Here is a 112,411-nt window from a genome sequence, read left to right as displayed (position 1 = left end):
CGGGCTGTCGGGTTCGATCCCGCTCGTCGCGGCGACGAAAGGCAATCCGATGGAAAAGACCATCGGCCTGATTCCGGTGTCCGACACGATCTTCACCGGCTACAACGCGTTCGTCACGATCGGGCTGATCGTGATGCTGCCGTTTCTCGCGCGAATGATGATGCCGAAGCCGGGCGACGTCGTCAGCGTCGATCCGGCGCTGCTCGCCGAGCCGCCGAGCGTCGAGCGCAAGCTCGGGCCCGACGCGACGTTCGCGGAGCGGATGGAGGAGAGCCGCGTGCTGTCGATGCTCGTCGCGGCGCTGTGCGCGGCGTTCCTCGTGCTGCGTTTCGCGCAGAAGGGCTTCGCGCTCGACATCGACACGGTGAACCTCGCGTTCCTCGCGGCCGGCATCCTGCTGCACCGGACGCCGATGGCCTATGCACGCGCGGTGGCCGGCGCGGCGCGCGGCGCGTCCGGGATCATGATCCAGTTCCCGTTCTACGCCGGCATCCAGGCACTGATGGATCACTCGGGGCTCGCGGGCGTGATCACGAAGTGGTTCGTCGATATCGCGAACGTGCACACGTTCCCGCTGCTCGCATTCCTGAGCTCGGCCGTGATCAATTTCGCGGTGCCGTCGGGCGGTGGCCACTGGGTCGTGCAGGGGCCGTTCGTGATGCCGGCCGCGCAGGCGCTCGGCGCCGATCTCGGCAAGGCGGCCATGGCGATTGCGTACGGCGAGGCGTGGACCAACATGGCGCAGCCGTTCTGGGCGCTGCCCGCGCTGGCGATCGCGGGGCTCGGCGTACGCGACATCATGGGGTACTGCGTGACGACCCTGCTGTTCTCGGGCGTGGTGTTCGTCGCCGGGATGTATCTGTTCTGACGAAGTGAGACGAGAGGCGGGCGCGAGGCCCGCATCCTGTCCGCTGGATTTTTTCAGCCTGCCTTCAGCCGCGCGACCGCACGCCGGCGCGCTCGTGCCCGTGCCGCAAAGCGAGGCTCGCGAACGCTGCGATCACGAGCGCGGCCGCGAGCAGCGTCAACCCGTTCTTTGCATTGCCGGTCGCCTGTTCGATCGCGCCGACGACGGTCGGCCCGACGAAGCCGCCGAGCAACCCGCACGTATTCACGAGCCCGAGCCCGCCGGCCAGCGCGCTGCCCGCCAGCCGCGACGCCGGAAACGTGAACACGATCGACTGGACGACGAAGAACATCGACGCCGCCACGCACACGCAGAGCAGCCCCGCCAACGGCGACGCATGCGCGGCGCCGACCATCCCGGCCGCCATGACCACCAGCCCCGCGCACAGCATGCGGCGCGAATGACGCGATTCACGGGCGAAGCGCGGCAGCGTGCCGGCCCCGAGCGCGGCGGCGAGCCACGGCAGCGAAGTCAGCAACCCGACCGCGAACGGCGAGAGGCGCCCCGACGCACCGATGATGCCCGGCAGGAAAAAGATCACCGTGTAGATGGTCAACTGGTGGCAGAAGTACACGAAGATCGCGAGCCAGATCTGCGGATCGCGCAGCGCGGCGCCGAACGCATGGCCGCCGTGCGCGGCGACGCCCGCGTCCTGTTCGGCGGCCAGCTTGCGCTCGAGCGCGCGGCCGGTTTCCGGAGCGAGCCACGGCGCGGCGCTCGGCCGGTCCGGCAATCGCATCCATACGACGAACGCGAGCAGGATCGCCGGAATGCCTTCGACGACGAACAGCCATTGCCAGCCGTGGAAGCCGAGCGTGCCGTCGAGCTCGATCAGCGCGCCGGCCAGCGGTCCGCCGACGATGTTGGCGATGCACACGCCGAGCAGGAAATAGCCGGTGGCGCGCGCACGTTCCTCGCGGCCGAACCAGTACGTCAAATACAGCATCACGCCGGGAAACAGGCCGGCTTCGGCCACGCCGAGCAGCAGGCGCATCACGTAGAACGACGTTTCGCCGCTGACGAACGCCATCGCGACCGACAGCGCGCCCCACGTGATCATGATCCGCGTGATCCAGAAGCGTGCACCGACGCGATGCATGATCAGGTTGCTCGGGATCTCGAAGAGCGCGTAGGTCAGGAAAAACAGCCCCGCGCCGAGTCCGTACGCGGCCGATGAGATGCCGAGATCGACGCCCATCGAGTGTTTGGCGAACGCGATGTTGGTGCGGTCGAGAAAGCTGATCACATACGCGGCGATCAGCAGCGGCATGAGTTTGCGGAACAGCAGCCGGTTCAGCGACGCGTTCGCGTCGCCGGCGGCGGACGACAGGGCCTGAGCGTGATGAGTGGACATGCGGACGACTCCGGTAAGGGCGAACCGGCGCGCACGGCAAGCACGGCGCGCCGCGTTCGGCAAATGCCGCTGCGGTGTGGGCAGCGGATGGGCAGACGACGGAGCCGCGCCGGCGGCGCTCGAACGGAGCGGGGCGATGAAGGGCGTCCTGGCGCCGGCCGGCTCGGGCCGGCGCCTTGTCACTGCGCTTGCGGATTCTGGTGTTGGGGTGGCGACCCGGCGATCAGAAATTCACCGCGTCGCCGCCCTTGAGCGCGAGCATCGCGCGCGCCTCGGCCGGCGTCGCGATCTCGAGCGACAGGCCTTCGAGCACCTGACGCATTTTCAGGACTTGCGCGGCACTCGATTCCGCGAGCTTGCCGGGCGCGATCCACAGCGAATCCTCGAGCCCGACGCGCACGTTCGCGCCTTGCGCGGCGCCGATCGTCGCGAGCGGAATCTGGTTGCGCCCGGCGCCGAGGATCGACCATACGTAATCGCTGCCGAACAGGCGGTCGGCCGTCCGGCCCATGTGCATCAGGTCCTCCGGATGCGCGCCGATCCCGCCGAGCAGGCCGAACACGCTCTGCACGAAGAACGGCGGTTTCGCGAGCCCGCGATCGACGAAGTGCGCGAGGTTGTACAGGTGCGAGATGTCGTAGCACTCGAATTCGAACCGCGTGCCGTTCGCGCCGCAGCGCGTGAGGATCGTCTCGATGTCGGCGAACGTGTTCTTGAAGACGAGATCGCGGCTTTTCTCGAGATGTTCGCGCTCCCACGGATGCTTCAGCTCGCGGAAGCGCTCGAGCATCGGGTACAGCCCGAAGTTCATCGAGCCCATGTTCAGCGACGCGACCTCGGGCTGGAAATGCAGCGCGGGCTGCAGCCGTTCGTCGACCGTCATGTGCGGGCTGCCGCCGGATGTGAGGTTGATCACGGCGTCGGTCTGTGCCTTGATGCGCGGCAGGAATTCGGCGAACACGGCCGGATCCTGCGTCGGTTTGCCGTCCGACGGGTTGCGTGCGTGCAGATGCAGGATCGCCGCGCCGGCCTGCGCGGCCGCGACCGCGGCCGTTTCGATTTCGTGCGGCGTGACGGGCAGGTACGGCGACATCGACGGCGTATGGATCGCGCCGGTCGGCGCACAGGTGATGATGACTTTGCGAGCGTTTGCCACGGATGGATTCCTTTCGATGAACGATGCAGGAGGCGTCAGAGCACTTCGACGTTGCCGCAGACGGAGATCGCCTGCCCGGTGATTCCGTGCCCGCCCGGCGAGCACAGGAACAGCGCGGTCGCGGCGATCTCGGCCGGATCGGTCATGCGCCGCAGCGAGATCTTCTCCAGATAGCGCTGCTCCATTTCGTCGTAGCCGATGCCGAGCTGCTGCGCGCGCGCCTCGATCACGCGGCGCATCCGCGGGCCGCGCACGATGCCGGGCTGGATCGCGTTCACGCGGATGCCGAGCGGCCCGAGTTCGATCGCGAGGCTTTTCACGAGACCGACCACCGCCCATTTGGTGGCCGCATACGGCGTGCGGAACGCGTAGCCGAGCCGGCCGGCGACCGACGACAGCGCAATGATCGCGCCGCCGTGTTTCGACTCGCGCAGCAGCGGCACCGCGCGGCGCGCGAACTGGAATTGCGCGTTCAGGTTGATCGCGACGGTCTGCTCCCATTGCACGGGGTCGATTTCGTCGATGCCGCCGGTCGGGCCGGCGATCCCCGCGTTGTTGACCAGCACGTCGAGGCCGCCGAGCCGGGACGACACGTCGGCGAATACACGCTCGACGGCGGCCGGGTCGGATACGTCGGCCAGCGTCGCGCTGATCGCGCCGGCCGCGGCACGCGGCGGCCGGTCGGCGAGCGCCGCGATCGCGGCTTGCGATGCGTCGCACACGTGCACGCGCGCGCCGCATTCGGCGAACGCGTCGGCGATTTCGAGACCGATGCCCGATGCGCCGCCGGTCACGAGGACGCGCAGGCCGTCATAGGGTTTCAGCAGGTCGGAAGCTGTCATGCCGGGTTGTCTCCATCGTTGATGTTGTGGGATGACGGCCGCTTGGGTATCGGGCGGCCGTGGCAGGCGGTCGCTACGGCTTCGCGTTCACGGTCCGCGGTGTCTGTTCGGCGCGCAGCGTCTCGGCGAGGTCGTGCGCGGCGCCGCCGATGTCGAGCGCGATGCCGGCCCGCACGCCCGCGCCGTCGCGCCGCTCGAGCGCATCGACGATCGCGCGGTGCGCATCCATCGAGCGCCGCATGTGCGGGATGTCGAGCGCGACCATGTTGAGGAACGGGCCGACGCGCATCCACAGGTTCTCGACGATCGCGAGCGTGCTTTCGCTGGCGCCGTGCGCATAGATCGCGCTGTGGAACGCAAAATTGCTTTGCAGGTAGGCGCGCGAGCGGCCGGCCTCGGCGTGTGCCTGCATCGTCTCGCAGGTCTTGCGTACGGCCGCGATCTGCGCGTCGGTCATCCGTGCGCACGCGCGCTCGGCGATGCAGCCTTCGAGGGCGATCCGCACGTCGCGCAGTTCGTCGAGCATGTCGAGCGTCATCGGCGGGACGACGAGCGCCCGATTCGGGCCGTCGACCAGCGCGCGTTCGGCGCTCAGCCGCGTGAGCGCGGCACGCACCGGCATCGTCGACGAGCCGACCGCCTCGGCCACGCTGCGCAGGCTCAGCGCCTGGCCAGGCGCGAAGCGGCCGCTCATCAGCGCTTCGCGCAGTTGCTGGTAGACCTTGTCGGCCATCGTTTCCTGTTCGATGACCTTCAGTGCGGGCGGGGCGATACGAGGCGGCAAGGCGGGCTCTCCTGGGTTTGATCTGCGATCTGTGATCACACTGACGATATGCGAAGTTTTGACGATCGGAGGAGCGGAGTCAAGGCGAACGGGATTGGGGAAAACGAGGGGGGCAATAGAAGATGGGCGGCGTCCGGGAAGCTGGCGTCATTACAAAAAACTTTCAAATCACGCATCATGACGCCCTGATTCGATGGATTCGAAGGTTCCCGGAGCACATGAGCCGTCGCGAGTTTTCGATGCGTTTGCCCTCGAGTCGAATTCATCTCAACAACAAGGAGCCAAAGTGAAACGTCCATCATTTGCCGTTGCATGGGCGGCATCTCAGCGAATCTACGACCCGGCAAATTCCGGTGAGCGCGTTGCGAAAGTGATAGGTGGATACGTCGAGAAGAACGTCAACAATCCGAATCCGACAGAGCGATGGAGCAATACTTGCGCGGTGAGGATGAGTTATATCCTGGGTGAAGCCGGTATGGTGATACCGAGAATCCCCGAGCAAACGGTCTCGGGCAGAGACAATCGGCAATATTTTTTTCGTGTCCGGGACTTGATTCGTTTTCTCGAGCAACGCTGGGGGAAGGCTGAGGGCGTCAAATACCCGCCGTCGAACGGAGGGCTGCTTGCGGGTCGGCAGGGCGTCATCCTGTTCGAGGTGTCGGGGTGGAGCGATGCACAGGGCCACGCCACGCTGTTCAATGGGCGGACGTGTTACGACCATTGTTACTTCAACGAACCGGGCGCGCGGTATCGTACCGATCGCGCAAATTTTTGGAGCCTGTCATGAGGGGAGTCCGGATCGCTGCCGCGTTGGCGTGCATCGCGTTTCAACCGACGATGGCCGTGGCGAAGGACGTCGCACAAACTTCGCCCGAGGCCGGCTCACGAACTTACCTCCAGAACTTCAAGGACATGGTGCTCGCGGAGTGCCTGGCTACCGCATACAAGCAGGCGCCCGGCGCGAGCAAGGACATCGGCAGCAGCATCAGCGCTTTGCGCGACTGGACCTACTACGACATGGAACGTGCGCCGGACGTCATTCACGCGCTGGTCGCGAAGTATCTGGCTCGCGACTATCGGAGTCCGGTTGTCGAATCGGAAGTCGCGGATGTGAAGTTCGACTTCCTGAAGTGCGTCGATCTGTATCACGGCAAGGAACTGGACGCTGCAGCGAAGCAGCTCGTATCGCGTCCGAACCGTACCTATCGGACCGGGCATTCGCCGAAGCCGCGGTAGCGATCAAGCGCCGCTACGCAATGCAACGGCGCGCCGCATGCCATTTCGTCGACGCTATTCGAGCGTCCGAATCGAATTGCTGATCCCGCGCGCGCAGTCGATCACCGCCGGCGCGAGCTTGCGGCGCGCATCGTCGAACGTCCAGCGGCTCGTCGGCGCGACCACGTGCACGGCCGCGACCGGCTGCCCCTGGCTGCCGAGCACGGGCGCGGCGATCGACATGTCGCCGATGAACAGTTCTTCCTGGTTGGTCGCGTAGCCTTCGCGCCGCGCACTGTCGAGCAACGCGACGAGTTCGTCGAGCGCCGTGACCGTGCGCGGCGTATGCGGCGTGCGCACCATGTCGTCGAGCCGTGCACGCGCGTCGGCCGGCGGCAACGCGCTCAGGAACGCGCGCCCGCTGCCGGTGCAGTACATCGGGATACGGCTGCCGATCGGCATGTGGATCGGCACGAACTTGGTCGACACGAAACGCGCGACGTACACCATTTCGTCCTCGTCCGGCTCGGTGAGGTTGGTGGTTTCGCCGGTCAGGTTCGTGAGCTCGGACAGGAACGGATTCGCGACGTCGATCAGCGTATCGGCCGCGAGATAGTTGAAGCCGATCCGCATCACGTGCGGCGTGAGTTGGTAACGCCGCGTGACCGGATGCTTGCGGATGTAGCCGAGCTTCTCGAGCGTATAGACCATCCGCTGCGCCGAGCTTTTCGTCATCCCGGCCGCGTCGGCCACTTCCGCCAGCGTCATCGTGCGCCGCTTCGCGCTGAACGCGCGCAGCACGTTGAGCCCTTTTTCGAGCGACTGGTTGAACAGCAGGTCGTTTGACTGATCGGGCGACGTTTCCATGGCATGAGGCGGGATCGATTCGATATCGCATCATATCGTATCGCATATCGATACTGAAAAATCTTTTTACGATATTTTTGATTCGTTTTAAGATCGAGCCATCGTCGCAGTGTCGATCAGCGACCGGCCGGCGCCCGGATTATTCGAGAAGGAGACACCATGGTTCCGTTCATCAAGCGGTTCGGCGCACTGGCCGCCGGTTTCGCCACCTGTATCGCACTCTCCACGGCCTCGGCGGGCGTCGTTGCGGCCGAGCCGACGCTGAAGGTCGGCGCGACCGCCACCGGCGTGCCGTTCACGTTTCTCGACGTCAAGAGCAATTCGATCCAGGGGATGATGGTCGATGCGATCACCGCGGCCGGGAAGTCGGCCGGGTTTCGCGTCGACGTGCAGCAGACCGTGTTCTCCGCGCTGATCCCGTCGCTCACCACGCAGAAGATCGACATCATCTCGGCCGCGATGCTGAAGACGCCGGCGCGCCAGCAGGTCGTCGATTTCTCCGACACCGTCTACACGTTCGGCGAAGGCCTGATCGTGAAGGCCGACGACTCCGGCCGCTATACGTCGATGGACGATTTCAAGGGGCAAGTGGTCGGCGCGCAGGTCGGCACGGCGTTCGTCGACGCGCTCAACAAGAAGGGCATCTTCAAGGAAGTGCGGACCTACGATTCGATCGCCGACATCATGCGCGACGTCGCGCTCGGGCGCATCAAGGCCGGCTTCGCCGACCAGCCGATCGTCGCGTACCAGATCGAGCACGGCGTCAATCGCCAGCTGCGGCTCGTGCCCGAATACCAGAGCGTCGTGAAGGGGCAGGTCTGCTTCATCGTGCGCAAGGGCGACACCGCGACGCTCGAACAGCTCAACGGCGCGATCCGCAAGATGAAGGGCGACGGCACGCTGCAGCAGATCCTGCAGAAGTGGCACATGAGCTGAGCGCCGGCGCGCGATTCCCGACCGGCATCGCCCGCGCGTCGCGGGCATCCACCGCGGCGCGCCGTCCCGACGTCGCATAGGAGACCTCATGTTTTTCCAGAATGCGATCGATTTTCTGCCGATCCTGCTGAAGGGCGCGGTGGTCACGATCGAGATCACCGCATGCGCGTTCGTGCTCAGCTCGGTGCTCGGGCTGATCCTCGCGCTGCTGAAGGTGTCGCGCAATCGGGCGGTATCGACCGCCGGCAGCACGATCGTCAACGTGATCCGCGGGCTGCCGATCATCGTGCAGCTGTTCTACATGTACTTCGTGCTGCCCGATCTCGGCGTCCAACTGTCGGCGTTCCAGGCCGGCGTGCTCGGGCTCGGCATCGCGTATTCGGCGTACCAGGCCGAGAACTTCCGCGCCGGCATCGAGGCGATCGACCGCGGCCAGATCGAAGCCGCGCACGCCATCGGCATGCGCGGCCCGATGATCATGCGGCGCGTGGTGCTGCCGCAGGCGTTTCGCATCGCGCTGCCGCCGTACGGCAACACGCTCGTGATGCTGCTGAAGGATTCGTCGGTCGCGTCGACGATCACCGTCGCGGAGATCACGCGCGCCGGCCAGCTGATCGCGTCGTCGACGTTCCAGAACATGAGCGTGTATACGCTCGTCGCGCTGCTGTATCTCGCGCTCGGCCTGCCGCTGATGTTCGGCGTGAACCGGCTCGGCAAGCGGCTCGCATTGAGGAGGGGCGCATGATCCGGATCGATTCGATACACAAGCGGTTTCAGCAGCACGCGGTGCTGAAGGGCGTGAGCCTCGACGTGCAGCCGGGTGAAGTCGTGTGCCTGATCGGGCCGTCCGGTTCCGGCAAGTCGACCGTGCTGCGCTGTATCAACGGCTTCGAGACCTACGACGAAGGGTCGATCACGATCGACGGCGTGAAGGTCGACGCGCATTCGAAGCGGATTCACGAGCTGCGGATGCGGGTCGGCATGGTGTTCCAGCGCTTCAACCTGTTTGCCCACCGCACGGCGCTCGAGAACGTGATGGAAGGGCCGGTGCACGTGCGGCGCGTGCCGGTCGCGCAGGCGCGCGAGCAGGCCCGCGCGCTGCTCGACAAGGTCGGCCTCGCGCACCGGATGAATGCGTATCCGTCCGAGCTGTCGGGCGGGCAGCAGCAGCGCGTCGCGATCGCACGCGCGCTTGCGATGGAGCCGCAGGCGATCCTGTTCGACGAGCCGACGTCGGCGCTCGACCCCGAACTCGTCGGCGAAGTGCTCGGCGTGATGCGCGGGCTGGCCCGCGACGGAATGACCATGGTGGTCGTCACGCACGAAATGGCATTCGCGCGCGAGGTGGCCGATCGCGTGTGCTTCCTGCACGACGGCACGATCTGCGAAAGCGGACCGGCGCGCGACGTGCTCACGCAGCCGACTCATCCCCGCACGCAGGAATTCCTGCGTCGCCTGCTGGCGTCGGACGGCGCCGACAACCCGGATCGAACATGAGCGCAACGAACGCGGCACCCGGATGGCCCGACTCGCCGTGGCCGGATTCGCTGTGGGCGGCGACCGCCGCGCCGGCGCCCGATACGCCCGCGCTCGACGCGTCCGTATCGTGCGACGTGGCGATCGTCGGCGCCGGCTTCACGGGCCTGTCGACCGCACTTCACCTGGCCGAACGCGGCGTGAACGTCCGCGTGATCGACGGCGCGCAGCCGGGCTGGGGCGCGTCCGGCCGTAACGGCGGGCAGGTCATTCCCGGGCTGAAATACGACCCCGACGAACTCGTTCGCCGGTTCGGCGACGCGGCCGGCGAGCAGCTTGCCGGTATCGTCGGCGGCGCGGCCGATACCGTGTTCGACCTGATCGCGCGGCACGCGATCGACTGCGATGCGCGTCGCCAGGGCTGGATCCAGCCCGCGCCGACCGCCGCGATGCTCGACACGGTCGCCCGCCGCGCGCAGCAGTGGGCCGCGCGCGGCGCGCCGGTCGAGGTGCTCGGCCGCGACGACGTCGCGCGACGGCTCGGCACGCCCGCGTATGCGGGTGGCTGGATCGATCGCCGCGCGGGCAGCGTGCACCCGCTCAGCTATACGCGCGGCCTCGTGCGCGCCGCACAGGCGAGCGGTGCGGTCGTGCACGGCTTGACCCGCGCCGTCGGGCTGACGCGTGCCGACGGCCGCTGGCAGGTCGCGACGTCCGGCGGCGCGACGCTGTCGGCCGCGCGCGTCGTGATCGCGACCAACGGCTACACCGATGGGCTATGGCCCGGCTTGCGCCAGTCGGTGATCGCCGCGAACAGTTTCATCGTCGCGACGCAACCGCTCGCGCCGGAACTCGGTCGCGACATCCTCGCCGGCGGCGAGGTCGCATCCGATGCGCGGCGCCTGCTGCTGTACTTTCGCCGCGATGCGGCCGGGCGACTGCTGATGGGCGGCCGCGGCCCGTTCGCTGAACCGCGCGCGCCGGGTGACTGGCGCCATCTGGAACGCGCGACGACGCTGTTGTATCCGCAACTGAAGGGCGTCCGGTTCGAATACCGCTGGGCCGGACGCGTCGCGATCACCGCGGATTTTCTGCCGCACGTGCACGAGCCCGCACCGGGCGTGACGATCGCGCTCGGTTACAACGGCCGCGGCATCGCGATGGCGACGACGCTCGGCAAGCATCTGGCCGCGCATCTGTCGGGCGATGCGCAACTGCCGTTGCCGTTCCGCGTGTCGCCGATCCGGCCGATTCCGTTGCACGGGCTGCAGCGCTTCTATATCGCGGCCGGGGTCGCCTGGTATCGGTTGCTCGACAGCCTGTCCTGACGCAGGTGGGCGGTTGAACCGCGCATCGCGTGCTCCGACGTTTGCGCGAGATGCCGGCGGATGGCTTCGCAATCGGCGACTGTCGCCCCTACCTGATTCCGGCAATAGGGAAAAATCGACTGCGCCCCGTCCTTGCTTGGCTATTGGAATACCCTATGTTATAAAAGGCCGCGCCCAAATCAGGTGCATAGTCCAACAATAGACAACATAATAGAAATCATGGCCGACGCGGGGTATACCGAAAGTGCGGACACGCGTGTTCGCGTGTTGTTTCACGTAACCGATTTCGGGAACGGCGGGATCGAATCGTCTCTGATCCAGTGGCTGCGCATCCTCGATCGCAAGCGTTTCAGGGCCACATTGTCGGTCACGTACGCGTCGCCGATGCTGGCGCAGCGCTTTCGCGCCCTGATTCCGGATGACATCCCCATTGAAATCCTGGTGCGTCCGCAGTGGCTTCGCTATTTCCAGGACCGCCGCCACGCACGCAAGCTCGACAAAGTGGGCCGGATTGCTCGTGACCTTCACGGCGCGCTCGCGGTGCGTCCGTACATCGGGCGGCGTGTCGCCGAACTGGCGCGCGACGTAGACGTCATCGTCGACTACGACTTGTCGCTGCGGCGCCTTGCCGGCCGCTTCGGGGTGGCCTGGATCGGCGTCAACCACTTCAGCTTCGTCGCCCGGCTCGGCGGCCGCGGCCGGCGCATGCGCCGCCTGCTCGAGCAGTACAGCCGCTACGACAGTATTGCCGCATTGAACCCGCAGATGGGCGACGAAGCCGACCGGATGTTCGGCGACCGGCTGCAGCAAGTCACCGTCCTGCCCAACGCGATCGACATCGACGCCATTCGCGAGAACGCGACTGCCGCGCGTCCCCCGTTGCCAAGCGATGTGCCTTACATCGTCTCCGTCGCCCGGCTCGATGAACTCCAGAAAGATCACCGCACGTTGCTGCGCGCGTATGCGCAACTCGTCGCACAGCGCGATTTGGCGGAGCATCTCGTGCTTGCCGGCGACGGCGCCCATCGCGACGAGCTCATGCGTCTCGCGCACGAGCTCGGCATCGGCGCGCGAGTGCATTTCATGGGGCAGATGGACAACCCGCATCCGCTGATGGCGGGCGCGTCGATCATGGTGCTGAGTTCGAAGAACGAAGGGATGCCGATGGTGCTGATCGAGGCACTCGCCCTCGGCAAGGCGATCGTATCGACGGATTGCCCGACCGGGCCGCGCGAGATTCTCGACCACGGCCGCGCGGGATTGCTGGTGGAAGTCGGGAATGTCGATGCGTTGGCCCGCGCGATGGCGCAATTGCTGACCGACGACCGACTGCGTGCCGACCTGGCCGCCCGGGCGTTCGAGCGGGCGGCACGCTTCGGCATTGCGGAAAGCAACCGGCGGCTCGATGCGTGCATCGAGGCGATTCGCGTGAAACGCGCAAGCCGGTTTCGGGCGCCATCGGGCGAGGGCATGCAGCGCGCCGGCTGACGGCCGATGTCCTGGCGGCGTGACGCGCCCCGCTTCGGCGGGGCGCGTGTCGTTTACCGCGCAGGCGGGTCGGTAAGCGTATTCAGGAACGCCTCGATATCCTTGATGTCCTGCGCGGTCATCGCGGGCTTGTCGCCGGGCTTGCGATCGAACGGCGCGTCGGTCACGTCCACGTTCGCGCGATATTTCGGCGGAATGTCGTCGTATTCGTCGACCTTGCCGTCCGCGCCGCGCGAGTAGAACTTCTGCGGCGAGATGCTGCGTTCGTTGTAGAACGCCATCACCTGATCGAGCGTGTGGAACACGCCGTTGTGGAAGAACACGTGGCGCGTCGCCGCGTTGCGCAGCGTCGGCGTCAGAAACATTCCGCAATACTGTGTCTGGTCCTTCAGGTCGTCGCGGAACGGCCCGCACACGCCGAGATCGTAGAACGCCGGATTGCGGTTCTGCGCGAGCGCTCGATTGCGCGGCGCGCCCAGCGCCTCGTACTGGTAATCGGTAAACATCGGCGGCAGCCCGTCCTTGCCGGGTTTCGACAAGTGGCAGCCCGCGCAATTCGCCTTGTCCGGATCGTTGAACAGGCGCAGCCCGCGCAGTTCGGCCTGCGTCAGGCGGGCGCGGCCCTCGAGCCAGCGATCGTACTTGCTGTCGTACGGATGGAACGACGGATCCTCGACCTGATAGCGCGCGATCGCGAACATCGCTTCCGATACCGCGAGCTGCGGGCGGTCGAACACGCGCGCGCCGAATAATTGCTCCAGTTGCGCACGATGCGACGATTGCGCGAGCTTGTGCGCGACGTCGTCGACGCTCGCGTTCGCCATTTCGACCGGATTCAGCAGCGGGCCGAACGCCTGTTGCTGCAGCGTATCGGCGCGGCCGTCCCAGAACATCCCGCCCTGCGGCACGAGCTGCGGCGCGGCCGACGTGCCGGCCACCTTCTGCGCCTTGACGACGCCGGCCGCCGCCGCGGCCTGCTGCGCGACGCTCGGCGCGGCGTCGTTTTCGCCGGCGTCGGGGCCGATGCTGAAATTCGGCTGGCGGTACAGGTACATCAGCGACGGCGGTGGACGATAGCCCTGCTGCGTCATCGCGAGGCCGCCCGGCTGCACGTCGAGCGCATTCGGCGGGCCGTACGCGTGATCGGGGCTGTGACACGACGCGCACGACTGCTTGCCCGACGCCGACAGCGACGGATCGTGGAACAGTGCGCGCCCGAGCTGCGCGACCGCCGACAGTGGCTGCGCCGCGGGCCGCTGCAGCACGACCGGATGCGGGTTCGCGCCGGTCCAGTCGGCGACCACGGTGCCGATCGCCGCCGGCACCTGCGCGGGAAACGCGATCGCGAACGCGCCATAGCCGATCACGGCCGCGCCGAGCACGAACGCCGCGCGGCGCAGCAGGCGGGAAGGGGGGCGCGGCGCGGGCGTGCCGGCGGCATCGGGAGACGGAAATGCGGGGCGAGCTGTCATGCTGTCGGTCGAAAATCGGGCGTCGCGCGAAGCGGCGCGTTGAAACGGAAACGGCCGGCGCGTGACGCGCCGGCCTTGCGGTCATGCCGGCACGGTCAGATCGACGGTGCGGCGCTCAATACGGTGCCGAGCGTCGGGTCGAGATACAGCGGCGTCGTGTTCGGCTTCGACGTGAAGTCGAACAGGTTGCGCAGGTCGCCCGCCGTCGCATCGAACGAACCGCCGCCGATACGCTGGCCGCCGAGCCAGTTGTCCTCGATGAAGCGCACGACGGACGACTGGTCGAGCATCGTGTGATCGACGTAGTTCTGCTTCGCATACGGCGAGATCACGACCAGCGGGATGCGCACGCCCGGGCCGCAGCGGCCGTTCACGGTCGCGCCGTTCACGCCGGTGGTGCCGCCCGTGCCGCACTTGCCGGCGCCGTTGAGCTGATCGACCGGGTCCGACGATGCGCGCGTCGGCGCCGTGTACACGTGGTCGTACCAGCCGTCCGAGTCGTCATAGGTGACGATCACCGCGGTGTTCTGCCAGTCCGGCTGCTGCTGCAGGAAGTTGACGACCTTGGTCACGAACGCCTGCTCGTCGAGCGGATCCGAATAGCCCGCGTGGCCGTCCTGCGCGGCCGGCGCCTTCAGGTAGCTGACCGACGGGAAGTTGCCGGCCTTCACGGCGGCGAAGAAGTCGTCCGTGTCGTACTGGTGGTTCGCCGGTTCGGGAGTCTTGCCGTCGGTCTCGACGCTCGAACCGATCGCCGCGATCGAGCTCGGGCGCGTGTGCTGCGGGTTCGCGGTCGACGCGTAGTACTGGAACCAGTTGTGGTGCGGGATGTAGTCGGCCGTCGCGGCGTTCACGGCGGTGGCGACCGTGCTGCGCGCGCAGCCCGTCGTGCCGTTGCCGTTGGTCGTCGACAGGTTGAAGCCGCCCATGAAGCCGCCCCACGTGATGTTCGCGCCGTTCAGCAGGTCGCCGATGTTCTTGCCGGTCATCATCGCCTGGTCGGTCGGGCTCGAACACACGTCGAAGCCCGGGTCGACGTCGTTGATCATCGTGAAGCCGCCCTGGCCGTCATTGATGTAGTACGAGCTGGCGGCGAGCGTCGACGGCTGCTTCGACGTCTTGACGATCTGCATCCCGTTGGTCTGCCCCGACACGACGTTCAGCGCGCCCGGCGTCGACGGGCCGTACGACGTCGTGAACGTGTTGTCGCTCATCGCGAAGCGCTGCGCGTAGTTCCACAGCGCGGTCACCGTGTTGCCGTCGAAGTAGCCCATCACCTGGCCCTTCGTGCCGAACGCGCCGGCGCCGCCGGACGAGCCCTTGCCCGTGTACTTCGGGAACAGGTCCGCCAGACCGTTGTCCTCGGCCTGCTCTTCGGCCGTGTACGCGTGGTTCTGGTCGGCGGTCGCGGCCTGCGTGCGGTCGAGACGGAACGGGTTCGCGGCGTCGGTGCCGTTGGCCGTGTTCGTGAAGTTCGGGTTCGCGGTCAGCAGCGTGCCCGTCAGGCCGTTCGGCGTCGGCGTGCCGGATTTCGCGGTGAACGCCGGTTCGCCCGACGGGTTCGTCGCGTTCGGGTAGGTGCCGAAGTAGTGGTCGAACGAGATGTTTTCGCCGTAGATCACGACGACGTGCTTGATCGGCGTGGCGGTCTGCAGCGCATCCTGCGACGACACGGCGGGCGTCGGCGTGGAATCGTCGCTGCCGCCGCAGGCGAACAGCGCCAGCGCTGCGGCTGCGCAGGCAGTGACGAGCAAGGCTTGACGGAACATCGGGAAACTCCAGGGTAAGGTCTTCGATGGTGGAGAACGGCCCCGTCGCCGTGTCGGTTCGGCGCGAAGCTCGTGAGGGAGCACGCGCATTGGACCAGCCGCGTATGAAGATATGGGGACGGAGTGATTTCGCGATGGTTGCGCTCCGGTATCGGTTTCATTACGACGCAGGGCGATGCGAAAGAGAACGGAAAGGGGCGGACCGTGTGCAATCTCCACGTCACATACCGCCACGGGCGTACTGCGGTGGCGGCATCCGGCGCGGGAGCGGCAGGGCGCGTGGCGGCCGGCTCACGTCCGGAGTCTCGTGCGTCGCTTTTTTGACAATCCGGTGACGCATTCATAGGATGAACGGCTGCCGCGCACCGCGCGGCCTCCGACCGTCAGGGAGTGTTCAGCGTGCCGATCCCCGTTCTGTTTGCCGTTCTGTGCGCGGCGTTCCTGCACGCGTCATGGAATGCGCTGGTGCGCAGCAGCGGCGACCGGCTGCGCTCGGCCACGGTGCTGCAGATCGCGATCGGGCTGTTCGCGCTGCTGTTCCTGCCGGCCGCCGCGCCGATCACGCCGACGAGCTGGCTGTGCGTCGTCGCGTCGGCCGTGATCCACGTCGTCTATACGCTGCTGCTCGTCCGCGCGTACGAACACGGCGACCTGACCGTCGCATACCCGGTCGCGCGCGGCACGGCGCCGCTGCTCGTCACGCTCGGCGCGGCGGCGTTCGTCGGCGAGCGCCTGAACTTCGGTGCGCAAGGCGGGCTCGTGCTGATCTGCGCGGGGATCATGGCGATCGGGCTGGAGCGCGGACGCGGCGCCCGACACCGGATGACGCAGGTGCTGCCGACGGCGTTCGCGACCGGCGTGTCGATCGCCGCGTACAGCGTGGTCGACGGGATCGGTGTACGCGAGAGTGGCAGCACGGTCGGCTATACCGCGTGGATGTTCGTGCTGACGGGTGTGCTGATGGCCGGGTACTACCGGCTGCGGGCGGGATCGTTGCGGTTGACGCAGGATGTCGGCGAAACCGCGAAGGCCGCCTGCGGCGGCGTATTCGCGGCGCTCGCGTACGGCATCGTGATCTGGGCGATGGATCGCGCGCCGATGGGGCCGGTCTCGGCGCTGCGGGAGACGAGCGTGGTGTTCGCGGCGCTGATCGCGCGCGTGTATCTCGGCGAGCGGCTGACGCCGCGCCGGGCGGCCGGTTGCGTGGTGATCGCGGCGGGGGCGTTGTTGATCAGTGCGTTCGAGGCGGTGGGGTAAAGGATCACCGCGGTGCGCCGGGCGTGTCAGCTTTCCACCGGCATCGCACTCGTACACTTGATCTCGTCGAGGCACACGCTCGAATGCACGCCGCTCACGCCGGGAATGCGCATCAGCGTTTCGAGCAGGAACGTCGACAGCCCCTTCAGGTCGTGCGCGACGACTTTCAGCACATAGTCGATGTCGCCCGTCACCGAGAAACACTCCTGGATCTGCGCGAGATCCGACACGAGTTTCTGGAACTTCGACAGATCGCGGATATGTCCGCGCTCCATCGTCACGTGCACGAACGCGGTGACGCCGAAGCCGAGCGTGTCGGGGCAGAGCCGGGTTTCGTAACGGCGGATCGCGCCGATTTCCTCCAGCCGGCGGTGGCGTCGCAAGGTCTGCGCGGGCGACAGGCCGACGGCCTTCGCCAGGTCGAGGTTCGACGCGCGGCCGTTCTCCTGCAACACCGACAGCAAGTGGCGATCGATGCGATCGAGAACCGGTTCAGGCATTTTTGTTTCCTCATCTGTCTCCTGGATGCAATCTTATCTCATAATGTAGGGTTTGCATGAGCGGGTTACGCAACCCGATTTCGCCGTCGCGACGCTAAACTGACGCCGGATTTTCGTGTGCGGCCGCAGCAATGCGGCGTGGGCGACGAGTCGGCGGCGGGTCTGGCCGGCACGCCGACGCGGATCGAATGCCGGCACGCGAAGATTGCAGTCCCCAACCCGGCGGCTCCACGAACGGCCGCCGGCACAGCAAAACAGCGCCCGGCACACCGAGGCGCGCCGCACCGCTCCAGGCGGAAGCGGACAGAGTGGAGAAGACATGGTTTCTGGAAACGAGAGCGACGGCCTGAAGCGCGGGCTGAAGAACCGGCACATCCAGCTGATTGCGCTCGGCGGCGCGCTCGGCACGGGGCTGTTTCTCGGCATCGCGCAGACGATCAAGATGGCCGGCCCGTCCGTGCTGCTCGGCTACGCGGTAGCCGGCGTCGTGGCGTTCTTCATCATGCGCCAGCTCGGCGAGATGGTCGTCGACGAGCCCGTCGCGGGGTCGTTCAGCTATTTCGCGAACAAGTACTTCGGCCACTTCACGGGCTTCCTGTCCGGCTGGAACTACTGGGTGCTGTACATCCTCGTCAGCATGGCCGAACTGTCGGCCGTCGGGATCTACGTGCAGTACTGGTGGCCGGGCGTGCCGACCTGGGTGTCGGCGCTCGTGTTCTTCGTCGCGATCAACCTGATCAACCTGACCAGCGTGAAGTCGTACGGCGAGACGGAATTCTGGTTCTCGATCATCAAGGTCGCCGCGATCGTCGGGATGATCGGCTTCGGCGGCTGGCTGCTCGCGAGCGGCCACGCCGGGCCGGAAGCCACCGTCCGGAACCTGTGGCAGCACGGCGGCTTCTTCCCGAACGGCGTGTCGGGCCTCGTGATGTCGATGGCCGCGATCATGTTCTCGTTCGGCGGGCTCGAGCTGGTCGGCATCACCGCGGCCGAGGCCGACGATCCGAAGCGCAGCATCCCGCGCGCGACCAACCAGGTCATCTACCGCATCCTGATTTTCTACATCGGCGCGCTGGCCGTGCTGCTATCGCTGTATCCGTGGGAGAAGGTCGTCAGCGGCGGCAGCCCGTTCGTGCTGATCTTCCACGCGCTCAGCAGCAACCTGGTCGCGAACGTGCTGAACGTCGTCGTGCTGACGGCCGCGCTGTCGGTCTACAACAGCGGCGTGTACTGCAACAGCCGGATGCTGTTCGGCCTCGCGCAGCAGGGCAACGCGCCGAAGGTGCTGTGCTCGGTGAACAAGCGCGGCATCCCGCTCGCGGCGCTCGGCGCATCGGCGCTCGCGACCGGCGTGTGCGTGCTGGTCAACTACTTCATGCCGGGCAAGGCGTTCGAGGTGCTGATGGGCCTCGTCGTGTCGGCGCTGATCATCAACTGGGCGATGATCAGCCTGATCCACCTGAAGTTCCGCCAGGCCAAGCGCGCTGCCGGGGAGGAGACTTCCTTCCGCAGTCTGGGCTATCCTTTCACGAATTACCTGTGCCTGGCATTCATGGCCGGCATTCTCGTCGTGATGTACCTGACGCCGGATCTCCGCCTGTCGGTGTACCTGATCCCGGTATGGCTCGCGGTGCTCGCGGTCGGGTATCGCTTCCGTCAGAAGAATGCCGGCTTTGCGGTGCATGATGGCGTCTCCGCACGCTGACGCAGGCCACGACCGACCATTCTTCCAAACGAGACCGACTCAAGCCATGTTCGAACACATCGACGCGTACCCGGGCGACCCGATCCTGACGCTCAACGAGAACTTCCAGAAAGATCCGCGCGACCAGAAGGTCAACCTGAGCATCGGGATCTATTTCGACGCCGAAGGCCGGATTCCGGTGATGGGCGCGGTGCGCGAAGCCGAGACCGCGCTGCAGCGCGACAGCGGCCCGAAGCCGTACCTGCCGATGGTCGGCCTGGCCGCGTATCGCGATGCCGTGCAGTCGCTGGTGTTCGGTGCCGATCACCCGGCCCGCGCGGCCGGCCGCATCGCGACGCTGCAGACGCTCGGCGGCTCGGGCGCGCTGAAGGTCGGCGCCGATTTCCTGAAGCGCTATTTCCCGGATTCGCAAGTGTGGCTGAGCGACCCGAGCTGGGAAAACCATCGCTTCATCTTCGAGCGCGCCGGCTTCACGGTGAACACGTATCCGTACTACGACGAGGCGACGGGCGGCCTGAAGTTCGACGCGATGCTCGCGGCGATCGACGCGCTGCCGGCGCGCAGCATCGTGCTGCTGCACGCGTGCTGCCACAACCCGACCGGCGTCGACCTCGACGAAGGCCAGTGGGAGAAGCTGATCGACGTGATCGAGGCGCGCGGGCTGCTGCCGTTCGTCGACATGGCGTACCAGGGCTTCGGCGCGGGCCTCGACGCGGATGCGTTCGCGGTGCGCGAGCTGGCCCGCCGCGGCGTGCCGACGCTCGTCGCGAACTCGTTCTCGAAGAACTTCTCGCTGTATGGCGAGCGCGTGGGCGGGTTGAGCGTCGTCTGCGAAGACGCGGCCGCGGCCGAGCGCGTGCTCGGCCAGCTGGCCGGCGCCGTGCGCTCGAACTACAGCAATCCGCAGACCTACGGCGCGAAGGTCGTCGCGGCCGTGCTCGGCACGCCGGCGCTGCGCAAGCAGTGGGAAGAGGAACTGTCGGCGATGTGCCGCCGCATCGCGCGGATGCGCCAGTCGATCCACGACGGCCTGCGCGACCACGTGAGCGGCGAAGCGCTCACGCGCTACGTGAAGCAGCGCGGGATGTTCACGTACACGGGCCTGACCGAATCGCAGGTCGACGCGCTGCGCGAGGTGCACGGCGTGTACATCCTGCGCTCGGGCCGGATGTGCGTGGCGGGCCTGAACGACTCGAACGTCGGCATCGTCGCGGACGCGATCGGCAAGGTGCTGAAGAGCGGCGCCTGACCGCGGCGCCGCGGCGCGCCACGATGCACAACCGGCTGTGTCCCGTCACGGGAGCAGCCGGTTTTTTGTTTCACGATGACTCCAGCCCGGTAGTTCGCTGGACTGCGACGTAGCCCGATACAGCAGGTTTATCAATAGCTTACGCGCTTCCATCATATGCCGGTGCTTTCTGAAACTTGACCCGGTTCTCCCTCGCGCCGCTCCTATCTGGCTCCTGGAATCCGGGTCGTTCCAAGGAGTCATCATGGCAAAGATCAAGCTCACCAAGACCGCCGTAGAGTCGGCGCAACCCCAGGCGAAGGACATCGAACTACGGGATACCGTCGTGCCCGGCTTCCTTTGCAAGATTACCTCGACGGGACGCCGGGTGTTCATGCTCCAGTACCGCACGAACTCTGGCCAGCCCCGCAAGCCCTCGCTGGGACTCTACGGGGAGCTAACCGTCGAACAGGCGCGGGTCAAAGCGCAGGACTGGCTGGCCGAGGTTCGCCGGGGTGGTGATCCCGGCGGTGCCAAGGCCGAGGCGCGCAAGGCGCCCACGATGGCCGAGTTGTGCAAAAAGTTCATGGAGGACTACTCCAAGAAGCGCAACAAGGTCAGCACGCAGGACGGCTACCAGGGCGTCATCGACCGCAACATCATCCCGCTGCTGGGCCGCAAGAAGGTGCATGACGTGAAGCGGCCCGACATTGCGGGGCTCATGGAAAAGCTGGCCTACAAGCCGACCGAGGCCAACAAGACCTTCGGCGTGCTGCGCAAGATGTTCAACTTGGCCGAAGTCTGGGGCTTCCGCCCGGACGGCACGAATCCGTGCCGCCACGTCCCGATGTACCCGCCGGGCAAGGAAACCCGGCTCATCGTGGACGAGGAAATGGTGCGGATCTTCCGCCAGTTGGAGAAACTGGAGGCGGAGGGGCTGGAGAACTACGTCATCCCGTTGGCGATCCGGCTGCAATTCGAGTTTGCGGCGCGGCGCTCCGAAATCTGCCCGCTCGAATGGAGCTGGCTGGACTTCGAGAACCGGCGCGTGGTGTGGCCCGACAGCAAGGTTGGCGGCATTTCCAAGCCCATGAGCGAGGAAGCCTATCGGCTGCTTTCGACGGCGCCGCGTCTGGAAGGCTGCCCTTACGTCCTGCCGTCGCCGAACGACCCGGCCAAGCACCTGACCTTTGGCGAGCACTATGGCGGCTGGTGCCGGACGCTCAAGGCCGCCAGCGTGCCGCACGTAGGCACGCACGGCATCCGTCATCGCTCGACCACCGACATTGCCAATTCCGGTGTGCCGACCAAAGTGGGAATGAAGCTGACGGGCCACAAGACCGTGGCGATGTTCATGCACTACGTCCACACCGAGGACAAGCCGGTGCGCGAGGCGGCCGAGCTGGTGGCCAGCCGCCGCCAAGCCATCACGGGCGCGCGGCAGCTTGCGGAGGCGGTGGCATGAACGGGCGCCGGCCATCAGCAGCATCGCTCGCAGCGCCCGCGGCGCTGCTGGGCGACATTCGGGCACTGATCGAGGCGGCGCGCTTGCGCGCCGCCTCGACGGTGAATAGCGAGCTTACGATGCTCTACTGGCGCATCGGCCAACGCATCCACACGCAGGTCTTGGACAGGCGCCGGGGCGCCTACGGCAAGGAAGTTCTGCCCACCTTGGCTGCGCAGTTGGTGGAGGAGTACGGCAGCAGCTTTGCAGAGCAGAACTTGCGCCGCATGGTGCAGTTCGCCGCCACCTTCCCCGACGAGCGAATTCTCGTATCACTGATACGAGAATTGAGCTGGACGCACTTCATCGCCCTGATGCCGCTGAAAGACCCGCTCCAGCGGGACTACTACGCACAGATGGCCAGCACCCAACGCTGGAGCGTGCGGACGCTGCGCGAGCGTATCGACTCGATGCTGTACGAGCGCACGGCGCTTTCCCAAAAGCCGGAAGAAACCATAGCGCAGGAGTTGGCGACCCTGCGCGATGCGCAGCGCATGTCGCCGGCCCTGGTCATGCGCGACCCGTACATCCTCGACTTCCTGGGCCTGCGGGACACTTGGCAGGAAGGCGACTTGGAAGCGGCGATCATCCGTGAAATGGAGTCCTTCCTGCTGGAGCTGGGCGCGGGCTTCTCATTCGTCGCCCGGCAGAAGCGCATTCCGATCGACGACGAGGATTTCCACCTTGACCTTCTGTTCTACAACCGCAAGCTGCGGCGGCTGGTTGCGGTGGAGTTGAAGGTAGGTGACTTCAAGGCGGCCTACAAAGGGCAGATGGAGCTTTACCTTCGGTGGCTAGACAAGCACGAACGGGAGCCGGAGGAAGCCTCGCCGCTCGGGATCATCCTTTGCACCGGCAAGAAGCGCGAGCAGATCGAATTGCTGGAGCTGGACAAGTCCGGCATCCACGTTGCCGAGTATCTGACCGCCTTGCCGCCGAGGGGCGTGCTGGTGGAGCGGCTGCAACAGGCAACGCAACGGGCGCAGTTGCAAATCGAGCAGCGCAAGACGGACAACGAGTAGTCCTGTCCCAAGCAGTCGGGCGTCCCGGCGTGCCGCCGTCGCGCTGTCGTGCTGCGCATCGAGCTTCGCTGCGCGAGTCTCGCCCCTGTCGGGCTTCCATCACTGACGCCTCCGTCCCGGCTCGTTGATCCGGGCCTGCGCGCTCCGCTTGCCAAAAATCGACTCTGTGCAGTGGGCGGGTGTGGGCGGTCTTGCTGTTCCCTTCACCGTATCACGGCGTTCTCGCCGTCAAGGGCGGCGCGCGCCATGCGCGCTTGCGTCCTGGCGGCCGTCTGCGACCCCTGACTGCTTGCGCTGCGCCGTGCTGCCGCCGGTTCCGGGCAATTCCGCCCGAGCAACCGGAGCACGATCATGTCGCAACTGTCCTTTCCCTCGTTCGATTCCTGTCTGCTGGTGCGCGACGCGCACGGGCGCTATCTACCGGCATCGGCCGACGACATTCTGGAAGCTGCGCGCCAGGTCATTGACCGGAAAATGCGGCGCGGAGCAGAGTTCACTTCGCCGGCGGCGGTCAAGGAATACTTGCGTACAAAGTTGGCCAGCTTCGAGCATGAGGTGTTCGTAGTGCTGTTCATGGATACGCGCCATCGTCTGATCGAATACAGGGAGATGTTCCACGGCACTATTGACGGTGCGTCGGTGTATCCGCGCGAAGTGGTCAAGGAGGCGCTGCGGCTCAATGCGGCGGCGGTCGTCGTTTCGCACAACCATCCGAGCGGAAACCCCGAGCCGAGCGCGGCTGACCGGGCGCTGACCCAGCGGCTCAAGGAAGCGTTGGGTCTGGTGGACGTGCGCGTGCTCGATCACATCATCGTTGCGGGCAACGAAACGGCATCGTTCGCCGAGCATGGGCTGATCTAGCCCAAGGGGCTTCGGCCCCTTTTTGCTGCGCCTGGTGGCATAGCTATGGCCCTCGCGGCCTGATGCTCAGGCCGTCGCAACCTGAATCATCTCGTCGTAATGTTTCTTGTCCACCTCTTCCAGCCACTGGAAGATGTTCCCGATGACGCTGTGGCTTTCGCCTGCCAAGTTTTCTGCGGATTCCTCTGTTATCTCAATAACGTCGCTATGTGAATACTTATTGATAAAGCGGTAGATTTTTTCTTTAAGCTCTGGTGTCGTGATGGTGCAATCTTTTAGGCCAGCCTCCATCAATTGACTAATGTCGCTTCGACGCCTTGGATATTTGAAGGTGAAAAACGATTCAACAAGCTTTCGGGCGAGGTTGGCGGTCAAGAACGCCTCATCTCGATTGAGTGTTGTGTGCGCCCTATATTCGTAGAGCTTCTTGAAGATATAGTGGTACTCGGAACCGTAGTTCTTGAGTGAGTCGTCGGCATCCACAAGTAGGGAGTGACGAGGGGAGCCAGGTGGCGCATCCAGGCGATAAAAGAAGCAATTCTCGGCGTTGCCTTTTTTGACTCGATTCCTATTGGTGCCAGTGAACCAGTCTCTCACTAGCTTAAAGTAAGTGAAGTTGTGAGTCAGCACAAAAAGTTGCTTGGCTTCAGTGCATTGCGTTCTCAAAAACGAGTAGGCGTGAAACAAGTGATTAGAATCAAAGCTTGAGACCGGATCGTCAACGACGACGATCGTATCCTTGATGTTATTTCCATTTTCTTTGAGCTTCGTGATGAAATAGACAAATGCAATCGCAGTTTTCTCACCTTCGCTCAAATTCCCATCGTGCTCACCAACCCCGTTTCTGATGATCTCATAGCCTTTCTTCTTCTGATTGAAGTTCAGGCAAAGCTCAGAGCGGCCAATGAAGCGATGCAGGATGTCATTGAACTCCTTTGCCCCGACCGTTTCATTCGAGAGCGCCGCTTCTATGGCTCCGACCTCTAGACTAATTTTTTCAATTTCCTTATGGTCGTTCTTTGCTTCTGACTCAAGGTCATTGCACTTCTTCTCACTTCCAGCATAGTCAAACTCTTGCACCTCAGCCGCAGCAAAGTGAAGCTCCAGTGCCACCTTGCTTTTTGAGGTCTCAGATTTGAAATTTGAAGTCTTATTGTTGTGCTTTCCAACGAGAGCAACAATCGATTTCAGGATGTCATTGAAATTGGTGACATCGTCTTCAACCACATCCGAGATCTGAATGTCTGTCTTCCCAGGGTCTGTGATCTTGGCCTTCAGGGCTTCCCGCCAGGCGTCGATTTGCTGGTCGATCTTTTCAGCAGCAGTTGCGTAGTCCTTTTGAAGCTTCTCTGCCTCGGCCGATAGTTCTTTATAAAACTCGGTCGATGCGGGAAACTGATTAGCTGGAGCGCCTTGAGATTCAATCCATGTCGCCGCGTTCTGAAGTCGGCTCTGAAACTCCGTGAACTCCTTGCTGAAGTGGGCAGCAAGCGCCTCGGCACGAAGCTGGGCGAACGGAGAGCCGCAGAACTCGCAGGATTGCGAGTCGTGGTTTTTATGGATTTCCAAGCCTGCTTGAACCCATTCGCGGATTTCCGGGTTATCGGTCAGCCGCTGGATTGCTTGATTGACCGCCGTAGTCCCAATCAAATCTCTGATGCGGCCCGCCGCTTTCTTAAAGTAGTCCGGCTCAATGGCCGTTGAGGCGAAAGCAATGCTTGGAAGCTGATCTGGCTTGGCGGCATTCGTAAGGTCGATAACCCTCTCATCTGGAAGAACCGACTCCGCCTTGATAATTGTCTCGCCGTTATTCTGTATGAAGTTGAAGAGCTTGCGGCGGTCGTAATTCAAGTAATAACTGTCGCTCGTATCAATCGCCTGAAGTCCAAGCTTCATTTTCTTGGCAGCATTGGTCAGGAACTTCTCTAATGCCTCACGCTGCTTCTTGATATCGCTTTGCTTGTCGTCGTGAGCCTTCTTTTTCGACTGAAGCTCGCTCTTCAGCTTCTCCAGCTTCTGCAAGTCATCAATCTTCTCTTTCGCAATAAGAAGGATGCTCTTTACGGATTTGTCCCAATCAATGTTCTCATGCACGAAGCGTTGATTGAAAACATGAATATTCAATTGGGATGAGTGGAGTGTGGATTCCGTGATCGTTGAGCCATCCTCCAGAACTACTGAAAATTGGCCCGTGCTGAAGCGGGGAACCATCGAGCGAAGCTCAAAGCAAGAGAATAGATTCGATAACGTTGACTTGCCTGTTCCATTCCAACCATAGACCAGGTTGTACCGGCCGAACTTTTGGATCTTCGTTCCATTGAAGTCGCTGAAGATTCCGAACTGTTTGAGGCGGTTGATGCAGACAATCATCTCTATATCTCCGTGTTCTTGCTTTCCCATCATTTGCTTGCGAAACAAATGGTAAACGAAGAGTCCTCTTGCGTCTCCGCTTCGCGGATCGCGCTGCTCCAGGTTCGCTAGTCGCTCATCCCTGGCGGGACTGGCTTCGCCAGCCTTCCGCATCGCTGACGCCTACGGCCCGGCTTCCAGCTTCGGGCCTGCGCGCTTCGCTTGCGTGCGGTCAGCACAAAGGGATGGCCGTTGCCTTGTCCAGCCGTCTCCCCTGACTTCATCACCTTACCCGCGACCGTAGCCCGCGACCGTGTGCCGTCAAGGCGCGCAGGGCCGTGTCCTCGGCTGCGCCTGCGGGCCGCACCAACCCTGCGCTTGGCTCCTTGACGGCCCCCGTCCGCGCGCTCCTTTGGGCGCGGGCGATGAACTCAGGAAAGACGGTGGCAACAGGGCCAACCGGGTTCCTCGTGCCGACCGCACCAAACAGCCGAAAGGCTGGGCTCCGAATCTAGAAATCCGGTGTGCGGTGTGAACAGCAAACCTCTTTTGTCAGGAGAAAGACCATGCAACTCGCATCCCGTTTCGCTTTCCGCTCCCCCTCGCTGCGCAGCGATTACCCGCTGTCCGACGACCAGATTCACCGCGTGGCCCCGTCCATCTTCGCGGATGCCCCGCACGAGAGCCGTTCGCAGCGGTACGCCTATATCCCCACCGCCGCCGTGCTGACCGAGCTTCGCAAAGAAGGCTTCCAGCCTTTCATGGTGACGCAAACCCGCGTGCGCGACGAAGGCAAGCGCGAGCACACCAAACACATGATTCGCTTGCGCCATGCCAGCCAGATCAACGGCGCGGAGGCCAACGAAATCGTGCTGCTGAACTCGCACGACGGCACCAGCAGCTATCAGATGCTGGCCGGAATGTTCCGGTTCGTGTGCAGCAATGGCCTTGTCTGCGGCAACACCGTGGCCGATGTGCGAGTGCCCCATAAAGGCGACGTGGCCGGTCTGGTCATTGAGGGGGCTTACGAAGTCTTGAGCGGTTTCGATCGGGTGAAGGAATCGCGCGATGCCATGCGCGGCATCACCTTGGACGATGGCGAATCCGAAGTGTTCGCCCGCGCCGCGCTCGCCCTCAAGTACGACGACCCCGACAAGCCCGCGCCCATCACGGAATCGCAAATCCTGATGCCGCGCCGCTTCGACGACCGCCGCCCCGACCTGTGGAGCGTGTTCAACCGCACCCAAGAAAACCTGACCCAAGGCGGGCTGCGTGGCCGCAGCGCCAACGGGCGCCGACAGCAAACCCGCCCGGTGCAGGGCATCGACCAAAACATCCGACTAAATCGCGCCCTCTGGCTGCTGGCCGATGGCATGCGCCAGTTGAAAGCCTGAATCCCCACGCGGCAGGGGCAGGCAGCAGCCCTTGTCGCTTTCTTCGCTGCTGCATCCCTGAACCGATAGGAGTTATCACCATGAACGCCGTTACCCAAACCGAAGCCCGCGCCATCAACACCGCCGCCGCTATCCCGCTGGAAGCCGCTGATCCGACCAAGAACCTGATTCTGGTTCCGCTGTCGCGGCTGGTGTCGCGTCCCACTGGCCGCAACGTGCGCAAGACCCCGCGCATGTCCATTCCCGAACTCGCCGCCAGCATCCAGCGTGTCGGCCTGCTGCAAAACCTCATCGTGATTGCCGCCGCCGATGGCGAGCATTACGAGGTCGTGGCCGGTGACCGTCGCCTCGCAGCGTTGAAGCTGCTGGCGAAAAAGCACCGCATTAGCAAGGAATGGGAGGTGCCTTGCCTGCTGGTGGCCGATGGCACCGCCCGCACGGCCAGCCTCACCGAGAACGTGCAGCGCGAAGCCATGCACCCCGCCGACCAGTTCGAGGCGTTCGCCGCGCTCGTGGCCGAAGGCCGCAGCATCGAGGACATTGCAGCGGATTTCAGCGTCACGCCGCTGGTGGTGCAGCGCCGTCTGAAACTCGCCAACGTGTCGCCGCGCCTGCTGGCCGACTACCGGGCCGAGGCCGTGAGCCTTGACCAGTTGATGGCCCTCGCCATCACCGACGACCATGCTGCGCAGGAAGCCGCGTTCTACGATGCGCCCACATGGCAGCGCGGCCCGCACAACCTGCGCGACCGCCTGACCGAACGCGAAATCGACGCCTACCGGCATCCGCTGGTGCGCTTTGTCGGGCTGGACGGCTACGAGCAGGAAGGCGGTGGCATCCGCCGCGACCTGTTCGCGGAGGGCGACAAAGGCGTGTATCTGACCGATGCCGCACTGCTGGAACGGCTGGCGCAGGACAAGCTGGCAGGTATCGCCGCCAAGGTGCAGGCCGAGGGCTGGGCGTGGGTGGATGCCACGCCGGGCATGACCCATGCCGATCTGCAAGCCTTCCAGCGTGCGCCAAGGGAACGCCGCAGTCCGAACAAGCGCGACGCGCAGCGCATCGAGAAGCTGCAAACCAAGCTGCACGAACTGGCCGAGGCGGTGGATGCCGCGCTGGACGACGAGGACGAGGAAAAGGCCGATGCCTTGCAGGAAGAAGGCGAACGCCTGGGCGAGCAGTTGCAGGCGCTGGAAGATGGCTTGCTGGACTATGCGGCCAACGTGAAGGCCGCAGCCGGTGCCATTGTCACCATCGACCGCGACGGGCAGGCCGCGATTCATCGCGGGCTGCTGCGCGAAGCGGAGGCCAAGGCACTGCGCACGCTGGAGCGGCTGCGGCAGGGTTTCGGCAGCGAAGGCGAAGCCGCGAACGAGGACGCAGGCGAGGACGACGAGCAGCCCAAGACCGCCGCCATGTCTGACCGACTGGCGCAGCGGTTGAGCGCGCACCGTACCGCTGCGCTGCAAATCGAAGTTGCACGGCATCCGCAAGCAGCGCTGGCCGCCGTGGTGCATGGCATGGTGCAGACCGTCTTGCAGGAAAGGCACTACGGGCACGACCTGCCGCTGGGTGTGCGCCTCACGGTGCAAGACCGGCTGGAAGGCATGGCCCCGGACTGGCCGGAATCACCCGCCGCCGTGGCGCTGCGCGAACTGCAACAGGTGGCAGGCGAAACCTTGCCGGAGGACAGCGCCGAACTGTTCGCCGCGCTGCTGGCGAAATCACAGGATGAACTGGTGCGGCTGTTGGCCGTGTGCTTAGCTTCCACGGTGGACGTGGTGACGCCTCGCGCCACGCCGCACCAGCCCGGCGCGGAACTGGCGCAGGCCGTGGGGCTGGATATGGCCGCGTGGTGGCAGCCCACCAATGAGGGTTACTTCCGGCATGTGCCGAAGGCCGCGATTCTGGAAGCCGTTGGCGGGTTCGCGCCCTCGCACGTCACCCGACTGGCGAAGTTGAAGAAGGGCGACATTGCCAGCGAAGCCGAACGGCTGGCCGCTGGCACCGGCTGGATGCCCGCCATCTTCCGCTCCGAAGGCCCGCAGCAGACCGGGCAGGACGCGCCGGCGGATGGCGAAGCCGAAGCACAGGAAGAAGTGGCCGCCGTGGCGGATGACCAGCCGCAGGCCGAGGCTTTGGCCGCGTGACTTCGCACCGTAGATAGCGCCCCGGTTCCGGCCGGGGCGCTTCATGTTGAGGATGCCTGCCATGACCCACCAACCCGCAAACCGCCCCCGCATAGCTGCGACCTATGCCTCCGGCACGGTGCGCGCCCGCCGCTGGCACGGCGACGGCGACGTGCGCGGCTACCGTCCGCCGCGTGGCTGGACGGCCCGCGCCGACCTGACCGATCTGCATCCCCTCACGGGCCGCGCCTTGCCGCGCGCCGTGTGGTGGATCATCGAAACCAAGGAATAACGAGCCGCACCGGCCCCAAGCCGTGCCGCCTTGGGGCCGGTGGTCGAAAACTCCGGGCGCGGCGGTGGCCGCGCCCGGTTTCACTGCTCAAAGCCAAAACGCCCCATCGCCGCCTTCGGACAGGCGGCGATGGGGCCACGCACAAGGGCGCTCGTGCGCGAAATCCACGAAGCCAGCAAGTGTGGCGGCGCATCGCGCCGCCAACGATTCGACCGAGCCCCGCCGCAATGGGCGGGGCTGGTGTGGCTACGCCCCGGCTTGCTGCGGCAGGTTGCACGAAAGCGTGCCGTCCCCGACGCTGGCGGTTCGTTGTCTGTACGTCACGAAAGACGGTTCACCGACACGCCGCCCAGCCTCGCTTCTATGGAGCTTCCACACCACGCCTCAGTATGTGGCCGTGAGCTGCGGCAGGGGCGCTCTGGCCTTGTCGTCGGGGCATTGACCTGGCCCGCGTCAGGGCGCAAGCCGGTGCAGCCGTCACGCGGGGATGCCGAGTTGGCCACGTCTCCATTCGGGAGCGGGCGGCCTGTGCGTCCTTGTCTTGTTGTGAATCCTGGCGGTGGCGCGGCTGCGCCTTGTGCTTGATGGCCGCAACCTTGCAGCGAAAACAATTTCCCCTGCGCTGCGCGCATTCCTCGCGGGACAAATTCTTTTCGCTTCCAGGTTCTCCACGTTGTTGCGACCGCTGTGCGGTGCGACCAGCCCATCCCCCGCCGGCCGGATCACAACAAGGACGCACTGGCGCGACCTTGTTCAACCCGAAAGGAGAAACATCATGGCTAACATCGGCACCTTCACCGCAGAGAAAGACGGCTTCACCGGCACGCTTCGCACCCTGACGCTCAACGTCAAGGTCAAGCTGGTTCCCAACGACAAGGGCGACACCGAGAACGCCCCCGACTTCCACCTGCAAGCGGCTGGCCACGAAGTCGGCGCAGCGTGGAAGAAGACCAGCGAGGCCGGGCGGGAATACCTGTCCGTATCCATCGACGACCCTTCGTTCCCGGCGACGGTCTATGCCCGCCTGATCGAGAACGAGGACGGCACGCACGACCTGATCTGGTCGCGCAACAAGCCGAAGGCGGCCTGACAGCCGCTTACCGCGTCCCGCCCACTGCGGCGGGGCGCGATGCTGCTGATCGCAGCACCGCACGCGCAGGATTTCTGCTGCTGCCGCGTGCTGGATACGCCCGTCACGGCGGGCCTGCATGCGTGCCTTGTGGCTCGCAATCCGTGTCAACGAGCGGTGTGTGGCGTGTCGGCGCTGTAAGCGCCGCCGGGCTTTCGGGCTTCGCCCCGTGCCGGCAAGCCGTCACGGCCATCCGGCTTCAATCCCTCACGCCTTCGCGCCTGCGGCGCTGCGCGCTCCGCTTGCTGCAATTCAGTACCACACGCCAACGCGCTAAGGCGTGTCGGGCTCTTCCAATATCGCCCTGAGTTCCTGGCGCACCTGTGCCAGCAATTCATCAGCTTCGCGGGTGCTGTCACCGGCATAAGCCAATGTGAGCAGCGTGAGCGGATGCACTTCCATGACCTCGCACAGATCGGCCAGCTTCTGGATGGTTGGGCTTTTCAGGTCGCGCTCCAGCGTGCTCATGTAGGTGCGACTGGACACGTTGGAGAACGCTTCCTGGCTCAAACCACGCGCCTTCCTTACCGTCCGAATCGCCGCTGCCAATGAGTTCTTCGCTGCCACCTATGGTTTCCCCAAAAAACCAAGATGACAGCCCATTGCGCCCTATAGGACTACAATCTATAGTGTTCATTTGGTGGTGATGTTTTCCTTTTCCGTGCTTTTACGGAGATCCGCATCTGCGGATTTCCTCAGACCCAGGGAACCGCATCCGTGTCTTTCCTGACTTCCACCAATACGCCTTCGTGCCTCTCCGCTTTTGCGGCTTCGTGCGCTTGCGCATACGTGCATCCGTCCGCAGGCACAGATGCGCCTCGGCGATTGCGTGTGTTCGTGGAAGGGGCGCGGCCTTGACCACGCTTGTCACCGAGGAAGACCGGGTGCACCTACTGGCCCACGGCCTCACCCGCGCCGCAGGCCAGGAATGTGACCCGCTGCCCGTGGTGCGCCTGTTCACACCGGACGCACATGCGACCTGGCTATTGGCCGCGCTCGATCCGACCGATGGCGATACGGCCTACGGCCTGATCGACCTCGGGATCGGGATGCCTGCCCTGGCGACGGTGAAGCTGTCCGATCTGGCGTCCATCGTCGGGCCGCTCAAGCAGCCCGTGATACGAGATCGGTATTTCCAGCCGACGCGGCCGCTGTCGGAATACGTTCGACTGGCTCAGGAAAACGGTTCGATCACCGATTGACGCATTCCAGCGCGACCAGGCAAAAAGTATCGCATTGTGACTATTTCGGTCTTAGCCAAGACCTGGCAAGTCTTGATCCGCATGCTTGCACCAGGGTGGTGCGCTCCTGACCAAAACAGTCATGATGCCAGGCGCGAGATTCGGCACGGTGTTCAATGCTGCACCCCATTTCCGGGCGGTGCAGTCGTCGCATTTAGACGATTTCGGCAATGCACTGGAGCGAATCTGTCTTGACACCAGCAGTTAAAGCGTAACCCGAGTTTGATGACCACTTGATGGCGATTCGATAGCTCCCGCACAGCGGAATTGTGGCGACGTTCCCAGAAACAGGGAGGTTTCGCCATGACTGACCGCAGCAGCCAACACTGGTATCCCACGGCCGCGTATCTCTACACGCTGCACCTCGATGGCCCAGCGCTGGCTTGGGAGTATTTGCGCAGGAATCCAAGCTACCGGCGCGACTGGCTACGCCGGCGTCGCAAGCCTGATGCGGCGCAGGCCTGGGGCCTGCGCCTGCTGGAAGATCCCGGCCTGGATGCGCGCGACGCACATCCTGCTTGGTTCCCCGATCACGATGCCGTGGTGCAGCTATACCCCGACGCCGACCCACCACCCGATGCGCATACCTTCGAGTTCTGGCGCATTCCTGGGCGCAAGCAACTGACCCACGACGGCAAGCGCCTGGTGCTCGTATCGCATTGGCCAGGCTGCTGCGTTCGGCTGGCACTCGCACCCGACCTGGAAGATGGTTCGGCCTATCTCTACGCCACACGCGCCTGCGCCACGCCCTGTGCGCGCTACCGCACGCTCGCTGCGAAGCTGGATGCGCTATCTGCCGCAACCGTGGCCACGCCTGTGGCAACAGCCCGCTCCCGCCCCACGCCCGCCGCGCTGCTGGAACTGCATACCTTGCAAGCGCTCGACGCGACCCTCGCGGGAGCCTCCTTGCGCGAGGTGGGCGAAGGTCTGTTCGGCGCGGATGCCGTCGCGGCCGACTGGCACAAAGACAGTGCATTGCGTGCCCGCGTACGGCGGCTGGTACGCCGCGGCGATGAGCTGATGCACGGCGGCTACCGCCGACTAGCGCAGCTTCCAATGTTCCCGTCGCATTAGGGGGGACGTTTCTCGACCCGTGCGAATCGTCCCTTAGCAAGAAGCCTTGCTTTCTTGAGAGTGCCTCTATCCGGCCGCGTGGTGTGGCCGGGCTTGATGGAGGTACATCCCATGCGACCTGCTCCCTCGCGGCCTGCCGCCGCTGCCGTCACTGCGACCTCGCAGCCTCAACGCTACCTGACAAACGACGAAGCCGCCGACTACCTGCGGCTGTCGCCGCGCACGCTGGAGAAGCAGCGGGTGATCGGCGGCGGCCCCAAGTTCCGCAAGTTCGGCCGCCGCGTCATGTACGCGGTGTCCGACCTCGATGCCTGGGCCGACCAGCGCAGCTACGAGGCCACGTCCGATCCCGAATACGCCGAGCGCCACGCGGGCGACTACCGTGATGGCCGCTGATCGTCGGCGCGTGGGTGGCCTTCGCCATGTCCAGCCCGCCAGGGCAAGCCTTGCCGCAGCGCGAACAGCTCGATCTGTTCCGCGCGCTGCCGGGCGACATGGCGCCACGCGATTCCCAGGACTTGATGGCCTTTCCGTTCTTCTCGCTTGCCAAGTCGCGGCGCACGGCGCCGATCGACTTCCGCAGCGGGAACGTCACCATTCGCGTGGAAGGCACGCAGGAGCACGGCATCGCAACGATATGGGATGCCGACGTGCTGATATGGGCCGCCTCGCAGATCGTGGAGGCGCGCGACGCGGGCCTGCGCCCGTCGCGCTGGATACGCGCCACGCCTTACGAGATTTTGCGCTTCATCGGGCGCGGCACGTCCCTCAACGACTACCAGCGCCTGAAGGCCGCCCTCGACCGGCTGCAATCGACCACGGTGGCCACGTCCATCCGCGAAACCACGGGAAGGCGCTTGCATCGCTTCTCGTGGATCAACGAGTGGAAGGAACTCGCCGACGCCAGCGGCACCCCGCTGGGCATCGAGCTGATCTTGCCGGACTGGTTCTATGCCGGCGTGCTCGACGCCGCCCTGGTGCTGACCATCGACCCGGCCTATTTCCGCTTGAAGGGCGGTATCGAACGCTGGCTGTACCGCCTGGTGCGCAAGCATGGCGGGCGGCAGGAGCACGGCTGGCAATTCGACTTCCGACACCTGTACCGCAAATCCGGCAGCGCGGCCCGCTTCTCGGACTTCGCCTACGACGTGCGCGCCCTGGTGGCGCGGCAGTCGTTGCCCGGCTACGTCCTCGGCATCGAGCGGATGCCGGACGACAACACCGAGCTGCTGACCTTCCGGCCCGTGCCGCACGCGGCACGGGGATAACTGCGGGAGAACCTGTGGACGGCCTCGTGCTATCAGGAGTACCGGGTATCGTGCTATCAGGAGTACGACCCTCGTGCTATCAGGAGTACGAAAACGCCGGAAAGCCAACAACGGCGCGGGTTTGCGTTCCCTCTAACTTACCTAACAAGAAATACATAACTTTTAGTAGAAGCGCGCCGTTTCGGTGGACAACCACGAAACGGCACGGCCAGGCCGGCTTTCCAGCTCGGAGGGCCGCGCCATGATCTTCGCGTTTCTCAACCAGAAAGGCGGCGTCGGCAAGACCACGCTCGCCACGCACATCGCCGGCGAACTGGCGATGCGCGGCCTGCATGTCATCCTGCTGGATGCCGACCCGCAGGGGTCATCGCTCGACTGGACGCAGCGGCGTAGCCAGCAGGGCCTGCCCCGTCTGTTCAGCGCCGTGGGCCTTGCCCGCGAAACGCTGCATCAGGAAGCGCCAGAACTCGCCAGGCGGGCCGATCACATCATCATCGACGGCCCGCCGCGCATCGCCGCCCTCGCGCGTTCCGCGCTGCTGGCGGCCGAGCGCGTGCTGATCCCCGTGCAGCCCAGCCCCTACGACGTATGGGCTTCTGCCGAGATGGTCGCACTGATCCGCGAAGCACAGGTGTTCCGGCCAGCGCTGCGCGCGGCCTTCGTCATCAACCGGCGCGTCAGCACCACCATCATCGGCAGGGAGGCACGGCAATCGCTGGCCGAACAGCCGCTGCCCGCGCTGCGCTCGGAGATCCACCAGCGCATCGTCTTTGCCGACAGCGTAGCCGCTGGCCGGCTCGCCCGCGAAACCGCGCCCGACAGCGCCGCTGCCCGCGAGATCGCCGCGCTCACCGACGAACTGCTGCGGTGGCCGACATGACTGGGAAGCCACCACCACGCAGCAAGCGCGTCGGCATCGGTGCGCGTCCCCCAGCGAATCCGCACGCCGAAGCGTGGATTCGCCAGGGCGACGCAGATGCCGTGCAGAAAGGCGACCTCTACACCGCTCGACTGACGCTCGACATCACGCCCGCCATGCGGGCGCGCATCAAGGTGTCGGCCTTCACGCGAGGCGTGACCGTAGCCGAACTGCTGCGCGACCTGCTGGAGCGGGAGTTTCCCCCGGAGGGCACGCCGTGAACGCATCCGCTTCGACCGCCCACACCCCCAAAGCAAGTGCGCCCACGGCTGCGCCGCCGCCGGCGCCTTCGACACTCGCCGGCCAGGCCGGCAACGTGCCGCTGACGCGCGTGGCGCTGGCCTACATCGAACCGCGCTTCAAGCTCTACCTGCGCTTCGGCGAACCGGCGCGCACGCTCCAGCTCGACCGCTGGCGGCGCTGCGCCGTGTTCCTGCCGAACGCGGTTCTGTGCCGCATCCGTTGGCAGGCCAACGACTACGGCACGATCCGCTGGCAGCTCATGGTGATGCAGACCGCCACGCCGCTGGACGCCGTGCAGCGCATCCCCGGCGTGCAGCCGGGCGCGCGTCTGCTGCTGCACGCCGAAGGCGATGCCAACGTGCGCGCCGTGCTGGAACGCATCGACGGCATCGAGGCGCTGGGCATCGCAGCCGCAGACACATCGCCCGCGTACTGGCGCACGCTCGCGAACCGGCTCGCAGCGCGCTCGGCGCTACCCACATACACCGCAGAACGGCACGCCGCCTGGCTGGCCGGGAGGGCATTGCCATGACCACGATTTCCACGACCGGCCCCGTGCCGCATCCTCGCTCGCGCCTGCGCGCTCGCCTCGTGCTGGCAGGCTTCGCCACCGTCGGCCTCGCTGCGCTGGCCTGGGCGGCGTTCGTGCAGCCCCTGCCGCGAATGGCCTACAACCCGTCCGACAGCGTGGCGGTCGGTTGGTATCGCATCGAACCGTTCGACCCGCGCACCGCCTCGCGGCCACGTCCGCTGTCCGTGGACAGCATCGTGCTGATGCCGCTGCCCGACAGGGCCGCCATGCTGGCTGCGCAGCGCGGCTACCTGCCGACCCGCGTTCCGCTGCTCAAACGTGTGGGCGCAGTCGCGCCACAACACGTTTGCATCGTCGCCGGCCAGGTTCGCATCGACGGCGTGCCGGTGGCCGCCGCCCTGCCTGCCGACCGGCTGGGCCGGCCGCTGCCATCCTTGCAGCTTTGCCGCCGTCTCCAACCGGGCGAACTGTTCCTGTTGAGCGCGACCAACCCGGCGTCGTTCGACAGCCGCTATTTCGGGCCGGTCAGCGCGTTCGCCGTGATCGGCGTTGCGCATCCGATCTGGCTGGAGACACGTCCATGATGGCCGCCGATTCGCTGCACTTTGCCGCGCCTCTCATCGTGCCATCGGGCATGTCGTTCTACTGTTCGTCGCCGTGTCGTCGCGCGTGCAGTGCGGGTGCATTCGCACCGCACTTCGCGCTGCCTTCGGCGCAGCCGCCCAACGTGCAGGCGTCTTGCCTCGAACGCGCCTGGCCTGCGGCCATTGGCGTGTTCGCCGGCGGGCTGGCTGCTCGTGCAGCAGCGCCGCCGGGCCGCCGATGCCCGGAGCGGGAGCGAGGGGCAAAGGCGGAAGGCAAGACAAAAGGGTTCGGCACTCTGCCGCCCGCAAAGCCAGTCTGCACGTGGGGGTGGCGCGGCACGGCGCGGCTTCGCCGCCGTGCCGCGTGGGGCGCGAGGCACGCGCCGATGCAGGCATGTCCGCGTGCTTCGCACGCTCGGACACGCCGGAGCTTGCAGGGAGCACAGCCATGACCGACCGCGGCGACCATGATTTCTGGGTGCGCCCTGGCGCGCCGAAGAACCGAGGCAAAGGCCAGGGCCAGAGCTTCGTTTCCAAGGTGCTCAAGCAGGCTGGCAAGGCCAGCGGCGGCAAGTCGGCGGTGCGCCGTCCTACCGCTGGCGGGAGCGGCCAGCACGCCGGCCAGCGGCCCGGCTCACGGCTTGGACGCGGCCATACGGCGGCGCGCTTCGCAGGCGCAAAGCTGACCCCTATGTCACGGCGCGTGACCATCAAGACGCTGCTGGTCAACCAGCGCAACGCCAGTCCGCAGTCGCTCGCCAAGCACCTGCGCTACATCGAGCGCGACGGTGCCGGCCGGAACGGCGAGCCGGGCCGTGCCTACGGGCCGCAGACCGACGAAGCCGACCTCGATGCCTTCAAGGAACGCTGCCAGGACGACCGACATCATTTCCGCTTCATCGTCTCACCTGAAGACAGTGCGGAGCTGGACGACCTGCGCACCTACACCCGGCACCTGATGAACCGGATGGAGGCCGACCTGGGGACGCGGCTGGATTGGGTGGCGGTCGATCACTGGAACACCGACAACCCGCACACGCACCTGATCGTGCGCGGACGCGACGATACCGGCAAAGACCTCATCATCGCGGGCGACTACATCGCCCACGGCTTCCGCCATCGCGCCGCCGAGCTGGCGACGGAATGGCTGGGGCCGCGCACCGAACTGGAGATCCAGCAGACCTTGCAGCGCGAGGTGGAGCAAGAGCGGTGGACGAGCCTCGACCGCACGTTGCAGCGCGAGGCCGGCGAGGATGGCCGGGTGCAGATCGAACGCTTCAACGAACCCCGGCTGCAACGCCAGCGCCTGCTGCTGATCGGCCGCCTGCAACACTTGCAGCGCCTGGGCCTGGCCGACGAGGTGCAGCCCGGCACCTGGGCCGTCCATGCGGACGCGGAGAAGACCTTGCGTGCCCTGGGCGAGCGTGGCGACATCATCCGAACGATGCAGCGGGCCATGAGCGGCAAGCCTCGCGAGCTGGCGGTGTTCGAGCCGGGCGACGACGGCCGCACTATCGTCGGTCGCGTGGCTGCTAAGGGTCTGGCCGACGAGCTGCACGACCGCGGCTATCTGGTCATCGACGGGTTGGACGGCAAAGCCCACTACGTCGCGTTGGACGCCCGCGACGAGCTGGCGAACTATCCCATCGGCGCGGTGGTGGAGGTACGCGGTTCCGCCGAGGTGCGGGCGGCCGACAAGAACATCGCCACGCTGGCGAGCAATGGCCTGTACCGCACCGATCACCACCTGGCGATCGAGCAAGGCCGAGCCAAGCCCGGCCGCGACCCGCAAGAGGCTGTGGCGGCCCATATCCGCCGGCTGGAAGCCCTACGGCGGGCCGGCATCGTGGAGCGCGTGGCCGAGGGGTTATGGAAGGTGCCGGACGACTTGGCCGAGCGTGGCCGCCAGTACGACGCGCAGCGGCTGGGCGGCGTGGCGGTCGAACTGAAATCGCATCTGCCGATTGAACGGCAGGCCCGCGTCATCGGCGCGACCTGGCTGGATCAGCAGTTGATCGGCGGCGGCAAGGGACTGGGCGACCTGGGCTTTGGCGGCGATGCTAGGCAAGCCTTGCAGCAGCGCGCCGACTTCCTCGAAGAACAGGGGCTGGCCCAGCGGCGCGGGCAGCGGCTGATTCTCTCCCGGAATCTGCTGGAAACGCTGCGCAATCGGGAGCTGGCGCAGGCCGCCCAGCACATTGCCGCCGATAGCGGATTGGAGCATCGGCACGTCACAGACGGGCAGCGCGTAGCCGGCATCTACCGGCGCTCGGTCATGCTCGCCAGCGGTCGCTATGCGCTGCTCGATGACGGCATGGGATTCAGTCTGGTGCCTTGGCGGCCGATAATCGAGCCACGACTGGGGCAGCAGATCGCCGCGACTGTACGCGGCGGCGGTGTGTCATGGGAGGTTGGACGGCAAAGAGGTCCTGGGATTGGATCGGGGCCGTAGGCTGTCGTACCGAGTTAAGGTGTCGAGCAGCGTTTTGGCCCTAGCTTCTGTGCTCCGTTAAGACGACTAGTCTGTGCTTATCGACGACGCTGTGGGTGCATGGTTGCTTGCCAATTCCGGTGCAACTCGCAAACGCGCTGCCCCGACCTGAACTGCCCATTCAACGATCTGCCCGGCCAATATATCCGTGGCGACACCGAACGCGCTCACCACATCGGCCTCTCGCTTGCTGCCTGTGGCTTGGATTGCTTCGAAGCGTCTACTGGCAATAGCAGTCCGTTTGGCCGGATCGACCAGTTGCACATCGAGCCGAACCGCGGCGATCGCTTCAGTGCCGCGGTATTCGAGCTGGAACGCCCGCAGCGTACTGCGCAACTCCATATCGGCGCTCATTGGGGTGCTATCGGTAATCACGGAAGTCGACCGCCCATCGCGCATGAAGGCTTCGACGATTCGGTCACGCAGCAGCACCGGTGCGGGGTCGGCCCAACGCACTCCTTGCCAAGCCGACAAGCGACCATCGGGCTGCGCAATGAACAGCCGCTCCGAATCCAGGACGCGACTACTCTCAGGGGCGTAGACGCGCAGCGCCCCGGGTCCCGGAACGGCGCGCGGCGTACTCTCCGCCTGGGCGATGTGATAGTCGGGCAATTTGTAGGTGACCATTGGAGCTGCTTTGGGAAGCACACTGCACGCGGACAAGCCGAGTACTAGCGTCATAGTCACGGCAGCGACGGGAATCATCCTGGCGGAAGTGTTCACGGCTTGGTTTCCTCAATGTTCTCTCCACCGAGCAGGTATTGCGCCGGATTGCGATCCAGTCGGCGCAGCACGGTGTTTAGATTGGCCAGCGCCTGCTGGAGTTCGTGCATGGCAGGACCTGTGGCGGCCAAGCCCTGGTTCAGCGATTCCTGATTGTTTTGCAGTAGCGTCTCAACCCTGAAAGCGGCGCGTTCGAGGGATGCCGTTGCATCACGCGTGTTCACCATGATTTGCTTACCATCGTTATTTAGTAGCAGGTTGGCATCGCGAAGAGTGCTATTTGCTTGGCGCACGGCAGCTGTCGATTCTCTGCTTGCTTCGGTCAGATTGCTGATTAACGTCGCGATCTCGGCCCTCTGGTCAGCGACCGCGCCCGTGGTCTGTTCAAGATTCACCAGACTGCGGTGCACAAGAGCCAAATTCTCCTTCGACAGTAACTCCTGCGTGCGCAGCAAGATGCCGTTGAGTGTCGTCATGCTGTTCCCCTCACCGGAGACCAGGGATGCCATCGCCGAACGTGGTGCGAGGATCAACGGTTCCTCGTCCTCTCTCCGATCCAGCAATGGCACGTTTGGCCCACCGTCGCTCAACTCGATCACCGCGTTGCCGGTAATTCCCGTGATGACCAATTCAGCGCGGGTATCCTGCCGGACCGGGATGGTGGCATTGATGCGTACGCGCGCTATCGCCCGCCTTGGGTCTCGCGGTGAAAGAGAAAGTGCAACGACTTCGCCAATCGTGATTCCGCTGTACTGAACCTGGCTGCCGGGCGTAAGCCCGGTCACTGGCTCATCGAACATAATCCGGTAATACTGGTAATCGTGGTCGGAACGTGTGTCGCTGAGCCAAAGCGCGAAGCCAATACCAATCGCACCGAGCAGCACGACGAACAGACCAATGAATACATGATGGGCACGTGGTTCCATGATCAGACCACCTCGTTCTCAGAGTTTAAATATTGCGTGCGCCCAGCCCAATGCGTGCGCGACGGAAGAATGATGCAGATGCGGAGGGGTTTCATGGCTGCGTCTCTTGGCTGGAAGCACCAGTGGCCTGTGCGGCCGCACGGCCACGGGGGCCGTGAAAGTATTCCTGTATCCACGGGTGCTTGAAGCGCTCGACTGCCTCGATGCCGTCGTTGATGAGTACCTTCTGGTTCGCCAGGACCGCGACACGGTCGCATATGGTGTACAGCGTATCGAGGTCGTGGGTTACCAGAAACACCGTGAGGCCCAGTGCATTGCGCAGGGTCAGAATCAATTGGTCGAAAGATGCAGCCCCGATTGGATCCAGTCCTGCGGTGGGTTCGTCAAGAAACAGGATGTTCGCATCAAGCGCCAAGGCTCTCGCCAGTGCTGCTCGTTTCACCATGCCTCCGGACAACGAGGCCGGATACTTGTCTCCCGCTCCGGCAGGCAACCCCACCAAGCCCAGCTTGCTTCTTGCCAAACGCTCGGCAAGAGGCCGCGCCAGACCGACATGCTCGATCAAAGGAAGAGCGACGTTCTCCAAGACGGTCAGCGATGAATACAACGCGCCCTTCTGGAACAGAATGCCGAACCTTCGCTCCATACGCGCGCGCGCAAGCCATTGGGCTCGCAGTAGGTCGCGCCCCCCGATACGGACCACGCCCGAATGCGGCTTCTGCAGCCCGACGACGCTACGCAAGAGCACGGATTTCCCGGTGCCTGACCCTCCCACCACGCCAAGGATTTCCCCGCGCCGCACGTCCAGGTCTAGGTCCTGATGGACCTGCTGGGTTCCAAACCTGTTGTCCAGGCCGCGCACTTCAATAGCGTGTCGCACACCGTTGTCGGTGTCTTGCTTCACCGCGCTCACCAGCCCATCTCCATGAAGAACAGTGCAGCGATGGCGTCTATCAGGATCACCATGAAGATTGATTGCACGACACTAGACGTCGTGTGGTCGCCTACCGACTCAGCGCTACCGGCGACCTTGAACCCTTCATGGCAGCCGATAGCGGCGATCATCACCGCGAAGAGCGGGGACTTGCTCATTCCGACAAGAAAATGGCGCACCTCGATTTTTTCCTGCACGATGGCAAGGAACTGTGCGGGAGGAATTTCCAAGCTCAGTGCGCATACGGTGGCGCCGCCCGCAATGCCAGCCAAGATGCCTACTAAGGTGAGCAGTGGCAAGGACACAAGAAGCGCCAGCACGCGTGGCAGCACCAGTAACTCGATGGGGTCGAGCGCGTTGGAGCGAAGCGCATCGATCTCTTCATTTGCCTTCATCGAACCGATTTGGGCGGTGTACGCGCTTGCGGTACGGCCTGCAATCAATATGGCCGGGAGCAGCACTCCGAACTCGCGCATGAACGAGAAGGCGACCAGATGCACCGAGAAGATGCTCGCACCGAAGTTGGCCAGCACCGTTGCTCCCAGGAACGCCACCACCATTCCTACCATGAAGCTCAGTAGCGCCACGATGGGAATGGCGTCCACCGCTGATCGCTGGATTTGAGCGATCACCGAGGTCGCGCGCCAGCGACGCGGGTGACGAACGGTACGGCTCCATGTTTCGATGATCTGGCCCACGAACCCGGCCAGACCAAGACACGCACGACAGCCCTGTTCCAAGGTCAGGCCTATGCGTCCCAGACCGCGGAGCAGAGGATTCCCGCTCACCGCTGCTTTCTCCGTCTTCTGCTGATCGGTAGCAGCGGCGGCCAGCGCTCTCATTAGGGCGAGGCGATCCGAGGACAGATTTGGAGCTGCCTCCGGCCGGTCGAGTATCGAGTCTGGCCCGAGAATTTCCACCAGCAGAGCCGCGCCGGCGGTGTCCAGTCTCTGGACTTGCGTCCAGTCGAGTAAGGGAGTGGCGTACCCCTCGGCATGACTGATGCGGGCGGCGGACACGGATTTTGCCAGACTGGCGTAGTGCTCTATCGTCCAGTCGCCACCCGCCAGCCATTTGTGATCACCGCCGACCATGGCATCCTGCCGGAGCCAAGCCTGTGAAGCGTTGCTCATGGCTGCGTGTCCCGCCAAGCGCTGTCGATGCGCTCGATGCAGTTCGTGATCGCCGCTTTGGCATGACCCAGCAATGTGTACGAACCGGCGAACTCTTTAATGACGTTGCCGCGCTCGAAGCAACTGGCGGCAGCAACCCGGCGTCCCGTCCTTAAATCGACTGCTTCGAACTCTAGGCTGGCACCACCCGTCGTCACGGGTCCAACCAGCAGGGTCGTCATTGCATTGACTGCCCGATTCGGTGTCTGCAGTTCGGTGACCGCTACACGCACCCGAACCTGTCCCGCGCCACCTGGGGGGGCGGGACTTTTGCCTTCCTGGCGTTTCAGTTCGCTCGTCACATGGTCTAGCACTTCGCGCTGCTGCGCGTCATCGAGCCCATCGATGCGACCCGAGGCGGTCTTGATCTGCGCTTCTTCCACCACGACAGCGGCATAACGCTTGGGCTCGAATCCCGCTGCGCGGTACATCAGTACGTTCTCGTATCGTGTCGGCGATAACTTCTCGTAGTCGCCGAGAAATCCGGAGCGCGTCATGCTGTTGGTCGCGCATCCAGAGAGCGCGCCTGCTACGCAAAAAAAGATGCCGCCGCGGATCAATGCAGTTTTGCTCTTCATAATGGGTCTCCTTGATCAAACGAAACTAAGACAGGCAATGCCTGCTGCGATGAGGGCGGTGCCAGACCAGCGCGTTACCGATGCGACATCGCCTAGTAGGAGGGCGCCGACGCCCAAGTTTCCAAGTAGCCCGATTCCTGCCCAGGCTGCAGAGGCCGCGCTGATCGGAATCCGCTTGAGCGCGAACCACAAAAGTGCGCCGCTGGCCGCCATGCACGTCACTGCCACACAGAGGCCGACCCAGCGCATCGGACCGCCCGCCGTGATGGCCCGCAGGCCCAGTGGATAGCCCGCTCCTAGAACCCCTGCGGCAATGACAATCGACCAGGATTTCCAGATCAGCGGATGGGTGCTGAATCGCATAAGCCTAGCGAGACATACGCATGAAGCGTGGGTGCATACGAATTCTGAGAATGCGCAGCACGCGGCGGCTCGCAAGAGACTCATGAGCGATCTCCATGCGCGGTGGCGACACTCAGGTTCCACGGCCCAATTCGCTTGATTCCAAACAGGACTTCGTAAAGCAGCGGAATCAAGCCCAACGTCACCAGCGTTCCGAGTGCCAGCCCACCGATCATCGCGATCGCCATCCCTTTCCATAATGGTCCGGAGAAGAGCATGAGTGGCACCAGTCCCGAAATGCAGGTGACCTTGGTCATCACGATTGGACGAAGCCGTTGTATCGCGGCCCCAACCAAGGCTTCATGGCGTGGCAGGCCTTCCGCTAGCCCCTGGTCGATGCGTTCCAGCAAGAGCACGGCGTTGTTGACAATGATCCCGAACAGGGCCAGTACGCCGAAGGTCGCCATGAAGCTGAAAGGTGTGCCGGTCAGCTTCAGAGCCAATACCACGCCGATAAGCGTGAAAGGGATCGTCGCGAGGATCACACCGAGCTTGCGGAAAGAATTGAACTGCCATACGAACAGCATCAGCATCGCCAGAAATGCGAGGGGCATGTAGGTCGACAGCGCGGCGTTCGATTCGGCGGCTTCCTCGATCTCGCCGCCAAGTTCAACCGAGTAGCCCGCGGGCAGGTCCAGGGCAGCGACGCTAGGCGCCAGGCGGTTGATGATCTCCTGGGCGGTGTAAGAGGTGTTCTGTCCTTGCACGGTGATCGTGCGGATGAGATTGCGCCGTTGGATGACCGAGGGCTCGCTCGCGAGCGATACGTCTGCGACCTGAGCCAGCGTCACCGCTGGACCGCCGTTGGTGGGATAGATGAGCGTCGCGCCTACGTCTGCCGTGCTGCGACGCTCGCTTACGATACTGCGCAGGACGATCGGGACGGAGGTGTCACCGTCGCGAATAACCGAGATCGATCTGCCGCTGTAGCGGACATCCAGCCCGCCAGCGATGTCTTCAGTCGTCACGCCCGCCCGACGCGCGCGGTCCTGGTCGACCCGTACGTCGATGCGGCCAACGCGCGTATCCCAATCGTTCTTGACGTTGATGGTGCCGGGCAGCTTGCGCAGCGCTGCTTCGATTTTGGACGCGGCCCCCAACAATACCTCCTCATCCGGACCGCTGACGCGATAAATGGCAGTCCCTGACTCGGTCGCACCGAGCGAGAAACGCTTGGGCTCGGCGCGCACGTCGCCATGTGCTTGCGCAAAGTAGCTGCGGGTGCGGGCGAGGACGGCGTCGATGTCGCTCTTCGGCTTCAATGTGACAACGAAGTACGCGATGTTCGATGCCGGCAGTGGTGGATTCAGGCTAAGGATGAAGCGCGGGCCACCATCGGCGACGTAGCCGATGTGATCGGAGACTTCTGGATTGATGTTCGTGTCGCCCAGCCAACCACTGATCTGCTTCACGCGGGCGAGCGTTTCGCGCGAGTCGGTACCGGGGGCGAGCTGCACCGGAATCTGGAACTGAAGCCGGTCGGACTTGGGCATGAAATCGTACGGCAGGGTGGTGAAGCCATACAGCGCAATGGCAAGCGCCGCGATCATCGACGCTACATAGACCGCCTTATGGTGGAGCACCCACTCCAGTACGCGCCGGTAGCCACGGTAGAAGCGGGTGTCATAGGCGTCGCCCTGCTCCTGCTTGTGATGGGGTTTGGCGAAGTGGTAGCACAATAGGGGCGTGACAGTCAGGCACAGCAGCCACGAAGCGAACAACGTCAGTGCCAGCACGACCACGAGATTGTGCAGATACTCGCTCGTGGCGTTCTGGCCAAAAAAGAACGGCGAGAACACGATCACGATCACGAGCGAGGACGTGAGCAGCGGAATGGCGAGCGTGCGGCCCGCCTCGAGGCAGGCATGCTTACGATCTTCGCCACCGGCCAGGCGGCGTTCGATGTCTTCGGCAATCACAATGCCGTTGTCCACCAACAAGCCGAGCGCAATGATGATGGCGCCCATCGAGACGTTCTGAAGCTCGATGTTCATCGCGCGCATGACGATGAGTGCACTGAGGATCGTCAACGGCACGATCATGCCCACGATGATCCCGGTGCGCCAACCGAGAAATAGCACGACGACACCGAGGACGACGATGATCGTCTCCATCATGACGTGGTTCATTTTGCCCATCTCGTGCTTGACGACATCGGCCTGGAAAGTGACGTATGACAGATCGAAACCCGCCGGCAGCAGCTTCTCCTGGTCTGCAACCCGTGCTTTGAGCGCTTTTCCGAACTGCTCCACGTTCTGACCGGAGGCCATCGAAACCGCCATGACGACAGCGGGCTGGCCTTTGTAGATGGCAGCAGATTCCGGCGGATCGGCTGGCCGCACACTCACCTGCGCCAGTTCACCCAATGCGATCGTCGGCACGGGCGCCGTACTACTTTGCGGTCGTGGCAGCGTGATCGGCATTGCTCGCAGGGAGGGAGCGTCACGCACTTCGCCACTGACCGCCAAGGTTGCATTGATGCCGCCGACAACAATTTGTCCACCCGAAGCGACGACGTTCTGTTTGACGAGTTGGTCGATCACCCCCTGTGGTGTCAGCTCCAATCGCGCGAGCCTAGGCCGATCGAATTCGAGATAGACGCGCTCTTCCTGCAGGCCGTAGAAAGTGATGCGCTCAATACCAGGCACGGTGTACAGGCGGTCGCGCATCTGCTTGAGCGCGACGCGCATCTCGCTCATGGAGTAACCTGGTGCAGTGACCGCAATCGAGGCAACCGCGACGCGGCCGAAGTCTTCGTCGACGAAAGGCCCCATCGTGCTCTGTGGTAAGGCATCCTTCGAATCGGCGACCTTGGCCCGGACGCGCTGCCAGATCGGTGCCAAGTCGGTGTAGCGGTCCCAGATCGTGACCTGGATCATGGCGCTGCCTGCGCGCACGGTGCTCGTCACGCGCTTGACCTCTGCCAGTTCGCGCAAGCGCTCCTCGATCGGCCGGGCAATGAGTTGCTCAACGCGTTCGGCGGGCAGCCCCGGGTTCAACGCCGTGACCATCGCATCGCGGACCGTGACAGTCGGCTCCTCCTGAGAAGGAAAATTCAGGAAGGTCGCGATGCCGGCGACGAAAATGATGAGCGCTACAAAGTAGGTAAGTCGACTGGCGCGCAGCGCCATCTCGGTGATCTTCATGATGAAGTAACCTGGTGGATCGCGTTAGCGCTTGGTCAATTGAGTGGTGGCTTCCAGTGGTGTCACTGGCTGTCCATCGGTGAGCCATCCTCCTCCGGCGGCAACCACCGTCTCGCCGGGCTTGAGTCCAGCGAGGACGCGCGCGCTGTCTCCTTCCTGTACCGGCGTGAAGCGCACCGCGCGACGGTGCACCTTCTTATCTTCAGGGGTGTAGACGAAGACGGAAGCCTCGCCCGGCTTCGTGCCGAGCACCAGCGAGGCATAAGGTATGGATACAGTCTCGGGCCGAGAGGTCTTGGAGGTTGCCGCAGGTGCGTCGAGCACGACCTGTACGGGAATACCTGGCCGAAGTGCGCGCGCTTGCGCGTTATCTTCAGGCACTAGCACCACGGGTAGGAGCGAGCCATTTTCGGCGCGCAGACCGACACGACGTACCACCGCTCGGATTGGTTGTTCGGCTCCGCTCCAGCTCAGTTCTGCGCGTTGGCCGACATCTATGTGAGGTGCCTGTGTAGTAGACGCGTTCGCGATGATCTCAGTGCCACTGCGCACGCCGTCGACCTGAAATACCGGCGCACCAGCAGCAATGTCGGTGAACGCCAAAGCCAGCTTTTCCGCCACGACACCATCGAAAGGAGCGACGATCATCGTGCCACGTTGTGCTCGTTCGGCCAGGCCAAGCGCCGCCTTGGCAGTGCGCGCTTGACCCTCTGCGACCGCTAGCTGCGCCTTCGCGCTCTCGAACGCAGCAGGGGAGATGACTTCGCTTTCGAGCAACCGGCGCTGTTGATCTGTCTGTACACGTCGATCCATCAGGCCGGCTTCGGCGGCCGCCAGGGATGCTTGCGCTTGTGTCACGCGAAGCCGGTCAGGTTGCGCATCAAGTTCTGCCAGGACTTGGCCGCGGGAGAACCGTTCACCCACGTCGACGTTCAACTTGGCGATCCGTCCTCCTGTTTCAAATCCTAGGATGCTGCGCTCGGTTGCTCGCGCCGAGCCAGTCAATTCGATGCGAGAGCTATGCGGGAGATCCGACTGCGCGGCGGCGAGCTTCACTGCGCGCGGAGGCTCGGATACGGTGGATTGCGAGTTTCCGCACCCTGAGAGCAGAGTCGAAATGGATAGTGTGCAAGCAACCGCCAAGGAGCGCGGTGCGCACGCGGTCATGACACCGCTACGGACGCGACTCATGTGCGTCCTTTTGCCGGGACAAGTTCGAGATGGCCCGAGGCGAGATCCTGGAGCGCCCGAAAGAAATGCCGCCGCTCTGCGGGTGCGAGTATTGGCAAACCCAGAAGATCGGCGAACAGGGCGCCATCCAATGCCAGCATGATGAGTGCCGCGGTCTCGGTGCCACGCGGGGATCGACGCACGCGTTCGTACTGCACGCGGTACCACTCGCGCAGTGGGTCGAGAAGTGTTGGATCTTCCGCAGCTGCCGCGAGCAGCGCTGCGCCCATCTTCTGCATCTCGTCGTCGGGCATCGCTTCCACCTGGCTCGACAGCCAGGGGTCCGGATCTCCGGCAAACCTGCGCTCGTGATTGGCTTGTACCGCGTCGAACGCCCGGATCATCTCGTCGATCAGTGTCACGAACAAATCGCGTTTGGTCTTGAAGTGATAGAGAAACGCCCCTTTGCTCAACCCGGCCCGCACAACGACGGCGTCCAGTGTCAAGCGACTGGCACCTTCCTCCAGCACCAGTTCGCGGGCGGCCTGCAGGATGCGGTCGCGAGTTCGCTGGGCTCCTTGCTGGAGGCCGGGCTGCGCATCGGCGCTGCTATGGGCAGTGGACGGGGGGGGCAACTTTGTTTTCGCGCGGGGCGGCATGGTCGTGCTCCAAAAAAGCTTGAGTCATATACAGTCCAGACGGTATAGTAGAAGCCATACAACAGTCCGTCAAGACTTTTTCGGAGCGCAAGGAGCTGCCATGTCTCAAATTCTTGAACGCTATCGCCTCATTGCCATGATTTCTCCGCTACTGCTTCTTGCGGCCTGCAGCCATGCCCCGCACTCTGCCGATCCACCTCGCCTGGATGTACCGGCCCATTTCTCAAATGAAGAGGGAGGTGAAGGCATCTTGGACAAATCGTCCCGCCGTACTCTTCCCGTCGATTGGTGGACGGCCTACGGCGATCCGCACCTCAATGCCTTGGTCCGGGCGGCGCTGGAGCGCAATACCGAACTGACGATTGCGCGAGCGCGCGTGGACGAGGCATCGGCCGCCACGCGGCGAGCACGGGCCTCCCTGCTCCCCTCGTTGTCCGCGGGCACGCAGGCAACTCGAGGACGCGACTATTCAGAGAACGTTGCAATCGGCAATGATGGCCGCGCCACGTTGTCCGCATCGTGGGAGGCAGACCTGTCGGGACGGCTTTCGCAGGCAGCAGAAGGTGCGCGCCTGGATGCGGTGGCAGCCGAACAAGCGTGGGTTGCCACGCGGTGGCAGGTCGCGTTTGAAACAGTGTCGGCGGCTGTGCAGCAGCGCCAAGCCAGTGAGCTCGAAGCGCTAGCCGCGGCGCGGCTGGCATCCGCAGAACGACTCGTCTTGCTGATGCAACGGAAGTTCGAGGCCGGACAAGCTACCGGCTTCGACATCGAGCGTACCCGCGCCGGCGTCGTCGCACTGCGCGTGGAGCAAGAGCAACTGCGGCGTGCGCGCGGCGAGGCGACGCATGCACTCGATGTACTAGTGGGACAAACGCCCGGAGCGCCTGCAGCTTCCCCAACTCTTGCGTCGCTCGCCGTCCCGGACTGGACACCGACACGCATACCTGCGGACCTGCTGAGTGAGCGGCCCGACGTGCGCGCCGCCGAAGCGAAGTTCGCCGCCGAAACCGCGCGCTGGAACGCAGCCGAAGGCGAACGCTTCCCCAGGCTGGTGTTGGACCTGAGCGGCGGACGGCAGCGCGTAGAGAGTGTGGGAACCCGCATCACTGGAAACATTTTTTCACTTGGGGCCGGGGTGTCGTTGCCGATCTTCGATGGTGGCGCGATCCGTGCCGGCATCGAGACCGGAGAGGCGCGCAGCCGAGCTGCCCGTGCGGAGTTCGAGCGCACTTTGTTGAGTGCTTTGCAGGACGTAGAGAACGCATATCTCGGTTGGCATACGCAGCACGCAGCACTGGAGCATCAGGCCGAGGGTGTCGCAGTCGCGGAGCGTCAGCTCGATCGCAGCCGACGTCTGTTCGAGGCGGGACAAGTGGACGCCACGGTGGTGGCCGAGGCTGAGGCCGGGGTGCTGTCAGCGCAGGCTTCGCTGATCCGCACGCGGGCCGAGACAGCCATGCAATGGGGCGTCCTGGCAAAAGCATTATCCGGCTCTCCTGTTTGATCGCAGAAACATGCTGGAGCAGCTTGCGAAGGCTAGCTAAATAGCGTGACGCAAGGCGAAGGTGGTGAGGCCTGAGTGATGAGGAATGCGAACATGGAAATTCGACACCTGCGCTACTTTCTGGCGGTGGCAGAGGAGCTGCACTTTGCCCGAGCCGCAGAGCGCCTCCACATAGAGACATCGCCGCTGTCGCGCGCCATCAAGGAACTTGAGGAAGAGTTGGGCGTAGCGCTATTTGCGAGAACCACTCGGAGCACCCGCTTGACTCGTGCGGGCAGGCTCTTCTTTGAGAGCGTGCCGCGTGTCTTCGCAGCTTTGCAGCAGGCGCGCGACAGTGTGAACGCCGCAGCCAATGGCTTTCATTGCCAGCTCCGTATTGCATTGTCTGATGGAATCACGCCATCGCGCCTGCCTGCGTTGTTGGCGCTCTGCCGGCAGGAAGAGCCGGAAGTGGAAGTTCGCTTCTTCGAGGTGCCTTTGGCACAGCAAATCAAGGGATTGTGTGGCGAACTGTACGATCTCGGCTTCGCTCAATCGGATGAAGTCGGCGAAGGCATCATCGCCGTGCCGGTGTGGAGTGACCCTCTGATGGTAGCTGTGCCCGCACGGCACCCCTTGCTATCCCACAAACAGATTCCCCTAGAAGAGCTGTTGCGGTATCCGCTGGTGCTCTGCGACGCGGTGGCGTGTGAGGGCCATGCTCGGCAAGTTGAACGGGTGCTACGTCGCGTGGACATAGAGCCACTGATTGCCGAACGCGTGACTTCCAGCGATCTAATGATGGTCCTGGTTTCGGCGGGACTTGCACTAGGCCTCACAGGAGGCGCGCATATCACAGCCAGCAGGGAACAGGGGGTGGTCGCACGGCCGCTGACTGGACGTTCGCCAATGCTCACGACCTATCTACTACGGCCGGCCAGCGAGCCGTCAGAAATGCTGACTCGCTTCATGGAACGCGTTCATTCGATCAAATCTCCAGATGCCAAAGGTCGGCGGTAAACCATCACACAATCTCCCAAAGAAAATTAACCATGAAGAAGATTGCTCTCATATTGCTTTCCTCGACATTGGCAGCCTGCAGCCCATCTGGGAAACCAGATAAAGCCAACCTTCCGACAGTCGATGAATTAGCGCTCAATCCTGAGCGTCTGAAAGAGTTGCGCAAGCAATGCAAGTTGGATCGACCAATGCTGGGCGACCAACTATGTAACCGGGTTGCCGAGGCTACGCGAAAGCGCTTTTACGAAGATGGCGATGTGCCCCACACCACGCCTAAAGAGCCGCCGAAGTTCTAAGCTGGTGGTCATGCCGGAGTATGTATGCCGGATATGAAAAATTTGAAGGAGAATCGCAATGGGTTGGATCTATCTTGTTTTGGCTGGATTGTTTGAAATCGGATGGCCGGTCGGGCTGAAAATGGCGCAAGAGCCAACATCGCGTTGGAGTGGGGTCGCAGTAGCCGTCTCTTTCATGACAATTAGCGGCGCCTTCCTATGGCTTGCTCAGCGTCAGATACCGATTGGGACTGCTTATGCGGTGTGGACGGGTATCGGAGCGGCGGGAACTTTCTTAGTCGGAATTCATTTCTATGGCGACCCAACCTCCCTGATGCGATACCTTGGCGTGGCGTTGATCATCCTGGGCGTTATCACGCTCAAGTTATCGAGTTGATCGCTAGCTCCATTGGTAGCGTAGTCGCTAGGCGACCCAGCTCCCAGAGTGGATCGGGCGCTGGGAACTCGTACGGTCACCTCCTCTCTCTAGTCGCTATGTGACGAGCTTGCCGGCGCCTCGGGAGAGTTCGAGCCAGTGCGCGTAAGGCGGTGGGAGCACCCATTCCGGGTGGCTCCACCTTCAGTGCCTGCGCCAAGGTGACCTGAGTACGAACTTTGTAGCCAGTCAGGCAGTGAGTTCGGAGGGGATGCTATCGGATTGGATCCAGTTGCGCCGGATCGTCGCCGGCGGTTTGTAAGCATGCGCGCTATGCGGCCGCTGCTCGTTGTAGAACTGTCGCCAACGTTCGATCAGCACCTTCGCTTCGGTCCGACTGCGGAACCATTCGCGGTTGAGCAGTTCGTCGCCCATCGTTGCCTGCGAAGTCAGGACCAGCAGAATCCTGAGGGGAGTTCTCATCATGGTTTTCTCCGTTCAGACGCTTGGGATCAAGCGGCCGGAGACCACTACGCCTGCTTGGCTTTGCGCGCTGCATCGACCAAGCTGTCGAGCCAGTCCTGATGGCCGTTGATCATCGGGTTGGGTTTGGCGTTGTGCAGCTCCTCGGCCGGTTTGCCCTTCTGAGTTTCCTGCGTGAGGATGCGCACGCGCCTGCCGTCCAGGTTCTCAACCAGCCAGGCGTGATGCACATCCAGGCGCGTATCTGTGCCTTCCTCGCCGGACCAGCCGTGCCAGGCCACGCGGCCGGGTTGCCCATCCGCAGGTGGCACGTATTCGTTGCACTGCCCCTCTACCGGGAAGCCGAAGGTCTCGAAGTAAAACCGATCGCCGTCGGCCAGTACCGGGCCTTTGCCGTCATGAAAGCACACGTTAGCCGAGTTGGCGTAGTAGCTTGGCCACAGCGATGGTGTGACGAGTAGAGGCCATACGTCGGCCGCGCTCAAGCCGGCGGCGATGATCTCATTGGAGGCGAAATTCTCAGTAAAGCCCGGCGTGTAGCCTTCGGGCCAGAGGATGGCGTTCTGTTGCTTGCTCATATCGAAGCTCCTTCACAAAATGTCGATGACGCAACAGGGGTGGCTGCGTCATTCAAGTGGTCATGGAGCAAATCATGAGCCTCCATCTGCAATAAGTGAAATCCTAAGTTTCTATTTTTGATATCATAAAATATGATATCAAGGCCTAGGTTCTGCCATCCACCGACTAGGCTATCTCGCAGCGGCGCTACGAAAGGGCGCGTCTCCAATTGAGCCGACTGATTGCTTATTTGTAGTGCGAGGTAGAGTTGTGCTGAGCATGACGATAGGAGCGATCTTGCCTACTTGTTGTTAGCACAGGAAGTGAACAGCAGTGCTCGTATCCAGCGATGTGCTGGATCGTGATGGGTGCGTTCGTGCCAAGCAGCCGTCTTGGTGAACCCCGGTATCTTCACCGGCGGCAGGGAGATAGCCAGCTTGTCCATACCGGCGACCAAGCGGCTCGGCAAGATCGCAACCATGTCACTGGCACGCAGGATGTCTGGCAAGATCAGAAAGCTCTTGACCGACAGTGTGACGCTGCGTCGTTTGCCCAACTGTTCTAGCGCATCGTCGGTGACGCCGCGGAAACCTCCACCATCGTAGGAAACAAGCGCATGGTCGAGAGCACAGAACTGTTTAACGGTCAGCTTGCGCCCCATAGCCGCAGGATGGTCTTCCCGCAGGACACACACATAGTGTTCCTTGAACAGCTCTCGGGCATGCAGATTTGGCGGAGTGATCTCTGGCGTCAGGAGGGCTAAATCGATCTGACCGCGCTCAAGCTGGTTCTGTAGCTGCCCGCTCTCGACTGGCACTAATGAGACTCGTACACGCGGTGCGTGCCGTTTAAGTGCCGATAGAAATGGGACAGCAACGGCACGCAGCGCATAGTCCGTCGCGGCGATGGAGAAGGTCAGTTGTGCGGTGGCCGGATTGAAGGAAGGTGGCTGGAGCAGCGCGTCGATTTCGGCGAGCACCTGCTTGACAGGCATCCCTAGATCCAGCGCCCGCTGCGTTGGAACGATACCCCGCTGCGAGCGCGCGAAAAGCGGGTCACCGAAGCTCTCGCGCAACCGCGTCAGCATGCCACTCAAGGCCGGCTGGGTTAGTCCCAGACGGGCCGCCGCCCGTGTCACATTGCGTTCGTCTAACAATGCGTCCAGCGCCTTGAGCAAGTTGAGATCCATACTCTTGATATTTTTCATTTTTATTCCAATCTTAAATATCATCGTTTTTCATGATATCTAAATATTGCCTATGAGTGGAAGCAAGGCCCATTGACGGCTTTTTTTGGGTAACTTGCTTGGAACTCTGTATGCGCCGCAGTGCGCTTTCGCTTGCGGCGCTTTTCTTTGACTCGCCACCGCGCTCATTCTTTCTTTTCCCTCGACCATTGTGCTGCGAACGGTCTTTGACCGGCACTAGCCCAGAACCGATCCTGACGCCTGCGACACCCCCTGTGCAACGCTTTCAATGAGACACCAGCGCAGGAGAAATCGGAGGACAGGTCATGCAAGGGACGAACGTTCTGTTCGGCCAGATCGCTGTGGTAATCGGCATCGTGATCGCCGGCGTCTGGGGCGCCACACAATGGACAGCAGCGACCCTTGGCTATCAAGTACGCCTCGGATCGCCCTGGTTCGATCTTCTAGGTGTACCGGTTTATCACCCGTGGCGCTTGTTCGAATGGTGGTTCTTCTTTGATGCCTACGCGCCGCACGTCTTCGACACAGGCGGTGCGATTGCGGGTGGTAGCGGTTTGTTCGCTTTACTCGTCGCCATCGCCATGTCGGTATGGCGTTCTCGGCAGTCGCGGCTGGTTACGACTTATGGTTCGGCACGCTGGGCCGATGCCGTCGACATCCGCAAAGCTGGACTGACCCTCCCGGCGGGCGTCTTCCTCGGCCAACACGACGACCAATACCTCCGACATGAGGGGCCGGAACATGTCCTGAGCTTCGCACCCACGCGCTCGGGCAAGGGCGTGGGCTTGGTGGTGCCTACGTTGCTTTCGTGGCCGGCGTCCGCCGTCATTCACGACATTAAGGGAGAGAACTGGAAGATCACGGCGGGCTGGCGTTCGCGCTTTTCGCACTGCCTGCTTTTCAACCCCACCGATAGGCAGTCGGCCGCCTACAACCCGCTGCTTGAAGTCCGGCGCGGCGCACATGAAGTGCGCGACGTGCAGAACATCGCCGACATTCTGGTTGACCCTGAAGGTGCGTTAGAGAAGCGCAATCATTGGGAGAAGACCAGCCACGCGCTACTGGTCGGTGCAATCTTGCATGTTCTGTACGCAGGCGAGGACAAGACGCTGCGCGGCGTCGCCAACTTCCTCAGCGACCCGGCGTGTCCGTTCGAGCTGACGCTGCACCGGATGATGACGACGAAGCACCTGGGCGATGCGCCTCACCCGGTTGTCGCATCCGCTGCCCGCGAAGTGCTCAACAAGTCGGACAACGAGCGATCGGGCGTGCTCTCCACCGCCATGTCGTTTCTCGGCCTGTACCGCGACCCGACCGTGGCCGAAGTCACATCGCGCTGCGATTGGCGCATCGCCGACCTGATTTCCGCCGAGCACCCGGTATCGCTCTATCTGGTGGTGCCGCCCTCCGACATAAGCCGCACCAAGCCGCTGATCCGGCTCATCTTGAACCAGATCGGGCGGCGGCTGACCGAATCGCTCGACGGCAGCGATGGCATCGCGCGCCGGCACAAGCTGCTGCTGATGCTGGACGAGTTTCCGGCGCTGGGTCGCCTCGATTTTTTCGAGTCCGCGCTTGCCTTCATGGCCGGCTACGGCATCCGCAGCTTTCTCATCGCTCAAAGCCTGAACCAGATCGACAAGGCGTATGGGCAGAACCATTCCATCCTCGACAACTGCCATGTCCGGGTGACTTTCGCCACCAACGACGAAAGGACGGCGAAAAGGATTTCCGAAACCCTCGGCACCGCCACCGAGCTTCGCGCGCAGCGCAACTACGCGGGCCACCGCCTCGCTCCGTGGCTGGGGCACCTGATGGTGTCGCGTCAGGAAACTGCACGTCCGCTGCTGACGCCCGGCGAGGTGATGCAGCTTCCACCTGAGGACGCCGTAGTCATGGTGTCCAGCGTTGCCCCGATCCGCGCGAAGAAGCTGCGTTACTACGTCGACGCCAATTTCAAGGATCGCGTCCTGCCACCGCCCGTGCTCGCAGTCGGGAGGTACGCCGACGCGCCGCCAGCCCGCCCCGACGACTGGAGCGGCTTGGCGATCCCGGCCGTACCTACGGCGCCGACCTCGGTATCCGCCGATGGTCCGGGCGGCACCGATGACGGCGGCCCGCGCCGCCAGCTCGAACTCTCCGAAACCGTCGCCTACGAGCCCGAGTTGGACGCGTGTGCGAACGACCTGGAGCTGCTCGATGACGACGACCTGGCGCTCCCGCTTCCCGGCCAGCTCGACCCGGCCATGCAGCGCACGGCCCGGCTGGCTTCTCTCGACCCCAACGACGGAATCGACCTATGAGCCAATACCGCCTCAATCTTTTCATCCAGCCCGAGCACGCCAAGCGCCTGGATGAACTTGCCGCCAAGAAAGGCGTGTCCAAGTCCTCCATCGTCGCAGCGGCCTTGGCGTCCTGGCTGTCACCCGATGCGGGCGACCAGCGTGAGGCCGCCATTGCCAAGCGGCTGGATCGACTGTCGCGGCAGACCGAACGCATGGAGCGCGACCAGAACATCCAGATCGAAACGCTGGCGCTGTTCATCCGCTATTTCTTGACCATCAGCACGCCGGTGCCAGAAGCCCACAAGGACGCGGCCCGCGCCCAGGGCAAAGCGCGCTTCGAGCAGTTCGTCGAGCAGTTGGGTCGCCACCTGCTGCGTGGCCGCAGTCTGGTGCGCGACGTGGTGGAGGAACTGCACCCCGATCCGATGCGGATGGATGACGCAGCAGCGATGGCGTCCGCCGATGAGCGAGCTGCAGAGCGTGCGTCATGAGTGCCGTTCCGCAGATTCCGCCTGAATCTCGCTCATCCGCCGCGGCGTCCCAGGATCGCCGCATCCAGATGCTGCGCACGGCGATGGGGCCGCTGATCGCCGCTGCGCTCGAAGATCCGGATGTTGTGGAAATCATGCTCAACCCCGATCGCACCCTGTGGGTGGATCGGCTGTCGTCGGGTCGCTCGCCGCTGGGCGTGGAGATGCCCGAGGCCGATGGTGAACGCATCATCCGCCTGGTCGCCGCGCATGTCGGCGCGGAGGTGCATCGCGGCCAGCCGCTCTTGACCGCCGAGTTGCCGGAAACCGGCGAGCGTTTCGAGGGCATCCTGCCTCCGGCCGCCCCGGGGCCAGCCTTCGCGCTACGCAAGCGGGCCGTGAGCATCATCGGCCTGGATCGCTACGTGGCCGACGGCATCCTGACCGCCGGGCAGGCCGAGTTCCTGCGCCGCGCCGTGCGCGAGCGGCAGAACATCCTGATCGCCGGCGGCACCAGCACCGGCAAGACCACGCTGGCGAACGCGCTGCTGGCCGAGATCGCCGCCACAGGCGACCGCGTGCTGGTGCTCGAAGACACCATCGAGCTGCAATGCGCGGCCCGCGACCATGTGCCGCTGCGCACCCGCGCCGGCGTCGTCACAATGACCGAGCTGGTGCGGGCCACGATGCGCCTGCGGCCTGACCGCGTGATCGTCGGCGAAGTGCGTGGCGGCGAAGCCCTGGACTTGGTGAAGGTCTGGGGCACCGGCCACCCCGGCGGCATTGCCACCATCCATGCCGGCTCCGCCTTGGGCGCACTGCTGCGTCTGGAGCAACTGATCCTCGAAGTGGCAGTGAATCCGCCCCGCGCCCTGATCGCCGAGGCGGTCAACGTGGTGATTCACATCGCAGGCCGTGGCCGCAAACGTCACGTCGAAACCATCTCCCGTGTCGTCGGCTTCGACGGTGCGGGCTATCGCCTGACAGATGCGCTGGAAACGCCGTTTCCCGAGCTGCCGCCGGTTCCTCTTGCAGCCGCTGCCGCTGCGCCTTCCTCGACCCCTGACCAACCTGGAGAACTGCCATGACGCACGTTGATGCTTTCCGTCTTTCCGTAAATCCTATTTCTCGCCTGTCCAGCATGGCGCGGCTGCGCCACCTGGCCCGTCCCGCAGGGCAAGGGCTGCTGCTGGCCGCGCTGATGCTGTTGCTGGCGGGCACGGCGCAGGCCGCCGGTTCCTCGATGCCGTGGGAAGGGCCGCTGACCTCCATCCTCGAATCCATCCAAGGGCCAGTCGCCCGGATCGTGGCGGTGATCATCATCATCTCGACGGGGCTTGCGCTGGCGTTCGGTGATACCAGCGGCGGCTTTCGCAAGCTGATCCAGATCGTGTTCGGCCTGTCCATCGCGTTCGCCGCGTCCTCGTTCTTCCTGTCGTTCTTCAGCTTCTCCGGAGGGGCCGTCGTATGAGTAAGGCCACCGATCTTCCGGGCTTTGAAGTGCCGCTGCATCGCTCGCTGACCGAGCCGATCCTGCTGGGCGGTGCGCCGCGCACCGTGGCGATTGCCAACGGCACGCTAGCCGCCGCCGTCGGGCTGGGCCTGCAACTGTGGATTCCCGGCGTGGTGCTCTGGATCGTCGGCCACTCGCTGGCCGTATGGGGTGCGCGCGTCGATCCGCAGTTCATGCAGGTCTTCGCGCGGCATATCAAACACCGCCCGCTTCTGGACGTGTGAGGGGAGGACGCCATGCTGAACCTTGCCGAATATCGTCAGCGCCCGGCCTTGCTTGCCGACTGGCTGCCCTGGGCCGGGCTGGTCGCGCCGGGCGTTGTGCTGAACAAAGATGGTTCGTTTCAACGCACGTTCCAGTTTCGCGGCCCCGACTTGGACAGTGCGACACAGGGCGAGCTGATTGCCACGTCGGCGCGGCAGAACAACGCGCTTCGCCGTACCGGGTCTGGCTGGGCCTTCTATATCGAGGCCGAGCGGATGCGGGCATCGAGCTATCCGCAATCCTCCTTTCCCGAACCACTGTCCTGGCTGGTGGATGAGGAGCGACGCGCGGCGTTCGAGGAGTCGGATGGCCATTTCGAGAGCGTCTATCACTTCACGTTGCAACACCTACCGCCGCAAGAGTCTCGCGCCCGTGCGGCTGGGATGCTGTACGAGAACCGGCCCACTGAGGGTGTGGACTGGCGTGGTCGGCTTGATTCCTTCGTGGCAGAGACCGATCGCGTGTTCGACCTGCTCGATGGTGTGATGCCGGAGATTGCCTGGCTGGACGATAGCCAGACGCTGACCTACCTGCATGCCACAGTCTCCACGCGGCGCTATCGCGTCGGCGTGCCCGACGTGCCGTTCCATATCGACGCACTGCTGGCCGATGCCGCGCTGGTCGGCGGCCTGGCGCCCATGCTGGGCGATCAGCACCTGCGCGTGGTGTCGGTACGAGGCTTCCCGACCTCGACCTGGCCGGGGATCTTGGACGACCTCAACCGCCTGGGCTTTGCGTATCGCTGGAGTACGCGCTTCCTGTGCCTGGACAAAGCCGAGGCGGAACGGGAATTGGGGCGCTTGCGGCGCCAATGGTTCGCCAAGCGCAAGAACGTCATCGCGCTGCTGCGCGAAACGATCTTTCAGCAGGAAAGCCCGCTGGTCGATACCGATGCCAGCAACAAGGCCGCCGACGCCGATGCCGCCTTGCAGGAGCTGGGCAGCGATCAAGTCGCCTTCGGCTACCTCACCGCCACGGTGACGGTGCTCGACGCCGACCCGGCCGTGGCCGACGAGAAGCTGCGCATGGTGGAGCGCGTCATCCAGGGCCGGGGTTTCGTGACCATCCCCGAAACCCTCAACGCAGTCGATGCCTGGCTGTCGTCCGTCCCCGGCAACGCATACGCGAACGTGCGTCAGCCCATCGTTTCGACGCTGAACCTGGCGCACATGATGCCGATGTCAGCGGTATGGGCTGGGCCGGAGAAGAACGAACACCTCGATGGCCCGCCGCTGATCGTCACCCGCACCGATGGCGCGACGCCGTTCCGGCTGGTGACGCACATCGGCGACGTGGGGCACACCCTTGTCGCCGGGCCGACCGGCATGGGCAAGTCGGTGCTGCTCGCCATATTGGCCATGCAGTTCCGGCGCTACTTCGGCTCGCGGATCTTCGCCTTCGACATGGGGCGCTCGATGCGCGCCACCATCCTCGGCCTTGGCGGTGAGCACTACGACCTCGGTGCCGATGGCGGCATCGCCTTCCAGCCACTCGCGCGAATAGCCCACGAGGGCTACCGCACCTGGGCCGCCGAATGGGTGGAGGGCCGGCTGCTGCACGAAGGCGTGACGGTCGGCCCGGACGAGAAGGCTGCCATTTGGTCGGCGCTGCGAAGCCTTGCCGGTGCGCCAGTGGAGCAGCGCACCATGACCGGCTTGTCGGTGTTATTGCAGTCCAACGCGCTGCGCCAAGCGCTCGCGCCCTATGTGTTGGGCGGCGCCCACGGCAAGCTGCTGGACGCTGACCACGACCGGCTGGGCATGGCCGACGTGCAGGGCTTTGAGATGGAAGAACTGATGCACAGCCCCGCCGCCGTGCAAGCAGTGCTGCGCTACCTGTTCGCCCGCTTCGACGAACGTTTTGACGGCGCGCCCACGCTGCTGATCCTCGATGAAGCGTGGCTGTTCCTCGATGAGCCGTCCTTCGCGGCCCGCATCCGGCAATGGCTCAAGACGCTCAGAAAAAAGAACGTCAGCGTCATCTTTGCCACGCAGTCGCTGGCCGACATCAAGGACTCGACCATCGCGCCAGCCATCATCGAAAGCTGCGCGAGCAGGATCTTCTTACCTAACCCGCAGGCCACCGAGCCGCAGATTCGCACGATCTACGAAGGCTTCGGCTTGAACAGCCGCCAGATTGAGATCGTGGCGACCGCACAGCCCAAGCGCGATTACTACTACCAGTCGCGCCTCGGCAATCGCCTGTTCGACCTCGACCTGGGGCCTGTCGCGCTCGCATTCGCGGGCGCATCCACCCCTCAAGACCAACGCGATATTGACCGCGTGCTGACGCAGGCCGGCGCTCCCGGCTTCGCCGGCGCGTGGCTGCGCCATCGCGGCCTCGGCTGGGCCGCCGACCTGCTGCCGTCCGCTCCGGCGGCAGCTTCCTTTCTCGCTTCTCAACCGCTGGAGGTTTCACCATGAAGACCAAGCCCCGTTTGCTCTCTGTCTCACTCGCTGCCGTGCTGTCGGTATCGCTGCTGGCCGTGCAGCCCGCATCCGCGCTGACGGTGTTCGACCCGTCCAACTTCGTGCAGAACACGCTGACCGCCGTGCGCACGCTGGAACAGATCAACAACCAGATCAACCAGCTTCAGAACGAGGCGCAGATGTTGATGAACCAGGCCAGGAACCTGGCAAATCTCGACTTCAACATCGTCAACCGCCTGCGCTCGACGCTCGCCACCACCGAGCGCCTGATCGCCGAGGCGCGCGGCTTGGCCTACGACGTGCAGAGCATGGATGCCACGTTCGCCCGCCTGTACCCGGAACAGTACGCCGCCACCATCAGCGGCGACCGCATGGCACAGGACGCCCGCGAACGCTGGCAGAACACCTTGAACGGCTTGCACACCGCGATGCGGATGCAGGCGCAGGTGTCGCAGAACCTCGCCCAAGACGAAAGCGCGCTGGCCGATCTCGTGAGCCAGAGCCAGTCGGCCACCGGCGCGCTGCAAGCGATGCAGGCGACGAACCAGCTCCTGGCTTTGCAGGCCAAGCAGTCGATCCAGGCGCAGCAGCTCCAGATCACGCAAGACCGGGCCGCTTCACTGGAACTGGCGCGGCAAGCGGCGGCTATGGAGCGCGCCCGCGAAGTGCGGCGGCGCTTTCTGGGCACCGGCACGCCGTACACGCCGCAGTCCGTCAACTTCTATAACAACTGACCGGAGGCGGCCATGCGATGCGCTTCCGTCCTGATGGCCGTGCTGCTGACCGCGTGCGGCCAGCAGCCGGCCGAGAACCTGGCCGACGCCCTGGCCGCAGATCCGGTGCGGCTCAAGGCGTTGCGCGGGCAATGCGCGGCCGACCGGCAGGCCGTGGGCGAGGATGCCTGCCGCGCCGCCGCTGAAGCCTTCCGGCGGCGCTTCTTCGCCGGCCATACCGGGCCGGATGAATACAACTCGCTGGCTGAACTCCCGCCGATTCCGCCGAGCTTCGATACGCCCGCAGATGAATTGCCAGAGGGCGCCGTTCCGCTCACTCCGCCCGAGGATTCGCCATGAACGACGTGACCATCATCGACCGTTTCCTCGATACGTTCTCGCGCTACATCGACTCGGGCTTCGGCTTATTGCAGGGCGAAGTGGCATTTCTCACCGCCACGCTCATCGTCATCGACATGACGATCGCTGGCCTGTATTGGGCCATGAGCCACGCCACCGGCCAGGGCGACGACGTGATCGCCAAGCTGCTGCGCAAGGTGCTCTGTGTCGGCGCGTTCGCCTACATCATCGGCAACTTCAACTGGCTGGCGAGCATCGTGTTCCGCTCGTTCGCCGGCTTGGGAATTACCGCTACCGGCTCGGCCATCACGATGGAGAACTTCCTTCAGCCGGGCCGGCTGGCGAAGACCGGCATCGACGCAGCCGCGCCGATTCTGGAACAGATCGGGGACATGGCTGGGTTCCCCGAGGTGTTCGTGAACATCGACCCTATCGTGGTTCTGTTCATCGCCTGGCTGGTGGTGATCCTCTGCTTCTTCGTGCTGGCCGTACAGCTTTTCATCACGCTGATCGAGTTCAAACTGACTACGCTCGCCGGCTTCGTCTTGATCCCGTTTGCACTCTGGAACAAGACCTCGTTCCTCGCGGAAAAGGTGCTAGGCAACGTGGTGTCGTCAGGCATCAAGGTCTTGGTGCTGGCCGTCATCGTCGGCATCGGTTCAGGCCTGTTCGCCGAGTTCCAGGTGCATCCCGACGAACCATCCATCGACCACGCGCTGGTCGTGATGCTGGCCTCGCTCGCGCTGCTGGCGCTGGGCATTTTCGGCCCCGGTATCGCCACCGGCCTGGTGTCCGGTGCGCCACAGCTTGGTGCGGGCGCGATGGCTGGTGCTGCGGTCGGGGCTGTCGGCACCGGCGTTGCCATCGGCGCCGCCGTAACGGGCGTGGGCGGCGCCGTCATGGCCGGGGCACGAATGGCCCCGGCGGCCGCAAAGCTGGCCGGTGCCGGTGCGCGTGCCGCGACTTCGGCGGCCGGCAGTGCCCGATCGGCGTTCCAGGCCGGTTCCGCTGCGGCCGGCGGCGGTGCCAAGGGCGCGGCGGCTGGCCTCGGCAATGTCGCCAAGACTGGCGCACAAGCCGCAGGCCGCAGCGTCACCTCTGGTGCTTCCGCTGTTGGGCAGAAGGTGGCCGACTCCTTCCGCGCTGGCTGGAACGGCACAGAAGCCGGCAGCGACGGTGCTGGCCCCGGCCAGACCGCAGACGGCACCGCAGGCTCGCAGAAGCAACAGCAACCGGCCTGGGCCAAGCGGATGCACCGCCGCCAGCAGGCTACCCATGCCGCGACCACTGCCGCCCACACGCTGCGCGGCGGCGACGGCGGCGGCTCCGGGCAAGGCCCGAGCCTGCGGGATTCCGATACCTAACCTTCAAGGAGAACACCCATGCGATTCAAACGACCGCAGGTGCGCTACGCCGATACGCCGCAGCCTGCCACCCCGTATCAAGCCGCCGCCCAGGTGTGGGACGACCGTATCGGCTCCGCCCGCGTGCAGGCGAAGAATTGGCGCCTGATGGCCTTCGGCTGCCTAGTGCTCGCGCTGTTGATGGCCGGCGGCCTGGTGTGGCGCTCGGCGCAGTCCATCGTGACGCCCTATGTCATCGAGGTCGATCAAGCCGGGCAGGTGCGCGCCGTGGGAGAGGCCGCCACGCCGTACCGGCCCGGCGACGCGCAGATCGCGCACCACCTGGCGCGCTTCGTGACGCTGGTTCGCTCGCTGTCCATCGACCCCATCGTGGTGCGGCAGAACTGGCTCGATGCCTACGACTACACCACCGACAAGGGCGCGGCGGTGCTCAACGACTACGCCCGCACCAATGACCCATTCGCCCGCATCGGCAAGGAATCGGTAACGGTGCAAATCACCAGCGTGGTTCGCGCGAGCGACACGTCTTTCAACGTGCGCTGGACAGAGCAGCGCTATGTCAACGGTGCGCCCGCCGGCACCGAACGCTGGAACGCCGTGCTTTCGACCGTCCTGCAAACCCCGCGTACTGAACAGCGCCTGCTCAAGAACCCATTGGGTATCTACGTCAACGGCCTGTCATGGAGCCGCGAACTGGATTCTTCCGAAGGAGCCAAACCATGAAACTTCGTTTCCGCCTTTACGTTGTTCCTTTGACGCTGCTGGCCCTCGCGGGCTGCGCCTCGCAGGGGAAGCCGCCGCCATCCATCTCGCTCGACGAGACGGTGCTGGCCCAGCCGTTGCCCGAACCGCCCAAGCCCGTCGAAGTCGTCGCCGTCCCTGAACCGCTGGCGCTGCCGGCGCAGTTGAAGCCCCTGCCGGAACTCGATGAGGCCCCCGTTGCGCCGGAGCCGGCCGACGAAAAGGTGCGCGTTTCCCGTGCCAATGCAGAAGCGCGTATCGCGCCTACCCGTGAGGGCTACGTCAACGCGATTCAGGTGTGGCCGTTCACCGATGGCGCGCTTTATCAGGTCTATGCGTCGCCGGGGCGCGTGACGGTGGTTTCGCTTCAACCGGGCGAGGAACTGGTAACGGTCGCCGCCGGCGATACCGTGCGCTGGATCGTGGGCGACACGTCCAGCGGCGGCGGGGCCGATCTGCGCGTCAATGTGCTGGTCAAGCCTATCCGCTCCGGTCTGAAAACCAATCTCGTCATCACCACCAGTCGGCGCACCTACCTGCTGGAGCTGACCTCGACCGAGAGGGCATGGATGGCGTCGGTGTCCTGGGACTATCCGAAAGACCGAATGCTCGCGTTGCAGCGCCAGGCGCAGGCAGCGCAGGCAACAACGCCTGTCGATACGGGCCTGTCGCTGGACAAGATCCGCTTCCGCTACGCGGTATCGGGCAGCAACCCGCCGTGGAAGCCTCTGCGCGCCTTCGATGATGGAGAGAAGGTCTATATCCAGTTCCCGCCGGGCATCGCCCAGGGCGAGCTGCCGCCGCTGTTTGTCATCGGCGCGCAGGGCGACGGGCAACTGGTGAACTACCGTTTTCGCTCGCCGTACTACGTCGTGGATCGCCTGTTCGGCGCGGCCGAACTGCGGCTGGGCGGCGATGGCGGCGACGTGGTGCGGATCGAGCGCACCGATGGTGTTGCACGGAGGAACTGACCATGAGCCAGGATGACACTCCCGACCTTGCCGCGCCGCAGGCGGACAAGGTGGCGCCGGAGGCAGTGGCGCTGCGCGCCCAGCCGCGTCCAGTCACACGCCTGAACCGGCGCTCGCTGGCCATCCTTGCCGGCGTCCTAGCGGTCGCCGTGCTCGGCGCGCTGATGTGGTCGCTGCAACCTCATCGACGCAGCACAGGCGAGCAGACCGAGCTTTACAACGTCGATCGCGTGTCAAAGTCGGAAGGACTGGATGCGCTGCCGACGGACTATTCCAAGCTGCCGCCGGCGTTGCTGCCTGCCGTTCCCGAACTAGGGCCACCGCTGCCGGGCGATCTTGGCCCGGCTATCGTGAAGTCGCAGCAACCGGCGACGGCTGCCTACGCGGCCCCCGGTCACGACCCGAACGATGCCCTGCGAAAAGAAGCCGAGGCGGCCGCGGCCTCGTCCGTGTTCTTCCGCTCGGGTGGGCAGAATGCGGCGCCGGTAGCGCAGACACAGGTGGCCGCTGCGCCGGGCTTCGCCGCCAATGCGGCGTTTGACCCGCTGGCGGCCGGGCCGGCCTCCACGGCGGCCCAACCTGCTGACCCGACAGCGGTGCAAAACCGGCAAGACCAGAAAGAGGCTTTCATGAAAGCTGGCCCCACTGAAACCCGTAATTCCGGCAATCTGACTCTGCCAATTTCGCCGTATCAGGTTATGGCCGGAACAGTGGTCGCAGGTGCCTTGGTGACGGGCATCAAGTCGGACTTGCCCGGCGACGTGATCGCCACGGTGACGGAGCCGGTCTATGACACAGCCACCGGGCGCTTCCTGCTGATTCCGCAGGGTTCGCGCATCCTGGGCAAATACAACAGCCAGGTCAGCTACGGGCAGAGCCGCGTTCAAGTCGTCTGGAACCGGATCATCCTGCCGGACACGTCTTCGCTCACGCTCGACAACCTGGCCGGCACCGACCCAGCCGGCTATGCCGGGCTGGAGGACGATGTGGACTACCACTGGGGCCGCATCTTTGCCGGTGCGGCACTCACCACGCTGCTGGGCGTCGGTGCCGAGCTGGCCGCGCCGGAGAACCGGCAGGATGGTGATCGCGTCATCATCGCTGGGCGCGACAGCGCGCAGGACAGCATCAATCAGGTCGGCCAGGAGATGACCCGGCGCAACCTCAACATCCAGCCGACCTTAACGCAACGGCCGGGCCTGCCGGTTCGCATCATCGTCAACCGGGATCTGGTGCTGCGGCCGTACCAGCCGCTGTTCTTCAACCGGGGGACTTCACGATGAGCACGACCAAGAAGCTGCGGCTCGGCCCGCTGCCGAAGACCGAGAGCACCAAGCTGACTTTCGTTTGCCCGACCAGCTTGAAAGTCGACCTCGACCGCTACGCCGCGCTACACGCGCAGGCGTATGGCGAGGCCGTTGATGCGGCGACGCTGATCCCGCATATGCTGGAAGCGTTCATGGCGGGGGATCGAGGATTCAGGAAGGGCACGGCGACCCGCAGCACACCACCGAAGCCGCCATGATTGCACCGCATGCTATTCAACGGCATCCATCGAACGCGCAGCCCAGGCTGCGCGTTCTTCATTCTGGATGCCGCCGAGCCTGTTGGGCTATGATGATGCGACAGGCCCGCCGTTCCTCGGCAATCCAGCACTACACAGTGCGATGCGGCTTTCTCTCCCAACGCTCCTATGTCGCTCCTAGCCGACAACGCCGCTCTTCTTCTAAGCGGCCCCGAAAGGAGCTAACCTACTGTCCCATATACGGTTTCAAGTCCTTCTTGATTTGCGCGAAAGAATTGACACCGGCACTTTTTTGTTGGGCGTCGATCATGTGCGGTGCCCGGCTGACGCACGGGCAGGCGCGGCGGTACGATCACGGGATCGCATGCACGACAGAGGAGCGACATGGGCATCCGGATCATCCAGCTCGGCACGCCGCGCGCGGCCGGCGAAGGGCTGCGGATCGGCACGGTGCGGCGGCCGCCGCGCGGTGTGCCGAAGGCGGAATTCGCGTCGCGCAACTACTATGATGTATGGCTGCCGACGCTGTCGCCGAGCCCCGAACTCGTCGCGCAGGCGCAGGCCGCCGAAACCGACGCCGAATGGAAAGCGTTCAAGCGTCACTTCCGCGCGGAGATGACGCACGGCGATCCGGCGAAGGTGCTGGACCTGCTGGCCGCGCTGTCGGCGACCACCGCGCTGTCGATCGGCTGCTACTGCGAAGACGAGGGCCATTGCCACCGCAGCGTGCTGCGCGAGCTGCTCGCGGAACGCGGCGCGGTGATCGAGCCCGACGCGGCCTGACGCGGCGTCGCGCGGCCGCGCCGCGCCGCGATCGTGCGGTGCAGCGAACCGGTTGACGTGGGTCAAGCGCGCGGCCGCGCGCGCCACTATGCTCTCGTCATGGAGCCATCACGACGATGACAGGCCGACAGATGCACATTACTTTCCCGCCCGAGCCGCCGGAATACTGCGCGCGCGATCTGGTCGTCGCGTTTTCGGCGCTGGTCGACGGGCGTTGCGTCCAGTGCGCGGTCACGGCCGAGGCGCTGGAAGACCATTTCGGCGCGCGGTCGCTGCTCGAACGCGATCTGCTGCACGCATTCGACGCGCACCGGTCGGCAATCGAGGCGATGGCACGGCGAATGCTCGAGGAAATCGGCGGCCGGCCGGTGCTGCTGCACAGTGGGCACTTCCGGCTCGAAGACTGATACCGCAGGAGGGCGCATGACACTGCAGGGCAACATTCACGAACGCGACTGGTCGGTCGAGGTGGAGACGCGCCCGTGCGAATCGGGCGAGTTCCGCTGCCGCGTGTCGGTCGAGCACGGCGCCGGCGCCGCGCGGTTTCATCATACGTTCGAGCACAGTCACGCGTATCCGACGGAGCGCGAGGCGATGATCGAAGGGCTGCGGGCCGGCATGACGTGGATCGAGATGAAGGCGTCGCAGACCTTCAACGTATGAATGGCCCCGCGCCAGCCAGGCGCGGGCAGACCGTCGGCCGGCCGCGATCGAATCCTGCGCGCCGCGCGATGGGAAACACGTGCCGCCTCCATCGCGAGGCGGCCGGCACATGCAAGGCGGTCGACGAGCGGGCGGCCCCGTCAGGAGACACGACATGGGCGTGGGCATGCAGATCGCCTGCCTCGGATTCACGGTTTCGGCAGCGGTCGAGGCCGAAGCCGGCGCGCAACTGGTGCGGCTCGAACGGTTTCGCGCGTTGATCGACGGCTGCCATCTCGTGATCGACGCGCGCACGGTGGCCGATGGCGCGTGCCTGTACGACGTGCGGCTCGACCTGGTGATGCACGACGCGACGCTCAGGTCGCTGCCGCCGTGCGTCGGCGTCGACGTGGACGATGCGCTGCGCCGCGCGTTCGCGCAGGCCGAACAGGCGCTGATCGCGTGGCAGGCGGGCGCCGCGACGGTGGCGCTGCGCGACGCGGCGACCGGCGATGCGATCCGGTAATGCCGCGCGCCGGCGCGCCGGCGCCGTGTGTCAGACCCGTGCGAGCGCTTGCGCGTCGATGATGCGCACGCGCTTGCCGCGCGTCTCGACGAGCGCTTCGCGATGGAACCGCGAGAACATCCGGCTGACGGTTTCGAGCTTCATCCCGAGATAGCAGCCGATTTCCTCGCGCGTCATCCGCAGATTGAATTCGGTCGCCGAATAGCCGCGCGCCTCGAACCGCGACGACAGGTTCAGCAGGAAATGCGCGACGCGCTGCTCGGCCGACATCGTGCCGAGCAGCAGCATCTGGCTCGACTCGCGGACGATCTCGCTGCTCAGCATCTGGTAGAGGAAGTGCTGCATCGGCTTCATCTCGCGGCACGCGGCTTCGAGCGCGCCGAACGGGATGATGCACACCACGCTGTCCTCCAGCGCGATCGCGTCGCAGCAGTGCTGGCCGCCGCCGATGCCGTCCATCCCGAGCGTTTCGCCGGCGATCTGGAAGCCCGTCACGTGCTCGCGGCCGTCGCGATGCATCATCACCGTTTTGAACGAACCCGCGCGCACTGCATAGATGCTCTGGAACGGATCGTCGGTGCGAAACAGCGCGTCGCCCTGGCGCACCTGTCGCGTCGTGCAGATGATCGCGTCGAGGCGGCCGTATTCGGCGGCCGTCAGATGCGGCGGCAGGCACATCGAGCGCATCGCGCAGGCCGAACAGCGTGCGGCCGGATGCTTGGCGGCGTCGGCGCGCGCGACCGGGCGCAGGGCAATCGTTGGCCGGGGTACGACGGACACGTCGGCGGCGAAGGCGGTGGCGGTGGACATGAGTCGCTCCGGCTCGTCAGGGGCGGCGCACGCGAGCGTGCACCAGGGATTCGATGACACGGCATGCGGCGTCGAATTCGACGGTCTTGTCGAAGAAGTAGTCGGCTCCCGCCGTCGCGCATGCCTCTCTGAATGCCGGTGCCGAGTGGTTCGTCAGTACGATCGTGACGATGCGCGGTGCGGCCTTCGACAGCATCCCGATCAGGTCGAGACCACTGCCGTCCGCGAGCCGCACGTCGACGATCACCACGTCCGCGCGACTGCTACGGATATGCGACCACGCGTCCTGGCCGTCTTCCGCTTCGCCCACGACGGCAACGCCGCGGATCGCGCCGACGAGCAGCGCGATCCGCTGGCGAACGGCGACGGCGTGATCGACGAGGAACACCCTGAGCGCGGCGGGTGACAGGCTGGCATTCATGCCGGCAGTATCGTGTTGCGCCGCCGAAATTGAAATCGGCCGAATTGGAACTTCGTGTAGGCCGCTTCGACGCGGTGTAGGGCATTTCCTACACCGCGTACGGGAAATCGCCGGGACGATGCGGCTGCGGCGATGCCGCGCGAGCGGCTGGAATGGTTGCGCGGCCGGATCAGCCGGCGCGGCGCGCGGCCAGCGCGTCGCGCGCGGTGCGGCACGCGGCCAGATCCCACGCGGCGCAGCCGACGCTCTTGAACAGCAGCGGGCCGCCGCGGGCGAAGACGCCGTTCAGCACGTCGGCGAGCGATGCGACGTGCTGCCAGTCGACCCGCGCGACGATCAGGTCGCCGGCTTCGTGGCGCGCGCCGGCCGGATCGTCGACGACGAGCCGGCTGCCATGCACCGTGTTCGCATCGATCTCGGCGGCATCCGCGGTGAACGCGCCGACGCCGACCACGAGACGGCCTTCGCGCGCGGCTTCGCGGTAGACGGGCGTGCGACTGGTGGTCAGCGTGACGACCACGTCGATCGCCTCGGGAATCGCGTCGCCGTCGAGCGGCGCGAGCCGCGGCGCATGGGCGCGATGAGCGGCGCAGAAGGCGGCCGCGCGCTCCGCGGTCGTGCCGCGCACGTGCAGCCGCGCATCCGGAAAGATGGCCGCGAGCGCTTCCGCGTGATTGGCCGCCTGCTTGCCGGTGCCGATCAGCAGGATGTCGCGCGGCGCGGCGCCGTGCAGCGCCTGGATGCCGAGCGCGGTGATCGCCGCCGTGCGGCGACCGGTGACGGTCGGGCCGTCGAGCGCGAAGCGCATTTCTCCGGTCGTCGCGTCGTACGCGGTGACCTGGCCGAGGATCGTCGGCAGCCCGCGCGCGCCGTTGCCGGGGCACACGTTGACGAGCTTGTGGCTCGCCAGGTCGCGGGCGCTCGACGGCATCGACAGCATCACGCCGCCGCCTTGCAGCGGCACGACCAGGCGTTCGGGGCTGACGATGTCGCCCGCCGCGTACTCGGCGACGGCTTGCTTGAGCGTGGCGAGCAGCGCCGGGTAGTCGAGCAGCGCGGCCGTGTCGGCCGCGTCGAAAACGGGAATCGGGGAAGAGGCGGTCATCGTGTACGTCGTGGGCGTCGGTGAGCGTGAACGGCGGACGCATGCCGCGCCCGCCACAGGTCTGCCGGATACCGTGACACAGGGCAGTGTGGATCGAATCTATACCACTTGCTGGCGCGCCTGCAACCCAGAAAATAAAGCGCTGTGGGGATTTTGGTTCTAATATCTGGCCAGAAGCGCGCCGCTGCCGTGCCGCCCGCGCGGCTCCGGTATAGTGCGAACCCATTCCAGATCCACGCCCTCGAACGGGCAGGAGCCATCCGATGATGTCCGCGCGTCCCGACTCACTCGAAGGCGGTTTCCGCCCGCTGCAGATCTACGAGCAGGTAGCCGAAAAGATCCGCGACGAGATCCGCGCGGGGCGCTACGCGGCCGAGTCGCGGCTGCCGTCCGAGCGCGAGCTGGCGGCGCTGTTCCAGGTCGGCCGGCCGGCGGTGCGCGAGGCGCTCGGCGCGCTGCAGAACGAAGGGCTCGTGTGCACGAAACGCAATTCGGGCACCTACGTCGTCGCGGCGCCGCTCGACGTGCTCGCGCAGCGCGGCGATCCGCACACAGCGTCCGAGGCCGACTTCAGCCCGACGTCGACGCTCGACGTGCGATTGATCCTGGAGCCCGCGATCGCGCGCCTCGCGGCCGCCCATGGCCGCGCCGACCCCGGCGCCGAACGCTATCTCGCGCAGATGGAAACCATCACCGACGTCGACGATCCGCACCAGCGCGCGCTGTGGAACGAGAGCGACCGGCTGTTCCATCGGCAGCTCGCGCTGATGACCGGCGATGCGCTGATCGTGAAGATCGCGGACGAAGTCGCGAAGACGATGGACCAGCCGCTGTGGAAGCGGCTGAAGGACGACGGCATCTACGACGCGGGCCGGATCCGGCTCTACGTGTCCGAGCACCGGCTGATCTACGAGGCGATCGTGTCCGGCGATGCCGATGCGGCTGCGTTCTATGTCGAACAGCACATCCGCCGCGTGCGGCGCGACATCGCGCCGAAGTGACCGGCCTGCGCGCGAAGTCGTTCTGGTCTTCAATATGACCAAAATCCCGACAATTATTTTGAAATTGCTTGCGATGTGACCACGTGTGTCCTACATTGGTTTCACACAAAACCAATCAGGAGACATCATGCGACACTTCTTGACCGCGCTCTCGGTGGCTGTTGCCGCCGGCGCGCTGACTTCCGCGCACGCGCAGGAAGTCGTGATGATCGGCCATTCGGCGCCGCTCACCGGCCCGCAGGCCGCCAACGGCAAGGACAACGAAAACGGCGCGCGGCTCGCGGTGGACGAGCTCAACAAGGCCGGCATCAAGGTCGCCGGCAAGGCCGTCACGTTCAAACTGGTTTCCGAAGACGACCAGGCCGACCCGAAGGCCGGCGTGCAGGTCGCGCAGAATCTCGTCGACAAGGGCGTCGTCGCGGTGCTCGGGCCGTACAACTCGGGCGTCGCGATTCCGGCCTCGCGCGTGTATTCGACTGCCGGCGTGCCGATCCTGCCGGTCGCGTCGAACCCGGCGCTGACGAAGCAGGGCTTCAAGAACATCTTCCGGATCGGCGCGAGCGACGAGCAGCTCGGCGGCACGATGGCCACGTTCGCCGCGAAGACGCTGAACGCGAAAACCGCCGCCGTGATCGACGATCGCACCGCGTACGGGCAGGGCGTCGCCGAGCAGTTCATGAACGTCGCGAAGGCGAACGGCATCAAGATCGTCGACCAGGAATACACGAACTCGTCGGCCACCGATTTCCTCGGCATCCTCACCAAGATCAAGGCCAGCAACCCCGACGTGATCTTCCTCGGCGGCTATGCGGCGCAGGGCGCGCCGATGGCCAAGCAGATGAAGCAGCGGGGCTTGCGCGCGAAGCTGCTCGGCGGCGACGGCATCTGCTCGGCCGACATGGGCAAGGTCGCGGGCGAGGCCGCGTCGATCGTCTACTGCGCGCAGGGCGGGGTCGCGCTCGAGAAGACGGCGGCCGGCCGCGAATTCCTGAAGAAGTACCACGACGCCTATCACACCGATACGCAGGTCTATGGCGTCAACTACTACGACGGGATGAAGCTGCTCGCCGACGCGATGGTCAAGGCCGGCACGACCACCGACAAGGCGAAGCTGAGCGCGCAGCTCGCGAAGTCGAACTACGCGGGCGTCGCGGGCACCTATTCGTTCGACGCGAACGGCGACCTGAAAGGCGCGCCGACCACCGTCTACGTGATCCGCAACGGCCTGCCGGAACCGTACGCGAAGTAATTGCCGCATCGCCCGTCACCGGACGGCGGCCCGGCCGCCGTCCTTCGTTTCAACGCATTCGATCCGCCATGAAAATTTCCCGATCCCTGTCCACCGTCGAAGTGCACACCGGCGGCGAGGCGTTCCGCATCGTCACGAGCGGGCTGCCGCGCCTGCCCGGCGACACGATCGTCCAGCGCCGCGCGTGGCTCAAGGAGCACGCCGACGAGATCCGCCGCGCGCTGATGTTCGAACCGCGCGGCCATGCCGACATGTACGGCGGCTATCTGACCGAGCCGGTGTCGCCGAACGCCGATTTCGGCGTGATCTTCGTGCACAACGAAGGCTACAGCGACCATTGCGGTCACGGCGTGATCGCGCTGTCGACGGCGGCCGTCGAGCTCGGCTGGGTGCAGCGCACCGTGCCCGAGACGCGGGTCGGCATCGATGCGCCGTGCGGGTTCATCGAGGCGTTCGTCCAGTGGGACGGCGAGCACGCGGGGCCGGTGCGCTTCGTCAACGTGCCGTCGTTCATCTGGCAGCGCGACGTGTCGGTCGACACGCCGTCGTTCGGCACCGTGACCGGCGACATCGCTTATGGCGGCGCGTTTTATTTTTATGTCGACGGCGCGCCGTTCGACTTGCCGGTGCGCGAATCGGCGGTCGAGAAACTGATTCGCTTCGGCGCGGAAGTGAAGGCGGCCGCGAACGCGAAGTATCCGGTCGTCCATCCGGAGATCCCGGAAATCAACCATATCTACGGCACGATCATCGCGAACGCGCCGCGCCACGCGGGTTCGACGCAGGCGAACTGCTGCGTGTTCGCGGATCGCGAGGTCGACCGCTCGCCGACCGGCTCCGGCACCGGCGGGCGCGTCGCGCAGCTGTACCTGCGCGGGCTGCTCGCGGCGGGCGACACGCTCGTCAACGAATCGATCGTCGGCACGGTCTTCAAGGGGCGCGTGCTGCGCGAAACGACGGTCGGCGACATCCCGGCCGTGATCCCGGAAGTGGAAGGCAGCGCGCATGTCTGCGGGTTCGCGAACTGGATCGTCGACGAACGCGATCCGCTCACGTACGGGTTTCTCGTGCGCTGACCCGCAGCGTCGGTCGCGCCGCTGCCGCGTCCCCGTCGCGCGGCGTTCAGGTTGTCGTACCAGGTTTGGCGCGTCGCTCCGGTTGCGGGGCACGCGCCTTTTTTGCGTGAGCGTTGCGGCGAAACCGCACCGCGTGTGCCGGCGCAAGGCCGCCGCGGGCCGGCCGGCCGCGCGAGTTTGGTACGATGCAGCCTTTTCAGCCGAGCTCCACCCGCGTGAATCGCCGAAACGTGTCGTCAGTGCGTGCCTTGTGTGCCAGATGGGTCGCGCGCGCCCAACCCGTCGCGGCGGCCGCCGTCGCGCGGGCCAAGCCTCTCGCCGCCACCGCGTGGCACCATGTCCGCCACCCGACGCGCCGTGGCGTGCTGCTCACGGCCGCCGCCGTGCCGGCGCTGTTCGCGGGGTACGTGATCGTGCTCATCCCGTTCACGCCGGGGATCGGCGACATCCGCAAGGCACGCGTCGACCAGCCCGCGCAGGTGCTGTCCGCCGACGGCAAGCTGCTGGCCGAATTCAAGCCGTCGAACCGCGAATGGGTGCCGCTCAAGCAGATCTCGCCGCGCATGGTCGACGCGCTGATCGCGACCGAGGATCGCCGCTTCTACGAACACCACGGGCTGGACTGGAAGCGCACGGCGTCGGCCGCGCTGCATACGTTCTCGGGCAGCCGCCAGGGCGGCTCGACGATCACGCAGCAGCTCGCGCGCAACCTGTATCCGGACGAGATCGGCCGCGCGCCGACGCTCACGCGCAAGGTGAAGGAGGCGATCACCGCGCTGAAGATCGAGGCCGTCTACAGCAAGGACCAGATCCTCGAGACCTACCTGAACACGGTGCCGTTCCTGTACAACGCGTACGGCGTCGAGATGGCCGCGCGCACCTATTTCGACAAGTCGGCCGACGAACTCGACGTGCTCGACAGCGCGACGCTCGTCGGGATGCTGAAGGGCAACAGCTACTACAACCCGGTGCTGAACCCCGAGCGCGCGCTGCAGCGACGCAACACGGTGCTCGGCCAGATGGTCAAGTACGGCAAGCTGTCGCCGGCGCAGTTCGCGCAGTTGCAGCGCCGGCCGCTGCGCATCGACTTCGAGCGCCAGAAGGAGCCGCCCGGGCCGGCGCCGCATTTCGCGCAGCAGTTGCGCAAATGGCTGATCGCGTGGGCCGACCGCAACGACTACAACATCTACTCGGACGGGCTGATCGTGCGCACGACGATCGACTCGCGGCTCCAGCAGATGGCGACGCAGGCGCTCACGTTGCAGGGCAATCAGCTGCAGGGCATCGCGAACAACGCGTGGAGCGGCCGCGACGGCTGCGGCACCGACAACGAGGTGTTTCGCACCTTCATGCGTGAGTCGCCCGAGTACAAGGCCGCGCAGGAGGCCGGCAAGGACGACGCGGCCGCGATGAAGATGCTCGCGGCCGATCGCGGTTTCATGCATGCCTTGTGCAAGGCCAAGACCGACGTGCAGGCCGGCTTCCTCGCGATCGATCCGCGTGACGGGCAGATCCGCGCGTGGGTCGGCAGTCGCGACTTCACCCGCGAGCCGTTCGATCACGTCGCGCAGGCGCGGCGCCAGCCGGGCTCGACGTTCAAGCCGTTCGTCTATGGCGTCGCGTTCGCGAACGGGATGAAGCCGGAAGATACGTTCGTCGACCAGCCGGTCGAGATCCCGCTGAAGGGCGGCGAGATCTGGCGGCCGAACGACGACGTGCCGCCTACGGGCAAGCCGATGACGCTGCGCGACGCGGTCGCGCTGTCGCGCAACCGGATCACCGCGCAGGTGATGGAGAAGGTCGGGCCGGGCGCCGTCGCGCGGCTGGCGCGCGACATGGGCGTGCGCGAAAGCCCGCTCGAACGCGTGCCGTCGCTCGCGCTCGGCACGAGCCCGGTCACGCTGAAGGAAATGGTCGCGTCGTACGCGACGATCGCGAACGGCGGGCTGTACGTCGAGCCGCAGATGGTGACGCGCATCGAGAATCGCCAGGGCGAGGTGCTCGCCGAATACGCACCGGCGCCGCCCGAGCGCGCGCTCGACGCCGAAACCGACAAGACGCTGCTCGACGTGATGCGCGACGTCGTGACGCGCGGCACGGGCGGCAGCATCCGCACGCGGTTCGGCATCCGCGGCGACGTGGCCGGCAAGACCGGCACCACGCAGGACAACGCGGACGGCTGGTTCATCCTGATGCAGCCGGGCCTCGTCGCCGGCGCGTGGGTCGGATTCGACGACGGCCGCGTGACGCTGCGCAGCGATTACTGGGGGCAGGGCGCGCACAGCGCGCTGCCGATCGTCGGCGATTTCTTCCAGCGCGCGCAGCGCGCCCGGATCGTCGATACCAAGGCGAAATTCGATACCGAACCGTCGCCGGGCTGGTTCGCGTCGCTGCGCGAGCGCGCGACCGACCTGTTCGATACGTGGTTCCCGCCCGAGCCGAAGAAGGCGCCCACGCCGGTCAGGACGCAACGTATCGAGCGTCCGGCCGAGGTCGACGAGGGCGCGGCGTCGGCAGCCTCCACTGCGTCGGCGCCGGATGCCGCTTCCGGCGGCATCGTCGAGGAATGGGTGCCGGCGTCCGAAGTGGCCGCATCGGCCGCGGCGCTGTCGTCCGGCGCGTCGCAACCGCCTGCGCAGCCGCCGGCAGGCGCCAGTACGACGAGCGGAAGCAGCGCCGGTAGCGGCGCCGCGCCTTCCGCCGTGCCGACTCCGCCGCCGATGCCGGTGCCGGCCGCGCCCGATGCGACCGGCGCGTCGCAGTAACGAAGCCGTTCAGATTCCGCGCGATGCTGCCGTAATCAAGTTGTCACGACAGCTCGCGCGGTCGCTCCGCGCTTCTCCGATGCTGCTTTCCACCGATTACGTCGCGCTCGCACGCGACGATCTTTCCGCCGAGGTCCCGCTCGGCTTCGACCTCTACGACGCCGACGGCGCCGCGCTGCTGCCGGCCGGCACGACGCTGCGCGACCCGGCGCAGCACGCTTTCCTGTTCGACCATTTCCGCCCCGTGCGCCGGCGCGAGGACGCCGACACCGGTCCGCGCGGGTCCGCGACGGCGGCCGCGCCCGCCACGCGCATGGGCTTGTCGGCGGGCGCCGCGATCGGCATCCGCCGCCGGGTCGGCACGACGCGCGCGCTGCAGCGCTGCCGGCTGATCGGCGTCGGCGCGGCGGGTGCGCTGTTCGTCGAGCCGCAGCCCGCCACCGTGCTCGATTTCGCCCGCGGCGACGACGTCGAAGCAGTGGCGATCGGCCGGGCCGCGGTATCGCGTTTCGGCGCGACGGTGGAATCGGTGCAGGCGTCGGGCGCCGCGCCGTTCATGGTCCTGTCGCCGCCAGGGTTCGTCGACCGGCTGCGCACGCGCGCGGAGCCGCGCGTGCCGGTGCGCATCGCGGCCTGCTGCAGCGGCGGAGCGGAAGGGACGGAAGGCATCGGGGTGGTGCACGACATCAGCCTGAGCGGGCTGTCGATCGCCGTCGACCGGCCGATCGCGGCGACCGGCGAGCCGTTGCGCGTGCTGCTTCCGTACGAAACCGCCGGTCGCATCGAGCGGCTTGCGCTCGATGGCACCGTGCGGGCCGTGCATGCCGACCCGGCGCCGCCCGCGCTGACGCTCCATCATGCGGCGTTCGGCGACATCGATGCCGACGACCTGATTCGCCTCAAGGCGCTGCTGTTCGACAGGCAGATGGCGTCGGCGGATACCGATCGCCTGCGTTGAACGCGCGACCCGCGCGTGCCGGTTGCCGTATCGCGGCATTCGGTGCACGAACGCCGATAATCGTCTGACGAAACGACTTATTCCCGCTGGATTGTACGGTTTCGGTCAACAGTGAATTTGCGATTTAAGTATTTACCCTGATAGCCGCGCCTCCTAGACTTCTACTCATGCGCAACGACCTCGAGTCCGAAGCGCCTGACAAAACAATCCTGGAGGTAACGCATCATGAAATCGCTGATCAAGGCAGTTGCACTGGCCACCCTGGTGGCCGCACCGGTCGTCTCGTTCGCCCAATCGAACCAGCAGCCGCTGACCCGCGCGCAAGTGCGCGCCGAACTGGTCCAGCTCGAAAAGGCCGGCTACAACCCGAACGACTGGATCAACTACCCGGAAAACATCCAGGCCGCCCAGGCCAAGATCGCCGCCGCGCAGAATGCCGGCGCGCAAGCCGACGCCACCGGCTACGGTGCGAACCCGGTCGCGACGTCGCAGTCGGGCCAGCGTGCGGCCGTGCCGGCCGTGAGCGACCGCTCGTCGGTGTACTTCGGCCACTGAGCCGGCCGTTGCCGCGCGGCCCTCGCCGGCCGCGATTGAAGCCGTATCGAGAAAGCCTGCACGCGTATCGCGTGCAGGCTTTTTTGCGTCTTCTTCATTGGGCGGCCCGATGCACGAGGTCGGCCGAATCGGTCGCAGGATAGCCTGCGGCGCGCATGAGCGAAACGCCGGATGCCGATCGGCGCGGGATCCGCGCGATACCTTGGCGTGCATGATCACGTCACTCGCCGCGCCGCACCCCGCTGACAATCCGCCGCGCGTGCGCTAGCATCGCGGTCGATGTCGCCGCGGCGCGTGGCGCGGCCCATTCACACGGGGCGCAGCAGGGCGCCGGGTTCCACACTTCAACGAACGACAAGGAGCATCCATGCGTGTCTTGACCGGTCTGCTGGGCTCGCTGGCGCTGGTGGCGAGCGTCGCCCATGCGCAGGCGAATTGTGCGGACGCGACGGATCAGGCGACGATGACGGCGTGTGCCGATCGCGCGTACAAGAAATCCGACGGGGAACTGAACCGGACTTACCAGGCCGTCACCGCGCGCCTGCGCGACGCGCGGCCGCTTGCCGACAAGCTCGTGAATGCGCAGCGCGCGTGGATCGCGTACCGCGACGCCGAATGCCGTTTCTCGAGCGCGAATGCCGAGGACGGCAGTGCATACCCGATGGTCGTATCGACCTGTCTCGACGATCTGACGAAAGCGCGCACCGACACCCTGAAGGGCTATCTGTCCTGCGAGGAAGGCGACCTCGCGTGCCCGGTGCCCGCGAAGTAACGATCACGCGCGGGCCCGACCGGGCCTGCACGACGCCGGCTCAGACGTCGTCCGTCTCGTCGAGCAGCTTGTGCCGCATCGCGTAGCGCACGAGCGCCGCTTCGTGCGGCATCTGCATCTTTTCCAGGATCCGGGTCTTGTAGGTGCTGACCGTCTTCGCGCTCACGCACAGCGCATTCGCGATCTCGGTCAGCGTCTGGCCGGCGGCGATCCGCCGGAACACGTCGAATTCGCGGTCGGACAGCCGCTGGTGCGGCAGCGTTTCGGCCGGCTCGTTCAGGCTCTGCGCGAACTGCTCGGCCATCGCGAGGCTCACGTAGACACCGCCCGACGCCACTTTCGTGACCGCGCCGACCAGCTCCGCGCTCGCGCTTTCCTTCGTCAGATACCCCGACGCGCCCGCGCGGAACGCCCGCACCGCGTATTGCTGCTCCGCGTGCATGGTGAGCACCAGCACGCGCAGCGCGGGCTTTTCGTCCTTGATCTGCTTGATCAGCTCGACGCCGTTGCGGCCGGGCATCGACAGGTCGAGCACGAGCACCTGCGCGGGCGTCGCACGCACCAGCGCGATCGTCGACGGGCCGTCGCAGGCTTCGCCGGCCACCTCGAATCCGGTGGCGTTCTGGAGGATGTGCCGCAGACCGTCGCGTACGAGCGTATGGTCGTCGGCGATGAGCACCTTGATCATGTGATGAGCGTGTCCTGTTGAACGGTGGCGAGCGGAAAGGCGACGGTAATCGAGAAGCCGCGCGCGAGCGCGGTGTCGATCGTCACGGTGCCGCCCAGCATGTGGGCGCGTTCACGAATGCCGATCAGGCCGAACGATTTGTCCTCGTGGGCCGGGCCGCCGGGCGCCGCGCCGCGGCCGTTGTCCGCGACGCGCAGCACGCAAAAGCCTTCCTCGATGTCGAGCCGCAACGCCACGCGCGTCGCATCCGCATGGCGCGCGACGTTCGTCAGCGCTTCCTGGACGATACGGAACAGCGTGGTCGCGCCCGCGCTGGTGAATGTGAGGCCGCCGGTTTCGATGTGGCGCTCGACATCGATCCCGTAGCGGTTCGTGAAATCGTTCGCGAGCCATTCGATCGCGGGCACGAGGCCGAGATCGTCGAGCATCACCGGCCGCAGGTCGGCCGCGATGCGCCGCACCGACGCGACCGTCGCGTCGATCAGCCGCCGCATGCCTTGCAGATGCGTCTGCACGCCTTCATCGGGTTGCGCGCGCCCGGGCATCCGCAATTGCTGCTCGACGACCGACAGGTCCATCTTCAATGCGGTGAGCTGTTGCCCGAGGTCGTCGTGCAGTTCGCGCGCGATACGGGTCTTTTCCTCCTCGCGCACGTTCTGCAGGTTCGCGGACAATTCGCGCAATTCCTCGCGCGATTGCTTCAACGCATTCTCGGCCCGTTGCCGCTCGGTGATGTCGCGCAGCATCACCGTATACAGCTTGCCCGACGCGTCGCGGATCTGCGAGATCGACGCTTCGATCGGGAATTCCTCGCCGTTGGCCCGCAGCCCGAACAGCACGCGCTGGCGGCCCATCTGCCGCTCAGACACGCCCGTCACGCCGAACTGGTCGACGTGCTTCGCGTGCGCGGCGCGGAACCGTTCGGGAATGAAGCGCGACAGCGGCGCGCCGATCGCTTCCATCGCGGACACGCCGAACACCTGTTCGGCCATCGGGTTGAAGATCACCACCGTCTGCTTCTCGTCGATCGTGATGATCGCTTCCATCGACGAACGGATGATGCCCATCATCCGCGCCTCGTTGAGGATGCCGCGGCTGCTTGCACCGGCGTCGGCGCGCCCGCGCAGCAACGCATGGACGAGCGCCGCGAACGCGAACGACGCGATCAGCCCGGCGGCGAGCACGGTGCCGGCCGCGCGCTGCGCGCCGGTCGCGCTCGGCCGGCCGTCCGCGGAATAGGCGAGCGTCAGCGCGGTGCCGCCGAAATTCAGCACATCGGTGCGCCGCATCAGGTCGGGTGACGCCGATGCTTCGTCGGTCGTCGTCTCGACGCTGGCGATCGCGCGCGCATCGCCGCCGGCGGTCATCCACAGGTCGATTCCGCGCTCCGCATCGAGCGCCCGCTCGATCAGGCGCCGCGGGCTCAGCGCCGCGAACAGCATCCCGTCGGCGCCGCCTTCCCGCGTGCCGGAGGGCTTGGCGGCCGCCAGCGGCGAAGACGCCACGGGCAGGAACAGCGTCAGGGTACGGGCGTCGCGGGAAGTGTCGTCGTCGGCAGGGTGAACCCCGAGCGCGATATCGCCGGTGCGCAGCGCGCGCGTGAGCGGCGCCGCGTCGGACGCACCGAAGCGCACGACCGGCGAGTTCGAGACGGGCGCGCTGAGCGTCGCAGCCGCGAGCGGATCGGCCGGCAACGGCTTCGCGCCGGCCAGCGCGGCGCGCGCCGCGGGCGTCAGCGGCGCATAGCCGATCTGCCGGACCGGCGAGCGGCCGCTGTCGAGATCGAGCGTCTCCGCATACCGGCGCCATTGGCCGGGCGTCATGTCCGGGACGAGGCCGAACGCGCCGCGCGCGCCTTCGAGCACGGCGACACCGGCCTGCAGTTCGTGGCGCAGCATCGCGGTCACGTGCGACGTGCGGCGTTCGAAACGCGTGTGAACGGCGCCTTGCCACTGCTCGCGCACCAGCAGCGCGACGCCGAGCGACAGCACGGCGCCCGCGCACAGGGCGACGACGCCGGCCGCGAACGGCTGGCGTAACATGGTCTGGAGGCGCGTGGGCCCTCGGGCGTCACGCGTCGGGGTTCCACTGGCGGTCATTCGATGGCCATTCTGTTATTCGGGCTACCCGGGGCACTCGGGCAGCGCGGCAAAACCGGGAAAACTCGCACCGGCTGCGTGCAACGACTATTTTCAAGATGAAATTGTGCGCGTTTTACACATTTTTTGTAATGGGGTCGGTTGAAATTGCGGCAAACGGCGTGGGGCAGCGGGCGCGCGAGGCGCGCTTGACGCGCGTCAACGCGCGCGTCGGCACGTGGGGCAGACTGTTCGGCAGACAAGCCGGCGCCGGGCCGGCTTGCGGTAACGGGTCGTGGCGGCGCAGTGCGCGACGCGCGCCCGGTCGGAGGGACGGACCATGTACAAGCGGATTTTCGTCGGGCTCGACGGCAGCCCGAGCGCGCGTCTCGCGCTGAACGAGGCGATCCGGATCGCGACGGCGTCCGGCGGCGAAGTGACTTGTGCGTACGTCGTCGAGCATCGGCCGCAGCTCGTCGACGTCGACGCCGGCTTCGCGGCCGAGCGCGACGGCGATGCCGCCGCGGCCGATGCCGCGACGCCGGTGCTCGACGATGCGAAAGCGGCGCTCGCGCGGCAGCATGTGCGCGGCACGGTGCGCGCGCTCGACGCGTACGGCGAGGACATCGCGACGGTGCTGATGCGCACGGCGGCCGAAGCCGACGCCGATCTGATCGTGATGGGCACGAGCGGGCGACACGGCCTGCGCAGGCTGTTGCTCGGCAGCGTGGCGGAATCGTTGCTGCGCGCGGCCGACCGGCCCGTGCTGCTGGTGCGGCATGGCGAGGCGGGGGCGTCGGCGGCCGCATGATCGACGACGGGCGGTACGGCGGCCGACGCGGCGCACACATCCGCGGTCGGCCGAGCGCCGCGCGCCGGGCCGGCCGTCGGCGCGAGCGATCCGGCGCGCGGCGCCGCACTGCCGATACGCTCGCCGGTGCGCGATTGCGCGTCGACGGTTGCATCCCGGCACGCAGTTCTGGCAGCATCGGCCGGTGTCCGCTCGATCGCCGCGCGCATGGCCGCGGCGATCGACGCAGGGACATCCGGCGGCATCCGAGCGCGTAAATCGAGATCGGGCAGGCCGCCGGATGCCGGTTTCCTACCTTACCGACGTCATCTGCCATGCCGATTTCCGCGCCCGACCTGATTCGCCAGTTCGACCTGCAGCCGCATCCCGAAGGCGGCTATTTCCGTGAAACCTACCGCGCGACCGATTCGGTCGTGCGTCCGGCCGACGGCGCGCCCCGTGCCGCGTCGACCGCGATCTACTACCTGCTGTGCGACGGCGCGTATTCGTCGTGGCACCGCATCCGCTCCGACGAGGTCTGGCATTTCTATGCGGGCGACCCGATCGAAGTGTGGGTACTCGACGCGCGCGACGGGTTGACGATCCACCGGCTCGGCAATCCGCTCACGCATCCCGGCACCGTGTTCCAGGCGGTCGTGCCGGCCGGAAGCTGGTTCGGCGCGCGCTGCGCGTCGCCGCAGCACGTCGCGCTCGTCGGCTGCACGGTTGCGCCGGGGTTCGAGTTCGCGGAATTCGAGCTGGCCGATGCGGCCGCGCTGGCGGCCGAGTTTCCCGACTACGCGGAACACGTCGCCCAGCTCGCGCAGCGCTCCGACGCGTGACTGTCACGGGCGCGTCACGCCCGGCGCAAAGCCCGTGCCGACGGCCCGCGTTCCGCGCGGTCGAGGCCAAACCCGTTTAGAATGCGCATGATGCACCGGTCGGTCGCGGACGTGCCGCGGCAGCCGTTGCGCCGCCGTACCGACGGCCCCGTCGCGCGGCCTGCATGTCTTTCAGGAGCGCCGCCGTGTGGCACTTTCCCATTGCTATTCCATCGTCGCTCGGCCCGTGGGCCGTGTTCGCGAGCGTGTTGATCACGCAGCTCGGCGTGCCGGTGCCGGCCGTGCCGATGCTGATTCTCGGCGGCACGATGGCGGCGATGGGGCAGGCGTCCTGGGTCAGCATGTTCGCGGCGGCGATCGGCGCGACGATGCTGGCCGATTCGCTGTGGTTCTTCATGGGCCGCACGCGCGGCCGGCGTCTGCTGAACGGCCTCGTGCGCTTCTCGCTGTCGCTCGACACGACGCTGCGCTTCGCGCGTAACGTGTTCGAAAGATACGGCGCGCCGCTGCTCGTGCTGTCGAAATTCCTGCCGGGCCTCGGCCTCGTGTCGGCGCCGCTGCTCGGCACGACCGCGATCGGCATCGGCGTGTTCCTGTTCTGGGATCTGGCCGGCGCGTCGCTGTGGGCGGCGTTCTGGCTGATCGGCGGCGCAGCGATTCACGACCAGATCGTCCAGTTCGTGCTGTGGGTGCGCGCGAGCGGCGGCACGATCCTCGACGCGTTCCTCGCGATCTTCATCACGTTCCTGCTGTACCGCTGGGTGCGCCGCGTGCAGTTCCGCCGCTATCTCGCGCAGGTGCGCATTTCGCCGCCGCAGCTCGTCGAGATGATGACGTCCAGCGAACCGCCGCTGATCTTCGACGCGCGGCCCAAGGCGATTCGCGAACGCGAGCCGTACCGGATTGCGGGCGCGGTGCCGGTCGATCTCGATTCGCCCGATCTGCTCGATCCGGAAGTGCTGAAACGGCCGATCGTCGTCTATTGCGTGTGCCCGAACGAGGCGACCGCGAAGCGCCTGATCGCGAAGATGCAGCGCAAGAAGATGATCCACAACATCCGCGCGCTGAAGGGCGGCCTCGATGCGTGGGAAAAGCACGGTTATCCGGTCGAGCCGCTGCCGGCCGATCTGGATTCGTCGCGTTATTTCGTGCGGCCCGAGCAGGGCCGGCTCGACGGCGAATATACGGTGCGGGCGACGTTGTCGAAATAAATGCGCGCGCTGCGCCGCGCGCATTCGAATCCGATCACCGCTTTCACGCACCGCGATTTTCCCCAAAATCACCTGGCGTTAAATCGCCGATCCTCCCTATAATCCCGCCTGCATATTGCGTGCGCGAAATTGCGCACATTCGACGCGCGGTCGTTCGCGCCGAAAGCGATGGATCCCGTTGCCGCTCGCCACGCGCACAGCCGCGTCGCGCGGGCCGCTCGGGTGTATTCCGTGAAGGGCTCGATCCGTTTTTCCGGATTGTTCCGGGAAATTCGGATAATCCGCGGCAATTCCAACCGGATTGACGCGGTATCCGTGTCGTTTCTTATTCGGAAATCGACAGCGGCGATTATTTCGTTTTCGGCTGCCACACTCGGCATGAACGGGCGCGCCTTGTCATCGACACAATGACGGCGGCCCGCTCGCGGCTGCCAGGAGACGGATTTGAAACAACCAGAAGACCAGTTGCACCGCGGGCTGGAAGAACGGCACATCAACCTGATGGCGCTCGGCGCGACGATCGGCGTCGGCCTGTTCCTCGGCTCCGCCACCGCAATCCGCACGGCCGGCCCGGCCATTCTGCTGACCTATCTGCTGGGCGGCCTCGCGATCTTCCTGATCATGCGCGCGCTCGGCGAAATGGCGATCACCAACCCGGTCGCCGGCGCCTTCAGCCGCTATGCGCGCGACTACCTCGGCCCGCTCGCCGGGTACCTGACCGGCTGGACCTACTGGTTCGTGTGGATCGTCACCTGCATGGCGGAAATCACGGCGGTCGGCGTCTACATGCACATGTGGTTTCCCGGCGTGCCGAACTGGATCTGGGCGCTCGCGGCCCTGATGGCGATGGGCTCGGTGAACTTCATCGCGGTCAAGCTGTATGGCGAATTCGAATTCTGGTTCGCGCTGATCAAGATCGTCACGATCGTGCTGATGATCATCGGCGGCGGGCTGATGATCGCGTTCGGCATCGGCAACGGCGGCATCGCGACCGGCATCTCGAACCTGTGGTCGCACGGCGGCTTCATGCCGAACGGGATCAACGGCGTGATCGCCGCGCTGCCGATCGTGATGTTCGCGTATCTCGGCGTCGAGATGCTCGGCCTCACGGCCGGCGAGGCGCGCAACCCGGAGAAGTCGCTGACCAAGGCCGTGAACTCGGTGTTCTGGCGCGTGCTGATTTTCTACATCGGCGCGCTGTTCGTGATCATGTCGCTCTATCCGTGGGACCAGATCGGCACGCAGGGCAGCCCGTTCGTGATGACGTTCTCGCGGCTCGGCATTCCCGCCGCCGCCGGCATCATCAACTTCGTCGTGCTGACCGCGGCGCTGTCGTCGTGCAACAGCGGCCTGTTCAGCACCGCGCGGATGCTCTACAACCTCGCGCAGCAAGGCCAGGCGCCGGCCGCGCTCGGTCGCGTGAACCGCAGCGGCGTGCCCGTGTACGGCGTGGCCGTGTCGGTCGCGCTGCTGCTGATCGGCGTGTTGCTCAACTATCTCGCGCCGCAGCACGTGTTCACGTGGCTCACGTCGGTGTCGACGTTCGGCGCGATCTGGACGTGGTGCGTGATCCTGATCGCGCAGATGCGTTTTCGCCGCACGCTGTCGGCCGACAAGATCGCGCGCCTGCCGATTCGCGTGCCGTTCTATCCGCTCGGTTCGTTCGTCGCGCTCGGGTTTCTCGCGCTGGTCGTCGTGCTGATGGCGTTCACGCCCGATACGCGCGTCGCGCTCGTGATCGGGCCGGTGTGGATCGTGCTGCTCGGCATCGCGTACGCGCTGTTCTACGCGAACCGTCCGGCCGCATCGATGCCGACGAAGTCGTAAGCCGGCGCGGGCAGGGTGCCGCGCGATCGTTGATCGCGATCATGCACGCGCGGGCCGGACGGCCTATGCTGAACGAACGCATTGCTTGTCCGCGCTTCGCGTGGCATCCGCCGATCCCTGCGACCGCGGCGGCTGTCCGGCCGCCGCGCGCCGCTGCCGCGCGAAGCGCCCGTCGTCGTTCAGCGACGACGTGCACGCACGGAGGCCTTCGCCATGCAGCCTGCCCAGCCCATCCCGACGCTCGCGCGGATCGCGCTGGCCGTCGACCCGACGCCCGAATCGCTGACCGCCGCGCGCTACGTGCGTACGCTGCTGAGCCCCGGCATGCGATTGCGCATCATTTGCGCGATCGACAATCCGCGCCTCGTGTTGCCCGACATTCCGCGCATCGATGCGCTGCTGACGTCCGCGCGCGAGGACATGACGCGCGAAGCGCACGCCACCTGCGAGCGGATCGCGGCGCTGTTCGCCGACAACGGCATCGACGTCGAACAGACGGTCGTCGATACGTCGGTCACGGGCGGCTCGGTGGCGGACGCACTGGTGAACGATACGTCGACGTGGCATGCGGACGTGCTGGTGATCGGCGCGAATCCGCATCACGGGCTGTTGCGGCTCGTCGAAGGCGCGATGTCGGACACGCTGACGAAACGCGCGCGCTGCGCGCTGCTGATCGTGCCGGGCACCTATGCGCGGCCGTCGGACGGCGCGCTGCAGCGGCTGATGTTCGCGGTCGACGGCAGCGAGCCGTCGCTGCACGCGGTGCGCGTCGGGCTCGGCTTCGCGGCGCCGACGACGTTGCTGTATGCGGCGTACGTGATCGATCGCGCGGTTCGTCTGACCGATGTCGTGCCCGTGCGCGCGCTCGAGGATGCGTACCGCGCGGAGGGCGAGGATGCGCTCGCGAAGATCGGCCCGCTGTTCCATGCGACCGGCAATCCGACCAAGCGCGGCATCGTCGAAACGCGCCCGACCAGCGACGACGTGGCCCATGCGCTGATGCGCGATGCCGTGCACTGGCGCGCGGAGTTGCTGGTGGTCGGCACGCATGGCCGTCGCGGCATCGCCGCCTGGCTGATCGGCAGCGTCGCGCGGCGCGTCGCGCATCTCGCGCAGGTGCCCGTGTTGCTGGTGCGTGGCGCGGACTGAATCGCGCGTCATCGCGACCGAAGCGGGTTTGGATTGACCTGCATCAGAAACGCGACGCACATCGCGTGAGACAGTGATGGAACATCCGGCGACGCGGCGGGTTGGTCGTGCAGTCGCGACGGCAACCGCGCCGGTATGCGAGTGACGATCACCGTCGCACGCGCCGCCGTCACATCATTTTCGGGAGCCGCGCCACGTGTTCGTCCGGCGCGTCATCCGACCGGGAACTCTCTGGCACGAGGGTAGGCAACCGACGGTTGCCTTGGAGGACGGGCGGGGTGCAAGTCACCCCGTCCGCTTTCCGCCTGGCCCCGTCGAATTCACTTTCCCGCAGGAATGGTTTTGAACGCGGCCGCGTCGAGCGGCGCGTCATCGCGCGGTCGCTTCGGCACGGACCACGGCGAACCTGGAAGCCTGCACGGCAGCGCGCGGGCATGGCAGTCGCCTCGTGCCGTGCGTCGGTGACGCGCTCAGATCAGAGGATACGAAGAACCGATCGCAGGTCGTGCCGGCGGCCCGCGCCGCGCCGTACCCGCGAATGCGGATGAGCGACACGGAGCGGCGCGCATGCGCTGCACGTGCGGCTGCGCAGACGATTCGCATGCGGCCAGCCCGGGCGCGCCTTGCGACGCGGCTCGGACACGGCCGGCGCGTCGGCTTCGGTTCGCGCGCTGAGCGCCGCGGCGAACCGCTGCAACGCGAGAACCGACCCCACGACGCTCTGATACTTTTCGCGGCCGATCTGCCCGTCGAGCGTGACGAGCAACCCGGCCTCGCGGGCGAGCGCGAGCAGGGTGTCGAGATCGTCGGACGGACGGTTGCCGGCCGACGCGGCCCGGGCGGGCAGGGCGCGCGCGTTGCCCGACGCGCGCCGCTGGCCGTCCCGGCCCGGCAAGTTGCGATGTGCCATGATTGGTCTCCTGCGCGGAACCCCGCGTGCCGGCTCGATGGCCAGCTGAGCGATGTTCCGGTATGAACGCCTGGTTCATGTGATCAGTATCGTGCGGCGACGGTGCGCTGCCAAGCGGCGCGCGCTGAAGTCGCTGTCAGGAAATTGCGCGACGCGTATCGGAATCCGCTGACACGCGCGGCAGTCGACCGGCCGGGCCGGCAGGTTCGTTCGACGAATGGACGGCACACGCGGGGCGCCGCTTGACGCATGATTTCGGCCGGTCTAAGTTCGCGTCTGCATCGGCGTCGCGCGTGCGTTTCACCTGCCGCCCGTCGTCAGTGCCGCGCCCCGGGGTGGCGTGGCAGGGCTTCCAGTCTCGTTCGCGGGCCACGTGCACCGCGAACCCCGCGCGGGGTCGGTTCGGAAACGGATCGGCGCGGCGGCACGCAACGTGCCGTTGATCACGCGCAAACACGTGCCGGCGCATCGTACGCCGCGTATCTGTCTAGTCTTTAAGCTTCCAGTACCGTCATCTTTTCGTTCCTCGTCCGTCAGGAGTCCGTCGATGTCCAAGGACAATTTGCTCGATTCACTCAAGGAAGCCGCCGAACAGCGTGCAATCGGCGCGGATCAGCTGCGCGCGATGCTCGACGACGAAGTGCGCGCGCTGTCGTCCGGTGCGCGCGTGCACGACTACATCCACGTGTTCGCGATCCGCAACCTGCGCGAGCGGATGCGCCAGAAGGACGAGTTCGACCGCGACACCCGCGCCGACGCGGCGCCCGCGGACGCCGATCCGCGCCCGAGCCATCGGCTGTAACGCGCGGCGGCCGGGTGCCGCACCGACATGCCGCATGCCCGTTGGCGCCGGCCATCCTGACGATCCGCCGACAGTCGCCGGCGCCTTTCGTCATACGTTTCACTGAATTGTCACAACGACCTCAAGTAAGCGGCGCGATTGCCGTTTACCCGGTGAATTCGTCCACCGGGCGTTCGCGCTCCCTTACCGAGTCGTTGCCATGTTCTCGTCCATTCGCGCCCGCATTCTCGCCGCGTGCGTCGCCATCGTCGTATTCGCGCTCGTCGCCACGACCCTGATCAACTATTTCATCGCACGCTCGTACAACGACGACGCGATCGACCGCAACCTGACCTCCGTCGCCAGCGGTCACGTGGTCGGGATCGCAGACTGGGTCGCGACCCGCAGCCGGATGATCGCGTCGCTGCAGGATGCCGCGCTGACCCCCGATCCGCTGCCGGTGTTCAAGCAGATGGCCGCGGCCGGCGGCTTCACCAACGTCTACGCCGGCTACGCCGACAAGGCGTTCCACTTCTCCGACCCGACCGGCATCCCGCCCGACTACGACCCGACCGGCCGCCCGTGGTACAAGCAGGCCGCGCAGGCCGGCAAGCCGGTCGTCACGCCGCCGTACGTCGATGCCGGCACCGGCAACCTCGTCGTCACGTTCGCGGTGCCGATCCTGCGCGACGGCGCGCTGAAGGGCGTCGTCGCCGCGGACGTGTCGATGGACAGCGTGATCGCCAACGTCAAGTCGATCCGCCCGACGCCGGCGAGCTTCGGGATGCTGATCGACAGCAGCGGCCACGTGGTCGCGCACCCGGACGCGAAGCTCACGCTGAAGCCGGTCGCCGACGTCTCGCCCGAACTCGGCTCGCTGGGCGTGGCGTCGATCGCGGCGGCGAATGCGCCGGTCGAGGTCGGCGTCGGCGGCGACGCGAAGCTGGTGCGCGCGAAACCGGTGCCGGGCACCGACTGGTACGCGCTGGTGCTGCTCGACAAGACCGAAGCGACGGCCGGGATGCGTTCGCTGCTGACCGCGTCGCTGATCACGCTGATCGTGATCGTCGGCGTGGCGTCGCTGATCATCGGCGCGATCACCGCAACCGCGTTCCGCCGCCTGTCGCAGGTGCGCCAGGCGATGGCCGCGATCGGCTCGGGCGCCGGCGACCTGACGCAGCGCCTGCCGGCCGACGGCCGCGACGAAGTCGCCGACATCGCGCGCTCGTTCAACAGCTTCGTCGACAAGCTGAACCACGTGATGCGCCAGATCCGCGACGCCAGCGAATCGGTGCGCACGGCCGCGAACGAGATCGCGGCGGGCAACCAGGACCTGTCGTCGCGGACCGAATCGGCGGCGGCAAGCCTCGAGCAAACCGCCGCGTCGATGGAAGAGATCACCGCGACCGTCGGTCAGTCGGCGGCGGCCGCGAGCCAGGCCGACGAACGCGCGGCGGCCGCGTCGCGGATCGCGTCGCACGGCGGCGTGGTCGTGTCGGACGTGGTCGCGACGATGGGGAAGATCGAGGAGGCGTCGGGCCGGATCGGCGACATCATCGGCGTGATCGACGGGATCGCGTTCCAGACCAACATCCTCGCGCTGAACGCGGCCGTCGAAGCGGCCCGCGCGGGCGAACAGGGCCGCGGCTTCGCGGTCGTCGCACAGGAAGTGCGCAGCCTCGCGCAGCGCAGCGCGCAAGCCGCGCGCGAAGTGAAGGTGCTGGTCGAATCGACGGTCGCGAGCGTGTCGGCCGGGTCCGGCCAGGTACGCCAGGCCGGCGACACGATGCGCGAGATCGTGTCCAACGTGTCGAACGTGACGACCATCATCTCCGAGATCACGCACGCGGCGAACGAGCAGACGCGCGGCATCCAGGAAGTGAACCGCGCGGTCACGCAGCTCGACGAAATGGTGCAGCAGAACGCGGCGCTCGTCGAACAGTCGACCGCGGCGGCCACCGCGCTGCAGTCGCAGGCGAACGCGCTGGCGACGACGGTCGGCCAGTTCAAGGTCGCCTGACGCAGCGGCGGCTCGCGGCCCGCGGCTCGCGGGCCGCGCCGCTCACGAACCGTCCTGGTCGCGCATCAGCGCGAGCCGGTTGTAGAGCGTCTTCAGGCTGATGCCGAGGGCCTTGGCCGCGCGCGGCTTGTTGCCGTCGAAGTGACGCAGCGTCGCCGCGATGAAGTGTTGCTGCGCGTGGTGCAGCGTCGCGCCGAGCGGCAGCGCCATCGCGCCTTCCGACGTGCTGTCGACGGCCGGCACCGGCTGCTTCGGCAGCGCGACCTCGATGCCTTCGTCCGACAGGATGTACGCGCGCTCGATCGTGTTGTGCAGCTCGCGCACGTTGCCGGGCCACGAATACGCGCGCAACGCGGCGATCGCCGCGTCGGTCAGCCGCTTGTGCGAGCGATGCCGTGCGTTCAGCGTGTCGACGAATTCCCGCGCGATCGTCTCGACGTCGCCGTCGCGCTGGCGCAGCGGCGGCACGTAGATCGCGAACGCGGCGAGCCGGTAGAACAGGTCCTCGCGCAACCGGCCGTCGCGCACGGCGTCGGCCGGATTGTGGCGGGTGGCCGACACGAACCGCACGTCGAGCGGAATCGATTCGGTGCCGCCCACCCGCACGATCGTGTTCGACTCGATCGCCCGCAGCAGCTTCACCTGCAGCGCCGCGGGCATCTCCGCGATCTCGTCGAGCAGCAGCGTGCCGCCGCGCGCGGCTTCGAAGAACCCTTCACGCTGCGTGACCGCGCCGGTAAAGCTGCCTTTCTCGTGCCCGAACAATTGCGCCTCGGCCAGGTCAGGCGGAATCGCGCCGCAGTTCATCGGCACGAACGGGCCGTCGCGCCGGGCGCTCAGATCGTGCAGCCGGCGCGCGACGATATCCTTGCCGACCCCGCTTTCGCCGGCAATCATCACGCTCGCGCGGGTCGGCGCGATTTTCTCGATACGGCCGAGCAGCGTGCGCATCGCGGCGGACCGGCCGGACAGCCGGCGGTCGTCTGCGCGCTGCTTCGTCCGGTTGGCGGATTCACCCATAGGCGTTCGCGGGCCGTTTTGAAAAACGGCATCACGCATCCCGTTGATTGCAATATTTATCATCGACAGCGAAACGACCACGAAGGTGCCGCTGAATAGGAATTTCCAATGCGGGCGAGCGGCACGAAAGGAATCGCCCATCGGTTTTCCGCGCATTCGGCGCGCGACGCTCCATCCGGTCGCTACCGGCGCTTTTTTACAGGAAGTCGATGAAAAAAGTGGCCGGCCGCACGGTGCGCCCGCGCGCGCCGTGAGATCGGCGACGACCTGATCGGCCACGGCGCCGAGCGGGCGCACGGTCCCGCCTGCCGTTGCCGCGAACCCGACTGCCAGCCCCGGCCAGGCACGCCGTTTGCTGACGCGTTCACGCTCGCCCGGCGCGTTCGACGGCATGCCGGATGGCCGACTGGCGGCATGCCCCGCACGACGGCAGCCGGTGCGATGCAAGGATGCAATGAGGACTCTGACCCGTGAGGTGTTGCGGCAGGGTGCATGGGTCGTGCTGGCCGTCGGGCTGGCGTCCGCGCTGCAGGCGTGGGCGATTCGGGCTGTCGGCCAGCACGCGCCCTTTGCGCCGCTGCCTTTCTACGCAGGCGTGGCGGCTGCCGCATGGCTGACGTCGTTCGCCGGCGGACTCGTCGCGACCGCCGCGAGCGTCGGCGTGATCGGCGCATTGTGGTGGCGCGACGCGCCGCTGGCGACGCTGCTGGCGCAAGCCGGCGCGTTCGTCGCGATCAGTTTCGTCGAATGCGTGCTGGTGACGGCCGTGAAGCCGCTGCTCGCGAACGATCGTCTGCGCGAGATCGATGACGACGACGGCGGCTCGTACCCGCCGCACCTCGAGCCGTCGTCCGTCGCGGCTGCGCCCGACGACGGGCTGCTGCGCCGCGTGGTCGACGCGTCGCCCGATGCCATCGTCGGGACCGACGCCGCGCGCCGGATCACCAGCTGGAATCCGGCCGCGGCAAGCATCTTCGGCATCGATACGACCCAGGCGAACGGACGGGACATCGTCACGATGATCGCGCCGCGCTGGTTGCGCCGGCATCCGGTGCCCGCATCGTTCGCGGACCTGCGCGCGCCGGTCGGGCCGCTCGACGTACTGTGCGTGCGCCCTGACGGCGGCCGTTTTCGCGCTACGTTCGCCGCGTCGCCGATCGTCGACGCGCAGGGCAACTGCACGGGCCTGTCATTGACGCTGCGCGAAGCGGGCGAACGCCGCCGCGACGAACGCCACCACCTCCGTTCGCTGCGCGGCGCCCGCGACGCGCGCGTACAGGCCGACGCGTCGAACCGGCTGAAGGACGAGCTGCTGGCGACGGTGTCGCACGAACTGCGCACGCCGCTGAACGTGATCTACGGCTGGGTCGAGGTACTGCGCAATGCCGACGGGCCGGGTTTCGTGCAGCAGGCGGTCGCCGCGATCGATCGCAGCGCACGGTCGTTGTCGCACATGGTCGCCGACCTGCTCGACGCATCGTCGCTCGCGACCGGCCGGCTGCGCCTCGAGCGCGTGCCGGTCGATCTCGTGCGGATCGTGCGCGACGCCGCGCGTGAACTCGACGCGACCGCGCAGGCGAACGGGCTCGTGCTGTCGACGGAATACGCGATGCCCGCCTGCGTGATTCCGGCGGACGGCGAACGCCTGCGTCAGGTCCTGTCCAACCTGCTGTCGAATGCGATCAAGTTCACGCCGCCGGGTGGCCGCATCAACGTTTCGCTGACGCGCGCGGGCGAACGCGTGCGGCTGTCGGTCTCCGACACCGGACAAGGCATTGCACCGGAACGCCTGCCGCATCTGTTCGAGACGTTCAGCCGGCCGGAAGGCGCGTTCACGTCGCCCAAGCGCGGCCTCGGGCTCGGCCTGTCGATCGTGCGCAATATCGCGCAGCTGCACGGCGGCGAGGTCGTCGCGACGAGCGCGGGCGCCGGGCGCGGAACGACCGTCACGGTGACGCTGCCGGCCGGCTGGGACGCCGACGATCCGGTGGGGCAGACGTCGCGCGCGCGAGGCGCTCCCGATACGGTCGCGCTCGACGGCCAGCGCGTGCTGGTGGTCGACGACGACGCAACGTCGCGGACCAGCCTCGCGGCGGCGCTCAAGACGATGGGCGCACAGGTATCGACCGCGCGTTCGGGGCACGACGCGCTCGCGGCGGTGGAGCGGCAACAGCCGAGCGTCGTGCTGTCGGATCTCGCGATGCCGGACGGCGACGGCTACTGGCTGCTCGACCAGATCCGGCATTTGCCGAACGGCGGCGGGCATCTGCCGGTCGTGGCGGTGACCGCGCACGCCGGCACGGCCGACCGGCGTCGCGTGATGGCCGCCGGGTTCGATGCGTATCTGTGCAAGCCGGTCGACATGCCGACGCTCGCGAGCGTGATCGTCGACGTCGTACCGGACGACGCCGGCGACGGGAAGCCGCGCGACCGATAGCGGCGAGCACGCGGCCCGGCCGGCCGGCCCCCTGGCCACTCGGCCGCATACGAAAAGGAGACGCGATGGACGCAACGGAAAGCATGCGGCGCGACGGCGGCTGCCGCCGACCTGCACGCGGCCGACGCAGGACGCCGGTCGTGCCGATCGCGAGCATACTGATGCTGTCGTGTGCATGGATCGCGACACCCCGCCACGCAGCCGCCGAGGAGGGCACGCGTGCGAAGCTCGCGAGCCAGGCGTCGGCCGTCGGGGGCCAGATCCGCGATGCGACGCTCGCGTCCCGCGTCCGGGCCGCGCTCGTCGCCGAACGCGGGCTGGCTTCCGCGGACATCGACGTGCAGGTTCACGATCGCGTGGTCGAACTGACGGGCAACGTGCCCGACGAGCGGCAACGCGCGACCGCGATCCGCGTCGCGCACGACGTCGACGGCGTGAGCGGCGTGCGCGACAAGCTGCAGATCCGCCGGAAGTAACGTGATGCGCGGGCCAGCGCCGGGCCGACCGGGCGTCGCACGCCCGCGGCCCTGCGCGTCACCGGGCAGGAGGTTCGACATGGACACCATCATCGCGGGCCGTTTCTCGCGGCTCGAACAGGCGGAACGCTGCGCGGAACAGTTGCGCGGCCACGCCATGCATCGGGACGACGTGAAGGTCTTCTTTCTCAATCCGCCCGGACAGCACGCGCTGTTCTGGCTCGGCGGCGACGTCTATGCGGACTCCGCCGCGCGGCCGGGCGGCCTCGGCGCGCTGGAAGGCGTGGCCATCGGTGCGGTCGTCGGGCTCGCCGGGGCCGCGCTGCTCTATCTGGTCGGGCTTCATTCGCCGCTCGCGTGGATCGGGGTGCCGCTCGTCGGCGGCTATGTCGGCGCGTTGTGCGGCGCGCTCGGCCGGATGCGCGGCGATGCGCCGGAGGGGCATGGCGCGCTCAAGCAATGCGAGAACGGCGTCGTGCTGGCCGCGCACGTGACGCGGCGCACGATCACGTTCGCCGAGCGGACGATGCTCGCGGCCGGCGCGCTGTCGGTCGAGCGTACCGAGGGCGCGTGGCACAACGGCGCGTGGACCGATTTCTTCACGTCGGCCCATCGTCCCGCGTGACGGCAAACCGGGCGGCCGGCCCGCTCCGTCGCCCGACACGGAGGCCCGGATGACGACACTCCACCGAATGAAACCCGGCACGCGGCGGCCGATGGCCATCGTGCTGACGGCCGCCGTCAGTATCCTGACATCCGCGCTGTCGCACGCGCAGGCGCCGCCCGCGTCATCCGCGCAGGTCGCGCCCGGCGTCATCCGCCCCGGCCCGACCGCCGACGAGCCTGGCCTGACCCAACGACCGATCGGTATCGATGCCGAATTCGTCGACAAGGCGGGCATGATCGGCAAGGTGGAACGGCAGGCCGGCCAGCTCGCGCTCGACCGCTCGTCGAACGCGGACGTGAAGGCGTTCGCCCGCAGGATGGTCGACGATCACGCGCGTATCGCGGACGAATTGCGGCATATCGGTGCGCAAAAGGGCGTGCCGGTGCAGACGCGCATGCTCGTCGATCCAGAGGTAACGGCATTGCGGGCGAAGGACGGGCGCGCGTTCGATGCCGCGTACGTGGCGCTGGCCGGGCCCCGCGCGCACGAAGCGGCGGTCCGGCTTTACGAAACCGAGGCGAAAGAAGGCCGCGACCCGCAGCTTCGCGCATTCGCGGCCCGCACGCTGCCGACGCTGAACGCGCACCTGAGTGCCGCGCGGCAACTCGCGAAGACGGTGGCCGCCGCGCAGTGATCGGCTTTCCGGCGGGCAGGTGTCAGTGCTGCCGCGTGCCGTCCTCGGGGCCGCCTGGCGACGCCTCGTACGGCGGCGAATCGAGCGCCGTTTCGCCTTCCTCGATCAGCCAGTACGGCGAGCGGCCGTAGTACGCATGCAGTGCTTCGGCCCATTCGGGGTCCGCCATCGCGGGCCACCGGCTCTTGTCGAAACCGGGCGCCTCGCGCACACGTTCGGTGTTGACCGGCAGCACGAAACACTCGCGCTCGGCATCGAGGACGAGCGCGTTCCACGGCACCGCGAGCAGCTTGTCGCCGAACCCGAGCAGGCCGCCCGACGACACGACCGCATACGCGACCCGCCCGGCGCGCACGTCGAGCATGATGTGGGTGAGCTTGCCGACGTCGTCGCCGTCCATCGTCAGCACGCGATCGCCTTCGAACGTGCGGGCGGCCATCACGTCGGGCCCCGGCCCGCCGGCGGCCGTGCGCGGACGGGTGCCGACGATGCGCGCGGGATCGCGCGACGGTTTGTCCGTTGTCATCGAAAACCTCCTGGTCGTAGCGGCAACCCGGTGCGCATGCGAATTCGCTGCGCGGGCAATGCGCCGGGAGAACGGGCCGCGAGGTGATGAGGGACGCCGATCAACGGCGGCGCGGCAGCGATACGTCCTCGAGCGTATTGGCCAGCTCGTCGCGCGCCGGACCGCCGGCGCGCGTCGCGATGTCGCCGAGCGACACCATGCCGACCAGCTTCAGGCTGCGGTCGAGCACCGGCAACCGGTGCAACTGCACGTCGGCCATCCGCTGCTGGACGTCGCCGACGCCATCGTCCTCGACGCACCACTGCACGGGTCGGGACGCGACCGCCTGCACCGGCGTATCGGGCGAATGACCGTGCGACAGCGCCCGCACCGCGAGGTCGCGGTCGGTCACGATCGCGACGAGTTCGGTGCCGTCGCACACGGGCAGCACGCCGATATCGAAGCGCTGCATCAATTCGGCCGCATGGCGGATCGTGTCGGTCGGCGCGACGCACACTACGTCGCGCGACATGATCTCGTTGACGCGATACATGAACGCCTCCTTCGTGATCGGAACGATACGGGAGCAGGCCGCGTGCCGCGCGCGCGGCGCGCACGCCGGGCCTGGGCGGCCGGGCGACGGAGAAATTTGCCACCGCGCTTGTACATCTTCCACGGCGGCGCCGCGGCCGGTCGGTGCGGGACGTCAGTGACCGATACCCGTCACCGTGACGATTGCCAGCACCACCGCGCTTTCGATCGCGGCGAGCGCCGCGACGCCGGCCGCGCCGCTGATTTCATGCCATCTGCGTTCAAGGACTTTCATCGGATCGCTCCTGATTTCGCCGGCGCGCCGCTGCTGCCATGCACCGCGCGCCGGGTGCCGCCGTCAGCCGTGATCGCGGGGCGGGGAAGGGACGTGCGGCGCACGACGTTCGTGCTCGCCGGACGGCTTGGCGGGGTCGATACGCGTCGCACCGCCGACGGCGGGCGGATCGCTGGCCGGGAACGTCTCCTCGAGCCCTTCGTCGATGCGCTCCTCCGTCTTGTCTTCGGACGGCGGGCGCGACGTGGCGAGCCGGAGCAGTCCGGCAGCCGGTGACACGGCGTCGCGGCGGCCGGGGGCGTGAACGGTCATGGTCAACCTCCTTGTCGATGAGAAGGCGCAAGCGCCGTACCCGCGGTGTCCGCGGCACGGCGCTTGCAAGCCGGCGAGGGCCGGGCATGCGGATACGACGCGCACGCGTCCGGTATGGACGAGAGGACATCGTGATGAATGCAGCCAGGGAAAGGATACGTTACGACGCGAACGTCTGCGGCGGCGACTTCGGCCACGTGCGCGAACGCTTCGCGACGTGGAAACGCGAATCGCTGGTCTATCGGCCGGAGCGCCGCATGTTCGACGGCAAGGACGAGGTACGCGCACTGAACGACACCGTCTACGACGGCCCGGAGCGCGCGCAGCAGGCGCTCATCGCGCGATGCGAGCCGTCCGATCCGTTCGCGCTCGCCGTGCAACTGAGCGCCGAGGGGCGCACGATGTGGCTCGTCATGGCGGCTTACGACGAATGACCGATGAACCAAACGCCCGATGGCCGCGGCGCGAGAGCAGGCACGGTGCTTGCGGGCGCTCGCCTCGCCATCGAGATGCGCGCGCCGTCGCGCGGGAGTGACATGAACACGCCATCCATGCTGCATCGCCCCGAACCGACGACACCCGACGTCGATCCGGATCCGCCACCGCCCGGACACGACGACCCGGTCGATCCGCCCGTGCCCGACGGGCTGCCGCAGGGCGATCCGCCGTCGAACCCGCCGCCGATGCGGATGCCGGGCGGAGGCCATGCGCCGCGAGCGGCCGCGCGAACCTTGAAAAGGAGGACCGACATGGACATTCACGTGCAATCGCCAGACAAGCGCGCGATCGCTCAGGTACTGGGCCGCTATTTCGAATCGCGCTCGCTGCACTATCACATCGAGGAACTGCCGGGCGGCGTGCTGCAGATCGGCTTTCGCGCCAGCGGCCGCCCGGTCGCCGTCACCGTTTCGTTCGACGATGCCGCGTACGACACCTACACGCACTGGGACGCGAGCCAGAAGCAGCTCGCGCTCGGCCGGCTCGCCGACGGCTTCTCGCGGATGATGTCGACGCGCAGTCCGGCCGCGCTCGCCGGCGACTATCACGTCGAGCGTTTCTGATTCCGCAATCATTCGCCGGCTCATGCCGGATTTCGGCAAAGTGCCCGTGTACAACGGGCGCTTTGCGTCTGCGCGCGTGTCGCGTAGGATGTCCGTTAATTCAGCGCACGCTACGTTCGCGCGGCAGGCCGCCGGCTGTTGCGGCCGATGAAGCGCGACGCGCTTTCCTTCAGGTTCGTTTCGCGCAACCGACGGAGACCGCCTTGACCCCTGTTGCTCGCCTGTTGCTGTCCCCCGGCGCACGCCGGTTCGTATCCGGCCTGTCGGCCTTCGCCGCGCTCGCCGCCGCCGGCGCCCGCGACGCGTCGGCCCAGACGCCTTCGCCGCTCGGCGAATGGCAATACACGGCGGGCGTACCGCTCCAGAAACTCTTCGATCCGAATATCCCCACCTGGCAAGTGAGCGTCGGCGCCGCGATGACGCTGCAGCCGCGCTATGCGGGCTCCGACCGCTATCGCGTGATGGGCGGCCCGAACTTCGACATCCGCTATCGCGACCTGTTCTTCCTGTCGACCGGCGAGGGGCTCGGCGCGAACGTGTTGCGCGGGCCGAACTGGCGCGTGAGCCTGTCGGTCGGCTATGACCTCGGACGCCGTTCGGCCGACGATCTCGGCCACCTGAACGGTCTCGACAACATCAACGCGGCGCCCGTGATGAAGCTCGCGGCCGACTACGTGGTGTCGAAGGATTTCCCGCTCGTGCTGCGCGCGGACGTCCGGCGCAGCATCGGCGGGTCGAACGGCTGGACCGGCGATTTCTCCGCGTACATGCCGATGCCGGGCAGCAACGAACACTTCTTCTGGTTCGCGGGGCCGACCGTGACGTTCGCCGATTCCCGCTACATGAACAGCTGGTTCGGCGTGAACCCGGGCGCGGCCGCTCGCTCGGGGTTGCCGACCTATTCGTCGGGGGCGGGGATCAAGTCGGCCGGCCTCGGCGTGACGATGGTGTGGTTCGTGAACAAGCACTGGTTCGTGACGATGGACGGCGCGATCGAGCAGCTCGTCGGCCGCGCGGCGCGCAGCCCGATCACGCAGCAGTCGACCAACGGCGTGTTCGACATGTCGGTGAATTACCAGTTCTGACCCGTGGCGGGCAGCGAAAGGGCGATGCCGCGTGCGGCATCGTCCGTCACATTTGATATGATTGCGACCTGTACAAATGTACAGTGATCGATCCCCGTGACGCCTGCCTCGCCCACGCCCCCGGCGTTTTACTACCTGACCAATTTCGAACGCGCGCTGACCTGGCTCGGCGAGCGTTACGACGACCTGTTCGATGCGCACGAGCACGCGTTCGTCCGGCAGTTCGCGGCGCTGCCGCAGGCGTCGCGCGCGCTGCTCGTGCGGATGCTGATGCGCAACGGGTCCGATTTCCGCGCGAGCAAGCTCGTGTACGACGAGATCGGCTGCCCGCTCGACGCCGCTGCGCCGCTCGTCGCGCTCGGCTGGGTCGATCCGGCGCCGGCGCTCACGCTCGACGAACTGTTCGCGCTGTCGACCAAGGCCGATCTGCTGCGCATCTTTCCGTCGCTCGCCGCGCATGCGGGCGAGCGCAAGTCCGACTGGCTCGACCGGCTGCGGCCCGCGCACGACGTCGCGCAACCGCTCGACGCGTGGTGCGCGCAGTGCGACGACCGCGTGCTGCGTGTGACGGTCGGCGCGCTGTGCGACCGGCTGCGGCTGATGTTCTTCGGCAATCTGCATCAGGACTGGAGTGAATTCGTGCTCGCCGATCTCGGCGTGTTCCAGTACGAAAGCGTGCCGATCGCGCCGTCGTCGCGCGCGTTCCAGCAGCGCGGTGACGTCGACGCGTATCTCGCGCTGCAGATGTGCCGCGACGCGCTCGACGCGTGGCCCGACGATCTGCCGTTCGACGACCTGATCCGCGCGCTGGACGCAGTCGACTGCGCGCAGCCGTGGCTCGCGACGCGCCGCGCGAAGCTGCTGTTCGCGCTCGGCCAGGCGTGCGAACGCCGTGCCGACTGGGACGCCGCGCTCGACGCGTACACGCGCAGCGCGTGGCCCGGCAGCCGGCACCGGCGCATCCGCGTGCTCGAACGCTGCGGGCGCGACGACGACGCGCTCGCGCTGGCGCTCGCCGCGCGCGGCGGCTTCGAGAGTGACGAGGAGCGGCAGCGCGTCGAGCGCATGCTGCCGCGCCTGCAGCGTCGCGCCGGCCAGCGCGTCGAACGCGCGGCCGCTGCGGTCGACGTGCCGCGCGAGACGCTCGTGCTCGCGCGTCCCGACGCGTTCGTCAGCGTCGAGTTCGCGGTGCGCGACCACCTCGCGCAGCCGGCGTCGCCGGTCCACTACGTCGAAAACACGCTGATCAATTCGCTGTTCGGGCTGCTGTGCTGGGAGCCCGTGTTCGCGGCCGTGCCCGGCGCGTTCTTTCACCCGTTCCAGCGCGGCCCAGCCGACCTGCATGCGCCCGATTTCGCCGTGCGCCGCGCGGCGGCCTTCGATGCCTGCTTCGCGCAGCTCGATTCGGGCGCGTACCGCGACACGATCCGCCGGCATTTCGCGACGAAGGCCGGGCTGCAATCGCCGTTCGTGTTCTGGGGCGTGCTGACGGACGCCCTGCTCGACGAAGCGCTCGCCTGCCTGCCGCCCGAACACCTGCGGCTGTGGTTCACGCGCCTGCTCGCGGATATCCGCAGCAACCGGTCCGGCTTGCCCGATCTCGTCCGCTTCTGGCCCGCCGAACGCCGCTACGAGCTGATCGAGGTGAAGGGCCCGGGCGACCGGCTGCAGGACAACCAGACGCGCTGGCTCGCGTACTGCATCGCCCACCGCATGCCGGTGCGCGTCGTCGACGTCGAGTGGGCCGGCGAGGGCGTTGCGCACGCCGAGGCGGCGGGGTTGTCCGCATGAGCTACGTCGTCGCGGTGCGGGCGATGTGCGAGTTCACCGCGCGGCGCGGCGATCTCGACCTGCGCTTCACGCCCGCGCCGACCGCGCTCGAAGGCATTGCCGGGCACGGCGCGGTCACGTCGAAGCGCGGCGCGCGCTACGAAACCGAAATCGCGCTGACCGGCACGTGGGGCACGCTCACCGTGCGCGGCCGCGCGGACGGCTACGATCCGGTGGCGAACCGGCTCGAGGAAATCAAGACCTATCGCGGCAGCCTCGACGCGATGCCGGCCAACCATCGCGCGCTGCACTGGGCGCAGGCGAAGGTCTATGCGCACCTGATGTGCGCCGCGCGCGATCTCGCGGAAATCGACGTCGCGCTCGTGTATTTCGACATCGTGTCCGAGCGCGAGACCGTGCTGACGGAGACGCTGGACGCCGGCACGCTCGCGACGTTCTTCGCCGAGCAGTGCGCGTGCTTCGTCGGCTGGGCCGAACGCGAGACGGCCCATCGCGCCGCGCGCGACGCGGCGCTGCGTGCGCTCGCGTTTCCGCACGGACAGTTCCGCAGCGGCCAGCGCGAACTGGCGGTGGCCATCTATCGCGCGGCACGCGACGAGCAGTGCCTGATGGCGCAAGCGCCGACCGGCATCGGCAAGACGCTCGGCACCGTGTTCCCGCTGCTGAAGGCATGCGGCGAGGGCGAGCTCGACCACGTGTTTTTCCTGACCGCGAAAACACCCGGCCGCGCGCTCGCGCTCGAAGCGGCAACGACGCTCGGCGCCGGCACGTCCGCGCTGCCGCTGCGCGTGCTGGAACTCGTCGCGCGCGACAAGGCGTGCGAGCATCCGGACAACGCGTGTCACGGCGAATCGTGCCCGCTCGCGAAAGGCTTCTACGACCGGCTGCCGGCCGCGCGCGATGCGGCGATCGAGGCCGGACTGCTCGATCGCGATACGGTGCGCACCGCGGCGCTCGCGCACGACGTCTGTCCGTACTACCTGGCACAGGAACTCGCGCGCTGGTCGGACATGGTGATCGGCGACTACAACTACTACTACGACGGCAGCGCGATGCTGCACACGCTCGCGCAGCAGAACCAGTGGCGCGTCGGCGTGCTCGTCGACGAAGCGCACAACCTGCTCGATCGCGCCCGCAAGATGTACAGCGCGTCGCTCGATCCGTTCGCGTTCGCGGCCGCGCGGGAAGCCGCGCCCGCCGCGTTGCGCAAGGCGTTCGACCGGCTCGCCCGCGCGTGGGGCACGCTCAATCGTGCGCAGGCCGAACGCTATGCGGCCTATCCCGACGTGCCGGGCCCGATCGTGTCGGCCGTGCAGAACCTCGTCGCGGCGATCGGCGAACACCTGACCGACGCGCCGCGCGCGAACGGCGACGCGCTGCTGCGCTTTCACTTCGAAGCAATCCAGTTCGGCGTGCTGGCCGAAGCGTTCGACAGCGCGTCGATCTTCGACGCGACGCTGCACGGCGAACCGATGCCGCGCCAGCCCGTGCTCGACGGCGTCGCGGCGGCCGGCCGCCGGCGCCGCGTCCAGTCGACGCTGTGCGTGCGCAACGTGATCCCGGCCGGTTTCCTGGCGCCGCGCTACGCCGCCGCGCGCGCGACCGTGCTGTTCTCCGGCACGCTGAGCCCGTTCCATTTCTACCGCGACACGCTGGGGCTGCCCGGCGATACGGGCTGGCTCGACGTCGATGGGCCGTTCCGCGCCGAGCAACTGACGGTGCGCGTGGCGAGCCACGTGTCGACCCGCTGGCGCGACCGCGATCGCTCGCTCGAACCGATCGCCGACCTGATCGCCGCGCAATATGCGACGCGCCCCGGCAACTATCTCGGCTTCCTGAGCAGCTTCGACTATCTCGGGCGCGTGGTCGCGCTGATGCAGACGCGCCATCCGGACGTCCCCGTGTGGGCGCAGGCGCCCGGCATGGCCGAAAGCGAGCGCGATGCGTTTCTCGCGCGCTTCGACGCGGGCGGACGCGGCGTCGGTTTCGCGGTGCTGGGCGGGGCGTTCTCGGAAGGCGTCGACCTGGTCGGCGAGCGGCTGATCGGCGCGTTCATCGCGACGCTCGGGCTGCCGCAGGTCAACGACGTCAACGAGCAGATGCGGCGCGCGATGGACGCGCGCTTCGGCAACGGCTACGACTACATGTACCTGTATCCGGGGCTGCAGAAGGTCGTGCAGGCGGCCGGGCGCGTGATCCGCACCGAGCACGACGAGGGCGTCGTGCATCTGATCGACGACCGTTACCGGCGACGCGAAGTGCGCAATCTGCTGCCGCGGTGGTGGCGGATCGGGTGACGGCGTTGCCGGTCGTCGCTACAGCACGTTGAGCATCGCGAGCGCGGCTTCCTGAAGGTGCGGCAGCACGCGCCGCACGGCCGCGTCGGTCGTTTCCGCGCCGATCGGCATGTTGGTGCTCAGCGCGGCGACGACTTCGCCGTGACGGTTCTTCAGCGGCACCGCGATGCCGCGCACGCCCACCTGCAATTGCTGCTCGATCGCCGCGTAGCCGGCGTCGCGCGCCTGGTCGACCTGTTCGAGCAACCGCGCCTTGTTGGTGATCGTGTGCGGCGTGAACGGCGGCAGTTCGGTCTCGTCGAGCCACGCGCGCACGGCTTCGCGATCGGGATGATGGGCGAGCAGCACGACACCGGGCGACGTCAACGGCGCCGGCACGCGCGCGCCGAGCACGAAGCCGGTCGTCATCACGCGCGACACGCCGTTGCGGGCGATGAACACGAGTTCCCAGCCGTCGAGCACGCTGACGTACGCCGATTCGTTCAGCGACGCGCTCAGCTGCTGCAGATAAGGCTGGACCGTGCGCGGCAGCCGCGCCGAATCGAAGTACGACCAGCCGACCCGAAGCACGCGCGGCGTAAGGCCGTACAGCTTGCCGTCGGTGTACACGTAGCCGAGCGATTCCAGCGTCAGCAGGTAGCGCCGCGCGGCCGTGCGCGTGAGGCCGGTGCGGGCGGCGGCCTGCGTGGGCGTCATGCGCGCGTGCTGGCTGTCGAAGGCCTCCAGGATCATCAGGCCTTTTTCGAGGCCGGCAATCCAGTCGCGTCGGTCGAGGTCGGGCTTTTTCGTCATGGGCGGCGCGCGGGGAGATGCGCGGTGTTCGCGCAGGAATGGGCGATTATCGCGCGAGTGGTCGGGTAACGGGAAATCGGTCGATCCGCCATCCTTGTCCGCTGGATAGCGGCAGATATAGAGTCGACGACATCTATTCAAGGAGGTCGTATGCGGGTTGCGAAGTGGGGGAATAGTCTGGCCGTGCGCCTTCCGGCCGGTCTGGTCGATGAGTGGGGGCTGCGTGAAGGCGACGAAGTCGAAATCGTCGTTTACCGTGCAGGTGCTTTGGCTGAGAGCCGCAACGCGAGCCCCGAAGCAATTCTCCTGCCGTTGAGGCGTTTCAGAGGCAAGCTGCCAGGCGATTTCAGGCTCAGGCGGAACGACGCAAACGAGTCGGATTGAGTCGACTCATTCAAGCGCCGGGACGCAGCCGCGGCGCGGTCCAGCTTACTTGTGTTCGTGGCGGAGCGAGGCAATGCGCCATCGCGCGTCGATCACGCACCACTGCTCGACGAAATCGAAGCGGGAATCGATTGCCTGGTTGATTCGTACCGTCCCGATGCCCGTTATCGTCGCCCGTTGTCCGCGCGTAACGATTTGCATGGTTTCGTCCCGATATGCGATACCCGATCTGTTCGATGCACGTTCGGCCGCTACGACGCGCATTCGCGCAAGAAATTGCGCTTTCGTGCGAATGTGAGCTTCGTGCAGGACGAAGAAGTTCGGGCTTGCGACGAAATCGAGCTGTTCGACATCGGCGTGACGATACGCGTCGATCCAGACGTCGCGCATCTGCGCCAGGGTGAATCGGGGTTCCATAGGCGGTGCATTGTCCTGCTGGAGCGCGGGTGCGCGGTTTTTTGGCGCTATCCGCCGGGGGCAGGAAGGCAGCCTATGGCCGGGCTCATGCTTGGGCAATTGGACAGGTCTGAATCTGGTTGTGCCGTGAGCGGGAAAATGCCGGCAGGGCGCGGGAGTAGACGCCCCGATGACGCATTGTCGGGCTGGCGCTGACTGCGGGAAAGAGGCGTGAAGCAGCACGCAGTGTGCTGCCGTAAACAGATGGCAACCGATGGCAGAACGCTGCGCGGCCGCGCATGGAAGCGGCCGATACGGCATGAAAAGCCGAGGAACCGGATGCGACGCGACTATTCCGCGCGCCGCATCCGTCATGCCCTTACTCGCTGCTCGTCCACTCGACGTTCGCGCCCACCGAACGCAGGTTCTCGACGAAATGCGGATGCGCGCGGCGGATCGGCAGCGCGTTCATGATTTCCGAGCGACCTTCGATGCTCGCGGCCACCATCAGCAGCGCGATCGCGACGCGAATGATGTACGGGCTCTCGACACGGGCCGGCGTCAGTTGCAGCCCGCCGAACGTGATCAGCCGGTGCGGATCGGACAACAGCACGTGCGCGCCGAACTTCGACAGTTCGCCGGACCAGCCGAGCGCGCCGTCGTAGACCTTGTTCCAGAACATCGCACTGCCTTCCGCGCGCACGCCGAGCGCGATGAAGATCGGCAGCAGGTCGACCGGCAGGTACGGCCACGGCGCGGCTTCGACCTTGGTCAGGATGTTCTGCGTGAACGGCCGGCGCACGCGCAGCGGGCCGTCGCGTTCCGCGCGCGACCAGCCGTCGCGGTGCGTGACGGTGACGCCGAACTTCGCGAACGTGCGGTCGATCAGCGGGAAATGCTCGGGCGACGAGTTGCGCACCGTGATGTCGCCGCCCGTGATCGCGCCGAGCGCGAGGAACGTCGCGATCTCGTGGAAATCCTCGGCGAAGCGGAACTCGCCGCCGCCGAGCTTGCCGCCGCCCGTCACGCACAGCCGCGACGTGCCGATGCCTTCGATCGCGACGCCGATCATCGCGAGGAACTGGCAGAACTCCTGCACGTGCGGTTCGGACGCCGCGTTCATCAGCGTCGACGTGCCGCTGGCGGCCGTCGCGCACAGCGCGAAGTTCTCGGTGGTCGTCACCGATGCGTAGTCGAGCCAGTGATCGTTGGCCGTCAGCGGGCCGTCGGTACGGACGATCAGCGAATCGGGCGTGCGCTCGATGTGCGCGCCGAACCGCTCGAACACCTCGACGTGCGGATCGATCTCGCGCACGCCGAGCGTGCAGCCCTTCACGTCGTTTTCGAGCCGCGCGACGCCGAAGCGCGCGAGCAGCGGCGGAATCAGCATGATCGACGAACGCATCGCCTCGGGCAGCCGGTGGACCGCCGGATCGAACTTCGTGTCGCGATGGTGGAGTTCGAGCAGACCCGTCGTGAAATCGACCGACACGTCGCTGCCGAGCGTGCGGAAGATGTCGAGGATCTTGCGCACGTCGGTGATGTCCGGCACGCCGACGAGACGCAGCGGCTGATCGGTCAACAGGGTGGCGCACAGAATCGGCAGGACGGCGTTCTTGTTCGCGGACGGCTTGATGTCCCCGCGCAGCGGAGTGCCGCCGTGGACGATGAGATTCGACATGATATGGGGGCGTATCGGTGACTGACGTAGGCCCATATGATGCCATTGGTCGGCGCGCGGCGTGGAATGTTCAGAGGGGAAAAGGGGGAATCGGCGCGCTTAACTGACAGTGTTTGACGTCGCGCCCGAGATACGGCAGGCCGAATGCCGTCCGGCCCGACGCAATGGCCGGCCGCGCGTCAGGCCGGCCATCCGCTCACACCGTCATTGCGCCGCGCGCATCCGCGCCGCGACCACCAGCGAGATCAGGCAGCCGACCGCGAGATAGCCGGCGACGAGGTGCCACGAACCGCCGGCCACGCTGACGAGGCCGACCGCGATGAACGGCGTGAACCCGCCGCCGACGACGCTCGCGAACTGGTAGCCGACGCCCGCGCCGCTGTAGCGGTATTCGGCGCCGAACAGCTCGGTAAACAGCGGCTGCTGGACGCTCACGACCATGTCGTGCGCCGCGTTCGCCAGCAGGATGGAGAAGATCACGATCCATGCGATCGACCGCGCTTCCAGTGCGACGAAGAACGGTACCGCCGACGCAAGACCGATCAGCGCGCCGATCAGGTAGATGCGGCGCAGGCCGTAGCGGTCGGCGAGCCACGCGAAGCACGGGATCGTCACGCAGCTCACCGCGCCGACCAGCAGGCCGATGTTCAGGAACAGATCGCGCGACATGCCGAGGTTCGTCGTCGAATAGCTGAGCGCGAACGCGGTGACGATATACATCGTGAACAGTTCGGCGAGCCGCAGCGCGACGATCAGCAGGAACGCCTTCGGGTGGCGCGTCAGCGCTTCCAGCACCGGCAGGCGCAGCTTGCGGTTGCCATGCTCGACCTTCTCGACGAACTCCTGCGATTCGTCCATGTTCTTGCGCACCCACAGCCCGATCAGCACCAGCACGATGCTGAACACGAACGGCAGGCGCCAGCCCCACGACTTGAACGCGGCCTCGCCGAGCGTATGGCTCAGGATCGAGACGATGCCGGTGGCCAGCACGAGCCCGACGCCGTAGCCGACCTGCACGCCGCTGCTGTAGAACGCCTTCTTTTGCTTCGGCGCGCTCTCGACGGCCATCAGCGCCGCGCCGCCCCATTCGCCGCCGACGGCGAACCCCTGGATCGCGCGCATCAGCACCAGCAGCACGGGCGCCCACCAGCCGATCGTCGAGAACGCCGGCAGCAGGCCGATCGCGACCGTCGACAGCCCCATCAGCATCACGGTCAGCACGAGCATCCGCTTGCGGCCGAGCCGGTCGCCGTAGTGGCCGAACACGATGCCGCCGAGCGGCCGGAACAGGAAGCCGACGCCGAAGGTGGCGAACGCCGCGAGCGTGCCCATCGTCGGACTGACTTTCGGGAAGAACTCCGAATTGAACACCAGCGCGGCGACGATCCCGTACAGCAGGAAGTCGTACCAGTCGACGACGGCGCCGACGAAGCTGCCGATCGCGGCCTTGCGGGCCTGGCTGCGCGCACGGGCGCCGGCCGCGGCGTCGAGGGTATCGAAGGTGGGGGTCATGGCAATGTCTCCTGGCACGGCGCATCGTGGAATCGTGGCGGCGCCGCGTCCGATGCTGCATTGAAGTCGAAGGGTGAACGGAGAATAGGGCGCGCGCCACACGGCGGCAATTGGCCAAACGGGCAATGTGCGCGATTATCGTTCAAGTCCGTGCGATTATCGAACGCTTTCCGGGTTTGCACTAGGCGGCGCGACGATATCCCGTTCGGCCGGGGTGTGCCGCCGTGAACGATCTGGTTAAAATCTGCAGCATCGACAACTCGCCCGTTCGGGGCGCATGCGCCGCCGTCACCTCGGCCGCGCATGCCGCACGCGACAGGCACGAATCCCCATCGACCGCATGCCCCCGGAGACTGGAATGCCCGGCAATTCCCACCCATTGTCCAGCGATACGCCGCCCGTCGCCGATCCGGCCGCCAATCCGCTCGGGATGGCCGGCCTCGAATTCGTCGAATTCGCGGCGCCCGTGCCGGAAGCGCTCGCGCAACGCTTCGAGCAATTCGGGTTCAAGGCGATCGCGCGGCACGTCAGCAAGAACGTCACGCTGTACCGGCAAGGGCAGATGCATTTCCTGATCAATGCCGAGCCCGATTCGTTCGCCGCGCGCTATGCGGAGGAGTACGGAATGGGCGTCTGCGCGATCGGGTTGCGCGTGGCGAACGCCCGACGTGCGTTCGAGCGCGCGATCCAGCTCGGCGCGTGGGCGTTCGAAGGCGAAAAGGTCGGGGTCGGCGAGCTGAAGATCCCGGCGATCCAGGGGATCGGCGATTCGCACCTGTATTTCGTCGACCGCTGGCGCGGGCGGGACGGCCAGCGCGGCGGCGTCGGCGACATCTCGATCTTCGACATCGATTTCCGGCCGATCGACATCGCGACCGCGCATACCGATCTCGATTGCGCGGGCGTCGGCCTGCAGCAGGTCGATCACTTCACGCAAACCGTCGGCGCGGGCCGCATGCAGGAGTGGCTGGATTTTTACCACGACCTGCTGCACTTTCGCGAGATCCATCAGATCGACGCGCACTGGCATGTGTCGGAGGAATCGCGCGTGATGGTGTCGCCGTGCGGCGCGGTGCGGATTCCGGTCTACGAGGAAGGCACGCGCCGCACCGAGCTGATGCATGCGTACCTGCCCGATCATCCGGGCGAGGGCGTGCAGCACGTCGCGCTGGCCACCGACGACATCCTGTCGTGCGTCGATGCGCTGCGTGCGAACGGCGTCGAGTTCATCGAGCCGCCCGCGCGCTATTACGACGACGTCGACGCGCGGCTGCCGGCGCATGGCGTCGACCTCGACGCGCTGCGCCGCCGCGCGGTGCTGGTCGATGGCGAGATCGGCAGCGACGGTGTGCCGAGGCTGTTCTTCCAGACCTTCGTCAAGCGCCGCCCCGGCGAGATCTTCTTCGAGATCGTGCAGCGCAAGGGGCACCACGGGTTCGGCGAGGGCAACCTCGCGGCGCTTGCCCGCGCGCGCGACGCCGGCTGAACGATCAGGCGCCGGCGGCCGGCACGCGGTTCGGCGCGGGGTCGTTCGGCTCGCGCAGCACGCATGCGGTGCCACCGGGCGTGTACATCGACACCACACAGCGGTTGCACGACGTACAGCCCGACTGCGCGAGCCGGCCGTCGCGCAGCCCGTTTACGAAACCCGGCTCGAACACGAGCGCCCGTGCTAGCGCGACCGCGTCGAACCCTTCGCGCATCGCCCGCGCGACGTTGTCGCGCGAACGCACGCCGCCGAGGTAGGCAAGCGGCATCCGGACGGCCGCGCGCACCTGCTTCGAATGCTCCAGGAAATACATCTCCCGAAACGCGCCCATCTTCGGCTCGGTGAGTGTCTGCAGCGCCATCGCGGCCCGCACGATCGCATTGTCGGCATTCGCGCGCGCATCGCCCGGCAGCGGGCTGCCGAACAACTGCCATACCGATTCGATGTTCATCCCGCCGCTCAGCACGAGCAGGTGCGCGCCTTCGGCTTCGAGCCGCCGCGCGATCTCGCACGCGTCGTCGGCCGTGCCGCCGCCACGCACGCCTTCCGTCACGCCGATCTTGCAGACCACGGCGAGATCGCGGCCCACCGCGTCGAGCACGCGGCGCAGCACGTCGACCGGAAAGGCCGCCCGACGCGCGGCGTCGCCGCCATACGCGTCGCGGCGGCGGTTGTACAGCGGCGACAGGAACTGGCTCAGCAGATAGCCGTGCCCCATGTGAATCTCGACCGCATCGAAGCCGGCGTCGCGCGCATGCCGCGCCGCCTGCGCGAACTCGTCGGCGATCGCCGACATCTGCTCGCGCGTCATCGCCTGCTTCAGGAAGCGGCCGCTCATCACGCCGACCTTGTTGAAGCCGCCCGACGCGCTCAATGGCCGTTTCGTCGACAGCGACGGCAGGAACGTGAAGCAGCCGCCGTGCGTGATCTGCGCGGAGGCCGCCGCGCCGTGACGGTGGACGGCATCGGTCAGCACGCGGAATTGCCGGACCGTCGGTGCGTCGAGCCGGGCCTGGTCGACGAA

Annotated in this window: 110 protein-coding genes and 1 pseudogene (2 of these 111 running past the window's edge); 74 read left to right on the top strand and 37 right to left on the bottom strand. The window is 66.1% G+C overall.

The features are described from left to right. Positions 1-868: the 3' portion of a TIGR00366 family protein gene (locus DFS13_RS03255; protein ID WP_012493319.1), read on the top strand. The gene continues 455 nt to the left of window position 1, outside the view; only the last 868 of its 1,323 coding nucleotides appear in the window; the start codon falls outside the window, past its left edge; its stop codon occupies positions 866-868. 64 nt (positions 869-932) lie between these two features. Here DFS13_RS03255 and DFS13_RS03250 read toward each other — a convergent pair whose 3' ends face one another. From DFS13_RS03250 to DFS13_RS03235, 4 genes are all read right to left on the bottom strand, one after another. Next, on the bottom strand, positions 933-2,261 hold the full coding sequence (locus DFS13_RS03250) for an MFS transporter (protein ID WP_058903093.1): 1,329 nt from the start codon (positions 2,259-2,261) through the stop codon (positions 933-935). Between the two features lie 223 nt (positions 2,262-2,484). Further along, entirely contained in the window at positions 2,485-3,417 is a 933-nt protein-coding gene (locus DFS13_RS03245; RefSeq protein WP_111441356.1) for a 3-keto-5-aminohexanoate cleavage protein, read from the bottom strand. Positions 3,418-3,452: 35 nt separating this feature from the next. Next, positions 3,453-4,259 (bottom strand): SDR family oxidoreductase, encoded by an 807-nt coding sequence (locus DFS13_RS03240; RefSeq protein ID WP_006482840.1) that lies wholly within the window; start codon positions 4,257-4,259, stop codon positions 3,453-3,455. A gap of 73 nt (positions 4,260-4,332) precedes the next feature. Continuing rightward, the gene (locus DFS13_RS03235; RefSeq protein WP_059723414.1) at positions 4,333-5,043 is read right to left on the bottom strand and encodes a GntR family transcriptional regulator; all 711 of its coding nucleotides are present in this window, start codon (positions 5,041-5,043) and stop codon (positions 4,333-4,335) included. 193 nt (positions 5,044-5,236) lie between these two features. Here DFS13_RS03235 and DFS13_RS03230 point away from each other — a divergent pair, with 193 nt between their 5' ends. Then, positions 5,237-5,830 (top strand): type VI secretion system amidase effector protein Tae4, encoded by a 594-nt coding sequence (locus DFS13_RS03230; protein WP_226245064.1) that lies wholly within the window; start codon positions 5,237-5,239, stop codon positions 5,828-5,830. Further along, positions 5,827-6,279, top strand: coding sequence for a type VI secretion system amidase immunity protein Tai4 (locus DFS13_RS03225; protein ID WP_043204713.1), 453 nt, complete (start codon positions 5,827-5,829; stop codon positions 6,277-6,279). Before DFS13_RS03230 ends, DFS13_RS03225 begins: the two co-directional genes overlap by 4 nt. A 54-nt stretch (positions 6,280-6,333) precedes the next feature. Here the strand turns inward: DFS13_RS03225 and DFS13_RS03220 are convergent, their stop codons facing one another. Next, positions 6,334-7,125 (bottom strand): IclR family transcriptional regulator, encoded by a 792-nt coding sequence (locus DFS13_RS03220; protein ID WP_006482854.1) that lies wholly within the window; start codon positions 7,123-7,125, stop codon positions 6,334-6,336. Positions 7,126-7,284: 159 nt separating this feature from the next. On the opposite strand from DFS13_RS03220, the gene DFS13_RS03215 reads away from it, so the two are divergent. The 5 genes from DFS13_RS03215 to DFS13_RS03195 all read left to right on the top strand — a co-directional run bounded on the left by DFS13_RS03215 (position 7,285) and on the right by DFS13_RS03195 (position 12,353). Then, entirely contained in the window at positions 7,285-8,061 is a 777-nt protein-coding gene (locus DFS13_RS03215; protein ID WP_111441355.1) for an ABC transporter substrate-binding protein, read from the top strand. Positions 8,062-8,149: 88 nt separating this feature from the next. After that, a complete protein-coding gene (locus DFS13_RS03210) occupies positions 8,150-8,806 on the top strand; it encodes an amino acid ABC transporter permease (RefSeq protein ID WP_006482843.1) in 657 nt (218 codons plus the stop codon). Further along, positions 8,803-9,558: an amino acid ABC transporter ATP-binding protein gene (locus DFS13_RS03205; protein ID WP_006482849.1), complete on the top strand. Its 756-nt coding sequence runs from the start codon at positions 8,803-8,805 to the stop codon at positions 9,556-9,558. Before DFS13_RS03210 ends, DFS13_RS03205 begins: the two co-directional genes overlap by 4 nt. Further along, the gene (locus DFS13_RS03200) at positions 9,555-10,865 is read left to right on the top strand and encodes an FAD-binding oxidoreductase (protein WP_059723417.1); all 1,311 of its coding nucleotides are present in this window, start codon (positions 9,555-9,557) and stop codon (positions 10,863-10,865) included. The genes DFS13_RS03205 and DFS13_RS03200 overlap by 4 nt, the downstream gene beginning before the upstream one ends. A gap of 219 nt (positions 10,866-11,084) precedes the next feature. Then, a complete protein-coding gene (locus DFS13_RS03195; RefSeq protein WP_048985502.1) occupies positions 11,085-12,353 on the top strand; it encodes a glycosyltransferase in 1,269 nt (422 codons plus the stop codon). Between the two features lie 53 nt (positions 12,354-12,406). On the opposite strand, the gene DFS13_RS03190 is transcribed toward DFS13_RS03195, so the two are convergent. Together DFS13_RS03190 and DFS13_RS03185 are read right to left on the bottom strand one after the other, a co-directional pair. Further along, positions 12,407-13,825, bottom strand: coding sequence for a cytochrome-c peroxidase (locus DFS13_RS03190; protein ID WP_048985500.1), 1,419 nt, complete (start codon positions 13,823-13,825; stop codon positions 12,407-12,409). 95 nt (positions 13,826-13,920) lie between these two features. Then, on the bottom strand, positions 13,921-15,594 hold the full coding sequence (locus DFS13_RS03185; RefSeq protein WP_006481710.1) for a phospholipase C: 1,674 nt from the start codon (positions 15,592-15,594) through the stop codon (positions 13,921-13,923). Positions 15,595-15,993: 399 nt separating this feature from the next. Here DFS13_RS03185 and DFS13_RS03180 point away from each other — a divergent pair, with 399 nt between their 5' ends. Beyond that, positions 15,994-16,851: an EamA family transporter gene (locus tag DFS13_RS03180; RefSeq protein ID WP_062885666.1), complete on the top strand. Its 858-nt coding sequence runs from the start codon at positions 15,994-15,996 to the stop codon at positions 16,849-16,851. A 26-nt stretch (positions 16,852-16,877) separates the two neighbouring features. Here the strand turns inward: DFS13_RS03180 and DFS13_RS03175 are convergent, their stop codons facing one another. Beyond that, a complete protein-coding gene (locus DFS13_RS03175) occupies positions 16,878-17,351 on the bottom strand; it encodes an Lrp/AsnC family transcriptional regulator (protein ID WP_006479071.1) in 474 nt (157 codons plus the stop codon). Between the two features lie 319 nt (positions 17,352-17,670). On the opposite strand from DFS13_RS03175, the gene DFS13_RS03170 reads away from it, so the two are divergent. The 5 genes from DFS13_RS03170 (at position 17,671) to radC (ending at position 23,671) form a co-directional block, all read left to right on the top strand. Further along, on the top strand, positions 17,671-19,056 hold the full coding sequence (locus DFS13_RS03170) for an amino acid permease (protein WP_006494893.1): 1,386 nt from the start codon (positions 17,671-17,673) through the stop codon (positions 19,054-19,056). A 46-nt stretch (positions 19,057-19,102) separates the two neighbouring features. Beyond that, the gene (locus DFS13_RS03165; RefSeq protein ID WP_034202365.1) at positions 19,103-20,305 is read left to right on the top strand and encodes an amino acid aminotransferase; all 1,203 of its coding nucleotides are present in this window, start codon (positions 19,103-19,105) and stop codon (positions 20,303-20,305) included. A 244-nt stretch (positions 20,306-20,549) separates the two neighbouring features. Further along, on the top strand, positions 20,550-21,749 hold the full coding sequence (locus DFS13_RS03160) for a site-specific integrase (protein WP_001062689.1): 1,200 nt from the start codon (positions 20,550-20,552) through the stop codon (positions 21,747-21,749). Then, the gene (locus tag DFS13_RS03155) at positions 21,746-22,810 is read left to right on the top strand and encodes a YhcG family protein (RefSeq protein WP_003092331.1); all 1,065 of its coding nucleotides are present in this window, start codon (positions 21,746-21,748) and stop codon (positions 22,808-22,810) included. The genes DFS13_RS03160 and DFS13_RS03155 overlap by 4 nt, the downstream gene beginning before the upstream one ends. Before the next feature lie 351 nt (positions 22,811-23,161). Continuing rightward, a complete protein-coding gene (radC, locus tag DFS13_RS03150) occupies positions 23,162-23,671 on the top strand; it encodes a DNA repair protein RadC (RefSeq protein WP_003092330.1) in 510 nt (169 codons plus the stop codon). A 66-nt stretch (positions 23,672-23,737) separates the two neighbouring features. On the opposite strand, the gene DFS13_RS03145 is transcribed toward radC, so the two are convergent. Next, complete coding sequence (locus DFS13_RS03145) at positions 23,738-26,194, bottom strand: AAA family ATPase (protein ID WP_001223964.1); 2,457 nt, start codon at positions 26,192-26,194, stop codon at positions 23,738-23,740. 392 nt (positions 26,195-26,586) lie between these two features. Between DFS13_RS03145 and DFS13_RS03140 the strand changes: the two genes are divergently transcribed. The 4 genes from DFS13_RS03140 to DFS13_RS03115 all read left to right on the top strand — a co-directional run bounded on the left by DFS13_RS03140 (position 26,587) and on the right by DFS13_RS03115 (position 30,925). Next, positions 26,587-27,414 (top strand): DUF932 domain-containing protein, encoded by an 828-nt coding sequence (locus DFS13_RS03140; protein WP_003092327.1) that lies wholly within the window; start codon positions 26,587-26,589, stop codon positions 27,412-27,414. An 80-nt stretch (positions 27,415-27,494) separates the two neighbouring features. Beyond that, positions 27,495-29,564 carry a ParB/RepB/Spo0J family partition protein gene (locus tag DFS13_RS03135; protein WP_000994919.1) on the top strand — a complete coding sequence of 690 codons (2,070 nt, stop codon included), beginning with the start codon at positions 27,495-27,497 and terminating at the stop codon, positions 29,562-29,564. A 61-nt stretch (positions 29,565-29,625) separates the two neighbouring features. Next, complete coding sequence (locus DFS13_RS03130; RefSeq protein ID WP_022580212.1) at positions 29,626-29,835, top strand: hypothetical protein; 210 nt, start codon at positions 29,626-29,628, stop codon at positions 29,833-29,835. A gap of 775 nt (positions 29,836-30,610) precedes the next feature. Beyond that, positions 30,611-30,925 carry a DUF736 domain-containing protein gene (locus DFS13_RS03115; RefSeq protein ID WP_001273857.1) on the top strand — a complete coding sequence of 105 codons (315 nt, stop codon included), beginning with the start codon at positions 30,611-30,613 and terminating at the stop codon, positions 30,923-30,925. A 312-nt stretch (positions 30,926-31,237) separates the two neighbouring features. Here DFS13_RS03115 and DFS13_RS03110 read toward each other — a convergent pair whose 3' ends face one another. Beyond that, positions 31,238-31,531, bottom strand: coding sequence for a helix-turn-helix domain-containing protein (locus DFS13_RS03110; protein ID WP_006379425.1), 294 nt, complete (start codon positions 31,529-31,531; stop codon positions 31,238-31,240). A gap of 287 nt (positions 31,532-31,818) precedes the next feature. Here DFS13_RS03110 and DFS13_RS03105 point away from each other — a divergent pair, with 287 nt between their 5' ends. The 9 genes from DFS13_RS03105 to DFS13_RS03055 all read left to right on the top strand — a co-directional run bounded on the left by DFS13_RS03105 (position 31,819) and on the right by DFS13_RS03055 (position 39,277). Continuing rightward, positions 31,819-32,166, top strand: coding sequence for a DUF2958 domain-containing protein (locus tag DFS13_RS03105; RefSeq protein ID WP_016487838.1), 348 nt, complete (start codon positions 31,819-31,821; stop codon positions 32,164-32,166). A 342-nt stretch (positions 32,167-32,508) separates the two neighbouring features. Beyond that, positions 32,509-33,279, top strand: coding sequence for a DUF2285 domain-containing protein (locus tag DFS13_RS03100; RefSeq protein ID WP_003092318.1), 771 nt, complete (start codon positions 32,509-32,511; stop codon positions 33,277-33,279). Positions 33,280-33,390: 111 nt separating this feature from the next. Then, on the top strand, positions 33,391-33,675 hold the full coding sequence (locus DFS13_RS03095) for an AlpA family transcriptional regulator (protein ID WP_001247107.1): 285 nt from the start codon (positions 33,391-33,393) through the stop codon (positions 33,673-33,675). Between the two features lie 14 nt (positions 33,676-33,689). Beyond that, a complete protein-coding gene (locus DFS13_RS03090; RefSeq protein WP_003092315.1) occupies positions 33,690-34,547 on the top strand; it encodes a replication initiator protein A in 858 nt (285 codons plus the stop codon). Positions 34,548-34,788: 241 nt separating this feature from the next. After that, entirely contained in the window at positions 34,789-35,427 is a 639-nt protein-coding gene (parA, locus tag DFS13_RS03080) for a ParA family partition ATPase (RefSeq protein WP_003092312.1), read from the top strand. After that, positions 35,424-35,687 carry a hypothetical protein gene (locus DFS13_RS03075; RefSeq protein WP_000147048.1) on the top strand — a complete coding sequence of 88 codons (264 nt, stop codon included), beginning with the start codon at positions 35,424-35,426 and terminating at the stop codon, positions 35,685-35,687. Before parA ends, DFS13_RS03075 begins: the two co-directional genes overlap by 4 nt. After that, positions 35,684-36,241: a DUF2840 domain-containing protein gene (locus DFS13_RS03070; RefSeq protein ID WP_023093372.1), complete on the top strand. Its 558-nt coding sequence runs from the start codon at positions 35,684-35,686 to the stop codon at positions 36,239-36,241. The genes DFS13_RS03075 and DFS13_RS03070 overlap by 4 nt, the downstream gene beginning before the upstream one ends. Further along, complete coding sequence (locus DFS13_RS03065; RefSeq protein ID WP_003092304.1) at positions 36,238-36,825, top strand: S26 family signal peptidase; 588 nt, start codon at positions 36,238-36,240, stop codon at positions 36,823-36,825. The genes DFS13_RS03070 and DFS13_RS03065 overlap by 4 nt, the downstream gene beginning before the upstream one ends. A gap of 448 nt (positions 36,826-37,273) precedes the next feature. After that, positions 37,274-39,277 carry a relaxase/mobilization nuclease and DUF3363 domain-containing protein gene (locus DFS13_RS03055; protein WP_000132148.1) on the top strand — a complete coding sequence of 668 codons (2,004 nt, stop codon included), beginning with the start codon at positions 37,274-37,276 and terminating at the stop codon, positions 39,275-39,277. Positions 39,278-39,343: 66 nt separating this feature from the next. Here the strand turns inward: DFS13_RS03055 and DFS13_RS03050 are convergent, their stop codons facing one another. The 9 genes from DFS13_RS03050 to DFS13_RS03010 all read right to left on the bottom strand — a co-directional run bounded on the left by DFS13_RS03050 (position 39,344) and on the right by DFS13_RS03010 (position 49,026). Further along, a complete protein-coding gene (locus DFS13_RS03050; RefSeq protein WP_003124411.1) occupies positions 39,344-39,943 on the bottom strand; it encodes an ABC-type transport auxiliary lipoprotein family protein in 600 nt (199 codons plus the stop codon). Positions 39,944-40,035: 92 nt separating this feature from the next. Beyond that, a complete protein-coding gene (locus tag DFS13_RS03045; protein ID WP_000433686.1) occupies positions 40,036-40,965 on the bottom strand; it encodes an MlaD family protein in 930 nt (309 codons plus the stop codon). Between the two features lie 91 nt (positions 40,966-41,056). Then, the gene (locus DFS13_RS03040; protein ID WP_023093371.1) at positions 41,057-41,878 is read right to left on the bottom strand and encodes an ABC transporter ATP-binding protein; all 822 of its coding nucleotides are present in this window, start codon (positions 41,876-41,878) and stop codon (positions 41,057-41,059) included. Beyond that, positions 41,875-43,032, bottom strand: coding sequence for an ABC transporter permease (locus tag DFS13_RS03035; RefSeq protein WP_000063629.1), 1,158 nt, complete (start codon positions 43,030-43,032; stop codon positions 41,875-41,877). Before DFS13_RS03035 ends, DFS13_RS03040 begins: the two co-directional genes overlap by 4 nt. Continuing rightward, a complete protein-coding gene (locus DFS13_RS03030; protein ID WP_000837791.1) occupies positions 43,029-43,649 on the bottom strand; it encodes a DUF3313 family protein in 621 nt (206 codons plus the stop codon). Before DFS13_RS03030 ends, DFS13_RS03035 begins: the two co-directional genes overlap by 4 nt. A 15-nt stretch (positions 43,650-43,664) precedes the next feature. After that, positions 43,665-44,012: a multidrug efflux SMR transporter gene (locus DFS13_RS03025; RefSeq protein WP_038421338.1), complete on the bottom strand. Its 348-nt coding sequence runs from the start codon at positions 44,010-44,012 to the stop codon at positions 43,665-43,667. 80 nt (positions 44,013-44,092) lie between these two features. Continuing rightward, positions 44,093-47,197 carry an efflux RND transporter permease subunit gene (locus tag DFS13_RS03020; protein WP_111441354.1) on the bottom strand — a complete coding sequence of 1,035 codons (3,105 nt, stop codon included), beginning with the start codon at positions 47,195-47,197 and terminating at the stop codon, positions 44,093-44,095. Between the two features lie 24 nt (positions 47,198-47,221). Next, positions 47,222-48,253 (bottom strand): efflux RND transporter periplasmic adaptor subunit, encoded by a 1,032-nt coding sequence (locus tag DFS13_RS03015; RefSeq protein WP_225984323.1) that lies wholly within the window; start codon positions 48,251-48,253, stop codon positions 47,222-47,224. Between the two features lie 131 nt (positions 48,254-48,384). Next, positions 48,385-49,026, bottom strand: coding sequence for a TetR/AcrR family transcriptional regulator (locus tag DFS13_RS03010; RefSeq protein ID WP_023093369.1), 642 nt, complete (start codon positions 49,024-49,026; stop codon positions 48,385-48,387). 100 nt (positions 49,027-49,126) lie between these two features. Here DFS13_RS03010 and DFS13_RS03005 point away from each other — a divergent pair, with 100 nt between their 5' ends. From DFS13_RS03005 to DFS13_RS02990, 4 genes are all read left to right on the top strand, one after another. Beyond that, positions 49,127-50,530 (top strand): efflux transporter outer membrane subunit, encoded by a 1,404-nt coding sequence (locus DFS13_RS03005; RefSeq protein ID WP_000078291.1) that lies wholly within the window; start codon positions 49,127-49,129, stop codon positions 50,528-50,530. Positions 50,531-50,623: 93 nt separating this feature from the next. Further along, positions 50,624-51,529: a LysR family transcriptional regulator gene (locus DFS13_RS03000; protein WP_000405670.1), complete on the top strand. Its 906-nt coding sequence runs from the start codon at positions 50,624-50,626 to the stop codon at positions 51,527-51,529. A gap of 32 nt (positions 51,530-51,561) precedes the next feature. After that, the gene (locus DFS13_RS02995; protein WP_000717310.1) at positions 51,562-51,825 is read left to right on the top strand and encodes an EexN family lipoprotein; all 264 of its coding nucleotides are present in this window, start codon (positions 51,562-51,564) and stop codon (positions 51,823-51,825) included. Between the two features lie 58 nt (positions 51,826-51,883). Further along, a complete protein-coding gene (locus tag DFS13_RS02990) occupies positions 51,884-52,201 on the top strand; it encodes a multidrug efflux SMR transporter (RefSeq protein WP_000539741.1) in 318 nt (105 codons plus the stop codon). Positions 52,202-52,429: 228 nt separating this feature from the next. Here DFS13_RS02990 and DFS13_RS02985 read toward each other — a convergent pair. From DFS13_RS02985 to DFS13_RS02975, 3 genes and pseudogenes are all read right to left on the bottom strand, one after another. After that, positions 52,430-52,609 (bottom strand): annotated as a pseudogene (locus DFS13_RS02985) (integrase core domain-containing protein); the annotation flags it as partial. A gap of 101 nt (positions 52,610-52,710) precedes the next feature. Next, positions 52,711-53,241: an SRPBCC domain-containing protein gene (locus DFS13_RS02980; RefSeq protein WP_111441353.1), complete on the bottom strand. Its 531-nt coding sequence runs from the start codon at positions 53,239-53,241 to the stop codon at positions 52,711-52,713. Positions 53,242-53,522: 281 nt separating this feature from the next. Beyond that, positions 53,523-54,428 carry a LysR family transcriptional regulator gene (locus DFS13_RS02975; protein WP_023093368.1) on the bottom strand — a complete coding sequence of 302 codons (906 nt, stop codon included), beginning with the start codon at positions 54,426-54,428 and terminating at the stop codon, positions 53,523-53,525. Between the two features lie 305 nt (positions 54,429-54,733). Between DFS13_RS02975 and DFS13_RS02970 the strand changes: the two genes are divergently transcribed. The 17 genes from DFS13_RS02970 to DFS13_RS02890 all read left to right on the top strand — a co-directional run bounded on the left by DFS13_RS02970 (position 54,734) and on the right by DFS13_RS02890 (position 69,014). Beyond that, positions 54,734-56,731, top strand: a complete 1,998-nt coding sequence (locus DFS13_RS02970) for a conjugal transfer protein TraG (RefSeq protein WP_001163195.1) — start codon at positions 54,734-54,736, stop codon at positions 56,729-56,731. Further along, positions 56,728-57,204 carry a ribbon-helix-helix protein, CopG family gene (locus tag DFS13_RS02965; protein WP_000085131.1) on the top strand — a complete coding sequence of 159 codons (477 nt, stop codon included), beginning with the start codon at positions 56,728-56,730 and terminating at the stop codon, positions 57,202-57,204. The genes DFS13_RS02970 and DFS13_RS02965 overlap by 4 nt, the downstream gene beginning before the upstream one ends. After that, the gene (trbB, locus tag DFS13_RS02960) at positions 57,201-58,271 is read left to right on the top strand and encodes a P-type conjugative transfer ATPase TrbB (RefSeq protein WP_023093367.1); all 1,071 of its coding nucleotides are present in this window, start codon (positions 57,201-57,203) and stop codon (positions 58,269-58,271) included. Before DFS13_RS02965 ends, trbB begins: the two co-directional genes overlap by 4 nt. Next, a complete protein-coding gene (locus tag DFS13_RS02955; RefSeq protein ID WP_000150010.1) occupies positions 58,268-58,654 on the top strand; it encodes a TrbC/VirB2 family protein in 387 nt (128 codons plus the stop codon). Before trbB ends, DFS13_RS02955 begins: the two co-directional genes overlap by 4 nt. Further along, a complete protein-coding gene (locus DFS13_RS02950) occupies positions 58,651-58,920 on the top strand; it encodes a VirB3 family type IV secretion system protein (protein ID WP_003092280.1) in 270 nt (89 codons plus the stop codon). Before DFS13_RS02955 ends, DFS13_RS02950 begins: the two co-directional genes overlap by 4 nt. A gap of 12 nt (positions 58,921-58,932) precedes the next feature. Beyond that, complete coding sequence (gene trbE / locus DFS13_RS02945) at positions 58,933-61,383, top strand: conjugal transfer protein TrbE (RefSeq protein ID WP_000933135.1); 2,451 nt, start codon at positions 58,933-58,935, stop codon at positions 61,381-61,383. Then, complete coding sequence (trbJ, locus tag DFS13_RS02940; protein ID WP_003092277.1) at positions 61,380-62,123, top strand: P-type conjugative transfer protein TrbJ; 744 nt, start codon at positions 61,380-61,382, stop codon at positions 62,121-62,123. Before trbE ends, trbJ begins: the two co-directional genes overlap by 4 nt. A gap of 12 nt (positions 62,124-62,135) precedes the next feature. Then, positions 62,136-62,462, top strand: a complete 327-nt coding sequence (locus tag DFS13_RS02935; RefSeq protein WP_014603538.1) for a hypothetical protein — start codon at positions 62,136-62,138, stop codon at positions 62,460-62,462. After that, positions 62,459-63,826, top strand: coding sequence for a P-type conjugative transfer protein TrbL (trbL, locus tag DFS13_RS02930; protein WP_023093366.1), 1,368 nt, complete (start codon positions 62,459-62,461; stop codon positions 63,824-63,826). The genes DFS13_RS02935 and trbL overlap by 4 nt, the downstream gene beginning before the upstream one ends. Before the next feature lie 18 nt (positions 63,827-63,844). Further along, positions 63,845-64,549, top strand: coding sequence for a conjugal transfer protein TrbF (trbF, locus tag DFS13_RS02925; RefSeq protein ID WP_001211312.1), 705 nt, complete (start codon positions 63,845-63,847; stop codon positions 64,547-64,549). After that, the gene (gene trbG, locus DFS13_RS02920; RefSeq protein WP_000776560.1) at positions 64,546-65,538 is read left to right on the top strand and encodes a P-type conjugative transfer protein TrbG; all 993 of its coding nucleotides are present in this window, start codon (positions 64,546-64,548) and stop codon (positions 65,536-65,538) included. Before trbF ends, trbG begins: the two co-directional genes overlap by 4 nt. Before the next feature lie 2 nt (positions 65,539-65,540). After that, positions 65,541-66,821, top strand: coding sequence for a TrbI/VirB10 family protein (locus tag DFS13_RS02915; protein ID WP_003092274.1), 1,281 nt, complete (start codon positions 65,541-65,543; stop codon positions 66,819-66,821). Then, positions 66,818-67,063, top strand: a complete 246-nt coding sequence (locus DFS13_RS02910; RefSeq protein WP_000108283.1) for a DUF2274 domain-containing protein — start codon at positions 66,818-66,820, stop codon at positions 67,061-67,063. The genes DFS13_RS02915 and DFS13_RS02910 overlap by 4 nt, the downstream gene beginning before the upstream one ends. 384 nt (positions 67,064-67,447) lie before the next feature. Then, positions 67,448-67,846 (top strand): DUF488 domain-containing protein, encoded by a 399-nt coding sequence (locus DFS13_RS02905; protein ID WP_111441352.1) that lies wholly within the window; start codon positions 67,448-67,450, stop codon positions 67,844-67,846. A gap of 116 nt (positions 67,847-67,962) precedes the next feature. After that, entirely contained in the window at positions 67,963-68,253 is a 291-nt protein-coding gene (locus DFS13_RS02900) for a DUF1488 domain-containing protein (protein ID WP_006481711.1), read from the top strand. 16 nt (positions 68,254-68,269) lie between these two features. After that, positions 68,270-68,509 (top strand): hypothetical protein, encoded by a 240-nt coding sequence (locus tag DFS13_RS02895; protein ID WP_006479066.1) that lies wholly within the window; start codon positions 68,270-68,272, stop codon positions 68,507-68,509. Between the two features lie 154 nt (positions 68,510-68,663). Next, the gene (locus DFS13_RS02890; RefSeq protein WP_069352236.1) at positions 68,664-69,014 is read left to right on the top strand and encodes a metal ABC transporter ATPase; all 351 of its coding nucleotides are present in this window, start codon (positions 68,664-68,666) and stop codon (positions 69,012-69,014) included. A gap of 30 nt (positions 69,015-69,044) precedes the next feature. On the opposite strand, the gene DFS13_RS02885 is transcribed toward DFS13_RS02890, so the two are convergent. The 3 genes from DFS13_RS02885 to lhpI all read right to left on the bottom strand — a co-directional run bounded on the left by DFS13_RS02885 (position 69,045) and on the right by lhpI (position 71,350). Continuing rightward, entirely contained in the window at positions 69,045-69,824 is a 780-nt protein-coding gene (locus DFS13_RS02885; protein WP_006481707.1) for a helix-turn-helix domain-containing protein, read from the bottom strand. Between the two features lie 16 nt (positions 69,825-69,840). Next, positions 69,841-70,245: a response regulator transcription factor gene (locus DFS13_RS02880; RefSeq protein ID WP_006481701.1), complete on the bottom strand. Its 405-nt coding sequence runs from the start codon at positions 70,243-70,245 to the stop codon at positions 69,841-69,843. Between the two features lie 169 nt (positions 70,246-70,414). Beyond that, a complete protein-coding gene (gene lhpI, locus DFS13_RS02875) occupies positions 70,415-71,350 on the bottom strand; it encodes a bifunctional Delta(1)-pyrroline-2-carboxylate/Delta(1)-piperideine-2-carboxylate reductase (protein WP_111441351.1) in 936 nt (311 codons plus the stop codon). A gap of 263 nt (positions 71,351-71,613) precedes the next feature. Here lhpI and DFS13_RS02870 point away from each other — a divergent pair, with 263 nt between their 5' ends. From DFS13_RS02870 to DFS13_RS02840, 7 genes are all read left to right on the top strand, one after another. Next, positions 71,614-72,351, top strand: coding sequence for a FadR/GntR family transcriptional regulator (locus DFS13_RS02870; protein ID WP_006494888.1), 738 nt, complete (start codon positions 71,614-71,616; stop codon positions 72,349-72,351). A 127-nt stretch (positions 72,352-72,478) separates the two neighbouring features. Next, positions 72,479-73,600: a branched-chain amino acid ABC transporter substrate-binding protein gene (locus DFS13_RS02865; protein ID WP_034202363.1), complete on the top strand. Its 1,122-nt coding sequence runs from the start codon at positions 72,479-72,481 to the stop codon at positions 73,598-73,600. Positions 73,601-73,668: 68 nt separating this feature from the next. Beyond that, positions 73,669-74,676, top strand: coding sequence for a trans-3-hydroxy-L-proline dehydratase (gene lhpH / locus DFS13_RS02860; protein WP_006494886.1), 1,008 nt, complete (start codon positions 73,669-73,671; stop codon positions 74,674-74,676). 185 nt (positions 74,677-74,861) lie between these two features. Further along, entirely contained in the window at positions 74,862-77,441 is a 2,580-nt protein-coding gene (locus DFS13_RS02855) for a penicillin-binding protein 1A (RefSeq protein WP_111441350.1), read from the top strand. A 79-nt stretch (positions 77,442-77,520) separates the two neighbouring features. Next, a complete protein-coding gene (locus DFS13_RS02850) occupies positions 77,521-78,399 on the top strand; it encodes a PilZ domain-containing protein (protein ID WP_034202361.1) in 879 nt (292 codons plus the stop codon). A 225-nt stretch (positions 78,400-78,624) separates the two neighbouring features. Further along, the gene (locus tag DFS13_RS02845; RefSeq protein WP_006494882.1) at positions 78,625-78,954 is read left to right on the top strand and encodes a DUF4148 domain-containing protein; all 330 of its coding nucleotides are present in this window, start codon (positions 78,625-78,627) and stop codon (positions 78,952-78,954) included. Positions 78,955-79,321: 367 nt separating this feature from the next. Then, positions 79,322-79,726 carry a lysozyme inhibitor LprI family protein gene (locus tag DFS13_RS02840; RefSeq protein WP_006483706.1) on the top strand — a complete coding sequence of 135 codons (405 nt, stop codon included), beginning with the start codon at positions 79,322-79,324 and terminating at the stop codon, positions 79,724-79,726. A 40-nt stretch (positions 79,727-79,766) separates the two neighbouring features. Here DFS13_RS02840 and DFS13_RS02835 read toward each other — a convergent pair whose 3' ends face one another. Continuing rightward, positions 79,767-80,414: a response regulator transcription factor gene (locus DFS13_RS02835; RefSeq protein ID WP_006483707.1), complete on the bottom strand. Its 648-nt coding sequence runs from the start codon at positions 80,412-80,414 to the stop codon at positions 79,767-79,769. Continuing rightward, positions 80,411-82,513, bottom strand: coding sequence for a PAS domain-containing sensor histidine kinase (locus DFS13_RS02830; RefSeq protein ID WP_012493327.1), 2,103 nt, complete (start codon positions 82,511-82,513; stop codon positions 80,411-80,413). The genes DFS13_RS02835 and DFS13_RS02830 overlap by 4 nt, the downstream gene beginning before the upstream one ends. Before the next feature lie 319 nt (positions 82,514-82,832). On the opposite strand from DFS13_RS02830, the gene DFS13_RS02825 reads away from it, so the two are divergent. From DFS13_RS02825 to DFS13_RS02800, 6 genes are all read left to right on the top strand, one after another. Beyond that, positions 82,833-83,303: a universal stress protein gene (locus tag DFS13_RS02825; protein WP_034202359.1), complete on the top strand. Its 471-nt coding sequence runs from the start codon at positions 82,833-82,835 to the stop codon at positions 83,301-83,303. Positions 83,304-83,617: 314 nt separating this feature from the next. Beyond that, complete coding sequence (locus DFS13_RS02820) at positions 83,618-84,124, top strand: cupin domain-containing protein (protein ID WP_006485821.1); 507 nt, start codon at positions 83,618-83,620, stop codon at positions 84,122-84,124. 185 nt (positions 84,125-84,309) lie between these two features. Continuing rightward, on the top strand, positions 84,310-85,335 hold the full coding sequence (locus tag DFS13_RS02815; RefSeq protein WP_006485817.1) for a DedA family protein/thiosulfate sulfurtransferase GlpE: 1,026 nt from the start codon (positions 84,310-84,312) through the stop codon (positions 85,333-85,335). A 168-nt stretch (positions 85,336-85,503) separates the two neighbouring features. Beyond that, a complete protein-coding gene (locus DFS13_RS02810) occupies positions 85,504-85,746 on the top strand; it encodes a hypothetical protein (RefSeq protein WP_077176092.1) in 243 nt (80 codons plus the stop codon). A gap of 33 nt (positions 85,747-85,779) precedes the next feature. Beyond that, positions 85,780-87,162, top strand: a complete 1,383-nt coding sequence (locus DFS13_RS02805) for an amino acid permease (RefSeq protein ID WP_048985478.1) — start codon at positions 85,780-85,782, stop codon at positions 87,160-87,162. A 213-nt stretch (positions 87,163-87,375) separates the two neighbouring features. After that, positions 87,376-88,311, top strand: coding sequence for a universal stress protein (locus DFS13_RS02800; protein WP_006485822.1), 936 nt, complete (start codon positions 87,376-87,378; stop codon positions 88,309-88,311). 475 nt (positions 88,312-88,786) lie between these two features. Here the strand turns inward: DFS13_RS02800 and DFS13_RS02795 are convergent, their stop codons facing one another. Continuing rightward, positions 88,787-89,221 (bottom strand): hypothetical protein, encoded by a 435-nt coding sequence (locus DFS13_RS02795; protein ID WP_006492218.1) that lies wholly within the window; start codon positions 89,219-89,221, stop codon positions 88,787-88,789. 547 nt (positions 89,222-89,768) lie between these two features. On the opposite strand from DFS13_RS02795, the gene DFS13_RS02790 reads away from it, so the two are divergent. Continuing rightward, a complete protein-coding gene (locus DFS13_RS02790) occupies positions 89,769-90,023 on the top strand; it encodes a DUF3562 domain-containing protein (protein WP_006491227.1) in 255 nt (84 codons plus the stop codon). Between the two features lie 199 nt (positions 90,024-90,222). Then, positions 90,223-92,022, top strand: a complete 1,800-nt coding sequence (locus DFS13_RS02785; protein ID WP_006491225.1) for a methyl-accepting chemotaxis protein — start codon at positions 90,223-90,225, stop codon at positions 92,020-92,022. 42 nt (positions 92,023-92,064) lie between these two features. On the opposite strand, the gene DFS13_RS02780 is transcribed toward DFS13_RS02785, so the two are convergent. Further along, positions 92,065-93,105, bottom strand: coding sequence for a sigma-54-dependent Fis family transcriptional regulator (locus DFS13_RS02780; protein WP_048985611.1), 1,041 nt, complete (start codon positions 93,103-93,105; stop codon positions 92,065-92,067). A 391-nt stretch (positions 93,106-93,496) separates the two neighbouring features. On the opposite strand from DFS13_RS02780, the gene DFS13_RS02775 reads away from it, so the two are divergent. The 4 genes from DFS13_RS02775 to DFS13_RS02760 all read left to right on the top strand — a co-directional run bounded on the left by DFS13_RS02775 (position 93,497) and on the right by DFS13_RS02760 (position 97,256). Beyond that, a complete protein-coding gene (locus DFS13_RS02775) occupies positions 93,497-95,479 on the top strand; it encodes an ATP-binding protein (RefSeq protein ID WP_012493329.1) in 1,983 nt (660 codons plus the stop codon). Between the two features lie 65 nt (positions 95,480-95,544). Further along, positions 95,545-95,955, top strand: coding sequence for a BON domain-containing protein (locus tag DFS13_RS02770; RefSeq protein WP_006491223.1), 411 nt, complete (start codon positions 95,545-95,547; stop codon positions 95,953-95,955). 79 nt (positions 95,956-96,034) lie between these two features. Next, entirely contained in the window at positions 96,035-96,580 is a 546-nt protein-coding gene (locus tag DFS13_RS02765; RefSeq protein WP_006491228.1) for a hypothetical protein, read from the top strand. Positions 96,581-96,629: 49 nt separating this feature from the next. After that, positions 96,630-97,256: a DUF4142 domain-containing protein gene (locus tag DFS13_RS02760; RefSeq protein WP_111441349.1), complete on the top strand. Its 627-nt coding sequence runs from the start codon at positions 96,630-96,632 to the stop codon at positions 97,254-97,256. Between the two features lie 22 nt (positions 97,257-97,278). On the opposite strand, the gene DFS13_RS02755 is transcribed toward DFS13_RS02760, so the two are convergent. The 3 genes from DFS13_RS02755 to DFS13_RS02745 all read right to left on the bottom strand — a co-directional run bounded on the left by DFS13_RS02755 (position 97,279) and on the right by DFS13_RS02745 (position 98,899). Next, positions 97,279-97,782 (bottom strand): PRC-barrel domain-containing protein, encoded by a 504-nt coding sequence (locus DFS13_RS02755; RefSeq protein ID WP_058903113.1) that lies wholly within the window; start codon positions 97,780-97,782, stop codon positions 97,279-97,281. Between the two features lie 100 nt (positions 97,783-97,882). After that, positions 97,883-98,314, bottom strand: a complete 432-nt coding sequence (locus DFS13_RS02750; RefSeq protein ID WP_006491217.1) for a CBS domain-containing protein — start codon at positions 98,312-98,314, stop codon at positions 97,883-97,885. Between the two features lie 336 nt (positions 98,315-98,650). Continuing rightward, positions 98,651-98,899, bottom strand: coding sequence for a hypothetical protein (locus DFS13_RS02745; protein WP_006491222.1), 249 nt, complete (start codon positions 98,897-98,899; stop codon positions 98,651-98,653). A gap of 134 nt (positions 98,900-99,033) precedes the next feature. On the opposite strand from DFS13_RS02745, the gene DFS13_RS02740 reads away from it, so the two are divergent. From DFS13_RS02740 to DFS13_RS02720, 5 genes are all read left to right on the top strand, one after another. Beyond that, the gene (locus tag DFS13_RS02740; RefSeq protein WP_012493330.1) at positions 99,034-99,333 is read left to right on the top strand and encodes a hypothetical protein; all 300 of its coding nucleotides are present in this window, start codon (positions 99,034-99,036) and stop codon (positions 99,331-99,333) included. A gap of 315 nt (positions 99,334-99,648) precedes the next feature. Continuing rightward, complete coding sequence (locus DFS13_RS02735; RefSeq protein ID WP_006479035.1) at positions 99,649-99,960, top strand: hypothetical protein; 312 nt, start codon at positions 99,649-99,651, stop codon at positions 99,958-99,960. A gap of 203 nt (positions 99,961-100,163) precedes the next feature. Continuing rightward, the gene (locus DFS13_RS02730) at positions 100,164-101,045 is read left to right on the top strand and encodes a MipA/OmpV family protein (protein WP_006491220.1); all 882 of its coding nucleotides are present in this window, start codon (positions 100,164-100,166) and stop codon (positions 101,043-101,045) included. Positions 101,046-101,141: 96 nt separating this feature from the next. Next, positions 101,142-102,836: a VRR-NUC domain-containing protein gene (locus DFS13_RS02725; RefSeq protein WP_111441348.1), complete on the top strand. Its 1,695-nt coding sequence runs from the start codon at positions 101,142-101,144 to the stop codon at positions 102,834-102,836. Continuing rightward, positions 102,833-105,133 (top strand): ATP-dependent DNA helicase, encoded by a 2,301-nt coding sequence (locus DFS13_RS02720; RefSeq protein WP_111441347.1) that lies wholly within the window; start codon positions 102,833-102,835, stop codon positions 105,131-105,133. Before DFS13_RS02725 ends, DFS13_RS02720 begins: the two co-directional genes overlap by 4 nt. 18 nt (positions 105,134-105,151) lie before the next feature. Here the strand turns inward: DFS13_RS02720 and DFS13_RS02715 are convergent, their stop codons facing one another. Continuing rightward, positions 105,152-105,925, bottom strand: coding sequence for an IclR family transcriptional regulator C-terminal domain-containing protein (locus DFS13_RS02715; RefSeq protein WP_006485222.1), 774 nt, complete (start codon positions 105,923-105,925; stop codon positions 105,152-105,154). Positions 105,926-106,075: 150 nt separating this feature from the next. Here DFS13_RS02715 and DFS13_RS02710 point away from each other — a divergent pair, with 150 nt between their 5' ends. Beyond that, a complete protein-coding gene (locus DFS13_RS02710; protein WP_080431249.1) occupies positions 106,076-106,309 on the top strand; it encodes an AbrB/MazE/SpoVT family DNA-binding domain-containing protein in 234 nt (77 codons plus the stop codon). Between the two features lie 45 nt (positions 106,310-106,354). Here the strand turns inward: DFS13_RS02710 and DFS13_RS02705 are convergent, their stop codons facing one another. From DFS13_RS02705 to shiA, 3 genes are all read right to left on the bottom strand, one after another. Further along, on the bottom strand, positions 106,355-106,726 hold the full coding sequence (locus DFS13_RS02705; RefSeq protein WP_012493332.1) for a DUF4440 domain-containing protein: 372 nt from the start codon (positions 106,724-106,726) through the stop codon (positions 106,355-106,357). A 358-nt stretch (positions 106,727-107,084) separates the two neighbouring features. Beyond that, positions 107,085-108,386 carry a UDP-N-acetylglucosamine 1-carboxyvinyltransferase gene (locus DFS13_RS02700; protein ID WP_006485223.1) on the bottom strand — a complete coding sequence of 434 codons (1,302 nt, stop codon included), beginning with the start codon at positions 108,384-108,386 and terminating at the stop codon, positions 107,085-107,087. 204 nt (positions 108,387-108,590) lie between these two features. Then, positions 108,591-109,898: a shikimate transporter gene (gene shiA, locus DFS13_RS02695; RefSeq protein WP_058903117.1), complete on the bottom strand. Its 1,308-nt coding sequence runs from the start codon at positions 109,896-109,898 to the stop codon at positions 108,591-108,593. 358 nt (positions 109,899-110,256) lie between these two features. On the opposite strand from shiA, the gene DFS13_RS02685 reads away from it, so the two are divergent. Next, positions 110,257-111,384: a 4-hydroxyphenylpyruvate dioxygenase family protein gene (locus DFS13_RS02685; protein ID WP_006494863.1), complete on the top strand. Its 1,128-nt coding sequence runs from the start codon at positions 110,257-110,259 to the stop codon at positions 111,382-111,384. Between the two features lie 4 nt (positions 111,385-111,388). Here DFS13_RS02685 and DFS13_RS02680 read toward each other — a convergent pair whose 3' ends face one another. After that, positions 111,389-112,411, bottom strand: partial view of an NADH:flavin oxidoreductase gene (locus tag DFS13_RS02680; protein WP_077187037.1) — the 3' portion only. 213 nt of this gene lie beyond the right edge of the window; only the last 1,023 of its 1,236 coding nucleotides appear in the window; its start codon lies off the right edge, out of view; the stop codon is at positions 111,389-111,391.

Origin of the sequence: Burkholderia sp. 28_3 (assembly GCF_003253915.1) — a bacterium.
Taxonomy (GTDB): Bacteria; Pseudomonadota; Gammaproteobacteria; order Burkholderiales; family Burkholderiaceae; genus Burkholderia; species Burkholderia cenocepacia.
Note: the sequence above shows the minus strand (reverse complement) of the source record. Positions and strands in the feature narration are given on the sequence as shown.

Excerpts from the sequence above, each read along its gene's own strand:
- DFS13_RS03140 (WP_003092327.1), top strand. The coding sequence starts at position 26,587 with ATGCAACTCGCATCCCGTTTCGCTTTCCGCTCCCCCTCGCTGCGCAGC.
- DFS13_RS03145 (WP_001223964.1), bottom strand. The coding sequence starts at position 26,194 with ATGCGGAAGGCTGGCGAAGCCAGTCCCGCCAGGGATGAGCGACTAGCG.
- trbE (WP_000933135.1), top strand. The coding sequence starts at position 58,933 with ATGCTGAACCTTGCCGAATATCGTCAGCGCCCGGCCTTGCTTGCCGAC.
- DFS13_RS03095 (WP_001247107.1), top strand. The coding sequence starts at position 33,391 with ATGCGACCTGCTCCCTCGCGGCCTGCCGCCGCTGCCGTCACTGCGACC.
- DFS13_RS03155 (WP_003092331.1), top strand. The coding sequence starts at position 21,746 with ATGAACGGGCGCCGGCCATCAGCAGCATCGCTCGCAGCGCCCGCGGCG.
- DFS13_RS03115 (WP_001273857.1), top strand. The coding sequence starts at position 30,611 with ATGGCTAACATCGGCACCTTCACCGCAGAGAAAGACGGCTTCACCGGC.
- DFS13_RS03010 (WP_023093369.1), bottom strand. The coding sequence starts at position 49,026 with ATGCCGCCCCGCGCGAAAACAAAGTTGCCCCCCCCGTCCACTGCCCAT.
- DFS13_RS02755 (WP_058903113.1), bottom strand. The coding sequence starts at position 97,782 with ATGACAACGGACAAACCGTCGCGCGATCCCGCGCGCATCGTCGGCACC.
- parA (WP_003092312.1), top strand. The coding sequence starts at position 34,789 with ATGATCTTCGCGTTTCTCAACCAGAAAGGCGGCGTCGGCAAGACCACG.
- DFS13_RS02745 (WP_006491222.1), bottom strand. The coding sequence starts at position 98,899 with ATGACCGTTCACGCCCCCGGCCGCCGCGACGCCGTGTCACCGGCTGCC.
- DFS13_RS03195 (WP_048985502.1), top strand. The coding sequence starts at position 11,085 with ATGGCCGACGCGGGGTATACCGAAAGTGCGGACACGCGTGTTCGCGTG.
- DFS13_RS02750 (WP_006491217.1), bottom strand. The coding sequence starts at position 98,314 with ATGTATCGCGTCAACGAGATCATGTCGCGCGACGTAGTGTGCGTCGCG.
- DFS13_RS03135 (WP_000994919.1), top strand. The coding sequence starts at position 27,495 with ATGAACGCCGTTACCCAAACCGAAGCCCGCGCCATCAACACCGCCGCC.
- trbB (WP_023093367.1), top strand. The coding sequence starts at position 57,201 with ATGAGTGCCGTTCCGCAGATTCCGCCTGAATCTCGCTCATCCGCCGCG.
- DFS13_RS03065 (WP_003092304.1), top strand. The coding sequence starts at position 36,238 with ATGACCACGATTTCCACGACCGGCCCCGTGCCGCATCCTCGCTCGCGC.
- DFS13_RS03030 (WP_000837791.1), bottom strand. The coding sequence starts at position 43,649 with ATGAAGAGCAAAACTGCATTGATCCGCGGCGGCATCTTTTTTTGCGTA.
- DFS13_RS02850 (WP_034202361.1), top strand. The coding sequence starts at position 77,521 with ATGCTGCTTTCCACCGATTACGTCGCGCTCGCACGCGACGATCTTTCC.
- DFS13_RS02970 (WP_001163195.1), top strand. The coding sequence starts at position 54,734 with ATGCAAGGGACGAACGTTCTGTTCGGCCAGATCGCTGTGGTAATCGGC.
- DFS13_RS03075 (WP_000147048.1), top strand. The coding sequence starts at position 35,424 with ATGACTGGGAAGCCACCACCACGCAGCAAGCGCGTCGGCATCGGTGCG.
- DFS13_RS02775 (WP_012493329.1), top strand. The coding sequence starts at position 93,497 with ATGAGGACTCTGACCCGTGAGGTGTTGCGGCAGGGTGCATGGGTCGTG.
- DFS13_RS03130 (WP_022580212.1), top strand. The coding sequence starts at position 29,626 with ATGACCCACCAACCCGCAAACCGCCCCCGCATAGCTGCGACCTATGCC.
- DFS13_RS03190 (WP_048985500.1), bottom strand. The coding sequence starts at position 13,825 with ATGACAGCTCGCCCCGCATTTCCGTCTCCCGATGCCGCCGGCACGCCC.
- DFS13_RS03210 (WP_006482843.1), top strand. The coding sequence starts at position 8,150 with ATGTTTTTCCAGAATGCGATCGATTTTCTGCCGATCCTGCTGAAGGGC.
- DFS13_RS02855 (WP_111441350.1), top strand. The coding sequence starts at position 74,862 with ATGCAGCCTTTTCAGCCGAGCTCCACCCGCGTGAATCGCCGAAACGTG.
- DFS13_RS03100 (WP_003092318.1), top strand. The coding sequence starts at position 32,509 with ATGACTGACCGCAGCAGCCAACACTGGTATCCCACGGCCGCGTATCTC.
- DFS13_RS02890 (WP_069352236.1), top strand. The coding sequence starts at position 68,664 with ATGGGCGTGGGCATGCAGATCGCCTGCCTCGGATTCACGGTTTCGGCA.
- DFS13_RS03220 (WP_006482854.1), bottom strand. The coding sequence starts at position 7,125 with ATGGAAACGTCGCCCGATCAGTCAAACGACCTGCTGTTCAACCAGTCG.
- DFS13_RS02790 (WP_006491227.1), top strand. The coding sequence starts at position 89,769 with ATGTCCAAGGACAATTTGCTCGATTCACTCAAGGAAGCCGCCGAACAG.
- DFS13_RS03025 (WP_038421338.1), bottom strand. The coding sequence starts at position 44,012 with ATGCGATTCAGCACCCATCCGCTGATCTGGAAATCCTGGTCGATTGTC.
- trbL (WP_023093366.1), top strand. The coding sequence starts at position 62,459 with ATGAACGACGTGACCATCATCGACCGTTTCCTCGATACGTTCTCGCGC.
- DFS13_RS02885 (WP_006481707.1), bottom strand. The coding sequence starts at position 69,824 with ATGTCCACCGCCACCGCCTTCGCCGCCGACGTGTCCGTCGTACCCCGG.
- DFS13_RS02700 (WP_006485223.1), bottom strand. The coding sequence starts at position 108,386 with ATGTCGAATCTCATCGTCCACGGCGGCACTCCGCTGCGCGGGGACATC.
- DFS13_RS02845 (WP_006494882.1), top strand. The coding sequence starts at position 78,625 with ATGAAATCGCTGATCAAGGCAGTTGCACTGGCCACCCTGGTGGCCGCA.
- trbJ (WP_003092277.1), top strand. The coding sequence starts at position 61,380 with ATGAAGACCAAGCCCCGTTTGCTCTCTGTCTCACTCGCTGCCGTGCTG.
- DFS13_RS02740 (WP_012493330.1), top strand. The coding sequence starts at position 99,034 with ATGAATGCAGCCAGGGAAAGGATACGTTACGACGCGAACGTCTGCGGC.
- radC (WP_003092330.1), top strand. The coding sequence starts at position 23,162 with ATGTCGCAACTGTCCTTTCCCTCGTTCGATTCCTGTCTGCTGGTGCGC.
- DFS13_RS02810 (WP_077176092.1), top strand. The coding sequence starts at position 85,504 with ATGGATCCCGTTGCCGCTCGCCACGCGCACAGCCGCGTCGCGCGGGCC.
- DFS13_RS02820 (WP_006485821.1), top strand. The coding sequence starts at position 83,618 with ATGCCGATTTCCGCGCCCGACCTGATTCGCCAGTTCGACCTGCAGCCG.
- DFS13_RS03165 (WP_034202365.1), top strand. The coding sequence starts at position 19,103 with ATGTTCGAACACATCGACGCGTACCCGGGCGACCCGATCCTGACGCTC.
- trbF (WP_001211312.1), top strand. The coding sequence starts at position 63,845 with ATGCGATTCAAACGACCGCAGGTGCGCTACGCCGATACGCCGCAGCCT.
- DFS13_RS03185 (WP_006481710.1), bottom strand. The coding sequence starts at position 15,594 with ATGTTCCGTCAAGCCTTGCTCGTCACTGCCTGCGCAGCCGCAGCGCTG.
- DFS13_RS03000 (WP_000405670.1), top strand. The coding sequence starts at position 50,624 with ATGGAAATTCGACACCTGCGCTACTTTCTGGCGGTGGCAGAGGAGCTG.
- DFS13_RS02950 (WP_003092280.1), top strand. The coding sequence starts at position 58,651 with ATGAGTAAGGCCACCGATCTTCCGGGCTTTGAAGTGCCGCTGCATCGC.
- DFS13_RS02880 (WP_006481701.1), bottom strand. The coding sequence starts at position 70,245 with ATGAATGCCAGCCTGTCACCCGCCGCGCTCAGGGTGTTCCTCGTCGAT.
- DFS13_RS02935 (WP_014603538.1), top strand. The coding sequence starts at position 62,136 with ATGCGATGCGCTTCCGTCCTGATGGCCGTGCTGCTGACCGCGTGCGGC.
- DFS13_RS03200 (WP_059723417.1), top strand. The coding sequence starts at position 9,555 with ATGAGCGCAACGAACGCGGCACCCGGATGGCCCGACTCGCCGTGGCCG.
- DFS13_RS03170 (WP_006494893.1), top strand. The coding sequence starts at position 17,671 with ATGGTTTCTGGAAACGAGAGCGACGGCCTGAAGCGCGGGCTGAAGAAC.
- DFS13_RS02915 (WP_003092274.1), top strand. The coding sequence starts at position 65,541 with ATGAGCCAGGATGACACTCCCGACCTTGCCGCGCCGCAGGCGGACAAG.
- DFS13_RS03035 (WP_000063629.1), bottom strand. The coding sequence starts at position 43,032 with ATGAGCAACGCTTCACAGGCTTGGCTCCGGCAGGATGCCATGGTCGGC.
- DFS13_RS03005 (WP_000078291.1), top strand. The coding sequence starts at position 49,127 with ATGTCTCAAATTCTTGAACGCTATCGCCTCATTGCCATGATTTCTCCG.
- DFS13_RS03215 (WP_111441355.1), top strand. The coding sequence starts at position 7,285 with ATGGTTCCGTTCATCAAGCGGTTCGGCGCACTGGCCGCCGGTTTCGCC.
- DFS13_RS02975 (WP_023093368.1), bottom strand. The coding sequence starts at position 54,428 with ATGAAAAATATCAAGAGTATGGATCTCAACTTGCTCAAGGCGCTGGAC.
- DFS13_RS02990 (WP_000539741.1), top strand. The coding sequence starts at position 51,884 with ATGGGTTGGATCTATCTTGTTTTGGCTGGATTGTTTGAAATCGGATGG.
- DFS13_RS03045 (WP_000433686.1), bottom strand. The coding sequence starts at position 40,965 with ATGGAACCACGTGCCCATCATGTATTCATTGGTCTGTTCGTCGTGCTG.
- DFS13_RS03160 (WP_001062689.1), top strand. The coding sequence starts at position 20,550 with ATGGCAAAGATCAAGCTCACCAAGACCGCCGTAGAGTCGGCGCAACCC.
- DFS13_RS03020 (WP_111441354.1), bottom strand. The coding sequence starts at position 47,197 with ATGAAGATCACCGAGATGGCGCTGCGCGCCAGTCGACTTACCTACTTT.
- shiA (WP_058903117.1), bottom strand. The coding sequence starts at position 109,898 with ATGACCCCCACCTTCGATACCCTCGACGCCGCGGCCGGCGCCCGTGCG.
- DFS13_RS02720 (WP_111441347.1), top strand. The coding sequence starts at position 102,833 with ATGAGCTACGTCGTCGCGGTGCGGGCGATGTGCGAGTTCACCGCGCGG.
- DFS13_RS02760 (WP_111441349.1), top strand. The coding sequence starts at position 96,630 with ATGACGACACTCCACCGAATGAAACCCGGCACGCGGCGGCCGATGGCC.
- DFS13_RS02735 (WP_006479035.1), top strand. The coding sequence starts at position 99,649 with ATGGACATTCACGTGCAATCGCCAGACAAGCGCGCGATCGCTCAGGTA.
- DFS13_RS03175 (WP_006479071.1), bottom strand. The coding sequence starts at position 17,351 with ATGCCTGAACCGGTTCTCGATCGCATCGATCGCCACTTGCTGTCGGTG.
- DFS13_RS03225 (WP_043204713.1), top strand. The coding sequence starts at position 5,827 with ATGAGGGGAGTCCGGATCGCTGCCGCGTTGGCGTGCATCGCGTTTCAA.
- DFS13_RS02955 (WP_000150010.1), top strand. The coding sequence starts at position 58,268 with ATGACGCACGTTGATGCTTTCCGTCTTTCCGTAAATCCTATTTCTCGC.
- DFS13_RS02995 (WP_000717310.1), top strand. The coding sequence starts at position 51,562 with ATGAAGAAGATTGCTCTCATATTGCTTTCCTCGACATTGGCAGCCTGC.
- lhpH (WP_006494886.1), top strand. The coding sequence starts at position 73,669 with ATGAAAATTTCCCGATCCCTGTCCACCGTCGAAGTGCACACCGGCGGC.
- DFS13_RS02705 (WP_012493332.1), bottom strand. The coding sequence starts at position 106,726 with ATGGAACCCCGATTCACCCTGGCGCAGATGCGCGACGTCTGGATCGAC.
- DFS13_RS02710 (WP_080431249.1), top strand. The coding sequence starts at position 106,076 with ATGCGGGTTGCGAAGTGGGGGAATAGTCTGGCCGTGCGCCTTCCGGCC.
- DFS13_RS02835 (WP_006483707.1), bottom strand. The coding sequence starts at position 80,414 with ATGATCAAGGTGCTCATCGCCGACGACCATACGCTCGTACGCGACGGT.
- trbG (WP_000776560.1), top strand. The coding sequence starts at position 64,546 with ATGAAACTTCGTTTCCGCCTTTACGTTGTTCCTTTGACGCTGCTGGCC.
- DFS13_RS02765 (WP_006491228.1), top strand. The coding sequence starts at position 96,035 with ATGGACACCATCATCGCGGGCCGTTTCTCGCGGCTCGAACAGGCGGAA.
- DFS13_RS03230 (WP_226245064.1), top strand. The coding sequence starts at position 5,237 with ATGGATTCGAAGGTTCCCGGAGCACATGAGCCGTCGCGAGTTTTCGAT.
- DFS13_RS02905 (WP_111441352.1), top strand. The coding sequence starts at position 67,448 with ATGGGCATCCGGATCATCCAGCTCGGCACGCCGCGCGCGGCCGGCGAA.
- DFS13_RS02785 (WP_006491225.1), top strand. The coding sequence starts at position 90,223 with ATGTTCTCGTCCATTCGCGCCCGCATTCTCGCCGCGTGCGTCGCCATC.
- DFS13_RS02965 (WP_000085131.1), top strand. The coding sequence starts at position 56,728 with ATGAGCCAATACCGCCTCAATCTTTTCATCCAGCCCGAGCACGCCAAG.
- DFS13_RS02780 (WP_048985611.1), bottom strand. The coding sequence starts at position 93,105 with ATGATAAATATTGCAATCAACGGGATGCGTGATGCCGTTTTTCAAAAC.
- DFS13_RS03050 (WP_003124411.1), bottom strand. The coding sequence starts at position 39,943 with ATGGTCACCTACAAATTGCCCGACTATCACATCGCCCAGGCGGAGAGT.
- DFS13_RS03205 (WP_006482849.1), top strand. The coding sequence starts at position 8,803 with ATGATCCGGATCGATTCGATACACAAGCGGTTTCAGCAGCACGCGGTG.
- DFS13_RS02795 (WP_006492218.1), bottom strand. The coding sequence starts at position 89,221 with ATGGCACATCGCAACTTGCCGGGCCGGGACGGCCAGCGGCGCGCGTCG.
- DFS13_RS02685 (WP_006494863.1), top strand. The coding sequence starts at position 110,257 with ATGCCCGGCAATTCCCACCCATTGTCCAGCGATACGCCGCCCGTCGCC.
- DFS13_RS02895 (WP_006479066.1), top strand. The coding sequence starts at position 68,270 with ATGACACTGCAGGGCAACATTCACGAACGCGACTGGTCGGTCGAGGTG.
- DFS13_RS02800 (WP_006485822.1), top strand. The coding sequence starts at position 87,376 with ATGCAGCCTGCCCAGCCCATCCCGACGCTCGCGCGGATCGCGCTGGCC.
- DFS13_RS02840 (WP_006483706.1), top strand. The coding sequence starts at position 79,322 with ATGCGTGTCTTGACCGGTCTGCTGGGCTCGCTGGCGCTGGTGGCGAGC.
- lhpI (WP_111441351.1), bottom strand. The coding sequence starts at position 71,350 with ATGACCGCCTCTTCCCCGATTCCCGTTTTCGACGCGGCCGACACGGCC.
- DFS13_RS03250 (WP_058903093.1), bottom strand. The coding sequence starts at position 2,261 with ATGTCCACTCATCACGCTCAGGCCCTGTCGTCCGCCGCCGGCGACGCG.
- DFS13_RS02910 (WP_000108283.1), top strand. The coding sequence starts at position 66,818 with ATGAGCACGACCAAGAAGCTGCGGCTCGGCCCGCTGCCGAAGACCGAG.
- DFS13_RS02830 (WP_012493327.1), bottom strand. The coding sequence starts at position 82,513 with ATGACCGCCAGTGGAACCCCGACGCGTGACGCCCGAGGGCCCACGCGC.
- DFS13_RS03240 (WP_006482840.1), bottom strand. The coding sequence starts at position 4,259 with ATGACAGCTTCCGACCTGCTGAAACCCTATGACGGCCTGCGCGTCCTC.
- DFS13_RS03055 (WP_000132148.1), top strand. The coding sequence starts at position 37,274 with ATGACCGACCGCGGCGACCATGATTTCTGGGTGCGCCCTGGCGCGCCG.
- DFS13_RS02900 (WP_006481711.1), top strand. The coding sequence starts at position 67,963 with ATGACAGGCCGACAGATGCACATTACTTTCCCGCCCGAGCCGCCGGAA.
- DFS13_RS02770 (WP_006491223.1), top strand. The coding sequence starts at position 95,545 with ATGGACGCAACGGAAAGCATGCGGCGCGACGGCGGCTGCCGCCGACCT.
- DFS13_RS02980 (WP_111441353.1), bottom strand. The coding sequence starts at position 53,241 with ATGAGCAAGCAACAGAACGCCATCCTCTGGCCCGAAGGCTACACGCCG.
- DFS13_RS02865 (WP_034202363.1), top strand. The coding sequence starts at position 72,479 with ATGCGACACTTCTTGACCGCGCTCTCGGTGGCTGTTGCCGCCGGCGCG.
- DFS13_RS02825 (WP_034202359.1), top strand. The coding sequence starts at position 82,833 with ATGTACAAGCGGATTTTCGTCGGGCTCGACGGCAGCCCGAGCGCGCGT.
- DFS13_RS02870 (WP_006494888.1), top strand. The coding sequence starts at position 71,614 with ATGATGTCCGCGCGTCCCGACTCACTCGAAGGCGGTTTCCGCCCGCTG.
- DFS13_RS02715 (WP_006485222.1), bottom strand. The coding sequence starts at position 105,925 with ATGACGAAAAAGCCCGACCTCGACCGACGCGACTGGATTGCCGGCCTC.